Source organism: Rhodococcus sp. FG69, from assembly GCF_057808915.1.
The window spans coordinates 1-113,930 of the sequence record NZ_JBMDIX010000018.1 but is presented as its reverse complement, the minus strand read 5'-3'; the positions used below and the strand labels follow the sequence as shown (position 1 = coordinate 113,930).

General features: G+C 63.1%; 107 protein-coding genes and 4 pseudogenes (1 of these 111 running past the window's edge). 68 read left to right on the top strand and 43 right to left on the bottom strand.

The window, feature by feature from the left end; translation table 11 throughout:
- Positions 1-1,125, top strand: partial view of a hypothetical protein gene (locus tag ACODSO_RS15880; protein ID WP_489037699.1) — the 3' portion only. 153 nt of this gene lie to the left of the window's left edge; 1,125 of the gene's 1,278 nt are visible here — the last part of the coding sequence; its start codon lies off the left edge, out of view; its stop codon occupies positions 1,123-1,125.
- Positions 1,126-1,131: 6 nt separating this feature from the next.
- Complete coding sequence (locus ACODSO_RS15875) at positions 1,132-1,617, top strand: hypothetical protein (RefSeq protein ID WP_489037697.1); 486 nt, start codon at positions 1,132-1,134, stop codon at positions 1,615-1,617.
- A gap of 461 nt (positions 1,618-2,078) precedes the next feature.
- On the opposite strand, the gene ACODSO_RS15870 is transcribed toward ACODSO_RS15875, so the two are convergent.
- Positions 2,079-3,017 (bottom strand): ADP-ribosylglycohydrolase family protein, encoded by a 939-nt coding sequence (locus tag ACODSO_RS15870; protein ID WP_489037695.1) that lies wholly within the window; start codon positions 3,015-3,017, stop codon positions 2,079-2,081.
- Positions 3,018-3,134: 117 nt separating this feature from the next.
- Between ACODSO_RS15870 and ACODSO_RS15865 the strand changes: the two genes are divergently transcribed.
- From ACODSO_RS15865 to ACODSO_RS15855, 3 genes are all read left to right on the top strand, one after another.
- Positions 3,135-3,566, top strand: a complete 432-nt coding sequence (locus tag ACODSO_RS15865; protein WP_489037693.1) for an HIT family protein — start codon at positions 3,135-3,137, stop codon at positions 3,564-3,566.
- A gap of 440 nt (positions 3,567-4,006) precedes the next feature.
- Positions 4,007-5,173: a serine hydrolase domain-containing protein gene (locus ACODSO_RS15860; protein WP_489037692.1), complete on the top strand. Its 1,167-nt coding sequence runs from the start codon at positions 4,007-4,009 to the stop codon at positions 5,171-5,173.
- A 193-nt stretch (positions 5,174-5,366) separates the two neighbouring features.
- A complete protein-coding gene (locus ACODSO_RS15855; RefSeq protein WP_489037690.1) occupies positions 5,367-5,714 on the top strand; it encodes a hypothetical protein in 348 nt (115 codons plus the stop codon).
- A 5-nt stretch (positions 5,715-5,719) separates the two neighbouring features.
- Here the strand turns inward: ACODSO_RS15855 and ACODSO_RS15850 are convergent, their stop codons facing one another.
- Positions 5,720-5,878 carry a hypothetical protein gene (locus ACODSO_RS15850; RefSeq protein WP_489037688.1) on the bottom strand — a complete coding sequence of 53 codons (159 nt, stop codon included), beginning with the start codon at positions 5,876-5,878 and terminating at the stop codon, positions 5,720-5,722.
- Positions 5,879-6,115: 237 nt separating this feature from the next.
- Complete coding sequence (locus tag ACODSO_RS15845; protein WP_489037686.1) at positions 6,116-6,553, bottom strand: hypothetical protein; 438 nt, start codon at positions 6,551-6,553, stop codon at positions 6,116-6,118.
- A gap of 259 nt (positions 6,554-6,812) precedes the next feature.
- Between ACODSO_RS15845 and ACODSO_RS15840 the strand changes: the two genes are divergently transcribed.
- Complete coding sequence (locus ACODSO_RS15840) at positions 6,813-8,036, top strand: VWA domain-containing protein (RefSeq protein ID WP_489037684.1); 1,224 nt, start codon at positions 6,813-6,815, stop codon at positions 8,034-8,036.
- 42 nt (positions 8,037-8,078) lie between these two features.
- Here ACODSO_RS15840 and ACODSO_RS15835 read toward each other — a convergent pair whose 3' ends face one another.
- Positions 8,079-8,984: an HNH endonuclease gene (locus ACODSO_RS15835; protein WP_489037682.1), complete on the bottom strand. Its 906-nt coding sequence runs from the start codon at positions 8,982-8,984 to the stop codon at positions 8,079-8,081.
- 34 nt (positions 8,985-9,018) lie between these two features.
- Positions 9,019-9,663: an isochorismatase family protein gene (locus ACODSO_RS15830; RefSeq protein ID WP_489037680.1), complete on the bottom strand. Its 645-nt coding sequence runs from the start codon at positions 9,661-9,663 to the stop codon at positions 9,019-9,021.
- Between the two features lie 164 nt (positions 9,664-9,827).
- Between ACODSO_RS15830 and ACODSO_RS15825 the strand changes: the two genes are divergently transcribed.
- Both ACODSO_RS15825 and ACODSO_RS15820 read left to right on the top strand, forming a co-directional pair.
- Positions 9,828-10,778, top strand: coding sequence for a GlxA family transcriptional regulator (locus tag ACODSO_RS15825; protein WP_489037678.1), 951 nt, complete (start codon positions 9,828-9,830; stop codon positions 10,776-10,778).
- A 124-nt stretch (positions 10,779-10,902) separates the two neighbouring features.
- The gene (locus ACODSO_RS15820; protein ID WP_489037676.1) at positions 10,903-11,097 is read left to right on the top strand and encodes a hypothetical protein; all 195 of its coding nucleotides are present in this window, start codon (positions 10,903-10,905) and stop codon (positions 11,095-11,097) included.
- Between the two features lie 55 nt (positions 11,098-11,152).
- On the opposite strand, the gene ACODSO_RS15815 is transcribed toward ACODSO_RS15820, so the two are convergent.
- The gene (locus tag ACODSO_RS15815) at positions 11,153-13,489 is read right to left on the bottom strand and encodes a heavy metal translocating P-type ATPase (protein WP_489037674.1); all 2,337 of its coding nucleotides are present in this window, start codon (positions 13,487-13,489) and stop codon (positions 11,153-11,155) included.
- A 1,082-nt stretch (positions 13,490-14,571) separates the two neighbouring features.
- Between ACODSO_RS15815 and ACODSO_RS15810 the strand changes: the two genes are divergently transcribed.
- Positions 14,572-15,426, top strand: a complete 855-nt coding sequence (locus ACODSO_RS15810; protein ID WP_489037705.1) for an adenylate/guanylate cyclase domain-containing protein — start codon at positions 14,572-14,574, stop codon at positions 15,424-15,426.
- Positions 15,427-15,602: 176 nt separating this feature from the next.
- Here the strand turns inward: ACODSO_RS15810 and ACODSO_RS15805 are convergent, their stop codons facing one another.
- Entirely contained in the window at positions 15,603-16,763 is a 1,161-nt protein-coding gene (locus tag ACODSO_RS15805) for a hypothetical protein (protein WP_489037672.1), read from the bottom strand.
- On the bottom strand, positions 16,763-17,704 hold the full coding sequence (locus ACODSO_RS15800) for a metal-dependent hydrolase (RefSeq protein WP_489037670.1): 942 nt from the start codon (positions 17,702-17,704) through the stop codon (positions 16,763-16,765). The genes ACODSO_RS15805 and ACODSO_RS15800 overlap by 1 nt, the downstream gene beginning before the upstream one ends.
- 238 nt (positions 17,705-17,942) lie before the next feature.
- Between ACODSO_RS15800 and ACODSO_RS15795 the strand changes: the two genes are divergently transcribed.
- Positions 17,943-18,566, top strand: coding sequence for a TetR/AcrR family transcriptional regulator (locus ACODSO_RS15795; protein ID WP_489037668.1), 624 nt, complete (start codon positions 17,943-17,945; stop codon positions 18,564-18,566).
- A 63-nt stretch (positions 18,567-18,629) separates the two neighbouring features.
- Here ACODSO_RS15795 and ACODSO_RS15790 read toward each other — a convergent pair whose 3' ends face one another.
- From ACODSO_RS15790 to ACODSO_RS15780, 3 genes are all read right to left on the bottom strand, one after another.
- Complete coding sequence (locus tag ACODSO_RS15790) at positions 18,630-19,286, bottom strand: nitroreductase family protein (RefSeq protein ID WP_489037666.1); 657 nt, start codon at positions 19,284-19,286, stop codon at positions 18,630-18,632.
- Positions 19,287-19,450: 164 nt separating this feature from the next.
- Positions 19,451-21,688: an NADP-dependent isocitrate dehydrogenase gene (locus ACODSO_RS15785; protein ID WP_068376444.1), complete on the bottom strand. Its 2,238-nt coding sequence runs from the start codon at positions 21,686-21,688 to the stop codon at positions 19,451-19,453.
- Between the two features lie 208 nt (positions 21,689-21,896).
- The gene (locus ACODSO_RS15780; RefSeq protein WP_068376449.1) at positions 21,897-23,333 is read right to left on the bottom strand and encodes a serine hydrolase domain-containing protein; all 1,437 of its coding nucleotides are present in this window, start codon (positions 23,331-23,333) and stop codon (positions 21,897-21,899) included.
- Between the two features lie 137 nt (positions 23,334-23,470).
- Between ACODSO_RS15780 and ACODSO_RS15775 the strand changes: the two genes are divergently transcribed.
- The 4 genes from ACODSO_RS15775 (at position 23,471) to ACODSO_RS15760 (ending at position 26,654) form a co-directional block, all read left to right on the top strand.
- On the top strand, positions 23,471-24,520 hold the full coding sequence (locus tag ACODSO_RS15775) for a sensor histidine kinase (protein ID WP_068376441.1): 1,050 nt from the start codon (positions 23,471-23,473) through the stop codon (positions 24,518-24,520).
- Positions 24,517-25,152 carry a response regulator transcription factor gene (locus tag ACODSO_RS15770; protein WP_068376447.1) on the top strand — a complete coding sequence of 212 codons (636 nt, stop codon included), beginning with the start codon at positions 24,517-24,519 and terminating at the stop codon, positions 25,150-25,152. The genes ACODSO_RS15775 and ACODSO_RS15770 overlap by 4 nt, the downstream gene beginning before the upstream one ends.
- A gap of 50 nt (positions 25,153-25,202) precedes the next feature.
- Positions 25,203-25,880, top strand: coding sequence for an Rv1157c family protein (locus tag ACODSO_RS15765; protein ID WP_068376439.1), 678 nt, complete (start codon positions 25,203-25,205; stop codon positions 25,878-25,880).
- Positions 25,881-25,967: 87 nt separating this feature from the next.
- The gene (locus tag ACODSO_RS15760) at positions 25,968-26,654 is read left to right on the top strand and encodes a TerD family protein (protein ID WP_068376437.1); all 687 of its coding nucleotides are present in this window, start codon (positions 25,968-25,970) and stop codon (positions 26,652-26,654) included.
- 4 nt (positions 26,655-26,658) lie between these two features.
- Here the strand turns inward: ACODSO_RS15760 and ACODSO_RS15755 are convergent, their stop codons facing one another.
- Complete coding sequence (locus tag ACODSO_RS15755) at positions 26,659-27,189, bottom strand: DUF2231 domain-containing protein (RefSeq protein ID WP_068376435.1); 531 nt, start codon at positions 27,187-27,189, stop codon at positions 26,659-26,661.
- An 85-nt stretch (positions 27,190-27,274) separates the two neighbouring features.
- On the opposite strand from ACODSO_RS15755, the gene ACODSO_RS15750 reads away from it, so the two are divergent.
- Positions 27,275-29,542: an ATP-binding cassette domain-containing protein gene (locus tag ACODSO_RS15750; protein ID WP_068376433.1), complete on the top strand. Its 2,268-nt coding sequence runs from the start codon at positions 27,275-27,277 to the stop codon at positions 29,540-29,542.
- Positions 29,543-29,551: 9 nt separating this feature from the next.
- Here the strand turns inward: ACODSO_RS15750 and ACODSO_RS15745 are convergent, their stop codons facing one another.
- Positions 29,552-30,415, bottom strand: a complete 864-nt coding sequence (locus tag ACODSO_RS15745; RefSeq protein WP_489037661.1) for a hypothetical protein — start codon at positions 30,413-30,415, stop codon at positions 29,552-29,554.
- Positions 30,416-30,531: 116 nt separating this feature from the next.
- Here ACODSO_RS15745 and ACODSO_RS15740 point away from each other — a divergent pair, with 116 nt between their 5' ends.
- From ACODSO_RS15740 to ACODSO_RS15730, 3 genes and pseudogenes are all read left to right on the top strand, one after another.
- Positions 30,532-31,410: an SCO6745 family protein gene (locus ACODSO_RS15740; RefSeq protein ID WP_489037659.1), complete on the top strand. Its 879-nt coding sequence runs from the start codon at positions 30,532-30,534 to the stop codon at positions 31,408-31,410.
- A 13-nt stretch (positions 31,411-31,423) separates the two neighbouring features.
- Positions 31,424-31,708, top strand: a pseudogene (locus ACODSO_RS15735) (antibiotic biosynthesis monooxygenase family protein); the annotation flags it as partial.
- A gap of 72 nt (positions 31,709-31,780) precedes the next feature.
- A complete protein-coding gene (locus ACODSO_RS15730) occupies positions 31,781-32,647 on the top strand; it encodes an alpha/beta fold hydrolase (protein WP_068376429.1) in 867 nt (288 codons plus the stop codon).
- Here ACODSO_RS15730 and ACODSO_RS15725 read toward each other — a convergent pair.
- Entirely contained in the window at positions 32,640-33,992 is a 1,353-nt protein-coding gene (locus ACODSO_RS15725; RefSeq protein WP_068376425.1) for a cytochrome P450, read from the bottom strand. The genes ACODSO_RS15730 and ACODSO_RS15725 overlap by 8 nt on opposite strands.
- A gap of 84 nt (positions 33,993-34,076) precedes the next feature.
- On the opposite strand from ACODSO_RS15725, the gene ACODSO_RS15720 reads away from it, so the two are divergent.
- The 3 genes and pseudogenes from ACODSO_RS15720 (at position 34,077) to ACODSO_RS15710 (ending at position 35,110) form a co-directional block, all read left to right on the top strand.
- Entirely contained in the window at positions 34,077-34,694 is a 618-nt protein-coding gene (locus ACODSO_RS15720; protein ID WP_489037656.1) for a TetR/AcrR family transcriptional regulator, read from the top strand.
- A gap of 11 nt (positions 34,695-34,705) precedes the next feature.
- Positions 34,706-34,843 (top strand): annotated as a pseudogene (locus tag ACODSO_RS15715) (DUF2256 domain-containing protein); the annotation flags it as partial.
- A 15-nt stretch (positions 34,844-34,858) separates the two neighbouring features.
- Positions 34,859-35,110: a DUF3253 domain-containing protein gene (locus ACODSO_RS15710; RefSeq protein ID WP_068376420.1), complete on the top strand. Its 252-nt coding sequence runs from the start codon at positions 34,859-34,861 to the stop codon at positions 35,108-35,110.
- A gap of 117 nt (positions 35,111-35,227) precedes the next feature.
- Here ACODSO_RS15710 and ACODSO_RS15705 read toward each other — a convergent pair whose 3' ends face one another.
- The gene (locus ACODSO_RS15705; protein ID WP_068376418.1) at positions 35,228-36,175 is read right to left on the bottom strand and encodes a sugar-binding transcriptional regulator; all 948 of its coding nucleotides are present in this window, start codon (positions 36,173-36,175) and stop codon (positions 35,228-35,230) included.
- Between the two features lie 129 nt (positions 36,176-36,304).
- Between ACODSO_RS15705 and ACODSO_RS15700 the strand changes: the two genes are divergently transcribed.
- The 10 genes from ACODSO_RS15700 to ACODSO_RS15655 all read left to right on the top strand — a co-directional run bounded on the left by ACODSO_RS15700 (position 36,305) and on the right by ACODSO_RS15655 (position 46,399).
- Entirely contained in the window at positions 36,305-36,946 is a 642-nt protein-coding gene (locus tag ACODSO_RS15700; RefSeq protein WP_231912582.1) for an SIS domain-containing protein, read from the top strand.
- Positions 36,943-38,427 carry a xylulokinase gene (gene xylB / locus ACODSO_RS15695; RefSeq protein ID WP_489037655.1) on the top strand — a complete coding sequence of 495 codons (1,485 nt, stop codon included), beginning with the start codon at positions 36,943-36,945 and terminating at the stop codon, positions 38,425-38,427. Before ACODSO_RS15700 ends, xylB begins: the two co-directional genes overlap by 4 nt.
- The gene (locus tag ACODSO_RS15690; RefSeq protein ID WP_068376415.1) at positions 38,424-39,041 is read left to right on the top strand and encodes a beta/alpha barrel domain-containing protein; all 618 of its coding nucleotides are present in this window, start codon (positions 38,424-38,426) and stop codon (positions 39,039-39,041) included. The genes xylB and ACODSO_RS15690 overlap by 4 nt, the downstream gene beginning before the upstream one ends.
- On the top strand, positions 39,038-40,072 hold the full coding sequence (locus ACODSO_RS15685) for an NAD(P)-dependent alcohol dehydrogenase (RefSeq protein WP_068376413.1): 1,035 nt from the start codon (positions 39,038-39,040) through the stop codon (positions 40,070-40,072). The genes ACODSO_RS15690 and ACODSO_RS15685 overlap by 4 nt, the downstream gene beginning before the upstream one ends.
- Positions 40,069-40,833: an SDR family NAD(P)-dependent oxidoreductase gene (locus ACODSO_RS15680; protein ID WP_068376411.1), complete on the top strand. Its 765-nt coding sequence runs from the start codon at positions 40,069-40,071 to the stop codon at positions 40,831-40,833. The genes ACODSO_RS15685 and ACODSO_RS15680 overlap by 4 nt, the downstream gene beginning before the upstream one ends.
- Complete coding sequence (locus ACODSO_RS15675) at positions 40,827-41,876, top strand: zinc-dependent alcohol dehydrogenase (RefSeq protein ID WP_068376404.1); 1,050 nt, start codon at positions 40,827-40,829, stop codon at positions 41,874-41,876. Before ACODSO_RS15680 ends, ACODSO_RS15675 begins: the two co-directional genes overlap by 7 nt.
- Positions 41,873-43,441: a sugar ABC transporter ATP-binding protein gene (locus ACODSO_RS15670; RefSeq protein WP_068376402.1), complete on the top strand. Its 1,569-nt coding sequence runs from the start codon at positions 41,873-41,875 to the stop codon at positions 43,439-43,441. Before ACODSO_RS15675 ends, ACODSO_RS15670 begins: the two co-directional genes overlap by 4 nt.
- Entirely contained in the window at positions 43,438-44,457 is a 1,020-nt protein-coding gene (locus tag ACODSO_RS15665) for an ABC transporter permease (RefSeq protein ID WP_068376400.1), read from the top strand. The genes ACODSO_RS15670 and ACODSO_RS15665 overlap by 4 nt, the downstream gene beginning before the upstream one ends.
- Positions 44,458-44,508: 51 nt before the next feature.
- A complete protein-coding gene (locus tag ACODSO_RS15660) occupies positions 44,509-45,549 on the top strand; it encodes a substrate-binding domain-containing protein (protein ID WP_068376398.1) in 1,041 nt (346 codons plus the stop codon).
- A gap of 91 nt (positions 45,550-45,640) precedes the next feature.
- Positions 45,641-46,399 carry a GolD/DthD family dehydrogenase gene (locus ACODSO_RS15655; RefSeq protein WP_068376396.1) on the top strand — a complete coding sequence of 253 codons (759 nt, stop codon included), beginning with the start codon at positions 45,641-45,643 and terminating at the stop codon, positions 46,397-46,399.
- A 68-nt stretch (positions 46,400-46,467) separates the two neighbouring features.
- On the opposite strand, the gene ACODSO_RS15650 is transcribed toward ACODSO_RS15655, so the two are convergent.
- The gene (locus ACODSO_RS15650) at positions 46,468-48,075 is read right to left on the bottom strand and encodes an MFS transporter (RefSeq protein ID WP_068376394.1); all 1,608 of its coding nucleotides are present in this window, start codon (positions 48,073-48,075) and stop codon (positions 46,468-46,470) included.
- Positions 48,076-48,247: 172 nt separating this feature from the next.
- Between ACODSO_RS15650 and ACODSO_RS15645 the strand changes: the two genes are divergently transcribed.
- Entirely contained in the window at positions 48,248-49,567 is a 1,320-nt protein-coding gene (locus ACODSO_RS15645) for a diacylglycerol/lipid kinase family protein (RefSeq protein WP_489037652.1), read from the top strand.
- Positions 49,568-49,587: 20 nt separating this feature from the next.
- Here the strand turns inward: ACODSO_RS15645 and ACODSO_RS15640 are convergent, their stop codons facing one another.
- The 3 genes from ACODSO_RS15640 to ACODSO_RS15630 are packed head-to-tail and all read right to left on the bottom strand — an operon-like array spanning position 49,588 to position 52,412.
- The gene (locus ACODSO_RS15640) at positions 49,588-51,021 is read right to left on the bottom strand and encodes a hypothetical protein (RefSeq protein WP_068376391.1); all 1,434 of its coding nucleotides are present in this window, start codon (positions 51,019-51,021) and stop codon (positions 49,588-49,590) included.
- A 6-nt stretch (positions 51,022-51,027) separates the two neighbouring features.
- Positions 51,028-51,159: a hypothetical protein gene (locus tag ACODSO_RS15635; protein WP_269455219.1), complete on the bottom strand. Its 132-nt coding sequence runs from the start codon at positions 51,157-51,159 to the stop codon at positions 51,028-51,030.
- 23 nt (positions 51,160-51,182) lie between these two features.
- Complete coding sequence (locus ACODSO_RS15630; protein WP_156520434.1) at positions 51,183-52,412, bottom strand: glycoside hydrolase family 183 protein; 1,230 nt, start codon at positions 52,410-52,412, stop codon at positions 51,183-51,185.
- 268 nt (positions 52,413-52,680) lie between these two features.
- Between ACODSO_RS15630 and ACODSO_RS15625 the strand changes: the two genes are divergently transcribed.
- The 9 genes from ACODSO_RS15625 to ACODSO_RS15585 all read left to right on the top strand — a co-directional run bounded on the left by ACODSO_RS15625 (position 52,681) and on the right by ACODSO_RS15585 (position 64,343).
- The gene (locus ACODSO_RS15625) at positions 52,681-54,057 is read left to right on the top strand and encodes an NAD-dependent succinate-semialdehyde dehydrogenase (RefSeq protein ID WP_068376387.1); all 1,377 of its coding nucleotides are present in this window, start codon (positions 52,681-52,683) and stop codon (positions 54,055-54,057) included.
- Between the two features lie 166 nt (positions 54,058-54,223).
- Entirely contained in the window at positions 54,224-54,862 is a 639-nt protein-coding gene (locus ACODSO_RS15620) for a hypothetical protein (RefSeq protein ID WP_068376385.1), read from the top strand.
- Between the two features lie 3 nt (positions 54,863-54,865).
- Positions 54,866-55,738 (top strand): ABC transporter substrate-binding protein, encoded by an 873-nt coding sequence (locus tag ACODSO_RS15615; RefSeq protein WP_489037651.1) that lies wholly within the window; start codon positions 54,866-54,868, stop codon positions 55,736-55,738.
- A gap of 99 nt (positions 55,739-55,837) precedes the next feature.
- Positions 55,838-56,998: an acyl-CoA dehydrogenase family protein gene (locus tag ACODSO_RS15610; RefSeq protein ID WP_068376381.1), complete on the top strand. Its 1,161-nt coding sequence runs from the start codon at positions 55,838-55,840 to the stop codon at positions 56,996-56,998.
- Positions 56,999-57,080: 82 nt separating this feature from the next.
- Entirely contained in the window at positions 57,081-58,289 is a 1,209-nt protein-coding gene (locus tag ACODSO_RS15605) for an acetyl-CoA C-acetyltransferase (protein ID WP_068376379.1), read from the top strand.
- 35 nt (positions 58,290-58,324) lie between these two features.
- Positions 58,325-60,502, top strand: a complete 2,178-nt coding sequence (locus tag ACODSO_RS15600; protein ID WP_068376422.1) for a 3-hydroxyacyl-CoA dehydrogenase NAD-binding domain-containing protein — start codon at positions 58,325-58,327, stop codon at positions 60,500-60,502.
- Positions 60,503-60,530: 28 nt separating this feature from the next.
- Positions 60,531-61,169 carry a TetR/AcrR family transcriptional regulator gene (locus tag ACODSO_RS15595; RefSeq protein ID WP_489037650.1) on the top strand — a complete coding sequence of 213 codons (639 nt, stop codon included), beginning with the start codon at positions 60,531-60,533 and terminating at the stop codon, positions 61,167-61,169.
- A 133-nt stretch (positions 61,170-61,302) separates the two neighbouring features.
- Entirely contained in the window at positions 61,303-62,853 is a 1,551-nt protein-coding gene (locus tag ACODSO_RS15590) for a long-chain-fatty-acid--CoA ligase (protein ID WP_068376371.1), read from the top strand.
- Positions 62,850-64,343: an aldehyde dehydrogenase family protein gene (locus tag ACODSO_RS15585; protein ID WP_068376369.1), complete on the top strand. Its 1,494-nt coding sequence runs from the start codon at positions 62,850-62,852 to the stop codon at positions 64,341-64,343. Before ACODSO_RS15590 ends, ACODSO_RS15585 begins: the two co-directional genes overlap by 4 nt.
- A gap of 142 nt (positions 64,344-64,485) precedes the next feature.
- Here ACODSO_RS15585 and ACODSO_RS15580 read toward each other — a convergent pair whose 3' ends face one another.
- From ACODSO_RS15580 to ACODSO_RS15565, 4 genes and pseudogenes are all read right to left on the bottom strand, one after another.
- Complete coding sequence (locus ACODSO_RS15580) at positions 64,486-65,163, bottom strand: class II aldolase/adducin family protein (protein ID WP_231912578.1); 678 nt, start codon at positions 65,161-65,163, stop codon at positions 64,486-64,488.
- Positions 65,148-66,083 carry a carbohydrate kinase family protein gene (locus ACODSO_RS15575; protein ID WP_068376367.1) on the bottom strand — a complete coding sequence of 312 codons (936 nt, stop codon included), beginning with the start codon at positions 66,081-66,083 and terminating at the stop codon, positions 65,148-65,150. Before ACODSO_RS15575 ends, ACODSO_RS15580 begins: the two co-directional genes overlap by 16 nt.
- Positions 66,080-66,559: an SRPBCC family protein gene (locus tag ACODSO_RS15570; RefSeq protein ID WP_082897905.1), complete on the bottom strand. Its 480-nt coding sequence runs from the start codon at positions 66,557-66,559 to the stop codon at positions 66,080-66,082. Before ACODSO_RS15570 ends, ACODSO_RS15575 begins: the two co-directional genes overlap by 4 nt.
- Positions 66,541-67,968: pseudogene (locus ACODSO_RS15565) on the bottom strand (flavin monoamine oxidase family protein). Before ACODSO_RS15565 ends, ACODSO_RS15570 begins: the two are co-directional and overlap by 19 nt.
- Positions 67,969-68,104: 136 nt before the next feature.
- On the opposite strand from ACODSO_RS15565, the gene ACODSO_RS15560 reads away from it, so the two are divergent.
- Entirely contained in the window at positions 68,105-68,716 is a 612-nt protein-coding gene (locus tag ACODSO_RS15560; protein ID WP_068376363.1) for a TetR/AcrR family transcriptional regulator, read from the top strand.
- Positions 68,717-68,737: 21 nt separating this feature from the next.
- On the opposite strand, the gene ACODSO_RS15555 is transcribed toward ACODSO_RS15560, so the two are convergent.
- The 3 genes from ACODSO_RS15555 to ACODSO_RS15545 all read right to left on the bottom strand — a co-directional run bounded on the left by ACODSO_RS15555 (position 68,738) and on the right by ACODSO_RS15545 (position 71,326).
- On the bottom strand, positions 68,738-69,625 hold the full coding sequence (locus tag ACODSO_RS15555) for a siderophore-interacting protein (RefSeq protein WP_068376361.1): 888 nt from the start codon (positions 69,623-69,625) through the stop codon (positions 68,738-68,740).
- 11 nt (positions 69,626-69,636) lie between these two features.
- Positions 69,637-70,656 (bottom strand): ABC transporter substrate-binding protein, encoded by a 1,020-nt coding sequence (locus ACODSO_RS15550; protein WP_068376359.1) that lies wholly within the window; start codon positions 70,654-70,656, stop codon positions 69,637-69,639.
- Between the two features lie 97 nt (positions 70,657-70,753).
- Positions 70,754-71,326, bottom strand: a complete 573-nt coding sequence (locus ACODSO_RS15545; RefSeq protein WP_068376357.1) for a TetR/AcrR family transcriptional regulator — start codon at positions 71,324-71,326, stop codon at positions 70,754-70,756.
- Between the two features lie 110 nt (positions 71,327-71,436).
- On the opposite strand from ACODSO_RS15545, the gene ACODSO_RS15540 reads away from it, so the two are divergent.
- The 6 genes from ACODSO_RS15540 (at position 71,437) to ACODSO_RS15515 (ending at position 78,641) form a co-directional block, all read left to right on the top strand.
- Positions 71,437-72,351: a metal-dependent hydrolase gene (locus ACODSO_RS15540; RefSeq protein WP_068376355.1), complete on the top strand. Its 915-nt coding sequence runs from the start codon at positions 71,437-71,439 to the stop codon at positions 72,349-72,351.
- Positions 72,348-73,445 carry a PDR/VanB family oxidoreductase gene (locus ACODSO_RS15535; protein WP_068376353.1) on the top strand — a complete coding sequence of 366 codons (1,098 nt, stop codon included), beginning with the start codon at positions 72,348-72,350 and terminating at the stop codon, positions 73,443-73,445. The genes ACODSO_RS15540 and ACODSO_RS15535 overlap by 4 nt, the downstream gene beginning before the upstream one ends.
- Positions 73,446-73,477: 32 nt before the next feature.
- The gene (locus tag ACODSO_RS15530; protein ID WP_489037644.1) at positions 73,478-75,016 is read left to right on the top strand and encodes a flavin-containing monooxygenase; all 1,539 of its coding nucleotides are present in this window, start codon (positions 73,478-73,480) and stop codon (positions 75,014-75,016) included.
- Complete coding sequence (locus ACODSO_RS15525) at positions 75,013-75,885, top strand: SDR family NAD(P)-dependent oxidoreductase (RefSeq protein WP_068376349.1); 873 nt, start codon at positions 75,013-75,015, stop codon at positions 75,883-75,885. Before ACODSO_RS15530 ends, ACODSO_RS15525 begins: the two co-directional genes overlap by 4 nt.
- A gap of 570 nt (positions 75,886-76,455) precedes the next feature.
- Positions 76,456-77,922: an ice-binding family protein gene (locus ACODSO_RS15520; protein WP_489037641.1), complete on the top strand. Its 1,467-nt coding sequence runs from the start codon at positions 76,456-76,458 to the stop codon at positions 77,920-77,922.
- Positions 77,923-77,930: 8 nt separating this feature from the next.
- A complete protein-coding gene (locus ACODSO_RS15515) occupies positions 77,931-78,641 on the top strand; it encodes a class F sortase (protein WP_489037639.1) in 711 nt (236 codons plus the stop codon).
- Between the two features lie 18 nt (positions 78,642-78,659).
- On the opposite strand, the gene ACODSO_RS15510 is transcribed toward ACODSO_RS15515, so the two are convergent.
- On the bottom strand, positions 78,660-79,307 hold the full coding sequence (locus ACODSO_RS15510; RefSeq protein WP_068377278.1) for a TetR/AcrR family transcriptional regulator: 648 nt from the start codon (positions 79,305-79,307) through the stop codon (positions 78,660-78,662).
- A 168-nt stretch (positions 79,308-79,475) separates the two neighbouring features.
- Between ACODSO_RS15510 and ACODSO_RS15505 the strand changes: the two genes are divergently transcribed.
- The 6 genes from ACODSO_RS15505 to ACODSO_RS15480 all read left to right on the top strand — a co-directional run bounded on the left by ACODSO_RS15505 (position 79,476) and on the right by ACODSO_RS15480 (position 86,090).
- Entirely contained in the window at positions 79,476-80,579 is a 1,104-nt protein-coding gene (locus ACODSO_RS15505) for a VOC family protein (protein ID WP_068377279.1), read from the top strand.
- On the top strand, positions 80,576-81,511 hold the full coding sequence (locus tag ACODSO_RS15500) for a fumarylacetoacetate hydrolase family protein (protein ID WP_068377277.1): 936 nt from the start codon (positions 80,576-80,578) through the stop codon (positions 81,509-81,511). The genes ACODSO_RS15505 and ACODSO_RS15500 overlap by 4 nt, the downstream gene beginning before the upstream one ends.
- Positions 81,508-83,166, top strand: a complete 1,659-nt coding sequence (gene mhpA / locus ACODSO_RS15495) for a bifunctional 3-(3-hydroxy-phenyl)propionate/3-hydroxycinnamic acid hydroxylase MhpA (RefSeq protein WP_489037636.1) — start codon at positions 81,508-81,510, stop codon at positions 83,164-83,166. Before ACODSO_RS15500 ends, mhpA begins: the two co-directional genes overlap by 4 nt.
- On the top strand, positions 83,163-83,978 hold the full coding sequence (locus ACODSO_RS15490) for an SDR family oxidoreductase (protein WP_489037634.1): 816 nt from the start codon (positions 83,163-83,165) through the stop codon (positions 83,976-83,978). Before mhpA ends, ACODSO_RS15490 begins: the two co-directional genes overlap by 4 nt.
- Before the next feature lie 139 nt (positions 83,979-84,117).
- Positions 84,118-84,966 (top strand): metal-dependent hydrolase, encoded by an 849-nt coding sequence (locus ACODSO_RS15485; protein WP_489037632.1) that lies wholly within the window; start codon positions 84,118-84,120, stop codon positions 84,964-84,966.
- Positions 84,963-86,090, top strand: coding sequence for a PDR/VanB family oxidoreductase (locus ACODSO_RS15480; protein WP_489037630.1), 1,128 nt, complete (start codon positions 84,963-84,965; stop codon positions 86,088-86,090). The genes ACODSO_RS15485 and ACODSO_RS15480 overlap by 4 nt, the downstream gene beginning before the upstream one ends.
- 29 nt (positions 86,091-86,119) lie before the next feature.
- Here ACODSO_RS15480 and galK read toward each other — a convergent pair whose 3' ends face one another.
- The 3 genes from galK to ACODSO_RS15465 are packed head-to-tail and all read right to left on the bottom strand — an operon-like array spanning position 86,120 to position 89,078.
- A complete protein-coding gene (gene galK, locus ACODSO_RS15475; protein ID WP_489037628.1) occupies positions 86,120-87,214 on the bottom strand; it encodes a galactokinase in 1,095 nt (364 codons plus the stop codon).
- Positions 87,211-88,299 carry a galactose-1-phosphate uridylyltransferase gene (gene galT / locus ACODSO_RS15470; protein ID WP_489037626.1) on the bottom strand — a complete coding sequence of 363 codons (1,089 nt, stop codon included), beginning with the start codon at positions 88,297-88,299 and terminating at the stop codon, positions 87,211-87,213. The genes galK and galT overlap by 4 nt, the downstream gene beginning before the upstream one ends.
- On the bottom strand, positions 88,296-89,078 hold the full coding sequence (locus ACODSO_RS15465; protein ID WP_489037625.1) for a DeoR/GlpR family DNA-binding transcription regulator: 783 nt from the start codon (positions 89,076-89,078) through the stop codon (positions 88,296-88,298). Before ACODSO_RS15465 ends, galT begins: the two co-directional genes overlap by 4 nt.
- Before the next feature lie 168 nt (positions 89,079-89,246).
- Between ACODSO_RS15465 and ACODSO_RS15460 the strand changes: the two genes are divergently transcribed.
- Both ACODSO_RS15460 and ACODSO_RS15455 read left to right on the top strand, forming a co-directional pair.
- Positions 89,247-90,953 (top strand): sodium:solute symporter family protein, encoded by a 1,707-nt coding sequence (locus ACODSO_RS15460; RefSeq protein ID WP_489037624.1) that lies wholly within the window; start codon positions 89,247-89,249, stop codon positions 90,951-90,953.
- Between the two features lie 13 nt (positions 90,954-90,966).
- Positions 90,967-91,275: a hypothetical protein gene (locus ACODSO_RS15455; protein ID WP_489037623.1), complete on the top strand. Its 309-nt coding sequence runs from the start codon at positions 90,967-90,969 to the stop codon at positions 91,273-91,275.
- 8 nt (positions 91,276-91,283) lie between these two features.
- Here ACODSO_RS15455 and ACODSO_RS15450 read toward each other — a convergent pair whose 3' ends face one another.
- The 3 genes from ACODSO_RS15450 to ACODSO_RS15440 all read right to left on the bottom strand — a co-directional run bounded on the left by ACODSO_RS15450 (position 91,284) and on the right by ACODSO_RS15440 (position 93,144).
- Positions 91,284-92,348: a hypothetical protein gene (locus ACODSO_RS15450; protein WP_489037621.1), complete on the bottom strand. Its 1,065-nt coding sequence runs from the start codon at positions 92,346-92,348 to the stop codon at positions 91,284-91,286.
- Between the two features lies 1 nt (position 92,349).
- Entirely contained in the window at positions 92,350-92,634 is a 285-nt protein-coding gene (locus tag ACODSO_RS15445) for a hypothetical protein (RefSeq protein ID WP_489037620.1), read from the bottom strand.
- 87 nt (positions 92,635-92,721) lie between these two features.
- Positions 92,722-93,144 carry a hypothetical protein gene (locus ACODSO_RS15440; RefSeq protein WP_489037619.1) on the bottom strand — a complete coding sequence of 141 codons (423 nt, stop codon included), beginning with the start codon at positions 93,142-93,144 and terminating at the stop codon, positions 92,722-92,724.
- A gap of 100 nt (positions 93,145-93,244) precedes the next feature.
- Here ACODSO_RS15440 and ACODSO_RS15435 point away from each other — a divergent pair.
- The 4 genes and pseudogenes from ACODSO_RS15435 to ACODSO_RS15420 form a co-directional block, all read left to right on the top strand.
- A pseudogene (locus ACODSO_RS15435) lies at positions 93,245-93,424 on the top strand (BatC protein); the annotation flags it as partial.
- A complete protein-coding gene (locus ACODSO_RS15430) occupies positions 93,424-94,704 on the top strand; it encodes a cupin domain-containing protein (protein WP_489037618.1) in 1,281 nt (426 codons plus the stop codon). The pseudogene ACODSO_RS15435 and the gene ACODSO_RS15430, both read left to right, overlap by 1 nt.
- A 111-nt stretch (positions 94,705-94,815) precedes the next feature.
- Positions 94,816-95,232 carry a VOC family protein gene (locus tag ACODSO_RS15425; RefSeq protein ID WP_068377250.1) on the top strand — a complete coding sequence of 139 codons (417 nt, stop codon included), beginning with the start codon at positions 94,816-94,818 and terminating at the stop codon, positions 95,230-95,232.
- Positions 95,233-95,372: 140 nt separating this feature from the next.
- Complete coding sequence (locus ACODSO_RS15420) at positions 95,373-96,434, top strand: YbfB/YjiJ family MFS transporter (RefSeq protein WP_489037704.1); 1,062 nt, start codon at positions 95,373-95,375, stop codon at positions 96,432-96,434.
- A 25-nt stretch (positions 96,435-96,459) separates the two neighbouring features.
- Here the strand turns inward: ACODSO_RS15420 and ACODSO_RS15415 are convergent, their stop codons facing one another.
- The gene (locus ACODSO_RS15415) at positions 96,460-96,747 is read right to left on the bottom strand and encodes a hypothetical protein (protein ID WP_489037617.1); all 288 of its coding nucleotides are present in this window, start codon (positions 96,745-96,747) and stop codon (positions 96,460-96,462) included.
- Between the two features lie 117 nt (positions 96,748-96,864).
- On the opposite strand from ACODSO_RS15415, the gene ACODSO_RS15410 reads away from it, so the two are divergent.
- The 3 genes from ACODSO_RS15410 to ACODSO_RS15400 all read left to right on the top strand — a co-directional run bounded on the left by ACODSO_RS15410 (position 96,865) and on the right by ACODSO_RS15400 (position 98,772).
- Positions 96,865-97,266 (top strand): DoxX family protein, encoded by a 402-nt coding sequence (locus tag ACODSO_RS15410; protein WP_489037616.1) that lies wholly within the window; start codon positions 96,865-96,867, stop codon positions 97,264-97,266.
- Between the two features lie 10 nt (positions 97,267-97,276).
- A complete protein-coding gene (locus ACODSO_RS15405) occupies positions 97,277-97,684 on the top strand; it encodes a CoA-binding protein (protein WP_489037615.1) in 408 nt (135 codons plus the stop codon).
- Between the two features lie 92 nt (positions 97,685-97,776).
- Positions 97,777-98,772, top strand: a complete 996-nt coding sequence (locus ACODSO_RS15400; protein WP_489037614.1) for an MBL fold metallo-hydrolase — start codon at positions 97,777-97,779, stop codon at positions 98,770-98,772.
- On the opposite strand, the gene ACODSO_RS15395 is transcribed toward ACODSO_RS15400, so the two are convergent.
- The gene (locus ACODSO_RS15395; RefSeq protein WP_489037613.1) at positions 98,730-99,815 is read right to left on the bottom strand and encodes a DNA polymerase IV; all 1,086 of its coding nucleotides are present in this window, start codon (positions 99,813-99,815) and stop codon (positions 98,730-98,732) included. The genes ACODSO_RS15400 and ACODSO_RS15395 overlap by 43 nt on opposite strands.
- 219 nt (positions 99,816-100,034) lie before the next feature.
- Between ACODSO_RS15395 and ACODSO_RS15390 the strand changes: the two genes are divergently transcribed.
- The 4 genes from ACODSO_RS15390 (at position 100,035) to ACODSO_RS15375 (ending at position 105,641) form a co-directional block, all read left to right on the top strand.
- Positions 100,035-101,087 carry an endonuclease domain-containing protein gene (locus ACODSO_RS15390; protein WP_489037612.1) on the top strand — a complete coding sequence of 351 codons (1,053 nt, stop codon included), beginning with the start codon at positions 100,035-100,037 and terminating at the stop codon, positions 101,085-101,087.
- On the top strand, positions 101,077-101,754 hold the full coding sequence (locus ACODSO_RS15385) for a hypothetical protein (RefSeq protein ID WP_489037611.1): 678 nt from the start codon (positions 101,077-101,079) through the stop codon (positions 101,752-101,754). The genes ACODSO_RS15390 and ACODSO_RS15385 overlap by 11 nt, the downstream gene beginning before the upstream one ends.
- Positions 101,754-104,912: an ATP-binding protein gene (locus tag ACODSO_RS15380; RefSeq protein ID WP_489037610.1), complete on the top strand. Its 3,159-nt coding sequence runs from the start codon at positions 101,754-101,756 to the stop codon at positions 104,910-104,912. The genes ACODSO_RS15385 and ACODSO_RS15380 overlap by 1 nt, the downstream gene beginning before the upstream one ends.
- Positions 104,913-104,978: 66 nt before the next feature.
- Positions 104,979-105,641, top strand: coding sequence for an SIMPL domain-containing protein (locus ACODSO_RS15375; protein WP_489037609.1), 663 nt, complete (start codon positions 104,979-104,981; stop codon positions 105,639-105,641).
- Positions 105,642-105,704: 63 nt separating this feature from the next.
- On the opposite strand, the gene ACODSO_RS15370 is transcribed toward ACODSO_RS15375, so the two are convergent.
- The 5 genes from ACODSO_RS15370 to ACODSO_RS15350 are packed head-to-tail and all read right to left on the bottom strand — an operon-like array spanning position 105,705 to position 109,561.
- The gene (locus ACODSO_RS15370) at positions 105,705-106,100 is read right to left on the bottom strand and encodes a hypothetical protein (RefSeq protein ID WP_489037608.1); all 396 of its coding nucleotides are present in this window, start codon (positions 106,098-106,100) and stop codon (positions 105,705-105,707) included.
- A 30-nt stretch (positions 106,101-106,130) separates the two neighbouring features.
- Positions 106,131-107,129, bottom strand: coding sequence for an inorganic phosphate transporter (locus tag ACODSO_RS15365; protein WP_489037607.1), 999 nt, complete (start codon positions 107,127-107,129; stop codon positions 106,131-106,133).
- Positions 107,126-107,743, bottom strand: a complete 618-nt coding sequence (locus ACODSO_RS15360; RefSeq protein WP_489037606.1) for a DUF47 domain-containing protein — start codon at positions 107,741-107,743, stop codon at positions 107,126-107,128. The genes ACODSO_RS15365 and ACODSO_RS15360 overlap by 4 nt, the downstream gene beginning before the upstream one ends.
- 26 nt (positions 107,744-107,769) lie before the next feature.
- Positions 107,770-108,687, bottom strand: a complete 918-nt coding sequence (locus ACODSO_RS15355; protein WP_489037605.1) for a polyphosphate polymerase domain-containing protein — start codon at positions 108,685-108,687, stop codon at positions 107,770-107,772.
- A gap of 46 nt (positions 108,688-108,733) precedes the next feature.
- Entirely contained in the window at positions 108,734-109,561 is an 828-nt protein-coding gene (locus tag ACODSO_RS15350) for a hypothetical protein (protein ID WP_489037604.1), read from the bottom strand.
- Between the two features lie 147 nt (positions 109,562-109,708).
- On the opposite strand from ACODSO_RS15350, the gene ACODSO_RS15345 reads away from it, so the two are divergent.
- Positions 109,709-109,876, top strand: coding sequence for a S4 domain-containing protein (locus ACODSO_RS15345; protein WP_489037603.1), 168 nt, complete (start codon positions 109,709-109,711; stop codon positions 109,874-109,876).
- A 14-nt stretch (positions 109,877-109,890) separates the two neighbouring features.
- Here the strand turns inward: ACODSO_RS15345 and ACODSO_RS15340 are convergent, their stop codons facing one another.
- The 3 genes from ACODSO_RS15340 to ACODSO_RS15330 form a co-directional block, all read right to left on the bottom strand.
- Positions 109,891-111,576, bottom strand: coding sequence for a CotH kinase family protein (locus tag ACODSO_RS15340; RefSeq protein WP_489037602.1), 1,686 nt, complete (start codon positions 111,574-111,576; stop codon positions 109,891-109,893).
- 2 nt (positions 111,577-111,578) lie between these two features.
- Positions 111,579-112,256, bottom strand: a complete 678-nt coding sequence (locus ACODSO_RS15335; protein WP_068377200.1) for a DUF4956 domain-containing protein — start codon at positions 112,254-112,256, stop codon at positions 111,579-111,581.
- Between the two features lie 319 nt (positions 112,257-112,575).
- Positions 112,576-113,187 carry a TetR/AcrR family transcriptional regulator gene (locus ACODSO_RS15330; protein WP_489037601.1) on the bottom strand — a complete coding sequence of 204 codons (612 nt, stop codon included), beginning with the start codon at positions 113,185-113,187 and terminating at the stop codon, positions 112,576-112,578.
- Between the last annotated feature and the right edge of the window lie 743 nt (positions 113,188-113,930).

The window sequence follows — 113,930 nt, the reverse complement described above, 5'->3', positions numbered from 1 at the left end:
GGCTATGCCCAAAGGGCTGCCTTTGATCGGGCTGTCCGAGTTTGCGACAACGCGAACCGCATGCGCGATATCGGCGGACGACTGGCCACAGCTGCTCGCGCCGCTGCGAATGAACTTGAATTTCCTCGTGACCAAGTGCTCCAACTTGCGAGCGGTGCAGGCTCCGATGGGTTCTCCGTGTCCGATGACTGGCAAGTGGTGTTGTCCGAAGACTCGTCTTCCTTTGGCGATCCCGAGTCTTCGGTCAGCGCAGCTGATCTGTATCGGTGGCAAGAACAGATCACCCAGGCCTACAACGAGTTCACGGATATCGACCGCCGCATTGCGCAGCGGGTAGCAGAGATGGCTTCAGAATTGCCGACCCCAGCCGACACAAGCTCTCCAGGCGTACCAAGTCCGAAGCCTGCACCACCGTCCGACGGCGGCCAGGGACCGCACGGTTCTCAACCGACGTACAGCCGAGGCGACGACCTTCTGTTCAGCGAGCTAGTGAAGAAAGCCGCTGATGCCGCCGAACTCAGTGGTTGGACGCATGCCGCCAAGAACCTGCGGCATTACCTCGACAACTCGGGTGTTGAATCAAGGGTCGATCCTGACGAGATCCAGCGTGACGTGCCAAAGGTTCAGCAGACGACCAACGAACTAGTCAGCGCAGAAGTCAACCGCATTTCCACCCACGCAGCCTCAGATGGCACCTACGGGGTTCCAGTTCCATTTCAGTCCGACTGGACAGGTGTGTACATCGGACCAGAAGACAGCAAGGACTGGTTCTACGCCATGGGAGGCATCGAGCAGTCAGTGACCGGAATCGCCACTGTGTATCCGCCCAGTACACCGGGCGCAGAGCCAACAGTGACTGTCGACTACCAAACCCATGTCTTCGATCGCTACAACTGGGACGGCACGAAGACGACTACGTTCGACATACCTGGCACGGATGGAGTGACCATCAGCGACGAACGAATGGGTAGCCTGCACAACGCAGGCTTGGCGCAGGAATTCGATATCTCCGGGTCTGGAAGCACATTCCATTACGACGGACCGGTTGTCCCCAACAACAGCACTCTGGATCTACCGTCTGCACCGGACAGTCGGAATGGCCAACGATCAGATCCGGAACGATAGAACACGATGAAACATGCGAACATCCGCGCACGTCGACTGCTGGTTGCGTTGTTACTCATCGCCGCCACTACGGGGTGCACAACGCGAAGTGACGCCACGGATCGCACCGTCAGTGTCCGTGAATCAGCGTCGCCGGCGGACGTCATGTCGGAAGCAACGTCTTTCGGCGGAATCACGCTCGCTCCGGACGACGTCGTTCTGGATGCCCGGACTGAGGCCTCTCTCGACACGCGGTTCGAATTAGCGATCGAAACTGACCCAGACGGTTTCGCAGCGCTGTTGGATCATTCGGAGTTCGACGCACCGCTGATTGCTGCTTCGGCACCGTTCGACGAGGTAATTGCCGGACCGGACCTCGCGTCGTCGCCCTCGGTGCTCAAAGCGCAGGACCGCTTCCTCAATTCCGAGAACGAACGCGTGATTCGCAATATTGTGGTCGACGAGCGCGACGACCAGACCCGTTACGTGCATATCGAGTTATTCACCACCTGAGAACATGGGGGTTACATCACGCGGAAGGCCAATTCGCGTATCAAACCCTGTACCCGGCGGTCACCCCGCGACGAAAACCTCCTTCTGGTGCCAGGTCAAGTACGAAACATGTCGGCGCACAGAACTTTCCGCTAGGATCAGTCGCTCGTGGTCACCGGGACTCCCCTTGTCGATCCGTTCGGTTCCCCAACCAGACCCCACAGTCCCATATCGCACCGACAACCGCCGGGACTCAGATCAAACGTGGGCGACCGCGCGTCGTTTGCAGCAGGTGGATCTACTATGCGGTACCGCCTGGTCGCCTTGCCGTGCCCTCAACGAACTCGAACCGCTCTGATCGTGCGGTGCTGGAACGACCCGGTGAGAGCCTCGGCGACCTGCTCCCATTGCGCGGCAATAGAATAGCGATCGGTGAGCACGAAGACCATCTTGATCGGCCGCAGGGGTCCCTGGACCCATTCCTACTGAACGGCTTTCAGAGCCAACGCTTCGAGGTCGTCCGGTCCGAGCCCCGGCCACCCGTGAAGCACGTCGAGCCACTCCTCGGGGACTGCAGAGGCACCCCACCTCGCCCCCAATAGTCCGCCAGCGATAGCAGCGGTTGTATCGGTGTCGTTGCCAGCACGCACGCACTGCACCAGAGCCTCACGCAGATGATCAGGACTGGAGTCGTCAGTCGTCGAGATTGCCCACCACGCCGTTTGCAAAGCGTGGACCACCCACCCGTTCTTGGCGAAGTCCGAGGGGCTGCCCGCCTCCGCAACGTCGAGAATCCTCGTCCAATAGTCACGTTGTTCACCGTCGACGCCGCTGAGGTACATCCGCACCCCGTCGAACGACCCGAACAGCACAGCATGACGAATCGCGTAGGACCACAGTTGGCACGCTTGTCCTGCACGAAGATCCGAATGGGTCAGGTCACTGACAGCAAGCGCGGCAGCGACACACGCCTGCTCATCATCGAGGTGGGCAAGTGCGACAGGGGAGGTTCGCATCAGAGAACCGTTCCCTCCCGTCAACCCCACGACCCCTTTGGCCGCAGCGGCCATATCAGCCGCCGAAGTGGGATTGGCGGACAGAACCGTCCTCGTTTGATTCCCGATGTCTTTCGGCTCCGAAGCGAACCAGCGCATGAATCCGGCAGCCACCGAGTCCAGGCCAGACTCAGAGCGCAAATCTTCTCGAGCCGCCGCCGCGTCCGCCACCGCAATCGACATCGAGGTGTCGTCGGTCCACTCCCCTGGCTCGAACCCGAAAGGGCCTCCGCCGATCATGCCAATCACAGCGTCGGGTGCAGGAATAGAAAATTCATAGCCCGCACCCAGCGCATCGCCTGCGGCTGAAGCGATGATTGTCCCCACCGCTCGGTCAAGCTGTTCAGCAGTGCGCTCGCGTGTCATGCGCAGAGGCTATATGACACGACCGACTCAAATCCTCTGCTGCACCTGCGTACGTCCCGATCCCGCGTCGCAGGGTAAACGGCCATGAGTCGCAGCCGAGAACTAGACTCCCTGACCATGAGCGATCAGTGCCTTTTCTGCGGCATCGTTGGCGGCGACGTCCCGAGCGTGAAAGTGGCCGAGGACGATACGACGTACGCCTTCATGGACATCAACCCCGCCTCGGACGGTCACATACTGGTCATTCCCAAGCGGCACAGTATAGATCTGTTCGAGATCCCGGCCGACGACCTGGCCGCAGTCACCCTGGCAGCGCAGCGGATCGCCAAGGCAGCGGTGTCGGAGTTCGGCGCAGACGGAGTGAACCTGCTCAACTGCTGTGGCGCCGACGCATGGCAGACAGTGTTCCACTTCCACCTGCACGTGATTCCGCGATACGTCGACAAGACCAAGGACCGATTGGTGCTGCCCTGGCAACCGGGAACCCCAGGCGACGCGGAGGCGATCGCCACTCTGGGCAATCGGCTGTTCACCGCCCTGGACGGTTGACATTTCGCTAACCCGGATTGACACCGACGTGTCAATATAACTGCTGCAGAGAACCTCTCGTCGGACATCGACTCGTGATGTCGGCTCACGCACCCGCAGAGTTCATGGTCAGCCGCCTCACTGAAATCCCGTCTGACCTCCAGAAAGGCCAAGAACACGCTGACTGGGGAATGTTCCTGCACCCTTCGCAAATCCGTCGTCGGCGTGACACCACCAGCACGGGGCATGGAGCCCAACTACTTTCCAAACCACGGTTGACAGTACAGATAAGCAGTTCAATGAAGCACAAGCGCGAAACAGCGGACTCGCCCCTCTGCGCAGGCCACCTGCCCTACACTGTTATGCACCGGCAAGCACGACGAGGGCGGCGCGTGTGTTCAGCCAGTGGGTTCGACTGGATCGATGGCACCATCAATCGCCCCTGATCGACGGAGACCAGCATGAACTTCGCATCACGGCTTCTCTCGGTGGTCGCTGCAGCCGCCGCCGTATCCCTGGTTGCATCCGGCTGCTCGCAAACGGAGGAACCTGCGTCTGCGCCGTCGACCTCGCAGACCATCGAGGCGTCCGAAACCGAGGCGTTTCAGACTGTGCTCGACGATTCCCGAGCGGCAGCGGGCTTCCCCGGCGTCATCGCGATGGTGGCGACGCCAGCCGGAACATGGACGGGGACTTCTGGAACCGTCGGCACGGGTCGATCGGAGACTCCGACATCATCCGATCTGACCCGCATCGGTTCGCTCACCAAGACCATGACCGCGACCGTCCTGCTTCAGTTGGTCGAGGAGGACAAGCTCTCGCTCGACGAAACAATCGGCACGTACGTGCCCGGCGTTCCGAACGGTGACACAGCCACGCTGCTACAGCTCGCCGACATGACGAGTGGCATTCCCAGCTACACCGCTTCCGACGCGGTCGTCAACAAGTACTTCGCTGACCCCGAATACGCCTGGTCGCCGCAGGAACTCGTCGATGCCGTCAAGCCGCTACCCCCGGACTTCGCTCCTGGTGATGGGTGGGCCTACTCGAACACCAATTACGTCCTGTTGGGCATGGTCATCGAGCAAGTTCTCGACCAGCCCATCGACGCGGTGTTCGAGGAGCGTCTGTTCGAACCGCTTGGCATGTCCGCCACATCCTTTCCGGGCGGGTCCACCGAGATCGGAGATCCTCACCTGGATGGATCCACCGATCAAAACCAGCCGCCCGGGCAGAGTGTCGATTCGACGAACTGGAATCCGTCGTTCGCATTCACCGCTGGCGCCGTCATCTCGTCCCTGGACGACCTGACGAAATGGGCTCACGCCCTGTTCACCGGCGAAGGCGTTCTCGATGCAGCAACTCAGCAGCTTCGTCGAGACTCCATCATCCACGACATTCCCCCGATGACCGCGACGGTCGGGTACGGCATCGGGATCGGGGATCGCAACGGATGGTGGGGCCACGACGGTGACATCCCCGGATACAACAGCAACCTGTCCCACAACTACGACCTCGACACGACCGTCATCGTTCTGACCAACAGCGACAACACTTTCAAGGTCGACGGCAAGGACCAGTTCCCCGCTCCAGCAGTTGCGGAGGGCCTGCAAACAGCCGTGAGTTGAGTCGGTGGACTACTGAGCTTCGAGCTCTACTGCTCTCGTCACACCAAATCCAGAGAATTCGATCGCATCGAGTACCGCCGAGATACCTGCCGCATGCCGGAATCAGTTCGCGCACGAGGCACGCGGTAACAAGGTCCGAGCCCCTGTCGATCTCATACCTACTGGGCCGGGGCCCTCGACGATCGGAGCACGAATGCTGCAGAAGATTCTCGCCGCCTCTGCCGTGGCGGTAGGTGCGACGGCGTTGGCCGCCACACCTGCCTCCGCCGAGGGGATTTATGATTCTCCATTCACCTCGAACTCGACCGAGTACTACGTAAGCGCGTTCGATCCGGCAGCCTATGGATCACGAGGTGACGCCCCAATCATCATCAGCCCGTTCGGAACCAATCAGCCGATCTACTGCTGGAGCTTTCACGGTCAGGGCTACTGCTGGCAGACAGATCCCAGCGGAACCGATCACAACTTGGAGTCGGTCGTGATCCCAACCGGTTCGTCAGAGGATAGCTTCCGGTCGATCTCGATCTACAACCCGTTCTGATCGGGTCACCCCTTCAGTTGTCCCACTCGTACCGCGATGCGGTTCAGTGCCGAGTCCGACAACTGGAAGGACAGATCACCCACCCCAGCAGTCAGGAACATCTCCATCGAGTCCAGGTCGACATTCCGATACATGATTTCTTGGGCGATCGCGTCGACACTCAATGTGAAGTACTCGAGACCGCCGGGACTCAGATTTGAGTTTGCGAACTCGGTCGCGCCAACGTCGCAGGCGCTGGTAGCTCGCAACCGAATCGAATGCTGCAGTGACACCGACCGTCGTCGACACGTACGTCATCGACTTGTCCGGAGCAAACCCCAAGTCGGTGCCCACGCCGACGGCATCGATGTTGGATCCGAGGAACACGAAGTCCCATTGATAGTCCCGCTCTTGCTGCCCGATCAGTTGGCGGACAGCAGCATTGTCCATTCCTGACTCGCGTTCTCGTGCCCGTCGGTCATCGCGAGAACGGTGACGGAATCGGGACGCCCGTCCTCGGGCTGCGCCGAAAGCTCAGCGCCGATGTCGGTTATGAGCCGGCCAATCGCGTCGTAAAGAGCAGTTGTCCCACGTGGTTGTAGCACCAGCGGCGGTACCGTACCGATGGGCTGCGCGCTGTAGACCAGCTCGTACTGATCGTCGAACTGCGCGAAGGTGACGACGGTATCTCCGTCCTGCTCGCGCTTTTTGGCAATGAACGAATCGAACCCGCCCCGGGTGTCGTCCGCAATCGAGTGCATGGAGCCAGGCCGGTCGAGCAGAGCCGGATCGTGGTGCGGATGACCGGACGCGCCAGGCGTCGGCGTGTCCTTGATGGCGACCTTTCTGTGGGCAGCCAAGGCCTCGGTGGACGGCGGTCACGCGCAGTTGATCGACCAATACGGTGTATCCACCTTGATCCACGAAGGGTGGCTAGTGCAGCGATGGAGCGCCCGAGTCCGCGAAGCACGTGGCGGTAGCCATACCGCGTTGACTTTGTTCTGATGAATGCCTCCGGTGATCTGAACTCGTCGAAATAGCCGGGTCCCGCTGATCGATGTGTTCCGAGGCGCGTCAACGCTGCGATAAGAACGGTGGGTTCGCATCGACGATGGTTGAATGCTGACCGTGACCGACGCACTCGTCCTGGCCCGTGGAGCGAACGCTCCCCTGAATACGACAGCGTTCGAGGTCTCCGTAGCGGGCGCCGACGGCGTCGACCTCCTCGCCTTCCAGGTGAACGACGCGCGGACAGTGCGCACCGACGCCGACTTCGTATTCTTCAACCAACCCGCCTCCCCCGAAGGCGCCATCACGCTGACTTCGTCGTCGACGCTGTCGGTGGATTTAACGCGGGTTCCCGATGGCATCGAGACCATCGTCGTCGCCGTCGCGTCGGAGTCCCGGACGTTGTCCGAGTTTCCGAACCTGGCCGCATCGATCCCCGTTGCCGGAATCGAAGGACCGGCAACTGGTTTGACGACGGAGACCGCGGCCGTACTCATCGAAATCTATCGGCGTGCCGGCCAGTGGAAGGTACGCAACGTCAGCGCCGGCTGGGATCGTGGATTCGCTGATCTGGTACGCGAACATGGAGTGACCGTCGATGACGAACCTGCCGTGCGATCAGTGGCGGGCGAGGAAAAGCTGTCGATGGTCAAACGCGAGAAGCTCGATATGCGCAAGACGCAGGTGCACAAGGTTCTGCTGACCAAGAACGCCGTCGGACTCCGCGCCCGCGTCATACTCGTCATCGACAAGACCGGCTCGATGAAGAAGCAGTACGCGACTGGCGTCGTGCATCGCGTCGTAGAGCGAATGGTTGCTGTCGCAACTCAGATCGACGACGACGGACAACTGGAGCCCTACCTTTACGCGCGGCTATTCGTCGCCTTGCCGGACATCACCGTTGTCGACAGCGAGCAGTGGTCCACGACCTACCTCCACCTGACCGGCACCCACGGCGGCGTCGACTACACGCCGATCGGCAACTCGAACGACGAACTGCCGATCATGAATCACATTCTGTCGAACGTGGATTCGCGTCAGCCCACGTTGGTCTTCTTCTTCACCGATGGGGGCTTCAAGAATCGTGGTCCGATAGCCACCTTCATGCGCATGGCCGCGAAGGCGCCGATCTTCTGGCAGTTCGTCGGCATAGGACAAGCGAACTACGGGGTTCTGGAGAGGCTCGACACGATGGACGGCCGCGTGGTCGACAACGCCGGATTCTTCGCGCTCGACGACATCGACGCGATCTCCGATGCCGACCTCTACGAGCGAATTCTCTCCGAGTTCCCGGACTGGGTTCGGGCTGCACGGGAAGCCGGCATCATCGACTGACTCCCCCGCCGGACATGCCGGACACAACCGGAAGTATGACCGCTACGCTGACCGAAATCGCTCGTAGCTGATGCTCAACAGATCCCGATCCGGCCGCTGAGCCCTGACCGACGGCAGCACCATCAGCTTCTGATCGTGACGTTCCTTGAGGCCGTACTGCAGCATCGGGCCATCGATTTCGTCGAGCAGATCGGCCCGGATCTTGACGATGTAATCCGGGGACACCCCCAAAATGTGGGCGTCGTAGGCAGCGTGATGGATTTTGCACATCGCCAAACCATTACGCACCGTGGGGATTCCAGCTTCATCGGAGTCCGGAACGATGTGTGCGGCATCGAGCAATTGGCCGTGCGCGAGAGAGCAGACAGCGCACCGCGTCTCGTACGCGCGCATGACGGTCGCCCGGAACACCGGCTGATGCAGGCGACGCTTGCTCTCAGCCATCACGTAGCGTCGAAGTTGACTCTCTGCAGGAGAAGTGACGTCGACGAGTCCCCTGATCGCACCGGGAATGATGACGAACTGAAGCCGCTCCGGTTCCTCCGCAAGCAGGTACACCGGAAAGATCGGTTGATACATGGCTACACCGACACCGAAGAACCAGATCAGCGGCAGCTCCAACTCCATCGCAGACCGCAACGCGCGGTTCTCTGGATGATCGAGATCTTCCCCTCGCCACTTGTAGCGCAGGAGGCCGTCGTCGCCCATCTCATCCTCGTACGGACGCTTGGCGCCATCTGGGCGATATACCGTCCGAATGGACAACGCCGCCGCCAACTCCTTGGGCTTCCGGATGCCGCGCTGAGGATCCATCAGGCGAAACGGCTCACCGTCGAAACGGAAATCGAGCAGATCATTCGAGCTGATCGACTCCAAACCGTCGTTGGTTCGGATCTTCAGCCAGTCCATCGCGGCGTCGCGCAGCCGAGTATCGAGATCACTGGCCACGCGACACCGCACCACTCATGGTCGGTATTGTGCCCTATGCGCTCGGAGCGCCCACAGCCTCGTTGCCCTGCGCGGCCGAGACGACGAGATTGCTTGACGGCAAAGCACTCCCGGACTTGACTGCTTCGGTCCAGTCCGCTGTGGTGGCCACCGCTGCGAAGTTCGAGTGGTAGAGAACCATCAGCGCCTTGTGCAACTGCTCTGCCGACACGGTTCCGGCCTCGTTCGAGAGGTTGATCGCACCGGTGGCGTCGGACAGGATCTCGGCGGTCACATCGAGGACCTCGGCATCCGCGGCGGTCGCTAGATCGCAGTTGTTGGTCATGTAGCCCGCGATGGTGATGATTTCGACGCCCTCGGCCTTCAACCAGTCGGCGACGTCGGTGCCGGCGAAGACGCTGCCGTACTTCTTCACGACGCGCTTCCACGACGGCTGCAGCTGCGCCTCGATATCCGGGTGCAGTTCGAACGTCGGGGTTCCTTTGACGAACGCGGGCGCTCCCTCGGGCATCTCGTGCTGCACGATGACGACGGGAAGGTCGTGCGCGGCAGCGACTTCGAGCGCACTGACGATATTCGCCAGCGACTCGGTGCGAGGCGGGTACTGAATCTTCAGAACTCCCTCGAAGTACTCCTGCTGGACGTCGATGACGATGAGTGCGCGGCGCGGTGCAGTCATTGTGGTCTCCTGATCGTGGGTGGAAAGTGCTCGGTTCCTATCTTTCGTGCTCACTCTTGCATCCACGAGTGGCACGGATGCATACTTTCGATGGATTTACGCCAACTAGTGGCGCGGTTGAGTGCACCTGGATGCACTTGTTCGTGCCACTGAGGGAGCCGAACATGAAAATCGCGCTGTACGCATTCGACGACATCACGATGTTCCACATCGCCGCCCCACTGATGGTGTTCGGCGAAGTCACCCGCCTCGGCCTGGCGCAAGACTGGGAAACGAAGCTGTGGTCCGACCGTGCGGGCTCGATTCGAACCGAGGAGGGCTACACACTCGGCGACATCGCAGATCCGAGCGTCGTCGACTGGGCCGACATCGTCATCGTTCCATCGTGGCCGGTAACTCTGCCGCCGATCGACGACGCCTTGTCCGCCCAACTCCGCACAGCGCACCAGCGAGGCGTCGAGATCGCCGGGCTGTGCCTGGGCTCGTTCGCGATCGCCGACACCGGCCTGCTCGCGGGCCGGGCCGCCGTCACCCACTGGACCAAGATGGACGAACTCCGCGAACGCAACGCGCATACCGACACTGACGAATCCGTGCTCTACATCGACCACGGAGACGTCATGACGTCCGCAGGCACAGCGTCGTCGATCGATTCCTGCCTGCACATCGTCCGCAAGCACCTCGGGTCCGCTGCAGCCACCCGCGTCGCCCGTAGCCTCGTCGTCGCCCCGCACCGAGACGGCGGGCAGGCGCAGTACATCGAACGCCCCGTGACCACGGCCGCCAACGACACCACCATTGCCGATGTCATGCAATGGGCGCTCGGGCGGCTGCACGAACCGCTGCCGATCGAGCGCCTCGCCGACCGAGCACGGATGAGCCGTCGCAACTTCATCCGGCAATTCCAGAGTGCGACGGGATCCACCCCGGCACGGTGGGTGCTCGAGCAACGATTGAACGAAGCCCGAACGCTATTGGAGACCACAACACGCAGCATCGAGAATGTCGCCGCAGCATGCGGTTTCGGCAGCGCAGTGACGTTTCGACAGAACTTCACGTCGGCATTCGCGGTCGCCCCCTCTGCATACCGAAAGCAGTTCACGGGTGATAGCTAGGTGCCGATCGGATCGTCGGCAAGTGACTCTGTGCCCTACTCCCACCTGCGGGTATCGATAGACGCTAGCGTGCACAGCGCTACCCCACCGGCGTGAATGACAACGACCCGTAAGGAACGAGACCATGTCCGAGACCACAAAAACACGCTGCGCTCCAGGAACCGGAGGCGAGGCGGTGTACTTCTTCGGCGGCATCGGCAGCCTGATCTTCTGGTGGAACGCAGCCGAAGGTCTCGGCGAACACATCGTGGCCATCCTCAAGTCGTTCGTGTGGCCGGCCTTTCTGGTCTACCAGGCCCTCGGTTCGCTGGCGCAGTGACCACAGACCGATACACACGGTCGTTCCCGCTATTCCGGCCTGCTCCCGATCCGAATCACGCTGTGTCCGCGGTGCTCGCTTCCTCGGTTGTCAGAGTGAAGTAGTTCTCCTCTTCCTGCACGAAGTGCAGTCGCAGCAACGCGTACAGGCCGTACAGGCACGCCAGCAGGTCGTCCGACTGATCGGCGCTCAGTCCCCCAGCGGCATCCGCCTGTTCCAGATGAGTGCGCAGGCGGCGGCTGAGCCGGTCGATCTCGGCGTGCATCCGACTCATCGTTGCGGTCGCCTCTCCGCTGCCCAATGGTCCGGCCAGGGCCGGATACAGCTGTTTGTCCTCGGCCTGCTCGTGCGGCAGCAGAGTCTCGAAGAGAAAATCGTCGACGCGGCGCAGTGACACGTGGGCTTGATCGAGGCCTCCGGTCGCGATCAGCTGCGCGGTCTGCCGCAGAATCGACAGTTCTTCTCGCATCTCGTCGTGCTCGTTGGCGAATCGATGAAGCATCTCTGCGGTGTCGTCGGTGAGCGCCACCGTCCGCGCCGGATCGTCGCGCAGTGCACGCAACGCGTTCAAAATCACCGCCACGTCGATACCCTCCTGCAGCAGCGCACCCGCCGCCGGCGGCAACAGCCCGAACGCGGCAAATCCCATGGCAACCAACGACAATGCCATGCCGACCGTTGCGCTTTGCACAGCTATACGGCGGGATCGTCGCGCAATCTCCATGGCGTCGGCAAGACGGTCCAACCGGTCCGTGGTGAGCACGATGTCCGCGGCCTCCGAGCTTGCCGTCGAACCACGCGCGCCCATCGCCACCCCGACCGTCGCGGCAGCAAGGGCAGGCGCATCGTTTACGCCGTCACCGACCATTATCGTCACCGCGGAGTCTCGTTCCGCGCGTACACCGGCAACCTTGCCTGCGGGAGTCTGCTCGGCGTACACGTCATCCAGGCCGAGGATCGCCCCGACGGCCTCCGCGGGTTCGCGTCGGTCCCCGCTGAGCATCACCAACCGTTTCAAACCGGCCGAACGCAGTCGCCGCAACGTTCGGGATGCGTCGCGGCGCAGTGGATCTGCCAGCAACAGCGCCCCGGCAAGGTCACCGCCGACGGTCACCCATGCGATCACTGCACCGTCGAGTGCAGCCCGGTTGAGCACTGCACGCGCCCAGGCCGGCGCATCTGGGCCCAGGTCCAGAGTGCCGACCGTGACTCGCTGACCATCGACTGTGGACGCCACTCCTGCCCCCGCCTCCTCCACGACGTCGGTGGGCATCGACAGTGGCAGCCCACGCATCTTCGCTTCCTGCACGATTGCCTCGGCAAGCACGTGCGGGGACAGTTGGTCTGCGGATGCTGCAAGCCTGAGCACTTCGACCGCGTCGCGCCCCGGAGCTGTGACAATGTCGCCGCTGGTGGGCCGGCCGGTCGTCAACGTGCCGGTCTTGTCCATCACGAGGGTGGTGGCGTGGCCGAGGTTCTCGAGCGCCCCGCCGCTACGGATCACGACGCCGATGCGAGAGGCTCGGGACAGGCCCGACACGATCGCGACGGGCGCAGCGAGCAGCAGCGGACACGGGGTTGCGACGACCAACACCGCCACAGCTCTGGTAGCCGAGCCGCTGGCCAACCAGGCGAGCCCGGCGACGGCAAGAGCCAACGGCAGAAACCATGCGGCCATCCGGTCCGCGAGCCTCACCACCGGAGCGCTTTCGGCTGCGGCCTCCCGGGCCAAGCGCACGATGCCGGCGTAGGTGCTCTCCGCCGCCGTGGCGCGAGCGCGCAGTTCGAACGCCGATCCGGCATTGACTACTCCGCTGCGCACAGCTTGCCCGCTCTTGCGCTGGACGTTCATCGATTCGCCGGTGAGCACCGACTCGTCGAGCACTGCGACCGACGAGGTCACCCATCCGTCGACGGGCACCACTTCGCCCGGGCCGATGACGAGAACCTCTCCGGAAACAACATCGTCAAGAGGTACTACCTGCACCTCGTCGCCGACCCGCCGGCGGGCGGTGTGTGGGACGTGGTCGAGCAACGAGCGCAGATCCTTGGTGGCGCGGCGTTCGGCAGCTGTGTCGAGTGCCCGACCAGAAGCCAGCATGACGCCGATGAGCGCCCCCGCTACGTACTCGCCGACCAGCAGGGTACCGACCAACGAGAGCAGTGCTATGAGGTCGACTCCCACACGACCACGGCGTACGGCGTCGATCACCCACCAGGCGGCGGGCACGATCGCGAAGACGGTTCCAGCAATCCAGCAGGCGTCGGCGACGGCGTCCGCGTCGAGAATCCACGCGATTCCTCCGGCGAGCAGAGCACCAAGGGTCACGGCCAGCAGGATCGGTTCGACTGCACGGCGCAACCGTTCCCGTCCGGGACGCTTCGGCTTCATTCCTGTGGCCCTCCCAATCTCGTGACCTGTCCAGCGCATCCCGATAGTGACGCACCTACCGCGATGGTGAAAGGGCCGAAGGACCCACGCAGTACTCGTCGGCAGATCGAATTGCGCTCACTCTCACTCGAGACTGGTACACAAGAGGAAAAGATCCTCACCCACTAGGGCATTTCGTCACTTGTTCCCCTTCGGGAGAATAGAATTCGCGAGAAATCCAATTGCGAAAGTCTCTGTAACCGAGCCGTTGCGGTAACCGCTCCCCGTATCCGAAGATTCCGCAGCACAGGCGTCGAACATAGTGCGTTGCAATAGATGTCGCCCGTGTATCCGAGATGAGATCAACGGGACGACCGATCACGATTTCGTAGCCGCACGACTATTGCACCGGATCGGACCGCCAATCTTGTTGTTTTTGCGTAGAATCCAATGGGTGCGCATGCTCGTTTCGAGGCCCACGCCTGAGACGTCGACCGCCCAACGACGTTGCCACGAGCCAGAATCCGACCACGATCGGACCAGGAACGAAAAACTGGAGAGCTGTGCCTGTGAGCCAGACCCACAGCAGTCCTGCTCGAACTTAGGGCGCTCACACCTCGGTCGCTTCAGAGCTACAGGAGGGATCCAGCAATGTCGAGCATTACCGTGCGCCAATTAGTGGCGAGAGTATTGGTGGCCGGATCGCTGACCGTGTTGCCGGTCGGACTCGTCACCGTTCCAGCCGCCGCCGACCCGGTCACGCCGGTCGCGCAGAGAGGACACCACGACTGCGATCGAAGTGGTCCGTGGCAGTGGCAACAGAACCGCGGGCAGTGGCAGTGGGGCAATTGCGACGCCCGACGTGGCCACTGGGTGTGGGTATGGGACGACCATCGCCACCACCACGGGGACTGGCAGTGGTATCACCACTGGTCCCCCAGTGCCCCGCCACCACCACCTCGTGCACCGTATGGGGTTCCGTTCTTCGGGAGCTCTTAAGGAACGCGCAGACGCGTTCGAATTTGTCAGGTGCGCGGCTGATTGTCAGCTTTTCAGCGCGCACCTGGCTATTCGGTGCGCAGCTGTAATCTGTTCGGACGATGATGAACGATGTGACCCTGTGGATAATCGCAGCCGGAGTAGAGCTTGCGGCAATCGTCGCGCTCGGCGTACTACTCGTCGTAACCCGCAGACAGCTGACGGGAACGCGACGCGAACTCGAACACGTCCTGGCCGACAAGGGCCGTCGGCGTCGACGACGCGGGGTCGCCCCGTTCGCGATCAGAACGGCGTTTCAGACAGCGGACTCGCTGATCAACAAGGGGATCGGCGCGACGGTGCGCAACTCCGTCGAAGACTTGGCGGGCTGGGCGAAGGTCGAGCGCCCCGACCTCGCGAGAATGACAGCTGACGGCGATATCGTCGTCGTCTTCTCCGACATCGAGGGATCCACCGCGCGCAACGAGGAGTTGGGCGACCGCGGCTGGATGAAGCTGCTCGAACGGCACAACAGGCTGATCACCAAGCAGGTCGAAATCCATGGCGGCCACGTCGTCAAGAATCAGGGCGACGGCTTCATGATCGCGTTCTCCGACGCCGGCCAAGCGATCCGCTGCGGTATCCGAGTGCAAGAGGCTCTGAGCGAGAACCCAGATCGATGGAACCACATCCGAGTGCGCATGGGTGTTCACGTGGGCAGCTCGGTGCGCCGGGGCGACGACCTCTTCGGGCTGAACGTGGCGATGGCAGCGCGGGTCGCGGGCCAGGCCGAAGGCGGCGAAATTCTGGTCAGCGAACCGGTCCGCGACGCACTCGGCGAGGCATACGACATATCGCTGGGCACTCCGCGCGAAGTTGCACTCAAGGGTATGAAAGGCAGATTTCAGTTGTATCCGGTCGAGCTGAGCTTGTCGGATCGATTGCCCGAGCGGCGGACGGACGACCAACAGACCGCTTGAAAGGTCCATCCATACGATCAGATGGCGTGGATGGACCTTTCAAGCGATAGGGCCGGCGAGGCAAAGCCCCAGACGATCGCTCGAAACCCGTCCATCACCGGGTTCACTCGCTGTCGCTACGACCGTCACGTCGACCTCATCCCCGATGGGCCACCTGGTCGGTCACCCCTCACTGGTCACACGTCGACGTGAGGCTGGGTTGCGCTGTCCGGTTCGGTGTGTCGGCCGGTTGAGCTTGTCCGCGGGATCGTGAATACTGCTGCGACACAAGCGATTGCTATGAAGAAGCATGCGAGTGTGTACCAGAGGTTGCCGATCGGATCGCCGTTGTCGGTGACACCGTCGACGGCGGAGAAATAGTCCGGCAGCGCACTCGCCCACAGGATGGCCATCGTGCCCAGGTAGACCAGACTGTAGACACGGACGAACCCGTTGGAATACACCGGCTCGCCCGATTCGCCAACCCGTAGTGCACGCCATCGGCGGATGAGGATTGGGATCGCCACGAGCGCCAGAACAACGAGCTCGGCTAGGTAGAGGACACCACGGACAGTGTCGCTCCCCATACCGAAGACGGTCGCCGGAATCGGCAGGACGAACGTGCCCACGGATGCCAGCAGGCCGATCACCACTGTGCGCCAAACCAATTCGAGACCGGTGAAACGTCGCCCCTGGTCGACCTGACGGCCGACGAAGAACTGGACACACAAGGCCAGCGACATCGGCCATAGGGCGGCGAACACCACGACACTCGGTATCGGGACAGCGTCGAACATCGGTTGGTTCATCGGGTTGTCGGTCGACCATTCCCACCACCGCAACTGGGGGCCAAGGTGATCGAAAATCTCGTAGAAGGCGTGGTGGACGAATCCGACACACACGGCACCGAGGATCACGCCACACTTGCGGAACACGCCGAGCATCCGGACGATCTCGAAGGCCATCGTCGCCATCAGTGGATAGATCGCGACGATGTACAGCGGGAGTCGCCCCCACATGAATTCGACGGTGAACAGATTGTGCGCGAACATCGTGTCGACATGCGCTTCGATCCCGAACGCCGCCGGGAAGTACAGCGGCGGCTCGATGATGAACAGGTAAGCCGTCGCGCCGAACCACACAACCACGTTGGTGGGGTCACCGTGGCGACGTAGGCGCACGATCGCGTACACGAGCGCGAGGACCGACCCGAGCACGATCATGAGCTCGAGCACCGGCAGGGTCCAGTTCTCCAACCCGAACGGGCTGCGAAGCTCGAACAGTCCGCCGGCTTCGCCGCAGGAGAAACCTAGCGCGGTCGAGAGCTGATCGAAGGTAGGTGTGCAGGAATCCGACATCAGATGGTCCTCAGCCCAACCGATCGATCGGAACGGGTAGCGGTGTACCAGCGTGTGCAGTCGTAGCCCTCGTCATAACGCTTGAACCACTCGTCGGCGAACACAGGTAGCTTTTCGTGCTCGGGTTTGTGCCGGGGCATCTGACTCCGGACGGCACCCGAGAGGGCAGCCAACTGTTCACCGAGAGGCAGGCCGTCGAACGCTCGCGGCATCGTCCCCTTGCTCAGATACGGCGCGAAGAATGTGAAGAGCTTCTGCTTTCCCCGATGGGAAGCGAACATCGACAGTGAATCGACCTTGCGGTCCTTGAGCGGCACATGCTGGTTGAATCCCGCACAAGCGATCCGAATCACCTTCATCACGTGGGCAAAAATCGACGGCGCCATCCGCATTCGATAGATCTCGCTACCCACGAGCGCGTCGAAGATGATGAGCGCAGAACTGCGATGCTCGACTTCCTCTACGAAATGCCAGAGGAACAGCGATGCGACACGGTCGTCACCCGGCGCGAACAACGTAGCTTCGTTGTCCAGCATCAGCTTGAACACCGGGGTGAACGTCGCCTCGAGGTCCGCCGTATAGGCGAGTCGATAGTTCAACGGGGTCGCCTCGGTGAGGAGGTCGTACTCACCGAGCACCGCGTCGAGGGTGTTCTGAAGCCCGGGATACTGCTTGATCAGCGCCTTCACGTGCTGCCGATGAGCGGTCGAGTGATGCCCCTCCTGACGCATGAAGGCCATGGCTTCTTCCACGATCCGAGGATCCTTCATCGTCGACTTGGACTGGATGATCGCCTTCACGATCATCTTCTCGAAACCGATCGCCAGGAAAGAGACCGCGTTCGACATGCTCGACCACGCCGGGTTCTGCGGGTTCCACAGGAAAGGGACGTCCTCGTCCTGGAATCCGAAGTCCATCTTCCGGGGCTGAAGATCAGTCATGCGCGACACCTCATCCTTGCTGGCGTAGGGGCGAAGGTCTCAGAGGGTGGCGAGATGAGACCGCAACAAGAGACAAACATACACGATGGCGTCGCTATGTATGTTAATTTGGAATCTCCCACTGGCTGAGCTGAGGCGCCGAAAGGAGCTGTGCCACAGCGGCACCTTCATTCGCGATAGTCTCGGACCTCCAGCGACGAACACCGGAGCCCACCAGGAGAAACGAGGACGAACCGAAGTGGCACGTAGGCGCGGTTGGGGTGGGACACCTCCTGAGAGCGACGAAGAAGCCGCGCGGCGGATCGTTGCTACTGCGGTCGAGCTCATCAGCAGCACGGGCGGCGAGGTCACCATCGCCGACGTCGCGAATTCTCTCGGTGTCATCCGGCAAACTGTCTACCGATACTTCCCTACCGCCGAGGGACTTTTTCGTGCCGCGGCTATCGCCTCCGTAGGCGCCTTCCTCGATCGCCTCACCGATCACGTGCATGGCATCGAAGATCCGGCCGAAGCCGTCATCGAAGCCGTCATCTACACACTCGGCGACGTTCCCAGAACCCCCCAACTGGCCATCATGCTTTCGGGCGCACACTCACACGCCGAGGGCGTCGCCTCGGAGGAAGCCATCATTTTCGGCATGACCATGATCAGGCGCTTCGACGTCGACTGGGAATACCACGGCTACGACGAGCAAGGCCTGCACGGACTCGTCGAACATCAACTGCGAATAATGCAGTCGTTCTTCATCTCCCCGGGAAACCCGCCCCGAAACGAGCACGACCTTCGACGCTACTTGCAACGCTGGCTGGGGCCGGTCGTCGCTCCACGGCACACTGCGACACATCCAATTCCCCACGCCTAATCCTCGAGGTCCAGAGGATGATTCCCGGTGTCGCCTCCGACGAACCGGGCCTCCGACGGCGGATCACCACCGATCGATGTGCAGCACCGTCTCGATCGGATCGCGCGGCGCGACCTTGAACGTCTCACCCGTGTAGTACGCCGTCGGGATCAAGGCACCTTGGTGGAAGCCTTCGGGGATGCCGAGGATATCGGCGATCTCCGCTTCGCGAGCGAGATGGATTGTCGTCCAGGCCGTTCCGAGACCACGAGCTCGAGCGGCCAGGGCATAATTCCACACGGCGGGTAGCAGCGAGCCCCACAATCCTGCTTGATTGCCACTCGGGAGCTCCTTGCCGGCCTCGATGCACGGGATCAACAGGACCGGAACCTCCCCCATGTGTTCGCCGAGCCAGCCCGCGCTGTCTCCGACGCGTTGCTGAACCGATGCGCGCTCGGGGTCGTCCGAGAAGAGGGCCGATGCGGAATGCTTCGAAGCTTGATAGTCCGCGAACAGCTCTTTGTAGATCGCACCGACTCGGGCTCGAAGGCCAGGGTCGGTGACAACAATCCACTGCCACCCCTGCTTATTCGAGCCGGACGGCGCTTGCAGAGCAATCTCGAGACATTCCTTGACCAAGGCCATCGGAACCGGCCGCGTCAAGTCGAGACGCTTACGGACGGTGCGCGTGGTGGTCAGCAGTTCGTCGGGAGTCAGATCGATGATCGGAAACGAAGTCACCCGTCGATCATGCACCATGAGGTCTGGCCGAGATTCTGTCGGCGATCAGGACTCGCCCCGGCGAACGCGCGAAAGGTCCATCCATACGATTGGAACGTATGGATGGACCTTTCAAGCGATCAAGGGCAAGCGATCAAGGGCAAGCGATCAAGGCCGGCTGACAGCTATTTCTGCGCAGCGGCCAGCGCGTCGTTGAACGTCTTGCTCGGACGCATGACGGCGGCGGTGGCCTCCGGGTCCGGGAAGTAGTACCCACCGATTTCGACGGGTCCGCCCTGGACCTCGCCCAGCTCCTTGACGATGGTGTCTTCGTTGTCGGACAGCGCCTTTGCCAGTTCGGCGAAGTGCTGCGCGAGCTCCGCGTCCTCGGTCTGTGCGGCGAGCTCCTGTGCCCAGTAGAGCGCGAGGTAGAACTGGCTTCCGCGGTTGTCGAGTTCGCCGGTCGAGCGTGACGGTCCCTTGCTGTTCTCGAGCAACTTGCCGGTCGCCGCGTCCAGTGCCTTCGCGAGCAGAGCCGTCTTGGTGCTGCCGGTCTTGCGACCGAGGTCTTCGAGACTGACTGCGAGAGCGAGGTATTCACCGAGCGAATCCCACCGAAGGTGGTTCTCCTCGATGAGCTGCTTGACGTGCTTGGGTGCAGATCCGCCTGCACCCGTCTCGTACAGGCCGCCGCCTGCCATGAGCGGCACGATCGAGAGCATCTTCGCGCTGGTGCCCAGTTCGAGGATCGGGAACAGGTCGGTGAGGTAGTCACGAAGAATGTTGCCGGTTGCGGAGATGGTGTCGAGGCCGCGGACCAGACGCTCCATCGTGTACCGAATCGCGCGAACCTGCGACATGATCTGGATGTCCAGACCCTCGGTGTCGTGATCCTTCAGGTACTTACGCACCTTGCCGATCAGCTCGTTCTCGTGCGGGCGGTACGGATCGAGCCAGAAGACGACCGGCATTCCCGACTCGCGTGCGCGTCGCACAGCCAGCGCAACCCAGTCCTGAATCGGCGCATCCTTGACGATGCACAGACGCCAGATGTCGCCCTCTTCGACGGTCTGCGTCAGCAGCACCTCACCGGTCGCGATATCGGTGATGTTGGCGATGCCTGCCTGCGGCACCTCGAAAGTCTTGTCGTGCGAGCCGTACTCCTCGGCCTTCTGAGCCATGAGACCGACGTTGGGGACGGTGCCCATCGTCGTGGGATCGAACTGGCCGTTGGTCTTGCAGAAGTTCACCATCTCCTGGTAGATCCGGGAGAAGGTCGACTCGGGGTTGACTGCCTTGGTGTCCTTGGGACGGCCGTCGGCACCCCACATCTTGCCGCCGGCGCGAATCATGGCCGGCATGGATGCATCGACGATGACGTCGCTGGGCGAGTGGAAGTTCGAGATGCCGCGTGCCGAGTCGACCATCGCCAGCTCCGGGCGCGTCTCGTGGCACTTGTGCAGGTCTTCGATGATCTCGTCGTGCTTGGAGGCCGGAAGCGTCTCGATCTTGCTGTACAGATCCGACAGGCCGTTGTTGACGTTGACGCCCAGCTCTTCGAAGAGCTCGTTGTGCTTGGCGAACGCGTCCTTGTAGAACACGCGCACGGCGTGGCCGAACACGATCGGATGCGATACGCGCATCATCGTCGCCTTGACGTGCAGAGAGAACATGACGCCGGTGTCGTAGGCGTCCTGCATCTCGTGCTCGTAGAAGTCGAGGAGTGCCTTCTTGCTCATGAACATCGAGTCGATGACGTCACCGTCGGTGAGCGAGACCTTCTCCTTGAGGACGATCGGCTCGCCGTCGGCGGGCAGCAGTTCCATCTTGACCTCACGGTCGCCGTCGACGACCGTCGACTTCTCGCCGTGGTAGAAATCGCCCTCGCGCATGTGCGCGACGTGGGTGCGCGACGCCATCGACCATTCGGTCATGCTGTGCGGGTGCTTGCGGGCGAATTCCTTGACGGCCTTCGGCGCACGGCGATCCGAGTTACCTTCGCGCAGTACAGGGTTGACCGCGCTGCCCAGACACTTGGTGTAACGGTCGCGAATCACGCGCTCTTCGTCGGTCTTGGGATTGCCGGGGAAGTCGGGGATCGCGTAGCCCTTGTCCTGAAGCTCCTTGACGGCAGCGAGCAACTGCGGCACCGAAGCACTGATGTTCGGAAGCTTGATGATGTTGGTTTCGGGGAGCTGCGTCAGGCGGCCGAGCTCGGCCAAGTTGTCTGTGACGCGCTGGTCTTCGGTGAGGTAGTCGGGGAATTCTGCAAGTATCCGGTTGGCAACTGAGATGTCACTGGACTCGACGTTGATATCGGCCGCATCGGCAAACGCGCGGATGACAGGAAGAAACGCGTGCGTCGCGAGCATCGGCGCTTCGTCGGTCAATGTGTAGATGATGGTTGGCTGCTTGTCTGTCATATTCGCCTTTGCCTCAGTTTCAACGTCGTCTTTTGGATACGTTCACGTCCAACTTTAATCTTCCGACGCCGCGCTGTGCGGGGCAGTGGCATATCACTCGATTCGGCGCCCGAAGTTACTGACGGGTAGGACATTCATGCCTCGGCGAGATCGAGGTTGTGCCTGCATTTCGACGACATTCGCGACATAACCTCGATGTCGGCGGGGCTCAGGACCGTCGGAACTTGCGGTAGCCCACGACCTGGCTCACGACGAGCGGGGCTGCGGTAAGGAAGACCGCACCGAGCAGAACCCAGAACATCATGGCGACGTCCGGAGCCCAGAGCGCCATCACTGTCGGCGTTGCCCCGACGAGCATGGGCACGCCGAGGTACACACCGACCACTGCAGCCCCAGCGACGACCGCAACGATCAGCACACGGACGGCTGCACCGGCGAACGAACGCGCTTGCGTGCGTCCGCTCGCCACGCGGTACACCGACCACACGATCCAACCGCTCAACAGCGCGACCACGCCCAGCAGAACACCGAGCACGATCGGAGCCATCGATCCAGGCAGATCGGAGATCGATCCGTCGACGACGAGAGTCGTCAGGTTCCGCCCCACGGCAGCGATCCGCTCGGCTTCGATCTCGCCATATCTGTTGGTGGCCAACACCATTGCCACATCTTCCCCCGGCACCAACGCTACATAGGTGTAGTAGCCGGGCACCGCGCCCGAATGCCACCACACGTCCTGTCCGCCGATGCTCTCGTGGAACAACCCGCTCCCGTACGTCGTTCCCTGGCCCGTATTCACCTCGGCCATGGCAGCTTCGCCGCCCTGCAGCTCGGCCAACCGCCAGGCCGCATAGCGCCCCAAGTCCTCGATGGAACCTGCAAGGTAGCCGTAGCCGAGCCCCGCTGCGTCGACGCCGACATCGATCGCTCTCGCCGAGCCGAAGAACGGCACATGACCGGGTGGGACGGATCGCACGAAATTCTCGGGGTCGGTGATCGTCGTCGTGGCGTCGGCGGGTTCCAACACCTCCTGCTCGAGAGCGTCGGCGAACGATTCGCCCGTGGCCATCTCGACCACGGCCTGCAGTAGCAGGTAGTTCAGGCTGGAGTAACGGAACGTGCCGCGGGCAGAGACACCGTCGGGTTCGGGCATCGTGGCCACCGCATCGGCTGCCGATTCCCGACGCGTCCAGTCGTCGGTGACGGTGATGTCGTGCGGGAGTCCGCTGGTGTGATGGATCAGGTCGCCGACGGTTACCGCTGAGCCGCCGAGCAGCTGCCGGGCCTGCGGGACGATGTCGACGACGCGTGCATTCTCGTCGACGACGCCGTCGCGTTCGAGTCCCTGGACGGTGGCTGCCGTGAGCTGCTTGGACACCGACCCCCACACGAACGGGGTGGCGCTGTCGACGGGCAATCCCCTGCCGTCGACGCCGGTCGACGCCTGCGCCACAACACCTCCGGAATCGACGATCTGTGCCGTCATTCCCGGCGCCCCGATCCCCGACGCCCACCCGTCTACGGCGTCCTGCAGGACGGCGGGCTGGGTGTCCGCGGTTGCCCGGACAGGGCCGACCGCCGCGAGTGCGCCGACGATCACCACAACCCACAGCATCACCAGCACTGGCCGTGCGCCCGTGGGCATCGCGTCCGCTCCCCTCTCGTGTGAAGCTCTGTCGGCAGATATCTTTCGCACGGTATCGAGCACGGCTCGCGCAGTCGATAGGCTCGCTACCAAGGTGCACCGTGCGCTACGACCTAAGTAGTAGGAGGAGGGCGGACGTGAGCGTCGATTCCGATCGCCTCGTCCAGGCCGCTGTCACCGCGTACCGCGAGCTACTGATCGGCTCGACGGTTCTCTCCGACGAGGCGGTCGCAGGTCAGCTCGCACTGCAGGCCGAGAGTGTCGTGCGCGCTGTAGCCCGACAGTTGTCGTCGACCGAAGATGACGAATCCGTCCCCGATATGAGTGCACGGATCGGCAGCGAGCGCGCCCGGTCCCGCATTCACCCGACGCAGTCACTCCGCGCTGCGTCGCTGATGTTCGAGGCACTGTTCCCGGTTCTCGCCGACGCGTTGGAGGCGTCTGGAGCACCACTGTCCGTCGTCGAACTGGGTACTGCACTCGAACGCGAAATCCAGCAGCGCGTGGCAGTCGGCGCACTACCGTACGTCGACTATCTGCTGACCAGCTTGCTGTCCTCGCAACACGACGAACGCAGCCGCATTGCCCGTGATCTGCACGATCGCATCGCTCACGGAATGGGCGTCGCGCTGCAACAACTCGATCTGTTCGACCACTACAGATTTCGCGACCACGACCGAGCCGAGGAACATCTGGCCGCGGCACGCACGTCGATCGTGTCCAGCGTCGACATGACCCGTCAGTTGTCGGCGGACTTGTGGGTCACCATGCCCGGCGACACCTTGAGCGAGGCGCTCGCGTCGTACCTCGACTCGACAGCTCCCGAAGGCACACGGACCAGCCTGGAAATGCTCGGCACACAACCGCACCTGCCCGACGAGGTGGCCGCGGAACTGTATCTGCTCATCCGAGAAGCCCTGCGCAACGCACTGATTCACGCGCACCCCACTTCGATCGACATCGAACTCATCGCCGAAGCCGACCTGTTCCGCGCAGTCATCAGGGACAACGGCGACGGATTCGACGTCGACGCAGTCACCTCGGCAAAGCCCATAGGCGGACTCACCTCGATCCGCGAACGAGCGGAGATGCTGGGTGGACGGGCGTCGATCACCTCGATTCCCGGCGCCGGGACAACCGTCGACGTGCACTATCCGGTGGCCACCGTTGCGGGTCAGCGGTGGTGACGCCCAGCAGGCAGCCGTTCCGTGTCGTCATCGCCGACGACCACACGTTGTTTCGTGACGGGCTGGCAGCGTTGATCGAGTCGGATCCGGGGTTCGTCGTCGTCGCTCACTGTCCCGATGGCACCACCGCGATCGACGTCGTCACCGCACAGGTTCCGGATGTCGCGGTGCTCGACATCGAAATGCCCGGACCCGGAGCATATGCAGTGGTGAGCGCGATCCGCGCGAAGGCACCGTCCGTGGCCGTGGTGATTGTGTCGATGCACCAGGATCCGCGCACCATGCGAGATCTGCTCGACGCGGGCGCGTCGGCGTTTCTGTCGAAAACTGTTGCACGCGAACAGTTGATCGCCGGGCTCCACTCGGTGCTGCGCAGTCCCGACGACGTACTCGTGTCGTCGTCACGCGAGTCCGTCGTCGCAGCTTTGAGGCCCGCGCCTCATCCGCTGTCGCCGCGGGAAGTCGAGATCGTCAGGCTCGTCGCCGAGGCCAGAACGAACGGCCAAATCGGCAGCGAGCTCGGCATCACCGAGTCGACCGTCAAGCGGCACCTGACGAACATCTTCGCGAAATTGGGTGCCGTGTCCCGAGTCGACTGCGTCCGCAAGGCGTCGGCCCTCGGCATCCATTGAAAGAACTGTGAACAGGTAACGATCCGCTGACCGAAAACGAACCTGAGGGTATGTCAAACAATGTAGTCCGCGCGATGCTCGCGACCGCCGCATCCGTCGGCCTCCTGTCCGTGGCCACGATCCCAGCCGATGCTGCTCCCCTCCCCATCGACACGCTTGTCGCCGTCGAGCAGGCGTTGCAACCTGCCGCGATGCCGATCGGATCCAAGACAGCCGAATCGGCTCTGATCGCGGTGCGCAAGATCGCCGAAGGCGGACCGCGATACAACTACTTTCCCCGGTCGATACAGCTGTCCGAGGGCACCACGCAGCCGTTCCTGTACGACACGGCGGCAGCGGACTGCCTGCCCAGCGGCTTCGAACCCGACGACTACTCCGTCGGAATCGCCCAGGCCATCGCCGGTCCGGCCGTCGACGAGAGCCTTCCTGTCCCGGTGATCCCACCTGGAACGGTCAACGTCTTCTTCAGCGCGATGAACACCGCGATGTCCTCGCCGCTTCAAGCGGACAACCTCGAGGTCGCCTGGGTCAATCTGAACACCATGCAGTCGGGCCGCGCTCCGATGTTCCAGGAGCGGCCAGCGGACTACATCGTCACGTTGTCCAACACCATTGCAACCGGCAGCGGCACAATCGTTTTCGTCGTCTTCGGTAGCGTTCTCGACAACACGAGCAACGGTCTGCCACCGTGTGAGTTCGCGCCGGTGGTCGGCGTCGTACGGGCCTGACCCATCGCCGAGCGCATTCTCCTCGTCATCACGCTCGGCTAGGGTGAAGCACGCAAACCGGACACTCTGACGATAAGGCTCTTGAAGATGGCAATCGACTACACCCGCAAGCCTTCGACCCCGACGCAACCACCGGTCAGCCTGAGCAAGGTGACGCTGTCGAAGGCAGCCCCATCGATCAGCCTCACCAAGTCCGGAGAATCCCAGGGCTCGATGCGCGTCAACCTGAACTGGTCGACGGGAGCCGCGGCACCGGAGCCGAAGAAGAAGGGATTTCTCGCGAAGTTGGCGGCGGCGTCGTACGGGTCGGGTGGCGTCGATCTCGATCTCGGCTGCCTCTACGAGCTCGCCGACGGCTCCAAAGGCGTCATCCAGGCCCTCGGCAACAGCTTCGGTGCGATCGATCGTGCTCCGTTCATCGCGCTGGACGGCGACGACCGCTCCGGCACCGTCACCGGCGGCGAGAACATGCACATCAACCTCGCCCGACCCGACATGTTCAAGCGCATCCTGATTTTCGCGATGATCTACGACGGTGCACCCAACTGGGCCGCTGTCGACGGCGTCGTCACCCTGTTCCCCACGTCGGGACCGCAGGTGGAGGTCAAGCTGGACTCGGAGAGCAACTCTGCACGAATTTGTGCAATTGCGTTGCTGGAGAGCGGCAAACAGGGCGTCACCGTCACTCGCCAGGTCGAGTACATCCAGGGCAGCCAGTCCGATCTGGACAAGAAGTACGGCTGGGGAATGAAGTGGGCGGCGGGGCGTAAGTAGCTACCTACGCTCGGTGCGCGCCCACCGAGGACTCGTCCTCGGTGACGCTGTATGCGAGGTGCCCGCCGATGAAGCCACCGAGACCGGCAGCGCTGAGGCCTGCTATCGCGAGGCCTTTCGCCACTGCATCGGTGCGCGTCCGTCGGCGCATGAAGGAAGCCAGAAAAAGGAAGACTCCGGCAGCGTTCGCCCCGGCGTGAATCAGTCCGACTCGACGCGCACGTGGGCCGCGCGTCGACCAGTCGGCCCACCCGGTTGCGAGGGTCGGCGGCGCCGACACGAGACCGAGGCCGATGAGGCGCTGCGCGGCCTTGGACTCGGATCCGGCCAGGTCGAGCACGACCGCGCTGGTCCACGCACCTACCGTGACGTTCACCAGAGCTGGGTGGATCGGATGCCCCACGAAGGTGCCGCGCAGCACTCCGCCGATCGCACTCCCGTCCAGCGCGGGCCCGAGAAGCCTATGGATGGCATCGCCTTCCTTGTCCAGGAACGACGCGGATTCGAGACTGTTCATCACACCGGGGAGGCTCATACCGTCGCGGGTACCCCGACAGCGGCGGCACCAATCAGGGCGGCATGACCCGAAATCCTCGTACACTGTACGGTAATCTGTCGGAATGACTTCGCTGGAAGCTCTGAATACGATCGTTGTCCGAGGCGCCCGAGAGAACAATCTGCACGACATCGACCTGGACCTTCCCAAACGCACACTCATCGTCTTTGCCGGCGTCTCCGGTTCCGGCAAGTCCTCCCTGGTCTTCGACACGATCGCGGCCGAAGCTCAACGCCAGATCAACTCGACGTTCACAGCATTCGCGCAGGCGTTTCTCCCGTCCTACGGTCGACCTGACGCCGACCTCATCGCCAATCTGTCGGCGGTGATCATCGTCGACCAGAAGCGTCTGTTCGGTGGGCCGCGCTCGACCGTCGGCACCATCACCGACATCGGCGACTGGCTACGAATGCTGTGGTCACGCGGGGTGAAGCCGTCCATCGGCTATGCCAACGCTTTCTCGTTCAACGACCCGGCAGGCATGTGCCCCGAATGCGATGGACTCGGTGAGGCGAAGGTCGTCGACATCGACGAGCTTGTCGACGAGTCGAAGTCGCTGCGCGAGGGCCCCTTCAAGCATCCGGACTTCGAACCCGGCAAGTGGCCCTACCGGGTGTTCGCCGACTCCGGATTGTTCGACCTGGACGTTCCCATCGAGCAGTACTCCGCCCGCGAACGACACATCTTCTTCGACGCCAAACCCGGCGAGATCGAGGTGGTCAACGCCGACGCAATCATGAAGAGCTACGAGGGCATCGTCTCGCGTTTCCGGCGTAGCTACCTTTCCAAAGACGCAGACGCGCTGAAAGGCAAAGCCAAAGCCGCCTTCGACCGGATCGTCACCCGCGGAACCTGCCAGTCGTGCGGTGGCACGCGCTACAACGACACGATCCGCAACGCGACCCTCGAGGGGCTTTCGCTGCCCGACGCCTTCGCCATGCAGGTCTCCGATCTCGCCGACCGTATCGAAGGATGGACGCTGAAGGACCTGGACACGTTCAGCGCCGAAATCGTGGTGCAGCTCCGCAGACTCGTCGACCTCGGTCTGGGCTACCTCAGCTTGGACCGCGCAACCTCCTCGTTGTCGGGTGGTGAATCGCAGCGCATCAAGATGGTTCGCCATCTCGGTGCGACGCTCAACGACATGCTCTACGTGTTCGACGAGCCCACGACCGGACTTCACCCTCGCGATGTGCACCGCCTGAACGACATGCTGCTTGCGTTGCGCGACAAAGGAAACACGGTACTCGTCGTCGAGCACGATCCAGAGGTGATGGCGATCGCCGACCGAATCGTCGAAATAGGTCCTGGTGCAGGAAAAGCCGGGGGCACAGTCGTGTTCGAGGGCACGTACGAGCAGCTGCGGAATGCGGACACCAGAACCGGCAAAGCTCTTCGCCGCGACGGTGCAGCACTGCGAACGCCGCGTACACCCACGGGCTTTCTGCCCATCACCGGCGCCGACACCCACAATCTGCGCAATGTCAGCGCGGAGATTCCGCTCGGTGTTCTGACGGCAGTCACCGGGGTCGCGGGCTCCGGCAAGTCCAGCCTGATCCACGGCCATCTACGGTCCGTGGCCCCTGATGCGGTAATCATCGATCAGGCTCCGATCCGCGGATCTCGCCGCTCCTCCCCCGCGACCTACTCCGGTTTGTTGGATCCGATCCGTGCGTACTTCGCCAAGAAGACCGGTCAACCCGCGTCACTGTTCTCACCGAACTCCGACGGCGCGTGCCCGGATTGCCAGGGCAGCGGGATCATCTTCACCGATCTGGGGTTCACGGATCCGGTGTCGAGCACGTGTGAAACGTGCCAGGGTAGGCGTTTTCGGCCAGGAGCCATGAGGCATACCGTCGACGACATCAGCATCGCAGACGTGTTCGAGATGTCCGTCGAGGACGCGCAGGACTTTTTCGAGGTCAAGAAGATTCGCGACATCTTGCATCGCTGCTCGGACGTCGGCCTCGGTTATCTGTCTCTGGGGCAGAATCTTTCGTCACTGTCCGGCGGCGAACGGCAGCGCCTCAAACTCGCCACCGAACTCGTCGGTTCGTCGTCGATTCTGGTTCTCGACGAGCCGACCACCGGTTTGCACCCGTCGGATGTCTCGAACCTCATCGCCCTGTTGTCCGGCATGGTCGACGAAGGCCGCAGCGTCATCGTGATCGAGCACAACCTCGATGTCGTTGCGGCGGCGGACTGGGTCATCGACCTCGGGCCGGACGGCGGGTTGGGCGGCGGCGAAGTGGTGTTCACGGGAACGGTGGACGACTTGATACACGCCGATACGCACACGGGGACTTACCTGGCCAAGAGTCTGGGGCGCTGACGCCGGCCGTCACCGCCTCAGTGGGGCGTCACGCGACAAACGCAGCCTCTCGCGCAGGGGTGGGCTTTCGAGCAGGAGTCGGGCGTCTACGTCCGCCAATGCTGCACGCGCCCAGCTGTTTTCCCTACACCAGGAAATCAGCGCCATCAACGAATTCGGATCGACCGCAAGTTCGTGTGCACGGACAACGATGGAATTGTGGGTGTCGTCGCGCTGCAGAGTGCGCTTCGGAACGAGACGGGCGGACTGGATTCGAATGATCGGGTTCCGGACAACGTACATGTTCACCCGCACGTAGAAGATTTCTGCTTTGACACCATCGATGTCCTCCCAACGTAAGAACTCTCGAGTGCGCTCCGGTCCCCGGAGGCCGAACCGCAGCGAACTCCGCAGAATCCCGTCCACGTGTAGCGAGACCTGGGTGCGCCGCAGCATCGATACCGTGATTGCGCTCGCGAGAGCAAGAAGGCCTGCGAAAAGTCCGAACCCGCCACCGGAAGCAAAGAGAAACCACGCCAGCGCCAGCAGGCCTGCGACCAGGAACCCTCGCGATTTGCGGCGCACCAGCACGCCCGGACCGTACTGGGCGTCGTCTATCGGCCCCACCGATTTCGGCACACGAGACCTGGACAGTCCTGCCAGGGTCAGTCCCACCGACACACCCCCGGTCAGGAACAGAACGAGTGCGATTCGCTGCGCCAACTCGCCCCAGGCGTGATCGGCGAGCAACACGGGAATTGTCACAACAGCCAACACGACCACAGCACCCGACCCGGCAGCAGCGAGCAACCACAACAGATTCAAGGGCCTCGGCCAGTGCGGACGCCATTCAGGTCGATGGAGCACCTCGTTCGTGGAATCGTCGTTCGTCATCCGTCCTCCGTCTCGGCCACAGGTGGCACTCGATCTGTTGGACGCGGGCGGCGATCGAACGGTTCCATCGACCACCGCGATGGGCGGGTACGTTCGGACGGGTACGTTCGAGAACCATGAGCCTGGAGAAGCTGCCCGCCATTGCCCGCGCTGCCTACACGACATTCGAGCCGTTTCACATCACGGCGTACTTCAATCCGCATCTGAAGTCGGCAGGCCAGGACACCGGCCTCGACGGTCATGCCTGGTACTTCGGGTCTCGGGCCGCACCCCTCGGTGAGACGTCGGCGAGCGTCGTCGCAGCTGCGTTCTACAATTTCAACCCCGAGTTGGTCGAGCGGGTCTGGCCGTCGGCGGTCGCCGCAGGACTCGACACGATCACCAAACGCCGCTGGGAGTTGCTCGACGCCGTCCTGACCGACGCGCTGGGACCACTGGCGACCGACCCCCAGCTCGTCACGATCGGCAACCGCCTGCGAGACATCGGTGATACCGCCGTCTTCGCCGGGCGCACGTTGTCCGCCGCGTGGCATTCGTCCGAACGTCCCGACGCTCCGCACCTTGCACTGTGGCACTCCATCGCTGTCATCCGGGAGTGGCGCGGCGACGGCCACCTGGCAGCCCTCGTCGACGCGCAGTTGGATCCCGCGGAAGCCGTCGTGTTCCACGAAGCCGTGCATCCGGATCCGAAGGCTCGGCGAGTGCTCGGCAAGCGCATCACTCAGCTGACACGGCAGTGGTCGGACGAAGAATGGGATGCAGCCGCTCGACGCCTGGCGTCGCGTGGACTGCTGACCACCACCGACGGGGGCGAAACCCTCACCGATCAGGGCGTCGAACTCGACGCGCACATCGAGCAGCGCACCGACGTCCTCGCGTCGTCCATCTGGAAGGGCATCGACGACGCCGAGGAACTGATCATCAGCGTGCGCCCCTACGTCAAAGCCGTCATCGACGCGGGAATTCTGCCGGGGACCAAGAAGCGCACCGACTGAATCGACTGTGCCGATGATCCTGGAACACGCGCTACTGAACGTCTTACCCACTCGCACCGAGGAGTTCGAAGCGGCATTCGGTCGGGCATCGTCGATCATCTCGGCGATGCCCGGTTTCGTGAGCCTGCGGTTGTCCCGCGGGATCGAGAGTCCCGATGTCTACCTGCTGCTCGTCGAGTGGGAGACGCTCGAGGACCACACCGAAGGCTTCCGCGGGTCGGATGAGTACCAGGAGTGGAAGGCGCTGCTGCATCACTTCTACGATCCGTTCCCCGTCGTCGAACATTTCGCCCCTGTAGGCGATTACGACGATCCGCGAACGGACGAAGCGATACGTTCCTTCTCAGCGCCCACGCCGAAGGAGACCTTCATGAACGCCGCAGCATCGTCGTACATCTCGAAGCAGGACCAGCTCGATATCTCGACCTACACGTGGGCCACCTCGGTCGAGCCCGCCCGCGGCGTCGTACAGATCGCGCACGGGCTCGCCGAGTACGGCAGCCGGTACGCACGGTTCGCCGCAGCCTTGAATGCCGCAGGGTTCCACGTCGTCGCATCCGACCATCGCGGACACGGCGCGTCGATCACCGAGACGCCTGGAGACTTCGGGTCGGTCGGCTTCGCCGCGTTGTGGGCGGACATCGAGCAGCTCGGCGAAAAGTTGTTGAACGACTATCCGGACCTTCCGCTGGTCCTCTTCGCACACTCGATGGGATCGTTTGCTGCACAACATGTCCTGATCGAGCGCTCCGACCTGTACGCGGGGGTCGTCCTGTCAGGATCCACTACCCTCGACGTCCTCGCAGCCGGCATGGTCGACGCCCCGGCCGGCGACCTGAGCGTCTTCAACAGCGCGTTCGAGCATCGCACCGGATACGAGTGGCTCTCACGCGACGAAGCGGAGGTCGACGCCTACGTCGCCGACGAGCTGTGCGGCTTCGACCTACCCGAGACCACAGTCCCCGCACTGTTCACCGAAGCGGACAAGCTCGCAGACCCGCACCAGCTCGGTGAGATTCGCTCCGACCTCCCACTGTTGATCGCCTCGGGATCCGACGATCCACTGGCCGGTGGTGGGCAGCTGATCGAACAGTTGGCGTCCCGCTACCGTGAAGCCGGCATGAGCGATGTAACCGTCAAGATCTACCAGGGCGCGCGACACGAGATAGTGAACGAGACCAACCGCGACGAGGTCACGGCCGATATCATCGGGTGGCTGACCGACCGACTCACCTGAGGCGCAGGTTCACCGGCTGGCCGTCCTCCGGGAACGGCAGCGAGGTGAAGTTCAGCGGTGCAACGTAATCGGCGTCCACGTCCCAGTCGTACCGCAGTAGCAGGTGGTGCATGATCGTCTTGATCTCGGCCCCGGCGAAGAACATGCCGATGCACTTGTGCACTCCGCCTCCGAACGGCTCCCACGCGTAGCGATGCACTTTGTCCTCGCATCGGTCTGCGTCGAACCGTCCAGGATCGAACGCTTCGGGGTTGGGCCAGTACTCCGCCATGTGGTGGGTGAAGTGTGGCGCGACCGACGCGTACGTCCCGGCAGGGACGAATTTGCCTTGGACTTCGGTGTCCTTCACCGCCCGCCGAGCGACGACGGGGGTCGGCGAGACGAGCCTGAGGCACTCCTTCATGACCAGGTCGAGCGAGTGCAGATCGTCGAGCTGCGTCAGTGTCGGCGAATCGGTATCCAGCTCGATCGACTCCGCCCGGCACTTTCGCTGCCACTCCGGATGCTGTCCGAGGTACTGCATCATCGTCGAGAGCGTGATGGTCGAGGTGTCGTGGGCTGCCATCAGCAGGAAGATCATGTGGTCGACCACTTCGTCGTCCGTGAAGCGCTGTCCGGTGTCGGATTCGATGTGGCACAACACCGAGAACAGGTCGTCGGTCGCGCTCGCGCGCCGGGCCGGAAGGTACCGCCGGAAGAAGGCGTCGAGAACCTTCCTGCCTTCGAGTCCACGCTTCCACCGGGTGCCCGGCAGTCGGTACCGGACGATGGATGTTGCCGCTTGCACGCAGGCGACGAAACTGGCATTGATTTCCGCTATTTCGGCCTCGGTGCTGCCCTCGGCCCCGCCCATGAAGATGCTCGTCGCGATATCGAGGGTGAGGGATTTGAGCGCGGGATACACCAGGAAACCGTCGGCTGCGGTCCATGCATCCAAGCCCGCACTGACGACAGGATTGAGGGAATCAACCGACTTGGTGAGACGGTCACGCGTGAAGGCCTGCTGCATGATTCGGCGGTGCCGAAGGTGCTCCTCGGAATCCAACAGCATGAGCCCACCGTGGAAGAACGGGCCGATCAGCAACGACCATCCGTCACTGTTGACGAATGCCTTGTCCTTGTTCTGCAGAACCTGCTGGCATGCATCCGGTCCGAGGACGGTGATCCAGCGCTGCCCGGCCATGGTCAGCCACGACACCTCGCCGTACTTCTCCCATCGCCGTCCGAACAGCGCCAGGGGGTCCTTGATGTATTCGAGGGTGTGCCCGACGACGGGAAGTCCCCCGTCACCCGAGACTGCCTCCAGGCGCGAATCCGCTGGTGGAGCGGCAAGTATCCGAGACATAATCAACCTCCGTCAATCTGACAGGAAGCCATGTCAGATAACTGTAGTCTGCGTCACAGCACGTGCATCTGTCAACATCTATCCATGACTCCGACGACACGCCGCTACGCAGGCATGAGCGCAGACGACCGCGCAACCGAGCGTCGGACGCGGCTGCTCGAAGCCGGTTTGGAAGTATTCGGCACCGCCGGCGCCGCGGGCGCGACGATGACCGCGATCTGCGCGCAGGCCAAGCTCACCGAGCGCTACTTCTACCAGAACTTCAGCAGCAGAGACGATCTCCTGCGGCACGTTGTCGATGCCATCGCCGAGGAAATTCGGGCTGCAGCCCTGACCGCACTGCACACTCCGGCGGACACCGTGGAAGGGCAGGTGCACAACGCGATCGCGGCCTTCGTCACCGTCCTGACCGATGATCCACGCAAGGGACGGGTCGCGATGATCGAATCCGCTGCCGTCGACTCGCTTCGGGCGCACCGACGCGAATCGATGCGGGACTTCGCCCGATTCGTCGCCGAGCAGGCCCGCGACCTGTACGGCGACCGGGCCTGGCCGGAGCCTCAGTCGCAGATCAACGGCGTGCTGTTCATCGGAGGCCTCGCCGAACTGGTCGTCGCCTGGCTCTACGACGAGATCGACGTGACGCCGGAGCAGATCGTCGACGCCGCGACTCACCACTTCGTCTCCACCACCCATCGCTGACGATAGCTACAGTGGACTCGGTGGCCCACGCTCGCCGAACCAAGCAGTCGACTCCACCGGACAAGACGTGTGCATCCTGCGGTCGGCGCATCGAGTGGCGCAAGAAGTGGGAGAAGAACTGGGATGACATCGAATACTGCAGCGATGCCTGCCGGCGACGCACAGTGACCGCATCGGACCGCCAGCTCGAAGCAAAGATTCGCGAGCTTCTCGATGCGCGCTCTCGTGACTCGACGATCTGCCCGTCGGACGTGGCGCGTGCGATGTCCGAGAACGAGTGGCGCGAGCTGATGGAACCTGTGCGGCGTGCGGCCCGGCGCTTGGTCGACGCCGGCGAAGTGGAGATCACCCAGAAGGGATCCGTCGTCGACCCGTCGACGGCCAAGGGACCCATCAGAATTCGCTGGAAGCGCTGAGCCTGGCGGTTCCGCTGTGGCCGAGGGCGGCTCCGCCGCAGTGGCGCGGTTGAGTGCACCCTGATGCACTTAACCGCGCCACTGACGCGGAGCGTCGCTCGTCCACGAAAAAGACCGTCAGCGCACCAAACTCGCCGCCGTGTTCGCGTCGATGATCAACGACGACACCAAGCCGGACTTCAGCACCGCCAACACCGCATCCCGCTTCGACTCCCCCGCCGCGATCGCGATGACATGTTCGATACTCCGCAGCGACTCCTCCGACACACCCATTCGCCGATCATCGAGACCGTGAATTCGCCGCCCGTCGCGGTCGAGCATCAACGCACACGATTCGGCCACCACGCCGTGATCCGCCCACTGCTGCGCTTCTCCCGGAGCGAGCAGGTCGTACACCTGAGACAGACCGGGATTCCACGCACCGATGGAGACAACAGCTTTCGTCACCGACCGGTGATGACTCAGCGTCTCCTGGATACCCCGACTGCTGCGCAACGCCGCGCATGTCTGCGCGTCGGATACCACCAATGGTGCATACATGGACCACGCTCGCCCGCCCCCGAGCGCCGTGATGCGGCGGACCAACTCGGCTGAATTCGACCCGATCTCGCCCGCCATCCCGGTGAGCTGCACGACGTCGCACGCAGCAATGGAATCGAGATGAGTTGTCATGCGCGCCAAGGTTCGTCCGCAATCCACCCCGAGCACATCCGATGGGGTGACGATCTCGGTCAGAAGGTCGGCCGTCACTCGTCCGACGGCGTCCCACAGTTCGCCTTCGCCGCCGGTGATGGTGCGCACTGCGAATGCCATTCGAAGATCGAACGTGTCCTTGAGTGCACGCGACAACTCGATATCGATCGATTCCGGTGCGTGCACCGTGATTTCGACCATGCCCGACGACACCGCGTCCTCGAGCATGCGCGCAACCTTGAATCGCGACAGCCCGAATTCGTCCGCGATCTGCACCCGCGTCCGCCCATCGACGTAATACCGGCGTGCGATCAACCCCCGCTGGATCAGCTCCTCGGGACCCACTCTGCGACCGTCTTGCTCTTGGGGCATCCCCCCACCCTTCCACGTTCCAACCTCAGCATCATTGCACAGCGCTCATATGAGCGGGCCCGTTGACAAACGAGCTTAGGTCCTTGCATGATCCGTGTCACTAGTCATGTGAGCAGTGAGGCACAACATATGAGCAAGCTCGACGACGCCGATCTACGGCGTCTCGCGCGTACCGTCCTGGTCCGCGAAGCCGCGGGCCTGGATTCGTTGGTGGACGTGGTGGAGCCGAGCGTCGTACGCATCGCCCGCGCAGCGGTCAGCACCACGGGCAAGGTCATCACCACGGGTTCCGGCACATCGGGGATCATGGCCGAACGTCTCGCGCATCTGCTGTCGGTCTGTGGAACTCCCGCTCTCTACCTCCCGTCCATGGACGCCCTGCACGGCGGAATGGGAGCCGTCGGCACTGACGATCTGGTTCTGGCGATCTCCAAGACCGGCCGCTCTGTTGAATCGACTCAATTGGTCAGCGGCCTGGTCGGACGGGGTATCCATGTCGTCGCGGTCACCGAGGCCGCCGACTCGCCGTTTGCGGCAGCCGCGACCGAGATCGTCGAATTACCCACGACCGCACCCGGTGCCGACCCCGGCGACATGATCGCGCTGACCAGCACCCTGGCCGTCGGCGCGTGGGGCGACGCTGTGGGCGTCGTCGCCATGGCGTTGACCGGACATACGATGCGCGACGTCGTCGACCTGCACCCGGCCGGCGGCGTCGGCACCCGCGAGGACGTACGCACCGGCGACAACGCACCGGTGGTAGCGCTGTGACGCGACGGGTGGTCGTGGGAATCGACTCCTCGACCCAGTCCTGCAAGGCGGAAGTCCGGGACGCCGAGTCCGGCGAATTGGTGGCGTCGGGATCCGCCCCGCACACACCGGCTTTCCCGCCCTGCAGCGAGCAGCAACCCACGTCATGGTGGGACGCCCTTGTTCTTGCAGTCCGAGCTGCTCTCGACACAGCCGGCGAGACCGAGGTCGCCGCAATCGGCGTCGCCGCACAGTGCCACGGCCTCGTCCTCCTCGGCGCAGACGAAAAACCCCTCCGGCCCGCCAAGCTCTGGAACGACACCACCGGCGCCGAACAGTTGTCGAAACTGGTCGAGACGATCGGCGGCCCCGCGTGGGTACGACGCATCGGATCGCTGCCCACCGCGGCGTTCACCATCGCGAAGCTCGCCTGGGTTGCCGAGCACGAACCGTCGGTGCTCGACGCCACTCGACGCATCCTTCTCCCGCACGACTACCTGACCTTCCGCCTCACCGGTCGGGCTGTCACCGATCGCTCCGACGCCTCGGGTACGGGATATTTCGACGCACAGACTTCGACGTGGCTGCCCGACATCCTCGACGTCGCCGCCGGTGCGCGCGACTGGCTCCCGATGTTGCCGACGGTCCTTGCCGGAGCCGAGCCCGCCGGATTTCTCACCGAGAACGCCGCATCCGAGCTCGGTATCACCGGGCCTGTCCTGGTCGCGGCCGGCGCTGGAGACCAGCATGCCGCCTACCTCGGTCTCGGCCTGACCGACGGTGACCAGTACGTCGGGCTCGGCACCTCGGGCGTCGTGGCCACCTCCACCCGCACTCCGGTATTCGACGAAGGCGGAATCGTCAACGGTGTCGCCGACACCGCCGGCGGATATCTGCCGCTCATCTGCACGCTGAATGCGGCACGAGTCGGCGATACCGCGGCACGCATTCTCGGTACCGACCACGCCGGACTCGCCGAGCTGGCCCTCGCCGCCGGACCGACCGTCGGGCCGACGCTGGTGCCCTTCCTCGACGGTGAGCGCACCCCGAACCGCCCCTACGCGCGGGGGATGCTCACCGATCTCACCTCGGCCACCACCAGGCACGAGATGGCGCGTGCGTTCCTCGAAGGCCCGCTCCTGTCGCTGCTGTCCGGTCGAGATGCCATCCGTTCGTTCGGGATCCGTTGTGAGGGAACGATTACGGTCGTCGGCGGCGGAGCACGCTCGCGCGCAACTCTGCAGCTGCTCGCCGATCTCTCCGGTGACACCGTCACAGTGCCGGACACAGACGAGGCGACGGCGCGAGGAGCCTGCGTCCAGGCCGCAGCCGTCGCAGCCGAACTCGACGTCGACGCGATGGTCGCGCTCTCCCATCGATGGGCACCGCGGGCCAGGACAACCGTTCTTCCCCGCGATACCGGGCGCGACATCGACTCTGTCCGTCGAAACTGGGCGCGGGCCGCGGCCGTCGACGTGCTGGATCGGCCGGTCACACAGTGAGCGTCGCACTGGCCCCGTGGCACGTCGGCCACGCAACTCATCTCGCGGGAAGCATCTACGCGGCAACCCCTGGGCGTCGGGTCGACGCCGCCCGCGCACTGGTCGACGCCGGAATCGCAGTGCACGTCGATGTGATGGTCCCGAACGAAGGACTGCCACGAGGGATAGCCGTCGCCGAACTCGACGGCATCGCCGCGCAGGTTCCGCCCGACATGCTCGGAATTCACCTGATCGGCAGCGCATCGGGAGTTCGAGGGCTGCTGCAGAGCATCCCCGACTGCGCTGATCTGTATCTGCCGATCGGAATCCGAGACCACCGGGCCACGCGACTGTGGGCCGCCGTCTGGGACGAATTCGACGACGAGGCGCCCGCCGACGCCGATCTCGACGGATACGACGGCGTTCTCGTCATGCTGCTCGAACCGGGCACAGCCGGCGCCGCAGATCTGTCCCGCCTGGCGCTCGTCGAAACGTTCTCTCGGCGCACTGCCGTCACCGTCGACGGCGGCGTCACACCCGAGTCGATACCCCGATGCCGCTCCGCCGGCGCCACCACGCTTGTCGTCGGACGCGCGCTACTTACCGATTGCTCACCGCTGGAAGGACAACCATGACACCAACATCTCCCGCATCCTCGATGCGTGCGAGCGTGATGACCGGCGTGCGCACCCTCGAGATCGAGGATCGCCCCGTTCCCACACCGGCGGCGTACGAGGTGCTGATCGAGGTCGCCGCCGTCGGGGTCTGCGGATCCGACGTGCACTATTACCGCGAGGGGCGCATCGGCGACTTCGTCGTCGACGAACCGATGATTCTCGGCCATGAACTGTCCGGCAGGATCGCCGCAGTCGGTGACGGCGTCGACCCGGGCCGTGTCGGTCAGCGCGTCGCCGTCGAACCACAACACCCATGCCGTCGATGCACCCAATGCATGGCCGGACGCTACAACCTCTGCCCCGACATGAAGTTCTACGCCACGCCTCCGGTGGACGGCGCGTTCTGCCGTTACGTCACCATCGATGCCGACTTCGCCCACCCGATACCGGATTCGATGTCCGACGAAGCCGCAGCACTGCTCGAACCTCTGTCCGTCGCGGTGACGACGATGCGCAAGGCGAACATCGCCCCAGGATCGTCCATCCTGATCGCGGGTGCCGGACCGATCGGTATCATCACTGCTCAGGCCGCACGTGCATTCGGCGCGGCCCGCATCGTGGTTTCGGACCCGGTCGAATCGCGACGCGAACGCGCATTGACGTTCGGTGCCACCGAGGTAATCGATCCCATGACCGTCGACGTCGCTGCGCTCGATCCACAGGTCGACGCATTCGTCGACGCCAGTGGAGCTGTGCCGGCCGTACAGAGCGGCATTCTCGCCGTCGGGCCTGCCGGACGTGTGGTCCTGGTCGGTATGGGCGCGGACAACTACCCGCTTCCGATCAGCCACATCCAGAACCTGGAGATCACCGTGACCGGCGTATTCCGGTACACCGACACCTGGCCTGCTGCAATTCATCTCGTCTCCTCCGGCCTGGTCGATCTCGATCGACTCGTCACCGGACGCTACGACCTCGAGCACGTCGCCGACGCGCTCGACAGTGACACCGACCCTGCCAGCCTCAAGTCGATAGTGGTGCCCACATGAGCAAGAATCCATTCGATCTGACCGGACGTACCGCGATCGTCACCGGCGGCAATCAAGGTCTCGGCCGTGCGTTCGCGTTCGGACTCGCCGAAGCAGGGGCGCGCGTAGCCATCGCCGGACGCAGCGCCGAGCGCAACGAGAAGGTCGTCGCCGAAGCTGCCTCCGAAGGCCACGAATTCACCGCGATCACCGCCGACATCACCAACCGCGCCGACATCGAGCGGATGACCGCCGAGGCCATCGACGCGCTCGGCCACGTGGATATCCTCGTCAACAACGCGGGTACCTGCTACCACAACGATTCCTGGGACGTCACCGAGAACGAGTGGGACAGCGTATTCGACCTGAACGTGAAGGCGTTGTGGGAGTGCAGCATTGCCGTCGGCGCTCACATGCACGAGCGTGGCAGCGGTTCGATCGTCAACATCGGGTCGATGTCCGGCATCATCGTCAACCGCCCGCAGATGCAGCCTGCCTACAACGCATCGAAAGCCGCCGTGCATCACCTCACCAAATCCTTGGCAGCAGAGTGGGGCCCACTCGGAATCCGCGTCAACGCGGTCGCGCCCGGATACTGCAAGACCGAGATGGCACCCGTCGATCGACCCGATCTCAAGCGCTACTGGATCGACGACGCACCCATGCAGCGGTACGCGCTGCCGGAAGAGATCGCACCCAGCGTCGTCTTCCTCGCCAGTGACGCAGCAAGTTTCATCACGGGTTCGGTTCTCGTCGCGGACGGGGGTTACACCGCATGGTGAGCACCGAGACGGTTCGGCGCATTCTCGTCGAAGGCATCGACGGTGTCAGCGTCGAGACTGTGCCGACGCCGGTACCCGGTCCCGGTGAGGTGCGGGTGCGGAGCACCATCGTCGGCATCTGCGGCTCCGATATCCATGCAGCGCATGGTCGTCACCCGTTCATCGACCTTCCGTTCCGCCCGGGCCACGAGGTGGTCGGCGTCGTCGATGCCGTCGGCGACGGCGCAGACCCCGGCCTCGTCGGCACCCGCGTTGTCGTCGAACCGAACTTGGCGTGCGGGCACTGCACCCAGTGCGACGCCGGACGGTACAACATCTGCGCCGAACTGGCCGTGTTCGGTTGCCAGACCCCGGGTGGCCTCACCGACGCCTTCACCATCGCTTCGGACCGTGTGGTGCCACTGTCCGACGATCTCGACGACCGTCACGCAGCGCTGATCGAACCCCTCGCGACGCCGGTCCACGCCGTCCGCCGCGCAGGCAGTCTCGTCGGCGGGCTGGACGGGAAACGAGTAGCCGTGCTGGGCGCAGGTCCGATCGGTCTGTTCGTTCTGCTCGCGGCCCGCCGCGCCGGTGCCATCGTCGTCGTCGCCGATCTGCTCGAGTCCAAGCGTGCCCGGGCCGAGCGACTGGGAGCAGTCGGCAGTGTCGATCCCGTTGCCGCCGACGCGGTGACAGTTGCTCACGACGCGCTCGGCGGTCCCGCCGACGTCGTGATCGACTGCGTCTCACGTGAGTCCTCGATCGCGCAGGCGATCGATCTCGTCGACAAGGGCGGTGCGGTACTTGTCGTCGGCGTTGCAGCCGGGGTCACGCCCGTGCCCCTCGAGAAGATCCAAGACCGCGAGATCGTCGTCGCCGGCGCTCTGATGTACGTCCGCGAAGACATTCAGGAGGCGATAGACATGCTCAGCGACGGTTCGATTCCAGTCGACGAGTTCGTGACAGCCGAATTCCCACTCGAACGCTCCGCCGAGGCGTTTGCAGCATCCGCCGATCCGGAGCACGTGAAAGTACTGATCACCGTGGGTGATCGAGCATGACCGCCTTGCTCGAATGCCAGGACCTGACCAAGAGCTTCGGAGGGGTGCCGGTACTCAAGGGAATATCTCTCGACCTCGAACCGGGCACCGTCACCGCACTCGCCGGCGAGAACGGCGCGGGCAAGTCCACGCTCATGAAGATCGCCACCGGTCAGCTCCGCGCCGATACCGGAACGGTCATGATCGGCGAACACCAACTCTCGTCGGGCGACTCACGGGACGCTGTCCGGCACGGGGTCGCGATCGTCCCGCAGGAACTTGCATCGATCGACGATATGTCCGTGTACGAGAACATGTTCGTCGGACGCGAGAAGCGCCGCGGCATTTTCTTGGATCGTCGCGCGATGATCAAGGAGGCAGCGGAGGCGTTGAGCGTCTTCGACGTCACCATCTCCCCCACCGCGCGCATGGGCAGTCTGCCTGTCGGACTGAGACAGATCATCGAGATCGTCAAGGCTGCACGCACCGGCGCTCAGGTGGTCATGCTCGACGAACCGACGTCGGCCATCTCCGAGCGCGAGGTCGAGGGCCTCTACAGGGTGATGCGGCAGCTGCGCGATCGTGGTGTCGCGATGGTCTACACCACCCACAAGATGGCCGAGATCCGCGCTATCGCCGACCGCGTCGTCGTACTGCGCGACGGCAAGCTGATCACCGACGAGAAGCTCACCGACATCACCGACGACGACATCGTCACCGCGATGATCGGCCGCGAACTCGAAAACCTTTTCCCGACGGTCGGAACGGACATCGGAGACGTTGTCCTCGAAGTCCAGAACCTTCATGTAGCCGGCGCGTCGGCGCCGATCGACTTGACGGTTCGGCGCGGCGAAATCGTCGGCCTCGCAGGTCTTGTCGGAGCGGGACGCACCGAACTGCTCGAAGCACTGTTCGGTATGCGCACGGTGACGTCGGGAACGGTCAAGGTCGACGGAAGGACCGTGCCCAAGGGCAAGCCCGCCGCGGCGATCACCGCAGGGATGGCCATGGTGCCCGAGGACCGCAAGGTCAACGGCGTCGTGTTGTCGATGAGTGTGCTGGACAACGGATCGCTTCCGAGGCTGTCGAAGTTCAGCATCGCCGGATGGCTGCGCAACAAGGCCAGGGCGACCGAGGTGACGAGCGCCATGGACTCCGTTCGGCTGCGAAGCCGGGGAATCGGCCAGAGCGTCGGGACCCTGTCCGGTGGAAATCAGCAGAAGGTGGTGCTGGCACGCTGGCTCACCGGTACGGTCGACGTGCTGCTTCTCGACGAGCCGACGCGCGGAGTCGATGTCGGAGCACGCTCCGAGATCTACCGAATCATCACCGAATTCGCCAGCCGCGGAATGGCTGTCGTGATGGCCTCGTCGGACATGCCGGAGATCGTCGGTCTGTCGCACCGCGCGTTCGTCATGCGCGAGGGAGCCTTCGTCGGCGAACTCGACCGCGACGCGCTCGATCATCCCGAAGTTCAGGACTCGGTGTTCCGCCTCGCCACCGCGCTAAACACGCGGAACGAGCAGTCACCGACCACAACCACCACGACCGACAAGCGGTCGTCACTCGAGGAGGCACCACAGTGACAACACCCGTCGCTGATCCGGACGAGAAGATTTCCGTCTCGGCCACTACGGGCGAGCCGGTCCGCCGGTTCTCCAGCGCCTGGGCCGGAGCCCTCGCACTACGCTATTCGATGGTCATCGTGATGCTCCTGGTGATCGCGTACTTCTCTTACCGCAGTGCACGTTTCGGCACCGCGGACAACCTGCAGACGATTCTCGTCGCAGCGGCACCGTTTGCACTGATCGCTCTCGGCCAGACTCTCGTCATCCTCACCGGCGGCATCGATCTCTCGGTCGGTAGCGTCATCGCAGTCTCGGCAATGGCATCGGCTGCAGTGGCGAAGGCGAACCCGGGTCAGATCTGGATGACGGTGCTCATCGCCATGGCCGTCGGGCTCGCCGCAGGGTGCATCAACGGATTTCTGGTATCTCGGATCAATGTGCCACCTTTCATCGCAACACTCGGTATGCTCACAGCCGGTTCAGGTTTCGCGTATGTGATCGGCGGTGGCGCGCCGATCAACGGTCTACCGGCAGAGTTCGGCCAGATCGCCAACACCAAGATATTCGGCCTGCAGATACCGGTTCTCGTGATGATCATCGGCATCGTGGTGCTGGCCGTGGTGATGAAGCGAACTGCCTACGGCATGCGCGTCTACGCCGTGGGCGGCAACCGAACCGCAGCCGAGATCGCCGGAATCAACGCCAAGAACGTGCTGTTCAGTGTCTACGCTCTGTCCGGCCTGCTCGCAGGTCTGTCCGGGGTCATGCTGGCATCGCGTGTCATCTCCGGCCCTCCCAACCTGGGCCAGGGATACGAACTCGACGCCATCGCTGCAGTCGTGATCGGCGGCGCGAGCCTGATGGGCGGGCGCGGCACCATCTGGGGTACTGCACTCGGCCTGTTCATGATTCAAACGCTCAACAACGGTCTGGACCTTCTCGTCGTTCCCGCCTACTGGCAGGACGTCATCAAGGGAGTTCTGATCGTCGCCGCAGTCTCGGTCGACGTCTGGTCGTCCAAACGAAGAGTCTGATCGCCCCGAAAAGACTCTGTCCAGTACCCACCCACCGATTCGGAGATGACAATGAAGTTTGCTTCCAAGATGCTGACCGTGGCGGCCGCTGGCCTGCTCACCGTCGGCGTCACCGCCTGCGGCGCAGGCGATACCAGCGCACAGGACGGCAAGACGCGCATCGGCGTCACCGTGTACGACATGAGCTCGTTCATCACCGCAGGCAAGGAAGGCATGGAGACCTACGCCGCGGCGAACAACATCGAACTGCTGTGGAACTCCGCTGGAAACGACGTGTCGGTCCAGGCCAGCCAGGTCGACTCGCTCATCAACCAGGGCGTCGATGCGATCATCGTCGTTCCCGCACAGGCTGATTCGCTTGCACCACAGGTCCAGTCCGCCAAGGACAAGGGCATTCCCGTCATTGCAGTGAACGCCGCACTCGAAACCGACCAGATCTCGGGCAACGTTCAGCCAGACGACGTCGCGGCAGGCGCGCAGGAAATGCAGATGATGGCGGACCGTCTCGGCGGACGCGGCAACATCGTCATCCTGCAGGGCCCGCTCGGCGGATCAGGCGAAATCAACCGCGGCGCAGGCATCGACCAGGTACTTGCGAACTACCCGGACATCAAGGTCCTCGCCAAGGACACCGCCAACTGGAAGCGTGACGAAGCGGTCAACAAGGCCAAGAACTGGCTCTCCAGCTTCGGCGATCAGATCGACGGTGTCGTCGCGCAGAACGACGACATGGGCCTCGGCGCACTGCAAGCACTGAAGGAAGCCGGGCGCACCGACGTCCCGATCGTCGGCATCGACGGGATCGAGGACGGCCTGAACGCGGTCAAGAGCGGCGAGTTCATCGGCACGTCGCTGCAGAACGGAACCGTCGAACTCTCCGCCGGCCTCGCAGTGGCCAACAAGATCGCCAAGGGCGAAGAGGTCGACACCGACCCGGTCTACGTGATGCCCGCGATCACGTCCGAGAACGTCGATGTCGCCATCGAGCACGTCGTGACCAACCGTCAGGAATTCCTCGACGGACTCGTCGACCTGACGGCGGCGAACCTCGAAACGGGCGACATCGCCAACGAGGGAATCCCCGGACAGTAGTTTCCGCACCCGCACACACTTCGGGGCGGGACGGTGCCCACCTCGGCCCGTTCCGCCCCGAACTCCATTCACCACCGGAAAGGCCACTTCAATGACCGCAGTGCCCCCGCCCGTAGATCTGTCGTTCGACGGATTGGTTGCCGTTGTCTCCGGTGGTGCATCGGGTATCGGGGCTGCGATCGGCGCGGCCTACGTTGCTCAGGGCGCCGAAGTGGTGCTCGTCGATCGTGACGGCGATGCGGCTGCCTCGGTCGCCGCAGACATCGGAGCGCGCAGCGTGGCGTGCGACGTCGCGAACCGCGTGTCCGTCTCGCAGGCGGTCAGCTCGGTGATCGAGGATCTGGGCCGCGTGGACGTCCTGGTCAACTCGGCCGGGGTAGCTCGACTCGGCCCGGCGGAATACCTGTCGGACGAGTTCTGGAACCTGACGATGGACGTCAACCTCACCGGCACATTCCTGATGTGTCAGGAATTCGGACGCACCATGCTCGCCCGAGGGTCCGGTCGAATCATCAACATCGCATCGCAAGCGGCGACCGTCGCCATCTCCGAACACGCTGCGTACTGCGCATCGAAGTTCGGCGTTCTCGGTCTGACCAAGGTCCTGGCCGCCGAATGGGCGGGCCGAGGCGTCACCGTCAACACCATCTCCCCCACGGTCGTCATGACACCGCTCGGCCGCGAGGCGTGGTCCAATCCGAAGGGCGATGCGCTGCGCGCTCGTATCCCGGTCGGCCGGTTCGCCGAAACCGATGATGTCACCAGCGTTGCTGTGTTCCTCGCGTCTTCGGGCGCGTCGATGATCAACGGTGCAGATGTTCTCGTAGACGGCGGATACACGATTCTCTAGCTCGGACCACTCGAACCTCGACGGCAGGTAGTGCATGCTCGTCTCGATCTCGACGGACAGGTTCCAGATTACGGGTCCTCGGGCACCTGAGCGGACGGAGCCTGCCGCGGAATGTTCCCCGTGAAGAACAAGGCTGTCAGCCCCAGCAGAGCTGCCAGCGCCAGGGCTACTCGGAGGGCCTCGAGCCGAGCGTCCGCATTGAGGTCCAGTATCTCCTGAGCGGTCGATTCCGGCACCGACGACTCGTTCAGGGCAGCCTCCAGCTGGCTATCGGACAGAAATGGAACACCGCTGGCGAGCTCTGTGGTGGCTTGCTCCTTCATCGGCGCCGGAACCTCGGGATTCGACTGAATGCCCGCAATGATCGTCGCGCTCAGGGTTGCGATGAGTACCGACCCGATCAGTGCAGTTCCCAGCGATGCACCGAGATTGGTGGCAGTGTTCTGTAGCCCGCCGACCTCAGCGCTCTGCGAATCCGGGACGGCCGAAACCGTCACCGCGCCGAGCTGCGAGGCCAGGGCCCCGAGCCCCAAGCCCATGAGAAGCATCGGTATCGCCACGATGCTGGCATTGGCACCGGGATCGAGTCCTGCCACCAACACCAGGATGCCGATGATCATCGACGCCAGACCCCACCGCACAACTCGACGCGGATTCGCGTGAGGCCACAGCTTCGGAATGCCCGCAGCAGCGACGAGCAACGCAATCGACAGCGGGATGAGTCGTATGCCGGTCTGCAGGGCGCTCAATTCCAGAACGACCGACAGGAACAGCGGCACGGTGAAGAAGACGCCCGCCTGGACGGTGAACTGCGCAAAGAACATGGTGAGCCCACCGGTCAATTGCCGGTTGCGAAACAGCTGCGGATCGATCAACGGTTCTTTGCCGGACTCGGCAAGATGCGTCTGCCATCTCATGAATACGTACAGGAGCATCGTTCCGGCCAACAGCAGCCAGATCACCGGTGACATGCCCACGATTTCGGAGCCTCCCGGTTTCGGCTGAATCCACCCCCACTCGCCCGATCTGAGCACCCCGAACACGATCAGACCCAGGCTGGCCACCGAGAGGGCAGAGCCGATCAGATCGAGCCGAACTCGTGCAGGCGGAACGTCGTTGATGCGACGCAACACCAACAAGATCACGATGACGAGAACGACCTCGCCGACGAAGACGTACCGCCACGACGCGAACGTAGTCACCGCTCCCCCGATCAGTGGCCCCGCCGCCACCGCCATCGCGCCCGCCGCAGCGACCAGACCGTATGCTGCTGATCGCCTTTCGGGCGGGAAGTTCGCCGCAACCAACGCGACGATGGCAGGCATGATCAGCGCCGCACCCATCCCTTCGAGCAGCGACCACCCGATCAACAGCACCGGAAGATTCGGTGCCAACGCCGTGGTGAGCGACCCGAGGCCGTAGATGACGAGACCGAGGGCAAACGCTCGGCGCCTTCCCATGATGGTGCCGATCTTGCCCCCGGTGATCATGAGCGTCGCCATCACCAGCGTGTAGAGCGTGATCGCCGTCTGGATCCCGGTAATTGTCGTGTCGAGGTCCGCAGCAACCTGAGCCATCGACACGTTCATGACCGAACTGTCCAGCGTCATCAAGAACTGACTCGACGCCAACACCGTCAGCACAAGCCCCGAACCTGTTTTCGTTGCAGCAGTCATGAACTCACCCGCCTGGCAGCTGTAGTCCCACGACTATGCAGCTGGTCGTTCGATTGCAAATCACCCGTCTCGGATGAGATGCCGCGGCGCGCCTCCGCAGCCAATAGATGGACATACGATGAAGAGTCGTACTGCCACAGGGAATGGATGCGAGACCGGAGAGGGCTGTCACGTGAACGAATCGGACTTTGCCGACGTCAGTGACCATAGTCGGCGTTGGTGGGCCCGTGGAGCATTCGTGTTGGCAGTGGCTGCGGCGGTGGTGCCCGTCCTTTTCGCCGGGGTGCTGGGCACCGTGGCGTTGCTCGTCGTGGAAATCGGTGGCGTCGTGGTCACAGTGGCATCGTTGTACTCGTTCCTCACCCGGCGCGGGGTGCTCAGGTGGATAACCCTGGGAGTTGCGATCGCGACGCCGGTCATCGTTCTCGCCGTCTTCGTCCGGGCCAACTTGCTATGGGTGGTTGTACTTGTCTACGTGCTCGCGCTCGCGGCGAGCGTCTGCGCCCGTGCCGCCTTGCGCAGAAGCCGCGCGGAGACGGACATGCCCGAATACCCCGCCTCGCCAGCGAAGCATCCGTTCGTGATCATGAATCCGCATTCCGGTGGCGGGAAGGTCGCACAGTTCGACTTGAGGCGCAAAGCCGAGGCTTTGGGGGCCGACGTAGCGCTACTCGAAGGCCCTGGCACTGTCGACGTCACCGCCCTGGCCCGGCAGGCTGTCGAGCAGGGGGCGGATCTCCTGGGGGTGGCCGGCGGGGACGGTACCCAGGCGCTCGTCGCCGCGGTCGCGGCCGAACACGACTTACCATTCCTGGTGATCAGCGCCGGAACACGTAACCACTTCGCGATGGATCTCGGCCTCGATCGATCCGATCCGGCCCGATCGCTGGATGCACTCCGGGATGGTGTCGAGTTGCGCGTGGATCTGGGCGCGGTCGATGGCCGACCCTTCGTCAACAACGTATCTTTCGGGGTGTACGCCGAAATCGTACGCAGCCCCGCATACCGAGACGACAAGGCTGCAACCGTGCTGAAACTGCTCCCCGATCTGCTGACCGGGCACTCCGGCCCTCGGTTGGTTGCCCATATCGGTGACACCGAGGTGGAAGAACCGCAAGCAGTTCTGGTGAGCAACAATGCCTATGGCACCAGTGACGTTGCGGGTCTCAGTCGCCGAGATCGTCTCGATCGGGGCGTCCTCGGCGTGGTCACGCTGTCGGTGGCGAATACCCGACAAGCGGTCGATCTACTGCGCCGCAACAATGGTCGTGGTTTGACGCAGACAACGGCGAGAGAGGTGACTGTGGACTCCGACACCCCGGAGATCCCCGTGGGCGTCGACGGTGAGTCGCTTCTGCTCCGCACTCCCGTGCGGTGCACCGTAGACCCAGGTGCCTTGCGGGTGCTGGTTCCCCGAAACAGGCCAGGGGTACGTGTTTCTGCGCCGGTGCTCGACTGGGGTCGGCTCTGGCAGAAGGCTTTCCCGAGCTGAGTCCGACCACTTCTGCATTTCTATTCCATCCGGGTCTGCGAATCGTCCGTCGGCGCTGCTGGCGCCGTCGTAGCCGTCGCCGTCAAGCCCGTGGACGAGGCGAACACTCGGGCAGGGCGGACGAGTAGGTTAAGTCCCGCGAGGGCCAGTACTGCGACGACAGCGATCCACAACACGACCAGACCCGTTGGGTACGGCCAGAACATCAGCAACACCGCAGCTGCTCCGATTATCATGCACTGCAGCGGAATTCGAATCTGATTTGCCCAGCGTTCCACATCGTTCGGGGGCCTGCCGCTCCCGGATCCGCGGATGAAGTCCAGTCCTTGCCCGTAACCGCGACGCACGGCCGCAGCGGACGTCGAGCCACCGATGAGATAGGCGCCGATCGCGACGACCAGGCCGAGGACTGCAACCGCGCGCAGGGTCGTGCGGAGCGGAACCAAGACGGTGTCGATCACCGCAGCTGCGGCATCGGTCGAGAGCACATCGGCTGGAACGCCGGCGAGGTAGCTCGCACGACCGACGAGTAGTCCGATTGCCAGAACGAACATTCCCAGTGCGATCGACAACCCTGCGAGGCCCAGTACACGGAGCCTGCTACGCGAGGGCGCGACAGCGACGGCGGCTGCAGCGCACGCGATCCCCAACCACGGCAGGATCACGGAGGCACGATCGAGCGCGGCAACTGCTCGCTGCGCCCTCACCAATTCGGGTGACTCGAACAACACGAATTGTTTGTCCACCGAGGGGATCTCGTCGACGAAGGCGAAACCACGCTCGATCAGGACGGCCTTCACGTTGTCGATGACTGTGCGCAGGGAGATACTGATGGTGCCGCTCTGGTCGACCGCAACCGAACTCGCGCCGTAATTGCCGGTCATCACCGCGACGAGTGCGTTGTGGGCTGCCCGATTCGCCTGGACCCAAAGGTCTTCGAACTGCTGGGACTGCACCAGCGCACCGACGGTGTCATTGACGTAAGTTCTGGCCTGGCTTGTGATCACGGGCGTGAGTCCGACAACCACCTGGTCGAGGCGCTGACCGTTCGCGGATGGGTTCGACACGTCGGTCAGCGCGGTCAATGCGCTCTTGGTGGGCCCCTCGATGTCGACCCGGGTGAAGATCTCGTCGGTAATCTGGTTCGTGATCTCCTCCTGGATGGCCGGATTCTCACCGAGGGGTGCGACCGTGGCCACGTAGCGGTCGGTGTCGAGGATCTGACTTCTCGTGAAGCGGGCAGTGACCGATGCGATCGCCAGAACAGCGACCAGAATCAGCAAGAGCGTGACAGCCGTCCAACGCAGCCCGTTCCGCGGTCGGCGCTGCGCGGGAGGGCCGGTGGCGGCGTCGTCACCGGCCTTCATGCGAAGTGTCGATACTTCCTCGCGCAACCGAAGAAGTTCAGCGCGTTCGTCCTCGTCGAGCGAGTTTTCGTTCGCTGCGTCGTCCATCGCTTGTCAGACTCTCTCGGGATTCCACGTCGCGACCACCCAAATCACAACCGCGTTCGACGCGACGACGAGGAGAACCGCCCCTGTCATCGACTGCCGCCTTGCCACATCTTGTTCGACCAGAGCTTCGTCGGACATGACCGTTTCCCTTGCCGCACTAACTACTTCAGGAGATCGAGGTTCGTCTTCAACAGCAGTACATTGTAGTCCGACCACCGCGAGGCCGTGAAGTACAGTTCGTTGCCGCTGGTGATCGGATGAATGTACGGCGCGTAGATACCTCCGCCGGTCTGCCTCGCGTCGAGCAGCGTCTTCGGCGCACTCCACGGACCTTCCGGGTTCTCGGCAGTCCGCGCCAGGATCGTGCGGTCGATCTCGTTGCCGTACAACATGACATAGCGTCCGAGATAGTCGTTCCATGCGACCGAGAGCTCGCTGACGGGCTCCTTGACGGTTGACACCGAATCGGCCACGTTCGTCGACCACGGCTTCGCCGGGTCCTGCGTCGAGTACTCGTACTTCGTCAGATCCAGGATCCGTGCGGGCTCGACGCGAGCGACGAACGCTGCCCCGAATCGACCGTTCGGAGTGCCGAACTGGTAGATGTACCCATCCTTGCCCTCGACGTAGGCGTTCATCTGATACTTGCCGTTGCTTTCCTCGACCTGAGGCAGCGTCGGAATGGTGACGCCGGCGTTGACCCGGATCGTTCCCGGTTGGGTCGCCCACGTTTGGCCGTTGTCGGTCGACGTTGCGATTGCCGAGAAGTTCGTGACCCACCGGCCGGGTGCGCCCCACTCTCGAACCGACATGTAGTTCAGGTACTGCGTTTTTCCGATCGCGATCGCGGCCGTCGGAATGACGGTGTCCTCCACGCCTGCGATACCGAGGCTCGGGATAACCTCACTCGCGAACCCCGCCGGCTGGACAACCGCACCGGAGGTCGAATCCCCCGGCACCCCGTCGGCGACGCTGATGCCGTCGGCCAGGTTCGTGTCGTCGGATCGCATCAGCACGTTGCTACGCCACTGAGCTCCGGGCACCGAGCAGTTGCCGAACGTGTCACCGAAGGCCATCAGTGTCTGCCCGGCCCCGTTGTCCCAACTGATTCCGAGGTCGGTGCCGGAAATACCGAAGCGGTCGTACGTGCTGTTGGGGCTCACCGGTCCGGTCACCCACGCAACCGAGGTGGCGTTGCCGGAGATCGTGGGCAATGGGCCTTGCGGTCCACGGGGATTCTTGTCCGGTCCGCCACCCGCGCTGCCCGACGATCCGAACAGCGGTGACGAACCAGGCCCGCCGATCCCCCCACATGGTTCCGCACTCGCGGTGGGTGGCGTCAGCACTGCCAGCCCGCTGGCCACCAGGGTGAGAGCAGCACCTGCCGCCATCTGTCGAGTACGTGCGCGCATGAACGCTCCCCATCGATCCGTGTGACTCGTGTTACTCATGAGACTGATGTGGTGAGTGTTGCGTAAAAATACGCCTTGCGCAACAAATCGGACGTGTCGGTACTTGACAAATAGGCTGGCGCGAGAATGACATCGGTGGCATTCGCCGGTTCCGGAGTGTGCACCCGTCCACCCGCGCGACCAGCACGTTCGCATCCCATTGGTCCGATTCGGAACAATCAGGCCCCACGAACCCGTTGGAAGAGGTATGACGACCTACAAGACTGTCAATCCCGCCAACGGTACGACCGTCAAGGAGTTCGAAACGCTCGACGCACAGGGCGTCGAACGTGCACTTGCTTCCGCGCACGCCGGCTACCAGACCTGGCGCATCACGTCGCCACAACATCGTGCAGAGACACTGCGCAAGGTTGCAGACATCTACACCGAACGAGCCGACGAGCTCGCTCGAAGCATCTCGCTGGAGATGGGAAAGCCGCTCGCCGAAGCGCGGGGTGAGGTGAAGCTGTCCTCGGCCATCTACAAGTACTACGCCGACCACGGACCGGCACTACTCGAAGAGGAACGACTCGACGTACCCGGCGCCGAAGAGTCGGTGCTACAGCGCAAACCGATCGGCGCACTCGTCGGCGTCATGCCGTGGAACTTCCCGTACTACCAGGTCGCGCGCTTCGCAGCGCCGAACCTGATGCTAGGCAACACGATTCTGCTCAAGCACGCTCCGAACTGCCCGCAATCGGCGTTGCTCATGGAGGAGATCTTCCATCAGGCAGCGTTGCCCGAGGATGCGTACGTCAACATCTTCGCCACGAACGAGCAGATTGCCGACATGATCGCCGATCCGCGAGTGCAGGGCGTATCCCTGACCGGCAGCGAGCGCGCGGGCACCAGCGTCGCCGAAACAGCGGGACGCAACCTCAAGAAAGTCGTGCTCGAGCTGGGCGGGTCGGATGTGTTCATCGTTCTCGACACCGATGACATCGACGCAACCGTCGAATCGGCAACTCGTGCACGACTGTCGAATGCGGGACAAGCCTGCAACGCTGCAAAGCGAATTCTCGTGACCGAGCCGTACTACGACGAGTTCGTCGCCAAACTGACCGAATCGTTCGCGGCCACCGTCACCGGCGACCCGCTCGACGAGAAAACAACACTCGGCCCCCTGTCCTCGCAGACCGCGGCCGACAACCTCATCGAGCAAATCGACGACGCCGTCTCCAAGGGCGCAACATTGCACACCGGCGGCAAGAAGATCGACGGTCCCGGCGCCTTCGTCGAAGCGACACTGCTGACCGGCGTCACCCCGGACATGCGGGCCTACAGTGAGGAACTGTTCGGACCCGCTGGCGTCGTCTACAAGGTGAAGGATGCCGACGAGGCCATCGCATTGGCCAACGAATCTGCCTTCGGTCTCAGCGGATCGGTGTGGAGCACCGACCTCGCCAACGCCAGGACTGTTGCCGAACAACTCGACGTCGGCATGGCATTCGTCAACGAGCACGGCACCACCCTCCCCGGTCTACCGTTCGGTGGAGTGAAGCGCTCGGGCGTCGGCCGGGAACTCGGCCCATGGGGAATGGACGAATTCGTCAACAAGAAGCTCGTACGAGTGTCGAAGAAGTAATCTGCGAACGAGAAAGGCCGGGTCGGTAGTCCGACCCGGCCTTGTCTTGTCGAAGACGTCGTTCGTCCGTTTTGCGTGCCCGGCTCACACCAGATGGGCACCCAACCGACCCCAGCCGTTCGGCCCGATTGGGAATGACCGCACCGAGGGAGTTAGATCGACAGCTATGGCGGCAACCGAGAACTTCACCTTTCCGACCGAGCGAGCCGAGCGCACGACGCTACTGAACGGTTCGACGTCCGAACACCGCCGACGGTTCTGGCTGCTGTCCGACCATCTCGCATACGCGGACATCCGCAACATCGTCGCCGACTACATCAACACGACAATTTCGGATCCCGCGAACACTGTGCGTCACGGGTGGACGGTCGGAGCCTTGACGCGCGAATCCCCGCACGAGCGCGTACTTCTGACGCTCACATGCGGCGATCTGGATACGCTGGTCGTCACCGAGTTCACCAATGACGACGACGATTCGATCGAGCTCGAAATGACAGTGAACACCGATCTCCCCGAGGGGTATTCGGACGAGCAACTCACCATCTCGACCGAGTTGGTCTCCGCTGCACGTGGGACGTACCCCGAACACGACGTATGGACCTGGCGGATCGACATCGGGGCGTTGCTGACCGACGAAGCTGAAGTGTCCTTCGGGATCGACGACAGCCTGTTCGACGACCTCTGCTATTCCCTCAATTCGCGGTTGATGACCGAAAGTAGGCCTGCCGCAGCCGATCACAGCGACGACCTGGCGGCCGATCTCCTCGCCGAGGCCTACCGTCAGCTTCTTGACACCGACGACTGACCAATGCGACGAGGAGTCCACCACGTGCGACCGAAGGAAATCCTGACTGCCGTGGCGTTGACCGCCACCCTCGCTGTGTCGGGATGCAGCACGCCGGACTCGACGACCGACACCACCGTCGCCGACCGCCCCGACTCCATCGTCTCGCTGAGTCCGTCGGCAACGGAGACTCTGTTCGCCGTCGGCGCCGGTGATCAAGTGGTCGCCGTCGACAGCCAGTCGGACTACCCGGAGAATGCGCCACGCACCGAACTGTCCGCGTACACCCCGAGCCTCGAGGCGATCGTCGAATACGAGCCCGATCTGGTCATCGCATCCGACGACATCGGCGGACTCGTCGCCGCGCTCGGCGCTGCCGATGTCCCGGTACTCCTGCTCCCCGCGGCGACGAGCATCGACGACGCCTATTCCCAGATCGAGCAGGTGGCCGACGCAGCGGGTCACCCCGAGGAGGGTGAGACGCTGGTCGGCGACATGCGCTCGCGTGTGGACGCTGCCGTCGCCGGCGTTCCGGCGCGAGAGGCAACGTACTTTCACGAGCTCGATTCGATGCTGTACACCGTGGCGAGCGCCAGTTTCATCGGTCAGATCTATGGGCTGTTCGGCCTGACGAGCATCGCCGACGGGGCGGGTAGCGACTATCCCCAGATGTCCGACGAGGGAGTCGTCGCCGCCGACCCCGACTTCGTCTTCCTTGCTGACTCCCAATGCTGTGGAGTGACGGTCGAATCGGTGTCCGACCGTCCCGGATGGAACACGACCACCGCAGTGCGCGAGGGCCAGGTCGTCGTGGTCGACGAGGACGTGTCGAGTCGATGGGGCCCTCGTATCGCCGATCAGGTCGAATCGGTCGCAGCGATTCTCGAGCAGAACTAGAGCCTTCCAGGTCCGTTGTTGACATCCGTGGATACGCGAGGCATGGTTTATTGGCACAGCGCCAATAAACGACAGTGCGCTTCGAGCCAAGGACCCGCCATGACTGCACTCGCAGACCGCACCAACGCCGAACTCGCCACCGAGCTCGCGGACGTGCGACAGCTCGCTCGAGGATTCTTCGAGAAAGAGGTCGCGCCGCACCGTGAGGAGTTCGCAGCCGCCGGACGCCCCAGCCGCGAGGTCTACCGCAGTGCGGGCAGCCTCGGTCTGCTCGGCATGTCGGTACCGGAGCAGTACGGCGGCGGCGGAGGCGACTTCCGCCACGAGGCCGTGCTGTTCGAAGAGCAGGTCCGCTCCGGCGACTCGTCGATGCAGCTGGGAGTGCACAGCGGCATCGTCCCGCACTACATCCTGGCCTACGCCTCCGAGGAGAAGAAGCAGCAGTGGCTGCCGAAGCTGTGCTCGGGCGAGTGGATCGGTGCCATCGCGATGACCGAACCGGGCACCGGCTCGGACTTGCAAGGCATCACCACCCGCGCGGTGCGCGACGGCGACGACTACGTCGTGACCGGCGGAAAAACGTTCATCTCCAACGGTGCTCACTGCGATCTGATCATCATCGCCGCCAAGACCGACCCGTCCGCGGGAGCCCGAGGACTGTCACTGCTCGTCGCCGAGGTCTCCGACGACACCGAAGGATTCCACCGAGGACGAGTGCTGCACAAGATCGGCCAGAAGGGCCAGGACACCGCCGAACTCACCTTCGACGGCCTGCGCATTCCCGCCGCGAACATCCTGGGCGACTCGGAAGGCCGCGGCTTCGCCCAGCTGATGCAGCAACTCCCTCAGGAGCGCTTGATCTGCGGTATCGCCGCGGCCGCCATGATCGAAGCCGCCGTGGAGCAGACAGTCGAGTACACCAAGTCTCGCAGCGCTTTCGGAAAGACCCTGTTCGATCTGCAGAACACGAAGTTCGAGCTCGCCGAATGCGCGACGATCGGCCGTGTCGTCCGCACCTTCGTCGACGACGCCGTCGCCAAGCACATCGCAGCCGAACTCGACGTCACGACCGCCGCGATGGTGAAGTACTGGACCACGGACCGGCAGTTCGAGGTGGTCGACAGATGCCTGCAGCTCTTCGGCGGATACGGCTACATGGAGGAATACCCCATTGCCCGCATGTTCGTCGACGGCCGCATCGCCCGCATCTACGCCGGCGCCAACGAAGTCATGAAAGACCTCATCTCTCGTTCGCTCTGAAACCAGGGTCATTCCGCAGGCTCCACTCCCGCTGATCCAGGGTCATTCCGCAGGCTCCACTCCCGCCCAGAAAGGCACCGCCATGGAGGCGTTCCTCTACGACGCAGTTCGCAGCCCGCGTGGCCGCGGTAAGAGCTCCGGCTCACTGCACACCATCAAACCGGTCGATCTGGCCGCGAGTACGTTGTCCACGTTGCTCTCTCGCAACTCTCAACTCGACCCGGCACTGATCGACGACATAGTGCTCGGTGTCGTCACTCCGGTCGGTGACCAAGGGTGCGACATCGCCCGAACTGTTGCCATGGTCGCCGGTCTGCCGGACAGCGTGGCCGGCGTCCAATTGAACCGGTTCTGTGGATCGGGCCTCGAAGCCGTCAACACTGCCGCACAACGTGTTCGGTCCGGTTGGGATCGACTGATCGTCGCGGGCGGTGTCGAATCGATGTCGCGCGTGCCGTTGGGCGCGGACGGTGGCGCGTGGCCGTGCGACCCCGTGACGAACTACAACAGCTACTTCGTCCCCCAGGGCGTCAGCGCCGACCTCATTGCGACCATCGAGGGATTCGATCGCGACGAGGTCGACGCCTTCGCGGTGCGCAGCCAGCAGCGAGCAGCGCACGCCTGGTCGATGGGTCACTTCGAGAAGTCGGTCATCCCGGTGTTCGACGCGAACGGCCGACTGATGCTCGATCACGACGAGATCATGCGACCCGAGACCACCACAGCCGATCTCGCGGCTCTGAAGCCCTCGTTCGCCCAGATGGGTGCGCTTGCAGGGTTCGACGCCGTCGCCATGCAGAAGTACACCGAGGTCGAGCGCATCGATCACGTCCACCACGCCGGAAACTCGTCCGGAATCGTCGACGGCACCGCGATGGTTCTGATCGGTTCCGAGGAAGCCGGTCGTGCAGGCGGATTGACCCCGCGCGGACGTGTCGTCGCCGGAGTCGTTGCCGGATCGGATCCGACGCTGATGCTCACCGGTCCGGTTCCCGCCACCCACAAGGTGCTGGCCGCAGCCGGTCTCACCCTCGACGACATCGCCGTGTTCGAGGTCAACGAAGCATTTGCCTCCGTGGTCCTGAACTACGCAAAGAAGCTGGACATCGATCACGACCGCATCAACGTCAACGGTGGCGCGATCGCGATGGGCCACCCACTGGGCGCAACGGGTGCGATGCTCACCGGAATGGCGCTCGACGAACTCGAGCGCCGTGGCGAGCGATATGCACTGATCACGCTGTGCATCGGTGCCGGAATGGGCGTCGCCACCATCATCGAGCGCCTGTGAACACCCCGCGAGAGACCACCGACCGAGGAACTGAGATGAACACGACATCCCCTGCTCTGCGGACATCCACGATCACCGGCGAGATCGGCACCGACCGCGTACTCGTGCTGACGATGGACGACCCGACACAGTCCACCAACACCATGAACACCGCGTTCGGCGAATCGCTCGAGCAGACTGTGGACTGGCTCGAGGCCAACCTCGATGCGTACGACGGTGTCATCGTCACGTCCGGAAAGGACACCTTCTTCTCCGGTGGCGACCTCGAGCTGCTGCGCGACGCCGGTCCCGCCGACCATGCGGCCATCGCCGACGCTCTCGATTTCACCAAGGACAAATTTCGCCGGCTCGAGAAGCTGGGCAAGCCGGTCGTGGCAGCGCTCGGCGGCACCGCTCTCGGCGGAGGTTTCGAGATCGCGCTGGCATGTCATCGTCGAATTGCCCTGAGCAAGAGCAACGCTCGCTTCGGGCTCCCCGAGGTCACTCTCGGGCTTCTGCCCGGAGCCGGCGGAGTCACCAGGACGGTCCGCATGTTCGGCATCGTCAAAGCTCTGACCCAGGTGGTCGGGCAAGGCCAGCGGTATCGGCCGGCGCAGGCGCTCGAACTCGGGCTCGTCGACGAGGTCGTCGACACACACGAGCAGATGATGGCCAACGCGCGCGCCTGGATCGTCGCCAATCCTGAGGCTGTACAGCCTTGGGACAAGAAGGGTTTCAAGATTCCCGGCGGGACCGCGGCCTCACCTGCGGTGGCCGCACAGTTGCCTGCATTCGCGGCAACGGTGCGCAAGCAGGTCAAGGGCGCGCCGATGCCCGCCCCTATCGCGGTGGTCGCAGCTGCGGTGGAGGGATCGGTGCTGGACTTCGATTCGGCATCGCTCGTGGAAACCAGGCACTGCACCGCACTTGCCTGTGGGCCTGTTTCGGGCAACCTCATCCAGTCGATGTTCTTCGATCTCGGATCCATCAACAAGGGTGGATCTCGTCCGACGGCCGAGCCGCACCGGGTGCCCGAGAAGGTGCTGGTGATCGGTGCCGGAATGATGGGTGCCGCTATCGCCTATGTCGTCGCCTCGGCAAAGGTTCCCGTCGTGCTGCGCGATGTCTCCATCGAGTCCGCTGAGCGCGGCAAAGATTACGCCCGTTCGATTCTCGGCAAGGCAGTCGCGAAGGGACGCAAGACCCAGTCCGATGCCGATGCGGTACTGGCGCTCATCACGCCCAGTTCCGACGCGGCCGACGCCGAGGGCTGCGATCTCGTCGTCGAGGCCGTGTTCGAGGATCCTGCCGTCAAGCAGAGTGCCTTCGAGGCCGTCGACAAGTACCTGACCGTCGACGCACTGCTGTGCTCGAACACCTCGACGCTGCCCATCACCGAACTGTCCAAGGGAGTCTCACGCACCTCGGACTTCATCGGCACGCACTTCTTCTCCCCCGTGGACAAGATGCCGTTGGTGGAAATCGTTGTGGGAGCACACACCAGCGACTCGGCCCTTGCCCGCGCGTTCGATTTCGTTCGCTTGATCGGCAAGACGCCGATCGTCGTCGGAGACAGTCACGGCTTCTTCACCACCCGCGTCATCGGCAGGTTCATGGACGAGGCGATCTCGTTGGTTGCCGAGGGCGTGCACCCGGCAACCGTCGAGCAGGCAGCACTCCAGGCCGGTTATCCGTCCGGTGCGCTGGCACTGATGGACGAGATTTCGCTGACTCTCTCGCGGCACATCCGCGAAGGCATGGCCGAGGCTGCCCGCGCAGACGGTCGACCGTGGATCGTCTCGAACTCCTACGCGCTGGTCGATCGCCTGGTCGACGAGTTCGATCGCCCGGGCCGCAAGGCCGGACGTGGGTTCTACGAGTACGCCGAGGACGGCACCAAGGCCGGACTCTGGCCGGGCCTGGTGGAGCACTACCACCGCCCCGATCACGGAATTCCGTTCGAGGACATGATGGATCGCATGCTGATCGCGCAGTCACTCGACTCGATCGCGTGCCTCGACGAAGGTGTCCTGCGCACGGTCGCCGATGCGAACATCGGCTCCATTCTCGGCATCGGCTACCCCGCGTGGACCGGTGGCGTGCTGCAGTTCGTCAATCAGTTCGACGGCGGCCTGCAGGGATTCGTGCGTCGGGCAGACGAACTGCGAGCACGCTACGGCGATCGGTTCGTCGTGCCGAAGTCGCTGCGGCCACGGACCGAGCGGTACCTCTGACGCGTCGCGCTGTCGGTTCGATGCAATCATGAGAACCATGCCGGCTGCCAGTACACCCAAGTGGAATCGACTCGAACCGGACGAGCGACGGACGCAGATCTTGGCCAGCGCCGTTCGCTTGTTCGGTGACAAACCGTATGCCGAGGTCTCGATGTCCGACGTGGCAGCCTCCGCCGGCGTGGCACGCGGGCTCATTCACCACTACATCGGCAGCAAGCGTGATCTGTACATCGAGAGCGTTCGCTTCCTGGTCACCGTGCCGCCGATCGAGGACGTGCACCTGCCCACGGGTTCGCTCGAGGAGCGGGCCCGTGGCAGCGTGCACTGGCTGGTCGGAGTGATCGAGACGCACGGTACGGCGTGGGTGTCGATGGCGAGCGGGTCGGGCGTCGACGAGCAAGTTGCGCAGATCCTCGACGAGGCCGACGACCTGGCCGCCGAACGTGTGCTCGATGCCACGGCATTCGATGACAGAGGCGGTGACCGTCGAATCGCGACGTCGGCGGTGCGCGCGTTCGGCGGAATGGTCAAGGCTGCTGGCCGCGAATGGTTGGTGCGCGGCGCTATCACGCGCGAACAGGTCGAAACTCTGCTGACCGACGTCCTCGTGACCGTCCTGTCGACCGCAGAGTCCATGACCTCCGCCGACAACCCAGAGCGCACGTAGCGCAGCCCTTTCGAAACCTCGGAGCACTCCGGCGGCGGCCGTCCGTCCGCCCTATTGACACAGTGCCAATAAGGTGGAACTGTGACCTTATTCACCCGGGCACCCTCGCCCCCTCTCGACAAGGGACCTAGACATGTATCTCACTCAAGGCCTTCATCGCTCCGTAGCAACCACTCCGAACCGGGCCGCAACGGTATTCGGTGACCGCGTCCGCACCTTCGCCGAGCAGATCGACCGAGTGGCGAGGCTGGCCGCCGGACTTCGTTCAATCGGAGTCGACGCCGGCGATCGAGTGGCGATGCTGGCCTTCAACAGCGATAGGTACTCCGAGTATCTGCTGGCGGTGCCGTGGGCGAACGCAGTCCTCAACCCCGTCAACATTCGCTGGTCTCCGGTCGAGGTCGCGTACGCACTCAATGATTCGGACACCAAGGTCCTCCTGGTCGACGACACCTTCGGTGCCATGGTTCCGGCCCTGAGCCCGGCGTGTCCTGCCCTTCAGACCATCGTCTACTGCGGCGACGGAGCCACGCCCGAGGGCATGGTCTCCTACGAGGAGCTGGTCGCGTCGAACGATCCCATTCCCGACGCACGCCGCAGCGGAGATGCACTTGCCGGGCTCTTCTACACCGGCGGCACCACCGGTTTCCCCAAGGGCGTCATGCTCTCGCACGCGAACCTAGTCACCTCGGGGCTGGGCACAGTGGCGACCGGGCAGCTACTCGACGACGAATCGGTCCTGCTGCATGCCGCGCCGATGTTCCACCTCGCAGATCTGGCCGCTTGGGTAGGGCAGGTCATGCTCGGCGGCACCCACGTCATGGTTCCGTTCTTCGAACCGACCGCTGTCCTCGGCGCAATCGCGAAGCACTCCATCACCGATGTGCTGCTGGTGCCCACGATGATTCAGCTGCTCGTCGATCATCCGGCCTTGAGTGAATTCGACACCACGTCGCTGAGCCGTGTGCTGTACGGAGGATCCCCGATCTCTGCCGGCGTCCTCGAGCGCACCCTTGCTCGACTTCCGCAGGCCCGCCTCACTCAGGCGTACGGCATGACCGAACTCGCTCCGGTTGCGTCCCTGCTGTGGCCGGAACACCATGTGGGAGAACGCATCGGCTCTGCCGGACGCGCGGCCCCGCACTCCGAGATCCAGATCGTCGGACCCGACAACGAGCAGTTGGCCACCGGCTCCGTCGGCGAGATCTGTGTCCGCGGTGGACACGTGATGCTCGGCTACTGGAACAAGCCGGAAGAGACGGCGGCTGCCATTCGTGACGGGTGGATGCACACCGGCGACGTCGGCTACCTCGATTCCGAGGGATTCCTGTTCGTCGTCGATCGCCTCAAGGACATGATCATCACCGGCGGCGAGAACGTCTACAGCGCCGAGGTGGAGAGTGCACTGAGCCTGCATCCCGCCGTGTTGGCCTGCGCCGTGATCGGGGTCCCCGACAGCGAATGGGGTGAGCGCGTTCACGCGTGTGTCGTTCTGGCAGAGGAGTTCTCGCCGACTGTGGACGAGCTCCGCGAACACACCCGCAACTACGTTGCCGGATACAAGACCCCCCGTACCATCGAGTTCGTCACCGCTCTGCCCATGAGCGGGGCAGGCAAGATCCTCAAGCGCGAACTGCGGGACGCACACGTGGCGGCGAAGGACGGGCTCGGGGCCTCCCTGTGACAACCCAGGTGTCGGCGCACCTCGATACTTTCGACTCGGTCTCCCCCATCGACGACGGGCTCGTCGCCTCGTTCGCCGTCGATGGGGCCGAGATCGTGGCGCGGGTGGTGAGTGATGCGCGGAACGCTCAGAGCGCATGGTCGTCGCTGCCGCCCCGCTCGCGCGCCCACCACCTCAGGGCGTGGCGCCACGAAATCTGGAGTCGCCGGGACGAGTTCGTCGACCTGCTTCACCGAGAGAACGGCAAGCCCGCCGAGGACGCGTTGCTCGAGATCGTGCTGACCCTCGAGCACATCGGGTGGGCCGAACGACATGCGCCGCGCCTGCTGCGATCTCGGCGCGTCAACCCCGGCTTGCTGCTGGCGAATTACTCAGCTCGGGTCGAGCGAGTCGCACTGGGCGTCGTCGGCGTGATCGGCCCGTGGAACTATCCGTTGTACGCACCGAACAGTGCGATCTCGGCGGCGCTGGCAGCAGGAAACTGCGTCGTGTTCAAGCCGAGCGAATACACGCCGGCCATCGGAGCCCGATATGTTCAGGCCTTCCACGACGCCAATCCGGGTCTGCCGACCGGGGTGCTGTCACTGGTGACCGGCTTCGGTGACACCGGTGCCGCGCTGTGCCGCGCGGGGGTCGACAAGATCGCGTTCACCGGTTCGACCAGCACCGGCTCGAAGATCATGGCGACGTGCGCCGAAACGCTCACTCCGGTGGTGTTGGAATGCGGCGGCAAGGATCCGGTGATCGTCGCTGGGGATGCCGACGTCGCAGCTGCAGCCGAGGCGGTCGCCTGGGGCGCGTTCACCAACGGCGGCCAGACCTGCGTCGGAGTCGAGCGCGTCTACGTCGAGCGCGGCATTGCCGAGCAATTCACTGCAGCGCTCGTCGCGCACGCACGCAGCATCCAGCCCGGTGGTGACGCGTCCGCCACCTACGGACCGATGACCATGCCCGCACAGATCGAGATCGTCAGGCGTCACCTCGCTGCCGCCGACGCGGCCGGTGGCCGAGCATTGATCGGCGGACTCTCCTCCATCGGCGAGCGATACGTCGGACCCACCGTCTTGGTGGACACTCCCGAGAGCTGCTCGGCCGTTCGCGAGGAAACGTTCGGCCCCACGGTCACCGTTCGTGAGGTCGACAGCATCGACGAGGCCATCGAGCTGAGCAACGATCATCGGTACGCCCTTGGCGCATCGGTGTTCTCCCGCAAACAGGGCAATGAGATTGCAGCGCAGCTGGCGTGCGGCCAGGTGACCGTGAACTCGGTGATCGCGTTCGCCGGGATGGGTTCGGTGCCGATGGGAGGTGTCGGCGCCAGCGGATTCGGCCGTGTGCACGGCGACGAGGGGTTCGCGGAGTTCTGCCGCACCCACAGCCGCGTCACGAAACTGTTCGACATCCCGGGATTCGAACTCGTAACTCTCCGTCGTCGACGGTGGGTCATGCCGCTGATCGACCGATTGCTGGGGCTGCGTCACCGCCGCTGAGCGATCAGCGCACCTTTTTTCACCTGCCAAGTTACCGCTGCTCCGAGTGCGGCCAGTATCCCCACGGCGGCGAACAAAGCCGGGTATCCGCCGACAGTGGAGAGGAACACACTCGCGAGCAGCGGTGCAATGGCAGGTTGGATCAGTCTCTTCGCACTGGCGCTGCGGTTCCGTAGTTACGGCGCACCACCTCGTCGAGGGTTGCCGCCAGCTGCGCGTCACCGAGGGCACGCGGGGTCGCCACCGACGCAGCCGAAAGATAGACACCGCAGAGCCATTCGAGAAGTTCGATGTTCGACAACGCGGCCCCGAGATCGTGACCGGTGGTCACCGAACCGTGATGGGCCATGATGGCCGCCGACCTCGAACGCATCGCCGCCACCACCGTCTCGGCGAGCTCGGCCGTACCGAACGGCGCGAACGGGATCACCGGAACTCTGCCGCCGAGAGCGAGCTGCGCGTAGTGCACCGGCGGCAATTCGTCCGCGACAAGTGAAAGAGCAACGGCTGCCGGAGAATGCGCATGTACCACTGCGCGCGCGTCACACGCTTCGTAGATTCCCAGGTGCAGGTCCAGTTCCGACGTCGGTTCGCAGGCACCCGCGCGCACGACGCCGTCCATACCGACGAGCGTGATGTCCTCGATCGTCGCGTCCGCCAACACCAGTCCGGTCGCCGTCACCGCCACCACATCGCCCGCACGCGCGCTGACGTTGCCTGCGGTACCGAGAACCAACGCCCGTCGGCCCAGTTGCCGGGCGGCCCCGGCGACGGACTCCCGTAGTTCGTCCACGTCGACCGCCATCAGATCGTCTCGCACGTGCGTGCGAACTTCCGAACGAAGTCGAGGTCGTAGGCGCCGAAGTCGGTACCGAGTCCCTGCGCCACTTGCGCGGCGGTCGCGTTGCCCAGTTCGGCGGCGTCGACGACGCTCATGCTCAGGGACAGGCCCCGAACGAACCCGGCCGAGAACGCATCGCCGCATCCACTGGTGTCCACCACGTCCACGGAATATGCGGGGACCTCGACGGCACACTCAGAGGTGACGACGAGCGTGGGCAAGGCACCCGCGGTGGCCACCACGCAGGACGCGCCGAGCTCGAGCAATCGGCGACACCCGTCTTCGACAGTGGCGCAGCCGGTCCAGCCGAGGACCTGCTCGTCGTTGGGCAGCAGGTAGTCCACGTACGGCAGTGCGGCGGCGAACGCACCGAGTCCTTCCGGAATGGACGGAGCAAGGCTGTCCACGGTGACGACAACGCCGTCCTCATGAGCGCGGCGCGCGATGTCCCGCGCGGTGTCGGGTCCGAAGAACTCGGGCCCACCGAGGTGCAGAAAGTCGACGTTGTGAAACATGTTCCATGGAACATGCTGAGCCAGATAGCCGTTCGCGCCGATCACGTGCAGAGCCGGTCTGGAACCGTCCGGCCGGATCGGCAGCACCGATGCCGAGGTCTGCACTCCGTCCATGCGATGAACGAGGGAAACATCCACTCCATCGTCGGCGAGGAGCTGCAGAAGGAACGAACCTGCCGAATCACCACCGACGACGCCCGCAGAGTGCACCGCAGCACCCAACCGGGCCAGCACCAGCGCCGTTCCCGCGGCAGTGCCCGCGGCCGACATCGCGATCTGCTCGGCCAGGACCGCCGCCTGACCGTCGGGAATCTCGGTCACCGGCCGCACCAGCGTGTCGAGAATGTGCACGCCGAGGGTGAGGATTTCCGCCGGTTCTCTCATCGCAGGTTAGCCGTTTGCTCCGAGAGGATCAGGGCCTCCAGATTGCACATCGAGACGTCGAATCGTGCGGACATTCCGGCGGTCGCAATGGGCCGCACCAGGCGTCCCAGCCAGCTCGGGGAGACGTCGAACCAGAACTCGAAGGTCATCGCGGTGGAAGTTCCACCGCTGAGCGGCGCAAAGCGAAATACATTCGCCACGTTGGAGAGCGGCGCGAATCCCTGCCCCGAATCCACTCGCAGTCGGTTCGGTTCCAGATGCCGGACCGTCCAGGTGGCGTGCGTGGTGAAACGGCCGAGCGCTGCGACCTCCTCGGTGTAGATACCGCCGGTGCGCGCGGCGCCGTGATGAGTGGTGACGGCCCGGACGTCGGACACCCATTCCGCGTATCTGCTGGTGTCACCGGTCAGTGCCCACACTTCATCCGGGCTCACCGAGAGTGTGCGGTGGGCCGAGACTACGAAGCGTTGTTCCACGAGAGTTCTCCTTCGGTCGAAAGTACCTCTGCTGCAGCCTTTTCACCCGATCGCACGGCGCCGTCCATGTATCCGTTCCAATAGTCGGAGTGTTCGGCACCGGCCCACTGCACTCGTCCGAACGCGGCGTCGCGCCACCGTCCGAGCCCGGTCAGCACCCCGGGGGTCAACACCGCGGTGGGCCCGCCACGGGTCCATTACTCGCGAGTCCAATCCAGTTCGATCCACTCCGTCGGTTCGAGTGCGCGCGGACCCACTGCCGATGCGAATGCCCGCAGCACCTCGCCGCGGCGCTCGACGTCGTTGCCGTCGGACCAGTTCCGTCCACCCCGATGGCGTGCACCCCAGGTACCGACGAATCCCATCAGCACTCCCTCGCTCCCGTCGGGAGGCGAGTTGTCGAACATCGAGGACACCGGTACATCGCTGTCACGGAACAGCGCTTGGCCCGAGAGACCGCTCGCCCGCCAGAACGGTTCGGGATACACGGCCTCGCACTTGGCCAAGCCGCCGAAGTTCATCCGCTGAAACAGTGCTTCCTGGGGCGCGGGAAGCGCAGGGGTCCAGTCGATTCGGGTAGCCAGAACCGGCGGAATCGCAACGACGGCCGATCGGGCGACCCACGATTCGACATCGCCGTGTACCACCACTCGATCCAGATGCTGTTCGACGCGGCGCACGGGAGTGTCGAGTCGGACAGCGTCTCCGAGCTGCTCCGCCATCGTGATGCAGATCGCTTGCGAGCCGCCGAGAAATCGCCACTGTTGCGCTCCCCCAGAGACACTCATCAATCGGTCGACCGTGCCGGGCGTGTATTCGTTGCCCGCCCCGGCTATGTACGCCAAGCCGAAGAGCGCGGACACGTCGGCGGCCGTGCCACCGAACACCGAGCCGAGCAGGATGTCGAGCAATTCCACTCCACCGTCGGTGGCCGAGTGCCGGCGCGCCCAGGTGGCGAGGGTTTCGGTGTCCCACTCGCGCGCACGCGGTGCGGACCACGGCCTGCCCGCGGGAATCTGCCTGGCGGCCCGGTCGATTCGCGCCACGAGCATCCCGATGTCGGGCAGCGCCGCCAGATCCGGTGGCACCCCGCCGTCGAAGCGTCGGGCGCGTCCGTTCTTGACGTAGACGCTCGATCCGATGCCATGCGCCGGGAACGTCCCGACGCCGACCGACGCGGCCAGGCGAAGGACGTGATCCTGCGTCGGACCGACGAACTGTCCGCCGGTCTCCACCACCGAGTTCTCGCCGAGTGCGTGGTTGACCGTCCGCCCGCCCACCCGGTCTCTGGCCTCGAGGACCTGGACGGTCAGTCCTGCGGCCGTCAGTTCCCTGGCTGCGGTCAGTCCTGCGAGTCCTGCGCCGACTACCACTACATCCACACGATGGGCCTGCGATATTTCGGCCATGGGTGCCTCCTTCCGGGCTCTTCGATGTAGCGGCGACAGTAGCCCAATATTGGCCACTAGGCCAGTATTCGCGAGAAGTCCCTGCTGAAGGACACTGCGATGGAAGTGGAACCCAGCACCCGGCTACGTTGTAGCCATGACCGAAGACCGTCCGAAGACGCGATACGCACGCGGCCAGGAGCGGCGCGATGCCCTCGTGGACGCGGCGATCGGCCTGATCGGGACTCGCGGACTCGAACGCGTCTCGTTTCGGTCCGTCGCCGAAGCCGCCGGATTCCCACCGTCGACCACCAGCTATTTCTTCGGCTCGGTCGGTGAACTTATCGATGCCGCGATCACCCGGATAGCCGAGAACGTGACGGCGAAAGTCACTGCCCTACTCGACGTCGCGCAGACCGGCGGCCTCACTCGCGACGATCTCGCCGACGCGATCATGGACCTCGTCTCGCTGCTGTCCTCTCCCGATGACGACGATTCCCTCGTCCAGTTCGAGGCATACCTGGCCGTGCGCCGACGACCCGAGCTGGCGGATTCGGTGCACAGAATCATGCGCATGATCGAGGAGGCAGCCGAGGCGGCCCTGGGGGCATTCGGCATCGCGGAACCGCATCTACCTGCCCGACATTTTCTGGCCCTGATCGACGGCTACACCTTGCACGAGATTGCCAGGCCGACACCGGGCGGCAATCGAACGGCACTGCGTGACGCCCTGTTTCGGGTTCTCGACTCGTACGATCGGACGCCCTGATCCGACGCGTCGCCTCGTGTTCTACAGACCGGCGCGCTCGAGTATTTCATCCCAGGCGATCTCCGCTTCGGCGTCACCCACGCCGGTCGCCGCGATGCGCTCGTAATCGCCCAGAAGTGAATCTGCAACGCGCTCATAGCGTTCGAGCCAGACCTCTTTGTCGTCACGCCAGTACCCCACGATGGCAAGCCGGTCCGCCGGGAAGCTCATCTCGCCGCGAAGGTATTTGCGCACCGCTCGACCTGCCGACGCCTCCCCACCGAACCAGATATAGCCAGGACCCGGCGGCATCGCGTACGCACGCGCGGCATCTGCCAATTCCGATGCGCCGCGTCCGTTTCCAGCGATGAGCCAGTCGACGGTGACCTCCGCCGAGGTCCGTACCTCTAGCATGTCGTCGCGGTGGGCTACTTCGGCGATGGCATGGGCATTGCGGCCCGCAGGCAGTTGCTCGATCGCGCGAAGCATCGCCGGGAGCCCCGGCAGATCGGCGATGAACAACATCCAGTCGGTGTCGCCGGGCGGTTCGTACCACGACCGCGTCCCCGACATCCCCAATTGTCGACCGGGCGCTGCCGAGCGGGCCCACTCGGCAGCGATCCCACCGACGTGGTCGACGAAATCGATCCAGATCCGGCCCGATTCCCACCGACGGACCGTGTAGTTACGGCATTCGCGGAGAACGCCGTCATGATGCGCGAGCACACCGCCCTTCGACGTCATCTCCGGCGGCGCATCTTCCCCGGCCGCAGGGAAGTACAGCTGCACGATTTCGTCCGGCACTCCACTCGACTCGAACCCGCACGTGGCCGGAACGTCGAACACCACGCGAATCATCGACGGAGACAGCCGAATTGCCTCGGCCACTCGTACGGTCACGTAGCCGGGCGCGCCTCGGCGGTTGGACACGGTGTCTACTTTCAGCGCTGCTCGGCCGGCGCGACGAGTAGCGTTTCGATGTCGTCGAGGATCAGGCCGAGGCCGATGGGGTCGGACGAGTTCCACGCGCTTGCCGACACCCAGTGCACCCGGTTCTGCTGCACGGCAGGCAGTGTCGACCACAGTGGTGCGGTGCTGATGGCGTCTCGTTCGGCATCGGATCCCTCGTCGTGGTACACGAACAGGGTGTCGGCGGACGCGAGAATGTTCAGCGTTTCGTCGGTGATGTCGATGCGGAACGCGCTGGGATCCTGCTGCCCCTCGGGCTGCGCCATTCCCAACCCACGGAAGGCGATGCTCTCTCCTGTTCCGACTCGAATCGAATACTCGCCCCGCTCACTCAGACGTACCGCCGAGACGGGCTTGTCGGCGAGGCCGGCATCGGAAACCCGTTGCTTCAGGGCAGCCATCCGATCGGTGAGGGCCTGCATCGACTCCGCCGCCTCGTTCTGCTTCCCGAGTACCTCGCCCATGGCGGCAACACCGTTGGACACATCGTCGAGCGAGACTCCGTCGTTGTAGGCGAATCCGTAGGTCGGTACTCCACTGGCCGTGAGTCGATCGTAGATCTCCTTGTTCCAGGCCTCCTCGCCTTCGCCGTCGTAGCCGGCGACCACGACGATGAGGTCTGGGTCCTGGGCCAGGATCGCCTCCACGTTGGGATCGAATCCGCCACCCTCACCGGCGATGTTCTCGATGCCATCGGCGCGCTCATCGACATGCGCGGGGAGAGCGAGCGGGTTGAACGACGCCGCCACCGGTTTCGTGTCGAGCGAGAGCATCAGCGCCAGTGAGATCGGGTCGGCAGCGACGACACGCATCGGCGCGGCCGGAACGTCGACCGAGCCGAAGTAGTCGTCGACCGTTCTCGTGCTCGCGCGCTGTTCCGAGTCCGAACTTGCGCTCGAGCATCCTGGAAGTATCAACGCAGACGCCATGACCCCAGCGATCGCATACGTCTTGGCCCTCCTAGTCACGTCGAACGGTAGGGAGATGCTCATGTGGATCGGTGACCTCCAAGATCGACGTGCAGGTGGGAACGTGCCTGCCACGATCGGAAGGCGAGCCAACCCTACCCTAACTGCTCCGATTCTAGGACTAGGTGTTCAGAGTCAGCATCGGAACGACGTTCCGACGCGCGAAGACGAGAAGTTCCTCGTACGTCTCCAGGGGCGCCGCGGCCGACGGCGTCAGGAGAATCGAATGGACCAGTCGTACAACAATTTCCGGCGCGTCGGGCATAGCGAATTTCTCCGCATCCGATTCTCCGCGCGAAATGGCCGTTGCTGCACGTATCGCCGGCGCGAGCAGTCCCGCTGCGTTGGTCGTCAGCTGCTCCAACACGACCGGGCTTTCCGAATCGAACATCTTCAGAAGGACCGGATTGGTACGGACGGAGTCGATGGTCGTTGCGAAGCCATGGACGATGCGCTCGGCCAGCGAGGACTGCTGCGACGCAACGGCGGCCAGTGACGCGAACAATCTGGCTGATTCTCGCCCCATGACGGCCTGCACCAGCTCGTCCTTCGAGCCGATCCGGCGATAGACGGTCACACGATTGACCTTGGCTCGTTTCGCGACATCGCCGATGGTTGTCCGCGCGATGCCGACCTCGCCGAAGAGCTCGAACGCGGCGTCCAGAATGGGCCCATCGTCTCCGTCTGGATGCATTGCCCGATCTTAACGGCCATTTCGCCATCCGCAGGCGAATGCAACATTGCAACATCTACTGTTGCTATGTAACATCGATGACAACAGAACATCAAGGGATTGGAGTTCGAATGTCTCGGAACAAGGCGGTCGACTCGAACGACCGATACATCGACGAGTCCTACGCGATCGTCGCGCGGGCCGTGAAGTTCGACTGGTCGAACGTTCCCCTTCAGTACATCCCAGGAAACTGGTACGCCACCCACTTCTGGAACGTGATGCACCTCGTTCTGCCCGAGGGAGAGCGCGCGATGGCAGACGTTTTCGCCCGCGCTCTCCCCTACATCCACGACCGAAGACTGCACGAGGAGGTAGTCGGGTTCGTCGGGCAGGAAGCGACGCACGCGTCCTCGCACGAGAGCTTCCGGGAGTACCTCGTCGCACACGGTGTGGACATCGAACCGATCCTGCGGCGAATCCGGTTCGCGGTGGGAGTGGTGTTCGGTGACCACGGTCTGACCGGCCGCCCCGGCAAGGCATGGCTGAACGAACGACTCGGAATCTATGCAGCAGCAGAGCACTTCACCGCAGTAGTCGGCGAATGGTTGCTCGACAATACGGAATTCGATCGACTCGGCGTCGATCCCACAATGCTGGACCTTCTGCGTTGGCACGGCGCGGAGGAACTAGAGCACCGCAACGTCGCATTCGACGCCTTCCAGTACGTGGACGGAGGTGGCTTCCGAAGGGCACGGACAGCGGTCGTGGCCAGTGCCGGTTTGGCCGTGCTGTGGTTCACCACCGCTGCCTACCTGTACAAGAACTCGGTCGCGACCCCCCGCACCGGGAAGCGCCGATTCCGCACGCCATGGCCGGTTGCCTTCGCCAGGGCATCACACAAGAACCTCATACCGGGATTGTCTTTTCTCTTCGTTCAGCTCTCCCTCTACATCCGCCCCGGCTTCCACCCGTCCCATATGGGCGACATCGACAAAGCTGTGCAGTATCTAGCCACGTCTCCAGCGGCTCTGGCGGCGCAGCAATGACCGCGACTCGTAGCCACCTGGGTGATGTCACGGTGACCGCACCCGGCATCGGGCTCCGCGCCATCGGCGCGGCATCGAAGGTCTACGCCAAGCTCGTCGCGGACTCGTCGATCGTGACGGCCCTGTCCCCGGCGCGGCCACGGCGATACGTCGGATACGAATTCGACGCAATCATCGACGAGATCGTCGACGAAGCAGAGGACGTCCGTTCGCTTCTGTTGCGCCGCGCCGACGGTGCGCCTCTTCCGTCGTGGATGCCCGGTGCACACATCGACGTCACCACGCCGTCGGGGGCAGTGCGTCAGTACTCACTCACCGGACGTCCGACCAGCAGTCGCCACTACCGCATCAGTGTCCGCAAGGTGATCGGCGGCAGCGCGTCGACCGAGCTTCACAACCTCGAGCCCGGTGACGTTCTTCGTGTCCGGGGCCCGCGCAACGCATTTCCGATGGCCGACGCCGAGCACTATCTCTTCGTTGCCGCGGGAATCGGTATCACGCCCATCCGTGCGATGGTCGAACGCGCTGTCGAGGACGGTTCGAAGTGGACGCTGTACTACCACGGGCGATCCAAGGCGAGCCTGCCTTTCGTCAAGGAACTGCAGCAGCTGGCCCTGACGTCCGGAGGACATCTACTTCTGCGGACCGACGATGTGGACGGCTTCCCGTCTCCCTCGGACATCGTGGAGCTCGCCGAGGGTGACACCGCGATGTACGTCTGCGGGCCGGTGGCGCTGTCGTCGAAGTTGCGCGACGAAGCGCAACGTGCAAGCGCAGTGCGGGAATTTCACGCCGAACTGTTCGCTCCAGCGCCAGTGGTGGACGGCAAGCCCTTCACGCTCCAGCTGAATCGTTCGGGTCGAACGATCGCCGTCGGGGCGCAGGAAACGGCACTCGATGCACTTAGACGAGTCAAACCGGATCAGCCGTACTCGTGCAGACAAGGGTTCTGCGGAGCATGCGTCGTCGGGCTCGTGGCGGGGCGCGTCGACCACCGTGATCGCGTACTCGGCGTCGCCGAGAGGCAGGATTCACTCACCCTCTGCGTCTCGCGCGGTGCCACCGACAACGAAGTCGTCGTCCTCGATCTCTAGCGTCCTCGATCTGTAAAGAAGGAGTCACCCTCATGACTGCAGCAACTTCGGACACCGAGACGGTGCCGCTGATCGATGTCGCGATCATCGGAGCGGGCTTCGGCGGTCTCGGTGCAGCGATCCGCCTGCAACAAGAAGGTCGCCCGGACTTCCTGGTCTTCGAGCGAGGCGATGCAGTCGGCGGCACGTGGCACGTGAACACCTACCCCGGCGCCCAGTGCGACATTCCGTCAGCCTTGTATTCCTTCTCCTTCGCCCCCAATCCCGACTGGACTCGTCTGTACCCCCTGCAGCCTGAGATCGAGGGATACCTCAACGACTGCACGGACAAGTTCGAGATCCGGGATCGAATTCGATTCGGTCACGAAGTCCTCGACGCTTCCTGGAACGAGACAGAGGCGCGATGGCTCGTCACGACATCCGGGGGAACATGGTCCGCACGGGTGTTGATCGGGGCTCTCGGACCGTTCAGCGAACCGGCCCGTCCGAATATCGAGGGTCTCGAATCATTCTCGGGCACTGTTTTTCACTCCGCCGAATGGGATCACGAGTTCTCCGCGAAGGACCGCCGCATAGCCGTGATCGGAACCGGGGCGTCGGCAGTGCAGTTCGTACCACGCATCGCTCCCGAGGCCGCCCATCTGACGGTGTTCCAGCGGACACCGACGTGGATCCTGCCGCACCCAGACCGTCCGATATCGGAATCAGGCCGAAGGGTGCAACGCAAGTATCCGTTGACACAGAGGGCACTTCGCCGTGTCTTCGACTTGTTCCAGGAAGCGTTGGTTCCCGGTCTCATCAACCACCGGTCGCTCCTGGCTCCCCTTGCTGCGCTCGGACGTGCGCACCTTCGACGTCAGATCAAAGATCCGGTACTTCGAGAGAAGCTCACTCCGCAGTATGCGTTCGGATGCAAACGGCCGACGTTCTCCAACAAGTTCTATCCCGCACTCGCTCGCGACAACGTCAGCGTGGAGACAACTGCCATCACCGAAGTCCGGCCGGAAGGAGTCGTCACTGCGGATGGGCAAACGCACGAGGTCGACACGATCGTGCTGGGAACCGGATTCACCATTGCCAAGCACTCCGGTTTTCGGCGCATCCGTGGCCGCGGCGGAAAGTCGTTGTCGGATGCATGGCCGGGTGGCGAGATGTCGTCCTACCGGGGCACCACTGTGCAGGGCTTCCCGAACTTCTTCATGCTCCTCGGCCCCAACTCGGTGGTCTACACCTCACAGGTCGTCACCATCGAGGCACAGGTGAAGTACATACTCGAGGCGCTGCGCGTCATGGACGACAAGTCCATCGTCGCTCTCGAAGTCAGCAGCGAAGCGCAGGCCGAATTCGCCGCGTACACCGATGCCCGACTCGCAGGATCGGTATGGAACTCGGGCGGATGCAGCAGCTACTACCTCAGTCCATCAGGCCGCAACGTCACCTACTGGCCTGGATCCGTACGTAACTTCACCCGGCGCATGTCCGCGATCGAGCTCGACCATTATGGGTACCGCACTCGATCGGCGTCACCCGTCGTCGAAGCCGAGCCTGCAACATCGGAGGCCTCCGCATGAAACGTCAGCTCGCATTGACAGGTGCAGTTGCTCTGGTGACCGGCGGGGCACGCGGAATCGGCGCTGCCACCGTGCAGAAGCTCCTGGCCGCGGGCGCATCCGTCGCGGTAGTCGACCGCGACATACCCGCGGACGCGATCAAGTGCGATCGCGTACTCCTGCTCGCGGCCGATGTCACGGACTCTGCGGCGATGGTGGCGTGCGTCGCTCGAACAGTAGAGAAGTTCGGCGCCCTCGACATCGTCATCGCCAACGCAGGAATAACGCCGCCTCCCGCAACGATCCGCACTGTGGACAAGAACATCTTCGACGCCGTGATGGCCGTCAACTTCGGCGGCGTCCTGAACATCGTGCGCGCAAGCGCAGACGAAGTAGTCGCCCGCGGCGGGCACATCGTGCTCGTATCATCCTGCGCTGCGTTCACTCCAGGCATGGGAGGCGCTCCGTACATGGTCAGCAAGGCTGCCGTGGAGCAACTGGGACGCGCGCTGAGCATCGAATTCGCCGCAGTCGGAGCCTCGGCGGGACTCGCCTACTTCGGCGTCGTGGATACCGATCTGGCACGGGGAACACTCGACAACGACCCTGTTGGCCGTCGGATCGGCGAATTGCTGCCGTGGCCGCTGAATCGGCGGCTGCCCGCAGACCGAGCAGCCGAGTTATTGGTGCGCAGCGTCCGCACTCGCCGCGCGCGTACGATTGCTCCTGCCGTCTGGGCCCCCTACTTCTGGCTGCGTGGAATTCTCAATCCGGTGCTGGAGTGGAAGCTGACCCGCGACCGGACGGTCACCGAGCTCATCCGTGACCTCGAGAAATCGGCCGAACACAGACCTCCTACAAGCCGGTCAGTGAAACTGCCACGGCCATAGCAATACTCGTGTAGTCGCGATGCTGTCGGATGACATCGTTCAACCGCACAGTCGCACAGAGACTTCGAGTTCCGACAGAGCTGACCCCGATGGTGCACGTGCCCAATTGGACCGTGCACACGGGGTCATTACTCTTTTGTTAGCCAAAGCATTTGGGAGCGCTTTCCAAGCGTACGTACCGTCCAAAATGGCAAACGGTTTATTTGCCTGCTATGCAGCGCGCAAAAAAACCATTCGTTCCGGACGGTATTTTGTTGACTTTGCATGTCCGCAGGTGTTCTGCTAAAGCCCTAAGCCGTAGCGATACGGGGAAAGCCTGCCAGGTTCGAGTGATCTTCGCTCGGCCACATTTCGCTCGCGGATTCGAAATTTCGATCCACGATCGGCACGATCGTCAGCAGACGCCCGGATCGATAGTCCGCCTCCAGAACTGGGGCGCCGCACCCTCGATTCGAGTGGGCACTTCTCCTACCTCCCGTTCCCTCCAGTCGGGGACGCCAGGTATTCAAAGCACCTGCCGCAGCGATGTCGATGCTGCATGTGCAAATGGTACAGAAGGATCGAATTCAGATGCATACCAACAGTTCTCGCGCTCGACTTCAGCAAGGTCCCACTCCTCGTCGCATGATGGGCGCGCTGGTCGCGACCGTCGCAGCCGCCACTGCCACAATCTTGGTGTTCACGACAGGCACAGCCTCGGCTGCGGTGCCGACAGTCGGACTCGGCACCGCAGAGAGCTTCGCCGTGCTCGCCGGACAGACCGTCACCAACACAGGACCGTCCACAATTTCCGGCGACCTGGGCGTCAGCCCGGGCACCGCCGTGGTGGGCTTCCCCCCGGGCTCGGTGAACAACGGTGTAATCCACGCCGCGGATGCTGTTGCGTTGCAAGCACAATCCGATCTCACGACCGCGTACAACGATGCCGCTGGTCGAACACCTGCCACAGTCGCCTCGGTCGATCTCGGCGGACAGACACTGGCACCGGGCATCTACAAGGCCGACAGCACGCTCGGGTTGACCGGAACTGTCACGCTCGACGCGGAGAACGATCCTGCCGCAGTCTTCATCTTCCAGGTCGGTTCGTCGCTGATCACCGCCCCGAACTCGACCGTAGCCATGATCCGAGGTGCCAACCCCTGCAACGTGTTCTGGCAGATCGGAAGCAGCGCAACACTGGGCACCAACACGACGTTCATCGGAACCATCATGGCCCTGACCTCGATTTCACTGCAGACCGGCACCAACGTCACCGGACGCGTCCTTGCCCGCAACGGCGCAGTGACACTGGACACCAACACCATCACGCGGCCGAACTGCGAAGCGGTTCCGCCCACGACCACGACGGCACCACCGACCACGACGACCACCGAACCCACAACCACCACCGCTGAACCCACAACCACCGAACCCACTACCACTGAACCCACTACCACTGAACCAACCACCACCACCGCGCCCACCACGACGACCACCGCGCCCACAACCACCGAACCCACGACCACCGCGCCCACAACCACAACACCACCGGGCGCTACTACAACCACAGGTTCGGGCCCGATTCCGCCAATCGTCATACCGCCAGTCATCACCATCCCGACCATTCCGGGAGTACCGACCATCCCCGGTGTACCGCCGGTCATCACGATTCCGAGCATCCCCGGCATTCCCACAGTTCCGAACGTTCCCAACGTGCCGAACGTTCCCAACGTGCCGAACGTGCCGAATGTTCCCAACGTGCCTAATGTGCCGAATGTTCCCAACGTGCCTAACGTTCCGAACACACCCAACACACCGAACGTGCCGAATACACCCAACACACCCGGTGCCCCCAACACCCCGGAAGCCCCCGGTGGCCCAGGGACGAACAACCCCGGTGGTCAGATCACTCAGATCCCCAACGGTGGTGTCGATACCGGTGACGGAAGCACAGTGGCACAAAGCATCTCGGACACACGTCCGATGACGGTGGTGCCAGGACTGGCATTGTTGTCGATTGCCGGAGCGGGTCTCCTCCTTCGCCTCCGTCGACGCTGACCACGGCCATGAAAATCACCGGATTCTCAGGCGCCACAGCGTTTCGCGCACATCCCGCCGCCGCGAGCCGATTTCGGTTCGCGGCGGCGGGCGGGCTGCTCGCCATAACCATGCTCGTGATGGCCATTCTCGCTGGGTGTTCGACGCCGATCGACACCGAGGCACAATCCAATCCCCAATCGACGGCGTCACTCTCCGGCTCAGCGGGCAATGCATCCGCCGAGTTGATGGCCGCGCCTGCCGCCGATGCCGGCAGTGCACCGGTCGGCCGATCGGTCCCGGTCCGAATCGCAATTCCCGCGATCGAGGTCGACTCCGACTTGATCGGGCTTGGCCTGCGATCGGACGGCACCATGGAGGTGCCCTCCGGCGGCTTTCCTGGAGGTTGGTACACCGGCTCGCCCACGCCCGGTGAGCTCGGACCGTCGATCATCGCCGGGCACGTCGACATGAACGGCAGTCCCGGAATCTTCTTTCGGCTTCGTGAATTGACCGCGGGTGACACGATCACCGTCACACGCGCCGACGACACCGTGACAACGTTTCGCGTCAGCGACAACGCGCAGTATCCGAAATCCGAGTTTCCGACTCAATCGGTATACGGCGACATCGGATTCGCAGGATTGCGATTGATCACCTGCGGTGGAACATTCGACGACAGCGCGGCAAGTTACGACGACAACATCGTCGTCTACGCGGAACTGGAGAGCGCGCGCTGAGCCTTCGGTACGCAACTACTAGTGCTCCCCCACCGTGGGAACCTCGCTCATGGAAGGTATGGGGCGGCTGCACAATTCGCGGGCGTCGGCAGTGGACACACCGAGGGCAAGAAGAACGCTGAACGTCATTCGGTCCACCGCCTCATGGTCGTCACGGGTCGGTTGCGCGAGCAGCAACTGCCCGAGTCCGAGGAGCGCCCCGGCCACCAACGACAATGCCAGTTCCGGGTCGGGGACGACGAAATGCCCTGCGGCAGTTGCTGCGTGGATATCTCGGGCCGCCCGAGGCCCGAGCCCGTGCTCCGAGGTGATCAGCGCCGGACCGGAGTGAATCAGTACTCGACTCAGCTCCGGCTGCATCCTGAACAATCGACCGGTAATCCGAAAAGACCTGGTGAACGCCTCCGCAGGGTCTACTGAACCTTCGGTCAGCGAGTCGAGGTAGTCGCCCAACAATTCGAGCGCACCGTCCACTGCAGCCTGGAACAGTTGTTCCTTGCTGTCGAAGTGGTTGTAGAAAGAACCCATTCCGACGTCGGCGGCCTGAGTGATCTCCAATACCGGCACATTCAACTCGCCCCGGGCAATGAACCCCTGTGCGGAAGACACCAGAGCGGCTCGGGTGCGCGCTTTACGACGTTCGAGTCGGTTCGGGCTTTCGGTCATATCTTCCCTGCTTCTCTGTTAGCTCTCAGGCATCGCGCACTAGCCTGACTGATCCTCACCGCTGACGATTCTATCAATCTACTTGACTGAGGATGTGTTCATAGGTGACGATAGTGTCACCAGCGAGGAGGATCAGTGCACGAACACGGCGTGGATGGCCACAAGAACATGCATGTGGATCAGGGAGCCCTTCCCGGGGAGCACCCGGGGCGGGCGGCTGACCCGATCATCAAGGTTCACGACATCGCGTGGCTGGAATTCACCAAGCCTGATTTGGTCAAGGCGGAAGCGTTTGCACTGGCTTTCGGCTTTTCGGTGACGTTGCGCACCTCCGAGGAGATCCACCTTCGTGGGACCCAGGCCGGCGGGCCGTCCGTCATCATCCGTCGCGGCAAGCGGACACGATTCGTGGGCACGGCGTTCGCTGCGGCGTCCGACGCAGACGTGATGAAGCTCGCCGATGCCACCGGACGTCGCGTGCACCGCCTTCCGGACGCGCTGGGCGGCATTGGAGTGACGCTCACCGACCCGAGCGGCCAACCCGTCCAGGTGGTGTCGGGATACGACGTCCATGCGGATCTTCCCGGCCAACGGACGCACACCTACAACTTCGGTGAGCCCCGTCATCGGGTGAATGCAACACAACGTCCGCCGCACGAGCCGGCCCTCATTCAACGTCTGGGACATGTAGTCCTCCAGCGAACCGACTACCTCGAAAACCTCGACTGGTACTTACGTCACCTGGGGTTGATCGTCAGCGACTTCCTTTATTACGACGGTCAGCGCGAGCGGGGACCGGTGATGAGCTTCATCCGGTGCGACCGTGGCAACACCCCTACGGACCACCACACACTTGCCATGACCCTCGGCCCGTCGAACCGGTACGTGCACTCCGCCTATCAAGTGTCGGACCTCGATGCGATCGCCGCGGGCGGCGAACACTTGACCGAACGCGGATACCGCCATTCGTGGGGAATCGGCCGGCACATCCAAGGCAGCCAGATCTTCGACTACTGGCGCGACCCCGACGGCTTTCTGGTGGAACATTTCAGCGACGGGGACATGTTCGACAGCTCTCTGGAGCCTGGATGGGCCCCGATGACCGCGTCGGGCCTGGCCCAGTGGGGCCCTCCCGCGTCCAAGGACTTCCTTGGAGTTGCTCCGAGCCGGGCATCTCTTCGAGAGCTTCGGTCCATTCTCTCTTCACTGCGCAATGACAACGAATTCGACGCCGAACGCCTTCGCGGCCTGATGAAAGTGGCATCTTCATGAGCATCTCCGTTCTACGTACCGCCGACGCATGGTGGGTGAATACTCCGACAGGGGCGTCACGCATCGAAACCGACGCCGCCACTACCGCCGAACTCCTGGCGGATCGATCTGCGATCGAGGCGGCCCGCACGAGCACCGAGACCGTCGCAGTAGAAACCCTCGACGTACTCTCACCGGTGACCGCCCCGTGCAGGGTCGTCGCACAGATGACCAATTTCGTGTCGCACGTCAAGGATTCGGGGATGAATCCCGCCACTGTCCCGCTGACCTTCTTCCGCAAGACCTCCGGATCTATCAGCGGACCGACCGACGACATCGTCAAGCCAAAGCATGTGCAGCTTCTCGACTACGAAATCGAGATCGGCCTCGTGTTCGGCAAGACCGTGCCGGTGGGAACACGGATCAACGCCAACAACATCGGCGAATACGTCGCCGGACTGGTCATCACCAACGATGTCTCCGCGCGCGACGTGCAGCTGCCCAAGACACAGTTCTACGAGGGCAAGTCCTACCCCACGTTCACCCCGGTCGGTCCGCTCCTGGTGCTCCTGGAAGAGGGCGAGTTCGATCGTTTCGGAGACCTCGAGTTGACTCTGAGAGTCAATGGCGCAGTACGACAGAACAGTACGGTTGCCGACATGATCTACCGGCCGGTCGAGACACTTCAAGCTCTGAGTGGATTCCAACGTCTGGACGCCGGCGATCTCCTGCTGACGGGGACCCCCGGCGGCACAGCTTTGAAAGCACCGGCCAAGCCGATCGAACTGCTCGGATCGCTGGTCCCGCCCTCGGTCAAGTGGAAGATCTTCTTCAAGAAGCAGGCATCCAACCCGAACTACCTGCACGACGGTGATGTCCTCGAGCTGACCTGTGCCACACCCGACGGCGCCCTCGATCTGGGGGTTCAGCGGACGGCGGTCACCTACCGATGAACCGCACCGAATCCGGTGCGCCCACAGGTAGGCCGGACATGCGCGATGGCGATCACTTCCCGGTGGTGATCGTCGGGTCCGGGCCTACCGGCATGACCGCAGCACTGCTACTGGGCTCCTACGGGATTTCCTGTCTCGTGTTGGACCGGTGGGACGACGTCTACCCGCAGCCGCGGGCGGTCCATCTCGACGACGAGGTCTACCGCATCATCTCGGACCTCGGACTGGCCGAGGAGTTCGCGGCCATTTCTCGCCCAGGACGCGGTCTACGACTGTGCGACAAACAAATTCGCACGCTCGCCGAATTCGAGCGGGACCCGGACATTCGGCCGAACGGATTCCCCCAGGCCAACATGTTCGATCAACCAGATCTCGAAATCCTCATGCGATCGCACCTGCCGCGCTTCGACACCGTTCAGACGCGCGGTGGATGCGAAATCATCGACGTCCAGAACCAGAACGACAGCGTCAAAGTGCTGTTCACCGATACGGCGGACGGGGCTCGTCATTGGGTGACCGCCGACTTCGTCCTCGGGTGCGACGGAGCCAACAGCGTGGTTCGCAGCTCTATCGGTTCGAAGATGGAGGACCTCGGGTTCGCGCAGCGCTGGCTGGTCGTCGACATCTCCACCGACGCCGACCTGCAGCAGTGGGAGGGCGTACACCAGGTGTGCGACGGCGAACGAGCTGCGACATACATGCGCATCGGTAGTTCCCGGTATCGATGGGAGTTCCGGATGCATGACAACGAGGACCTGGACTCCTTCGCAGACCTCGACGCGATTCGACCGCTGATCGCCCCGTGGCTCGGCGACGTCGCCCGGGACGACCTGAAGTTGATTCGCTGCGCCGAGTACACATTTCGGGCGCAAGTAGTCGATCGCTGGCGTGACCGCAGGGTGTTTCTGCTCGGCGACGCCGCGCATCTGACCCCGCCGTTCATCGGTCAGGGCATGGGAGCGGGGCTTCGCGACGCGCGCAATCTGATCTGGAAGCTGGCCGGCGTCCTCGGAGGTTCCTTGCCCGAAACGGCGCTCGACAGCTACCAGACCGAGCGGAAAGCGCATGCGACGGCGATGATCAAGCTGGCTGTGCAGATCGGGTGGGCCATGACCGGAGGCAGCCGGGTGACCAGCGCTGTCCGAAAGAACATTGCGCCCCTGCTCGGCTACGTCCCGGTCATCGGCACGAAAGCAACCGACAGCACCACCCCTCGACTTCCTCGATCCGAGTATGTTCTGCGTTCACCGGTGTCGGTGATGGGCCTGCCCGGCTCCCTCTGCCCGAACAGTGTGTTGGACAACGGCGAACGACTCGACCGCGTCGCCCCGGGACAGTTCTTGTTCGTTACCTCGACGCCCCTTACTGTCGGCCAGCGCCGAGAGGTCACGCGCCGAGGTGCGGTGCCCATCGAAGTGCCCGCGTCATCGGACCTCGGTGTCTGGTTGCGCCGCGGCCACGCGATCGCGGCCATCGTCCGCCCGGACCGGACCGTGATGGCGTCGGGACGCTCTGTCCCCGCACTGCACACCAAGGTGCCCACCACTGCTTTTCGCCAGCACGCAGATCCACCACCCGCCGAGCGCACGAGAGATGTCGACTCGGCGCCCGCCGTCACCAGCAGAACCAGAACCAGAACCAAGAGGCACGCATGACAACCGCCATCGTCACCGGAGCAACCTCGGGCATCGGACGTGCCGTCGCAGAGTTGCTGCACTCACAGCAATTCCACGTAATCGGTACCAGTAGAGATGCATCGTCGATCTCGGACCCGGTGCCGGGCGTCGAGTACCGCGACCTGGATCTGACCGACTCGGGGTCCATACGCACATTCGCCGATGGTCTGCGCGACGTCGACGTCGACGTCCTCGTCAACAACGCCGGCGAGAGCCAGTGCGGCCCGCTCGAAGAGCTGCCGATGGACGCCGTGAACCGGCTGTTCCAGCTCAACGTCTTCGGCGCGATCGAACTCATCCAATGCGTCCTGCCCGGGATGCGAGAGCGTCGCCGCGGCACGATCGTCAACGTCGGTTCGATGCTGGCGAGCTTTCCACTCGCGTATCGCTCGTCCTATGCCGCGACCAAGGCCGCGCTGAACGGATTCTCGACGGCAGCGCGGTACGAGCTGAAGCCATTCGGCATCGACATCACTACCGTCGAGCCCGGATCGATCGATACCGGACTCTCCGCACGGCGCACCAAGTACTGCGGCCCGCATTCGCCGTATCATCGCGACTTCACCACCGTGATCGCGAAGCTTGATGCCAAAGAAGCACAAGGTATCTCAGCGGAGAAGGTCGCCAAGACCGTACTGGAGGCCATCGAGGACGCACACACGCACCCTCTTTACGCGGTGGGGAGCAATGCGCCACTGGTGTTCTTCGCGCGGAGAGTGCTACCGCGCACAGTCATGGAGAAGTTCACAGCCAAAGCCTATGGACTACCGAGCCGACCGCACAGCGGCTGAGTAGGAAAACCTAACCGCGGCAAATCAGTTCAGCTGTGTTCGACAGTTCTTTGCACACGGATCCCGGGGGGGGACGATCACATTGGCACGAGAATTCGACGATCATTCGGTTCATTCCAGCGGACCAGGTGATCGGGTTGTGTTGCAGGCCCGGAACGTCTCGTTCGACTGGGCGTCGTTGCCGTTGCACTACGTCGACGGTGATCCGTTGGCGACACATTTGGTCAATGTGATGCATCTGCTCCTACCCGAGGGTGAGGAGTGGTTCGTGCGTACGTTCAAAGAGGCATTGCCGTTGATCCACGACGAGCAGCTCCGCGACGATGTGATCGGGTTCATCGGGCAGGAAGCAGTCCATGCCGCCGCACACACCGAGGTTCTCGATTCGTTGACCGGCCACGGCATCGACGTCGCTCCGTACGTGCAGCAGATGCAGTTTCTGTTCGGGCGGGCTCTCGGGAACCGTGAGGGTCACAGCCGTAACTCGTTGATCGAACGAGTGGCGTTGATCGCTGCGGTGGAACATCTGACGGCGTTTCTCGGTGACTGGGTCCTCAATGCCCGCGCACTCGACGAGGTCGACTTCGATGCCACGATGCTCGATCTGCTGCGCTGGCACGGCGCCGAGGAAGTCGAGCACCGATCCGTCGCGTTCGAGGTGATGCAGTACTTCGATGTTCGCCCGGCCCGGCGACTGCGCACCTATCTCGCGATCGCCCCGGCCCTGGTGTGGTTCTGGACCCGCGGGGTGCGGTTTCTGATGGAGCAGGATCCGACGTTGGCGCATCTGCCGCGGCGTAAACGCCGGCCTACCCTGCGGGCGTATCGCGATGTCGCACGGCGGGGACTGTTCCCGTCCCCGGCGATGATCGCGGCTGCGTCGCTGCGGTACTTCAAGTCCGGCTACCACCCTGAGCGGGAAGGTAGCACCGAACAGGCGGTCCAGTATTTGGCGTCGTCACCGGCCGCCCGCGCCGCCGCCCGATGAGGGGCCTGCGGCGTAGGTGGGCGCTCGTGACCGAGACCGTCGAGTCTTTTCGGCAGGGGAGGACGATCCCGCCGGATCTGTACGGGCGGGCGATACCCGATCAGACGGTCTCGTTGGTCACCGACACGTTGGACAAGTGGTTCGCCCTCCTCGACGGTGGTCACTACGACGATGCGTACGCCGCACCGGCAGTGTTTCGTTCGGTGTCGTTGACGCTCGCGCGGCGGGAGGTGCTCTGTGTCGACGAGCAGGTCGTGCGTCTGACGTTCACCTCACCGCACGGCACAGACCTCCCCGCGTGGGCACCCGGAATGCACCTCGATGTCCACCTTCCGTCCGGGCGACGGCGACAGTACTCCCTGTGCGGTGACCCCGCCGACCGTTCCAACTACACCGTCGCAGTACGCCTGATTCCCGACGGTGGCGGCGGATCACAGGAGATGCACCGACTCGAGGTGGGGACCGAAGTGCGAGTGCGGGGACCACGCAACGGATTTCCGTTCGTTCCCCGTGGACAGGCGCTATTCATCGCCGGCGGTATCGGGATCACCGCAATCCTGCCGATGGTGCGCGCCGCGCGGGCCGCGGGCATGGACTGGCATCTCACCTACTGCGGACGTTCCCGGAACTCGATGCCCTTTCTCGCGGAAATCGAAGGGTGGGACGGTACCCGGGTCAGAGTCTGGACCGACGACGTAGACGGCGTCCCGACCGGGCCGGACCTACTCACCCAACTCACCGACGGAGCCGTCTACTGCTGCGGGCCACCGCCGATGATTGCCGCAGTGCGCAGGAGCGTCGAGGACAGCGAGGCCACCCACCTGTACTTCGAACGGTTCTCCCCACCACCCGTCATCGGCGGCGTCGAATTCGAAGTCCAACTCGTCGACACCGGCGACATCGTCACCGTCGCCCCCGACCAAACCGCACTCGACGCCATCCGCCGGATCAGACCCGACGTCGCATACTCCTGCCAACAAGGATTCTGCGGAACCTGCCGCACCCGCGTCCTCGCCGGCACCCCCGACCACCGCGACACCCGACTCACCCCCGAAGAACAACACACCGACATGCTCATCTGCGTCTCCCGCGCCACCGGCGGCCGGATCGTACTGGACCTCTAGCAACCGGTATTCGTACGTGCGCTAGGAGACTAAGGGTCAGTGCAGACCTGCGCGCCCGCAGCCGCTCGGGCGGTGAATATCGTCGGAGCAGGGAACCCTCCGGCGGAGATGTCCTCGGTGACGGCCGCGGACATGGTGTCGACTTCGGCCGCCGGTACCAACGAGATCACGCAGCCGCCGAAACCACCGCCGGTCATCCTGGCGCCGAGGGCGCCGTGGCGGAGAAGCGAGTCCACGATGAGGTCGATGTGCGGGGTGGTGATCTCGAAGTCGTCGCGCATCGACGCGTGAGACTGTGCCATCAGCGCGCCGAGACGTCGAAAGTCGCCGTCCGCCATCGCTTGTGCACTGTCGAGCACCCGCTGGTTCTCGGTCAGGATGTGTCGGACCCGGCGTCGGTCGACTTCGTCTTCGATGCGGTCGAGAATGTCGTGTCCCTGCACCCGGCGTAGCGAGTCGACACCCAATATTCGGGAAGCCCGAGTGCACGACTCTCGACGCGACGCGTACTCCCCCGTCGAGTGCTGATGCGCAGCATTGGAATTGACAACCAGGAGTACCAGCCCGTGCGTAGCGAGATCGAACTCGACCGTCCGCACCGAAGTGCTGTCGAAATCGATGAGAAGCGCTCGGTCCGCCTCACCGTTCAGTGAGGCCAGCTGATCCATCAAACCGGTAGGCGCTCCGACGAAGTCGTTCTCTCCTCGCTGAGCGATACGGGCGACGGTCGACCAGTCCATGGCGGTAGCCGTCGCCGCATTCATCGCCAACAGCACCGCGCATTCGAGGGCAGCCGACGAGGACAGGCCTGCACCGATGGGCACGTCGCTGCTGACCTCCATGGTCCCACCGACGACGCTGTGACCGGCCGCTGACAACGCCCAGATCACCCCTGCGGGGTACTCGGCCCAGCCTTCCACGTCTCCAGGCCGAGCAGACAAGGCGAACGAGGATCCGTCACCTTCCTCGTTGCTCCGCAGAGTAATTCGTCCCGTCCCGTCCGGTTCGAACCGAACCGTCGTTCGTTCCTCGAGCGCGATCGGCATAGCGAAGCCCAGGTTGTAGTCGGTGTGTTCGCCGATCAGGTTGATTCGACCCGGCGCCTGCGCAATAACGGTGTTCATAGTGCCTTCAATCGGTCAGCCATTTGTTCCGGCGTCACGTCGGTGACGAATGCGTCCATCGCCGACTCGGAACCGGCCAGGTACTTCAACTTCGTCTCCGACCGTCGCACCGACATCAGCTCGATGTGGAAGTATCCGTCCGCCTGCACGCCCTCGGGCCGAAACTGATGGAGTGCCGAAATGTAAGGCAGCGGAGCGGGATACATTCGATCGAACCGCCCTAGCACGTCGAGATACACAGCCGTCAGAGAATCCAGTTCGGCCTCGGTGAGTTCGGTCAGGTTGTGCACGTGCCGATTCGGATAGATGTGCACCTCGACGGGCCAGCGCGCTGCGAACGGTACGAAGGCTGTGAAGTATTCGTCGGCAATCAGAATTCGTCGACCATCGTCGATTTCAGTGGCGAGAATGTCCGCGAAGAGGTTCGACGAATGGGACTCGGCGAACTCGCGTGCCTGCCGGAGCATGGATGCGGTGCGCGGCGTCAGATACGGATAGCCGTAGATCTGGCCGTGTGGGTGCGACAACGTCACCCCGATCTCTTCGCCGCGATTCTCGAAGCAGAAGATCTGTTCCACCCCGTCCATCGCCATCATCGACTCGGTCCGCGCCCGCCACGCATCGACTACCAACCGTGCGTGATCCTGAGTCAGGTCCGCAAACGACGCGGTGTGGTTGCTGGAGAAGCAGATGACCTCGCACCTACCGATTCCCGCCGCTTCCCGCGCGTCCGCGTGCAGGGCAGGCGCGCCGTCACCTGCGTGAGACAAACTGGGAAAACGGTTTTCGAACACGACGACGTCGTAGTCGGCCGCGGGAACTTCGCTGCGATCTCCTGCTGGTGATGGGCACAACGGACACTGATCGGCAGGCGGCTTGTAGGTGCGATCCTGCCGCAGCGCGGCGATCGCAACCCAGTCCCCTGTCTGACGGTCGCGACGGACCTCCGATTGCGTTGTCGCCGACCGTGCCGCAAGCGGCCGCACATCGGGGACAGGGCGAGCGGTGTTGCCTGGCAACGAGTAGAAGAGAATCTCGCGCCCGTCGGCGAGGGCGCTGCGAACGGGCTGCTCGGTAGTGGTCATTCTTTCTCCGTCTCGGCTACGAGAATGTTCTGCACGTGCGGTGCGAGCGCCGATCGATCGGATGCGTCGAGGCCGTCGTCGACCACGAGTGTGTCGATGTCGGCCATTCGTCCGAACACGTTGGTCCCCACTTCGCGGTACTTGGTGTTGTCCGCGAGGACGAACAGTCGACGACTCGTCGAGATGAGTGCTCTATTCGTCTCCGCCTCAGCGATATTCGGCGAGGTCAATCCGGATTCGATGTCGAAGCCGTGAACTCCGAGAAAGACTGCGTCGACGCGAAAGGAATGGAGCGCGGCGTTGGCGATCGGTCCGACAAGCGCATCGGACGGCGTTCGCGAACCGCCGGTCAGGTACACCACCGGGTTCGGTTCGTCGGGGTGTCCCGTCAATTCCTGGAAGATCGAAATGGAATTGGTGACGACGGTGATCGACGACCGGCCGTGAAGAAGGCGTGCGAGTTCCAGCGCGGTCGTCCCGGCGCTGATCGCCACGGTCATCCCGTCCTCGACACTGCCCAACGCAGCGCGCCCGATAGCCACCTTCTCGGCATGCTGACGGGCGGCCTTCGCGGTCGACGGTAGTTCGACGCCTCGGTTGCTGCGCGTGATGGCGCCGCCATGAACCTTGCGCAGAAGTTCGCGGTCGTCGAGCACGTCCAGATCGCGCCGGATGGTCATTTCGGAGACGCCGAGCAGCTCGGCGAGTTCGACGACCTTCACCGCACCGTCAGTGCGGAGTGCGGCGGTGATCCGTGCGTGCCGCTCGGCTGCCAGCATTGGCACCTACCTCTGATTCGGGGCACGACGGCCTTGATGAATCGAACATTACCAAACAGATATAAGCGATTCGAGGGGATCGGATGTAGGCAATTGTTTGAACCTGTTACTTTGTGTTCACATCGCTCACATCAGTGAGCCAGCTCACTCACTCAGGGAGGTTGACGCGTGACGTCGACTCTTGCGGCAGAAGGCGTGCTTTCGTTCAACACGAACGCGCTGGACTACGTACTCATTGCCGTATATTTCGTGTTCGTTCTCGGGATCGGATACGTGGCCCGTCGACAGTTGTCGACGAGTCTCGACTTCTTCCTCTCCGGCCGTCGGTTACCCGCGTGGGTCACCGGCATCGCGTTCGTCTCCGCCAACCTCGGCGCCGTCGAGATCATGGGCATGTCGGCCAACGGCGCCCAACTGGGACTCGCGACGATGCACTACTACTGGATCGGTGCCATCCCGGCGATGCTGTTCCTCGGCGTCGTGATGATGCCGTTCTACTACGGCTCGAAGGTTCGAAGCGTTCCCGAGTTCATGCGCAAACGATTCGACGCGAGAGCGCATCTCGTCAATGCCATCAGCTTCGCCGTCGCGCAGATCCTCATCGCTGGCGTCAACCTGTTCCTGTTGGCGACAGTGGTGAAAGTGCTTCTGGGCTGGTCGCTCTGGGTGTCGTTGATCGTCGCCGCGGCAATCGTTCTGACTTACACCGTCCTCGGCGGACTCTCGGCAGCGATCTACAACGAGGTCCTGCAGTTCTTCGTCATCCTCGCTGCCCTGGTCCCGCTGACCATCATCGGACTGATCAAGATCGGCGGCTGGTCCGGGCTCGAGGAGAAGGTCGTCTCCACCGTCACCGACGGCACCGTGACCGCATCGACAAGCGAACAGCTCTCGTCCTGGCCAGGTCAGGCGCTCAGCGGCTTCGACTCCCCCATCCTGTCGGTAGTGGGAATCGTGTTCGGCCTCGGCTTCGTGCTCTCGTTCGGCTACTGGACGACGAACTTCGTCGAGGTCCAGCGCGCGATGGCCTCGAGTTCGATGTCGGCGGCCCGGCGCGCGCCGATCATCGGTGCTATCCCGAAGATGTTGGTGCCCTTCGTCGTCGTGGTTCCCGGCATGATCGCGGCCGCCGCCATCGGCGACATGATCAACCTCAAGGAAAACGGCACAGGCGACATCACGTACAACGACGCGATGCTGTTGATGATGCGCGACATTCTGCCCAACGGGTTGCTGGGCGTCGCGATCGCAGGATTGATGGCGGCGTTCATGGCCGGCATGGCGGCGAACATTTCCGCGTTCAACACCGTCTTCAGCTACGACCTGTGGCAGCAGTACATCGTCAAGGACCGCGAGGACGGGTACTACATCACCGTCGGACGCGTGGCGACCGTCGTCGCGACGATCATGGCCATCTTCACAGCGCTGATCGCCTCGGGCTACTCCAACTTGATGGACTACCTACAGACGCTGTTCGGCTTCTTCAACGCACCTCTGTTCGCGACGTTCATCCTCGGTATGTTCTGGAAGCGCATGACGCCCGCGGCCGGTTGGATCGGACTCGTATCCGGAACCTCGGCGGCAGTGTTCGTGTTCGTGCTGTCGGAAGTCGGAGTGATCAACCTTCCAGGACAGGGAATGCCCTTCGTCGCAGCCTCCGCGGCCTTCGTCGTGGACATCGCGGTGAGCATCGGCGTCAGCATGGTGACGCAGCCGAAACCGGCCAAGGAACTCGTCGGCTTCGTCTACTCGGAGACGCCTCGGGAGATGTTCACCGACCCCGAGGACGCCACCAACCCGTGGTATCGACGCCCGGTTCCGTTGGCGGGCTTCGCATTGGGCCTTGTCATCATTCTCAACATCGTCTTCCACTGATAGGGATCCGGACATGACAACTCCTGAGAAGAACACACCGGGGCTCGTCGCCCGACTCTTCGACATCCGATCGGTCATCGGGGTACTACTCGGCATCTATGGGGTCCTGCTGACGCTGGCAGGTCTGTTTCCCTCGGCGTTCGGAAGCAAGACACACTCCTCGCCGTCGAACAACGTCGTCGACATGAGCGTCGGCACCATCGCCAACCTGTGGGTCGGTCTCGTCATGCTGGCCATCGCCCTCATCTTCGGCGGCTGGGCGCTCGCGCGGCCCGCTGTAGTCGGCGAAGCAACGACGTCGTCGGATACGAACGAGGCCTGAGGCGCGGATCAGAAGACGGCACGCCACGCTCCGGTCGTCAGATCGGCGATCGCTTTGCCCGTGTCATGCAGTGCACCGACGCCATCGGCCATGGTGTCGCCGACGCTCTCGTAGCCGTCTTCGAACACCCCGTCGACCATCCCTGAGGTAGCGATGCCGGCCAGGGCCCCGACTCCGGCACCGACGGCCGCCCCGACCGGCCCGCCGACGAGAGTGCCGACCGCAGCGCCGGTTGCGACCGTAGCGAGCATGCTTGTCCCTCCCGACACCACGGCCTGTTTGGCGGGGGTACCGGAATAGATGTCGTACGCTATTTCGGCCACAGCGGTGAGACCGCCGACCTTGATCGGAATCAACCGAGCCCGCCCGGCAAGATCCGCGGCGGTCTCGGCCAGGTCGTCGGCCCGGCGGGTCAACTCCCGGCCCCAATCGTAATCGTCGTAAATTCGAGCGGCGGGGACGTCCGGCCGGGCATTCATAGCCGAGTCGATGAGTGCTCGGCCACGGGCCGCAAGGTCCTCGGCGCGCGCCGACAGCAGGCTGGAATACAGTGCGGTTCCGACCTCGACGCCGGTGGCGATCATATCCACACCGATGAAGAACCATTTGGCGACGAGTCCGTCGACGACGTCTTTCAGTTCCTGCGCGTACCGCCGCTCGTGTTCCCGCGCAACGGCTACTGCGTCCTCGGCCACCCGATATGCCGGCAGTAGGTCGTCGAGGATCGGAACCTCGATGGAATCACTCATCACGAGCAAACCTGCGGCCGACGCGGCGTCCCTGGCCGCAGCCATCGCTGCTATGGCTGTCGCCAACGCATCCGCCGCCCCGCGCAGCCGAGAGGCGCATGCGTTCACCGCCTCGGCGAAGATGTCCACATCCGAAGCGGTGGACGATGTTCGGTGGACGAATACATCACTGGCCGGCCCGTCCCATCCCGCGTCGGCCACATTCCTGGAGGCGTACACCTCGTCCGCGGCGCCCTCGATACGTGGGGCCACTGCGTGGGCGACCCAGTCGGCGATGCCGTGCACCGACTCCGGCGTTCCGTCGATTCTGGTATCGATCCCCATGTCAGCGCGCCCACTGTTCGAGAGCTACCCGGTCCGCCGTCTCCAGGTCCGTGCCACGGTAGGCCGAGTTTGCTTCGTGCACAGCACTTCCTGCCGTCGAAAGACCCTCGACCAGGAGTCCTGCATTTGCAAGCAACCACGACACGATCAACAACAGCGGGCCGCTCCCGACCCCGGCGTCGGGTTCAGCCGGAATCTGTGTAGCCAAGGCGTCGACATCGGACGCTGTCCTGTTCAAAAAGTCCGACACTTGTTCGAGCGCTTCGTGATCGACGTGGATGGTCATCGGACAACCCCGATTCCGTAGAGAGCGTCTGGCTTCATACTCGATTGGACGCGCTCGGTGGCCGATCGGTTCCACCAGTCTTCTCGGTTACGTCATTTCGATCGGTATCAACGTCCGAATAGCTGCCCATTCGCGCTTGCTGACCCACGAGGGATTCGATTGCTGCGCCGACCGAAAGACCTCCATCGACGCCAGGTCGGGAACGGCGGACAAACGGGACGCGTCGATCGGGTCGGCGAAGAGGTCGATATCGGTCGGCACTGTCCAGACCGCGCCGCGGATCGGTGCGCCGGTAATACGACCGGCACCCCACAGTCCACGCGCAGCACCGCTTACCCAGAAGAGAACAGGTTGGCCGGCCGCCATCAGTTCGGTCCGATAGTTGGTGGCCACACACCAATGCTGCTGCGCTTTTCCCGTCGCAATCATCGACGCCAGATCGGTCTTGGCAGGATTACACTTGATCACCCAAGCACCCAGGTCGGAGAGAGTCACCGAGCGCGCTTTCATACGGCGATCGTAGTGTTTGAAATCAGTGCGAATCGTCAATGCATGGTCCGAGCAGGGCAGTCCCCTGCTCGCAGCACCCACGTCGACCGAAAGGCATTCGATGAGCATCAACGACGACGACATCACCACAAGCGGATCCAGCGGCGAAGGCCCAGCCGACGGCGGCTCGAACCCCAACGGCCACGACGGCGGAGCCGACGGCGCTGCCGGACCCGGCGAAGGCCCAGCCGACGGCGGCTCGAACCCCAACGGCCACGACGGCGGTGCGGACGGTACGGCTTGAGCGATCGTCGCGCGGACGAGCGTGGACCGGACTACCGGTCCGCGCTCGGTCGTCTGATTTCCGTCGACGAACGTACCTTTGCCGACGACTACTGGGGCCGGAAGCCGCTACTGTCCCGCGCACACGAACTGCCTGGCTCGTTCGACGACCTGATGTCCTCCGCGTCTGTCGACGAATTGGTCTCGCACCGCGGAGTCCGAACGCCGTTCGCCCGGATGGCGAAAGACGGTTCCCTGCTCGATAAGTCGGAGTTCACGTCCTCGGGCGGATTCGGTGCCGAGATGGCCGACCAGTTGGACTCGGCAGCAGTGCTGTCGGCATTCGCCGACGGCCACACACTCGTCCTTCAGGGCTTGCACCGCCTCTGGCCCCCGCTGATCGACTTCGTTCGTGACCTCGTCGATGACATCGGCCATCCTGCACAGGTCAATGCGTACATCACGCCTGCATCGTCCACCGGATTTGCGCCGCACTACGACGTTCACGACGTGTTCGTGCTACAGATCGGCGGAGCGAAGCGATGGGTCCTCCACCCACCTGTCCATACCCACCCCCTGTCGAACCAGCCGTGGTCGGACCGACGGGACGCAGTCGAGGACCGTGCGAGTGAGACCCCCCTGCTCGACACCGTGCTGGAGCCGGGCGACGCCCTGTACCTCCCTCGCGGCTGGATACACTCCGCAGAAGCTCTGGGATACAACACCATTCACCTGACCGTCGGTGTCGCATCATTCAATCGCTACGACGTCGCGAACCAGTTGTTCGGCCTGTTGCAGGACGAACCGCGGCTTCGGGAACCACTGCCGGCAGGTCTCGACCTGACGGATTCCGACTCGGTACTGCCGTACGTGGATCGGGTTCTCGACGACGTCGCGTCGGTTCTCGACGATCTCCGCGCGTCGCCGCAGGCCCGCCGCCGGATCGCCGAGCGCTTGGGCCGACGGCTCGCCGACATCACCCGTCCGGAACCGGTGAGTCCGCTACGGACGATGTCGTTCATGTCCTCCCTCGACGCGAACAGCACTGTCGTCTGGCGGCAAGGGCTGGTTGCTCGGATCAGCACCGACGAGTCCAGGGTCCACCTCGGCCTCCGGAGCAAGACCGTGTCGCTCCCGATCGAGGCCTCGGATGCGATCATGCAGCTGAATTCCGGAAAGCCCTGCAGGACTGGAGATCTTGACGGGCTGGATCAAAGCAGCGCCGTCGTCGTCGTTCGCCGGCTACTTCGAGAAGGCGTCGTGGTTCCATCGACGACCAGTGCGGCTCACCGCTCGTGAATGCGTAGGTCACGTTCGACAACACTTGCCCGTCCACACCGGGCAATCCGCCGTGGGCAGGTAGCCGACGCTCTACGATGGTCGTCGTACCCGTCGACGAGGAGATGAACCATGCCCACCCGACTCAATCCGTACCTCAACTTCCGTGGCAACGCTCGGGAAGCGATGGAGTTCTACCAGACTGTCTTCGGCGGCGAACTCCTCCTCAACACGTTCGCCGATTTCGGTGCGAGCGAGGATCCGGCCGAGAAGGACCAGATCATGCACGGCCAGCTCGAGTCCCCGTCGGGCTTGACACTGATGGGCGCAGACACTCCTGCCAGTATGAACCTGAACGTGGGCGACAACATCTCCGTCTCACTGAGCGGCGAAGACGAAGCCGAGCTCACCGGATACTGGGACAAGCTCGCCGACGGCGCGCAGAACACCATGGGCCTGAACGCGGCTCCATGGGGTGACACGTTCGGAATGCTGACCGACAAGTTCGGGATCAACTGGCTGGTGAACATTTCCAGCGGAGGTGCGTGACGAACGCAAGAAATGTCGGGCCCCGCATCACCGCCAGAGGTGGGCGAGGCGCTCGATAGCGCGAAGGTACCGTTAGCTGCGTGAACGAACTCGACGGTCGACGCATATCCATCGCGGCAGCTGCAGGACTCGCAGCGGCAATGGGCGTCGGTCGCTTCGTATTCACCCCGATCCTGCCCATCATGGTCGAGTCAGCGGGTGTGACACCAAGCAGCGGTGCGGTCATCGCAACCGCGAACTACGCCGGGTATCTCCTGGGCGCCGTGGCGCTCTCGATCCGCCCCGGACTGAACCGTACATCCGCGTTCAGGTCGTGGGCTGCGATTCTCGTCGCCAGCGAGGTCGCAATGGCGTTCGTGGACAGTACTTTTGCATTCTCGCTCCTGCGTTCGGTGGCCGGATTGGCGAGTGCCGTTGTGTTCCTCGCCTGTGCGAGTACCGTCGCCAAGCAGGTTGGTTCTTCCCCCGGCATCACGTTCGGCGGTGTCGGGGCAGGCATCACCGCCTCGGGAATTCTCACACTCGCTGCGGCACCGCACCTTTCATGGCAGGCGCTGTGGATTGCGTCCGCAGTATTGACGGCAGTCCTGATCGCGCCAGCCCTGACTCTGCGCATACACGCAGAATCTCACCTGCCCGATGATGACGCCGGTCCGTCCGCTCGGCAGCGGCTGATCTGGCGGGTCTTGCTGACTGCCTACTTCTTCGAGGGTCTCGGCTACATCATCGTCGGCACCTTCCTCGTGGCCGCAGTCGGCGGCCACGGTGATTCCTCGGTCGGTCCGGCAGTGTGGATCGTCGTCGGCCTGTCTGCAGTTCCCGCGACCGTGCTGTGGCAGGCCATCGCTCGTCGAATCACGATGCGGCGCGCACTCGTTGCGGCGTTCTCGCTCCAGACGCTCTCTGCCCTGCTACCTGCTCTGTCCGAGAGTTCCGGAGTCGCCGTAGTTTCGGCCGTACTCTTCGGCGGCACGTTCATGGGCATCACGATGCTCACGCTGAGCACCGCAGCCAGACTGCCAATCGGACGAACGGCGGCAACGTTGACTGCGGTCTACGGCGTCGGGCAGGTTCTGGGACCACTCGTGGTAGCGCCTGCCCTCGGCAACTCCTACAAGGTCGCCTTCGTCGTCGCGACGGTCGTCCTGGCGCTGGGTACCGTCGGTGCAGTTGCGGCCGCGCGTCTGCACGCGACCTCATAGCCACCTCGCGCACTCGCCATTCGACTCAACGGTGCGCTACCCCTGCATTGGGGGCCTGTACGACTCCGTTGTAGCCACCCGCTGTGCGCCCGAACGACCACTCTCCGTCTTTTCCGCACACCAGCACACCGTTTCGATCGCCCGGGTGGGCGTAGGTGACCGTCTCGTTGCCGTTGGAATCGGTGTTGACGATGGGGCATCCCCGACCCGGTCCGTTGACCGGATCGATCGGTTCGGCGTGGGCGAGCGATGCACCTGCGCCCGTCACGAAGGCTGCGGCAGCGAGTGTGGCGGTGATTCGGCGAATGTTCATGGGGGTGATCTCCTTTGGTCTGCTCTGCTGGACAAGAACAACTTTCGTCGAACCCGACCGTCTTCGATACCGACCCCAGGGGTGGACCTACCCCACCCCCTGCGGCACGATCGTCGTATGAAGTCGATTGCTCGCGTGCTGCTCGGAGCGTTCCTCGTGTTCGCGGGCCTCAGCCACCTGTTCTGGGCTCGCTCGGAGTTTCAGGCCCAGGTGCCGACATGGGTGCCGCTCGATGCAGACTTCGTAGTCCTCGCCTCGGGTGTCGTCGAGGTCGTTCTAGGTCTGGCTCTGATTGTCCTCGTTCGCCGCTCGGCGCCGACGGGGTGGATCGTCGCCGCGTTCTTCGTCGCGGTCTTTCCCGGCAACATCTCTCAATTTCTGACTCACACAGACGCATTCGGACTGGACACCGATGCGAGCCGGGGTGTCCGACTCCTGTTCCAGCCGCTGCTGATCGTATGGGCCCTGTGGTGCACGGACGCCTGGCAAACATGGCGCTCCCGATCGAACGCGGTGTAGCGTTTCCGGCATGACCTCGTGGCAGGAAACCGAGTCCGTCGACCTGATGCTCGACGACCTCGAGACCTGGGCCGTCGTCGGCTTGTCCGGCAATCCGGATCGAACCGCGTACGAGATCGCAGCCCTGTTGCAGAAGCGAGGCAAGCGCATCGTTCCCATTCATCCGAGTGCGCCGACCGTGCTCGGCGAGCAGGGTTACGCGACTCTTTCCGACGTTCCGTTCCCCATCGATGTCGTCGATGTGTTCCGGAAATCGGACTCGGCAGGAAAGTTCGCGGATGAGGCAGTTGCTGTCGGTGCGAAGGCGGTCTGGTTCCAGTTGGGCGTGATCGACGAGGCAGCGTTCGAGCGGACCATCGCCTCGGGTGTCCCGATGGTGATGGACACGTGCCCGGCCATCGAATGGCGTCGACGCTAGTTCTGTCGGACCCGCTTGCCACGCGCCTCGACGAGGCGGTCAGTATGGAGTGAAGAGAACTCATTACTTGGACCAAGCAACGAGGTAGTGCCATGAGCGACGCAGCCCCGATCGGCGATGGAATCTTCCAGATTCCGGTTCCCATCACCGACAACCCGCTCGGCCACACGCTCGTCTATGCCATGGAGTCCCCAGGCGGACTCGTTCTCGTCGATGCCGGATGGGACGACGAGAACGCGTGGAACGGCCTGACCACGGGGTTGGAAGCGATCGGACATTCGGTTTCCGACGTCGAAGGCGTAGTTCTGACGCACTTCCATCCCGACCACGTCGGGCTGTGTGGTCGTGTTCGCGAAGCATCCGGGGCCTGGATCGCCATGCACGAGGCCGACTACTCCCAATTCGAGGGTATGACCGCCCCCAGAGACGAGCAGTGGCTCGAATGGCAGCGAGTGAACATGCGGGCAGCCGGGGCGCCGGAGGAGGACATCGAGGCCTGGAAGCAGGTAGACCTCCGCGCTCCCACAGGACCCGACTCAGCGCCCGACCGAGTCCTCGTCGACGGAGAGACCGTCGCGCTGACCGGTCGCGAACTGCGCGCGGTGTTCACACCGGGTCATACCCCGGGGCATGTGTGCTTCCATCTGCCCGAATCGGACATCATGTTCACGGGAGACCACGTACTGCAGAAGACGACGCCCCACGTCGGCAACTTCGTCTACCCCCTGGAAGAACGCGATGCGCTGGCGGAGTTCATGGACTCACTACGTCTCGTGCAGTCCATGAACGTCACACGTGGGCTCGGAGCCCACGGACTCCCGATCGCCGACGTAGCCGGCCGGGCGGGAGAGCTCGTCGAACATCACGGCGAACGGCTCGATCATCTGTACGACGCCTTCGGTGACGACGAGATCACCATCTGGCAAGTTGCCGAGCGGATGAAGTGGTACAAACCGTGGGCAGCAATATCTCCGATGGGGAAGACGATGGCACTGTCCGAGGCGGCTGCGCACCTGCGGCATCTCGTCACGCGAAATCAGGTTGCTCAGGTTCCCGGTTCTTCACCCGCACTGTTCGCTCGCGTCTGATCGGCCGGTGGGGTCATCTCCAATCGCACACCCATCAGCCTGACTTTCCGCGACCGATCGAGGCGGTCGATCAACGCAGCAGCCGCATCGGAGATGACGTCAGGGTCGAACGTCGGGGCCGTGAGCGCAGCTGTCGTGGTGTGAGTTTCGAACGGCGCGTACCTGACTTTCAACGTGACGCGAACCGCTTTCCTGTCGTCGGCGACAAGATCTTCACGCACTTTCAGCGACAGACGTCGAACTTCCTCGGTGATCGCGTCCCAATTCTCGAGATCCTGCTGGAAGGTCGTTTCGCGGCTATGTGAACGCGGGATCCATGGTTCCGACGACACGGGTGAGTGGTCGACGCCTCGCCCTTTGGTACCGATCCAGGGCCCAGTCTTCGGCCCGAATGCGGCGGCAAGCGTGGCGTCGTCTGCGGCCGCAAGCTCGGATACTGTCGTGATACCCAGCGTGGCAAGCTTTTTCGCGGTCTTCTTGCCGATTCCCCACAGCGCCTCGGTCGATCGCTCGCCCATCACTTCGAACCAGTTCTCCGCGGTGAGCGTGTAGATCCCCTGAGGCTTCCCGAAGTCGGTAGCAGTCTTGGCCCGTAACTTGTTGTCCCCGATGCCAACCGAGCAATGCAGGCCTGACGCGTCGAAGACCGTATCGTGCACTTTCCGCGCAAACTGAACCGGATCCTCGGTCTCGACACCGAGGAACGCCTCGTCCCAACCCATCACCTCCACGACGACGCCCAGACTCCGAAGCGCCTCCATGACGATGTTCGACGCCGCGGTGTACGCCTCTCCGTCGACCGGCAGGAATACTGCGTCTGGGAGTTTCTTGACTGCCACGCGTAACGGCATCCCCGACCCCACTCCGAATGCCCGTGCTTCGTACGACGCTGTCGAGACAACCCCCCGTTCGGTCGGGTCGCCGCGTCCGCCGACCACGACCTGCTTTCCCGCCAGGTCGGGATTTCGCTGCACCTCGACCGCGGCGATGAACTGGTCCATGTCGACATGAAGCACCCACCGTCGGCGCGGCGGTGCGGTCATGTAGTCATTCTGCGCCATCCCTTGGTCGTTCGAGTGAATGAATTCGATCGAATTCCCGCAGCAAAGGTGCAGTTGAGCCTCCCGAGTTGCAATCGGCTTCCTGCGCGCACCCACCGAGCGTGCCAAGATAAGCGCGATGTTCGACCCACGCAATTCGCCCGCAGAGTGGGCCCGAGAACGTTCGAGCACATCGACGGTCAATCCTGAGCAGAGGACTCGTTGAGAGCGCAAGACGACGCAGCCTGGTATGCCCGTCTGCCGGATAATCGCGCAACGCATCTGCGCGGGGTCGATGGACACAGAATCGCAGCATCCCTCGATCCTCTTCCGGACGACGCCCCAGCCGTGGCGACAATCCACATCGCCGATGTCGATTCGCAGAGTGGCGTGGTCACCACGATCCTCGATGGCATCGAAACTGCAGTCCTCGAAGCGTTCCCAGCGTGGCTCCCGGGTGGTGAACATGTAGAAGGGCCCAACCGACTCGACCTTCTCGCCGCGCAGAAGTTGTCGCTCGACCTCGCATCCACATCGGACCATTTCGGGCCTTTCGTGATCGCGATGTCGCAGGCTGCGCTTCTCGGCAGGCCGATCGGTCGCAGGTTCATCGACCAGACTCGCGCCGAGGGCCTACGACGGCTACTTGCCGAGACCTACCACCGTCGGTCGGTTGCCCTGGTGGTGAGCATGGAGGCCGGTCAGAGTCGCTACCAGCAGTCGCAATTGGTCGCAGGGTGCGTGTGGCTGGCCGTTCATGGCGGGTTCGCGGTGTGGATCGTGAGTCCAGACGACTTCGACTCGGATCACATCCGTTCTGTCGACATATCGATCGCCGGGCCGTACGGAACCTCCCCGAGCATCCGTCGCGTACACATTCCCGCACTGGCAGGTCGACCACACCCAGGAAGCACTGCAGAGAAGAAGCTCGAACGCGCACTCGCGAGCTGCGAGTGGGCATTCGGGAGGGAGTGGAATCGACCGTTCCAAGCATCCCCTCTGCATGAGGCCATCGTGGTGGATCTGAGATGGCCGGCGGAAAAGTGCGTCATCGAGGTCGATGGCGACGATCACCGTCACCCGATCAAATTCGCGCGGGACCGGCAACGAGACGTCGTGCTGCAGCTGGACGGGTACGCCGTTCTGCGCTTCACCAACGCACAGATCATCGACGACGTAGCGGCTGTAGTCTCCGCTATCGAGACGTACATCAGGAACAAGCGGGACTCGGCGTCCCGCACTGCACAAATCGAAGGGACACCCCGTGGCGAGTGACGAACTGACCGGCACCGAGAGACTCGTACTCCTGGTGCTCATGGCTCAGGCCGAGGAGACGTCGAACACTCGACTCAAGGAACTAGGTCCAGAACTGAAGAAAGATCAAAGGACGCGTCTGAATGACCTTCGGTTGATCGAGACCGACTACAGCAGGAAGCCAATGGTTCACTCCCTCACCGACAAGGGGTGGGCCGAGTGCGCCAAGGAACTCAAGAGCGGGCCACCCCCGCGCGCTACACCGCAAGCAAGGGGAATGTACGCGATTCTTGCTGGGCTCCAGCGATACCTCGACCGTGATGATCTGCGCCTGTCCGACCTCTTTCGTGCACAAAAGCCCGCGACGCTCGAGCCCACCACGCAGCAACCGACGCCAGTCGCCCCCGCGGCACCTCCAACAATGCCAGCGAACATAGAAGCCAGAGTTCGAGAAGCGTATTCGCGCTTGGCCGACCGCAAGGGTGAACTGATCGCTATCCAGTTGATCCGTGAGAAGCTGACCGACATACCCAAACCGAAGTTGGACCGAGCGTTGGGCGATATGTATCGGATCGACGACGTAGTTCTTATCGCACAGGAAAACCAGAAGGACCTCACCGAAGCGGTACGGAAGGGGTCGATCACCATCGCCGGTCGACCGGTTCACTTGATTGCGATCGAGGGCTGATGAACGATCTCGAACGGAAAGCCCTGAGATCGATCCGACTCAACTGGGCTCCAACCCCGGACGATGTGTGGCGTTCGCAGTCCGAACTTCATGCCCACTCGCTCCATGACTCAGCATTGACTCTGATCATGGAGGCGTTCGACGACGCCGACGCAAGCTCGGACGCAAGTCCGATCGGCGTCGCGATGCGAGGCGAAGCCGGCTCAGGCAAGACTCACCTGCTTGGGCAGGTTCGTGAACGTGTGCAGAATTCCGGAGGGTATTTCTTCCTGATCGGGCTACTCGATTCGACGACGTTCTGGCAAACGACTCTGGTTGGAATGCTCGATGATTTGACCCGGCCGGCACCCGAGCAAGACACGCAGCTGAAGTTGTTCTTGTGGCGACTTGCGTCGACCGCACATATCAGTCGCGCAGAGCGACGAGCAATAATCGGTGAAGACAAGCTGACACCCGAAACTCTGGACAAGTTCGTTGGTTCCGTCCACGCGATACATCCACGCCTGATCAAGCAAAGCCAGTCGACACTTCGCGCTCTGACGATCTACGCGACAACAGATTTGGCCGTGCACGATATCGGCAATGCCTTCCTTCAGTCGATCGACGAAGTAACAGTTGGCGCGCGGACGACATGGGGAATACAAACCGCCAGCCTGACACCACAGCAAGTCGTTCGGGACATATCACGGTTGCTGGCAGCAACGGGCCCGTCGGTCCTAGCCGTGGATCAAATCGATACGCTTCTCGCGCAGTCTCGCTCATCGTCCGACGGATCGATCGGTGCTGAGCACGAGACCGATCTTGTTCTCGAGCAAGTTGCGCACGGATTGATGGCACTCCGCGAGAATCTGGGTCGCACTGCCTCGGTTGTGGCATGCCTGCCAAGTGTGTGGGAACTCGTTCAATCCCGCGCAACGCGCACAGTCTCCGACCGCTTCCGGGTTACACCACCGCTGAAAGGACTACCCAAAGCCTCGATCGCCGAAGAGATTCTGGAAAGGCGCTTTCAGCCGAAGTACAGCGGCATCGGCTTCGAACCGCCGTACCCGACATGGCCGGTAGCGAAGGCTGCGTTCGACACAGCAGAGGGAATAACGCCCCGACAGCTGATGATCAACGTGGACAAGCACATACGCCGCTGTCTCGAAACCAACTCGGTTGTCGAGCTGACAGATCTTCTTGGTGACAACGAGCACGTGACCGTCGATCCTGGCAACGAGTCAGAACTAGTTCTACTCGACGCGCGGTTCGATGAATTCCGCAAGGAAGCGGTCACCAACCTCCCGACGAGCCATAAGTTCGAGGACAAGCTGATCCCGCCGCTACTGTCGGCAGGACTTACTGCATGGATCAAGGAACTCGGAGACATCGGCGACGCATTTTCGCTCGACAACCTGCCGAGCGCGAAGCCCGCCCTCCATGCACGGCTGCGCCAGAAGCTCGACCCCGCAACAGAAGACGAGCAGCATTGGGCGTTTCGGGCCATCGCGTCGGAAAGCGCAGTTGCAGTACTGAATCGACTTCGGGCCGCGTGTACGACCGCTGGGCTTCACACCGGAATATCGCGTCGGAAGCTATTCGTCATCCGGAACGTTGCGTGGTCGAAGGGGCCGAAGACTGCCCAGGCGGTCAACGAATTCCAACAGGCCGGTGGCCGCACTCTGAGCATCACCGAGGACGAACTAGCATCACTGTCAGCGCTGAACAATATGTTGGACGACGGCTCACCGCTGCTCGACGCGTGGCTGACGTCCCGCCAGCCAGCACATCGAATCAAGGTACTGCTCGATGCACTAGAGGACCAGACAGACTCCGAGTCAGGATTATTCACGGTTTCAGAACCCGGACCCGACGTCACAACCGAGGAGCACGAGGGGCAGCCGCCTCTTGCCGAACCCGAACTCGTCATCGACCCCCGCGCTGTCCCGCTCGGCGGGTTGCTCGAAGGAGATGGAAAACTCCACGTAGACCTGGAAGCCCTCCGCAAGCACACTGCAATCTTTGCCGGCTCGGGCTCGGGCAAGACTGTCTTGATCAGACGCCTTGTAGAGGAGTGCGCACTGCGCGGGGTGTCCGCAATCGTGCTGGACCCCAACAATGATCTGGCCCGCCTCGGTATCGCATGGCCCACTCCTCCTCCGCATTGGGACAACGCGGAGGTGAACAGGGCCGCGGATTACCACGCGAACACCGAAGTCGTCGTGTGGACTCCCAGACGATCAGCCGGTCGACCCATCAGCTTCCAACCTTTACCCGACTTCACCAGCGTCGTGGACTTCCCGGACGAGTTCAGCGAAGCAATCGACTCAGCTGTCGCGACGCTCGCACCACGGGCGCTCATATCCGGCAAGACCGCCAAAGCCAGCCAGGCGACCGCAGTTCTACGCCAAACCCTCGAACACTTCGGACGAAACTCCGGCAGCAGTCTCGTCCAGTTGATCGATCTCTTGTCCGAGTTGCCGGACTACATAAGCGATCTCGAGAACTCCGAGAAGATCGCGGCCGACATAGCGCAGAATCTGCGGGCTTCGATGGTGAACGATCCCATGTTCGGAGGAGAGGGAACACCGGTCGACCCGGGTCTGCTCCTGACCCCCTCGGCAGGAAAGCGTGCGCGAATCTCGGTCATCAGTATGGTCGGTCTGCCCTCGGACGAGCAGCGACAGAGTTTCGTCAACCAACTACAGATGGCATTGTTCGCGTGGATCAAGAAGAACCCGGCGGGCGAGAAGCCACTGGGTGGTCTGTTCGTCATGGACGAAGCGCAGACCCTGGCGCCGTCCGGCGCAATGACCGCGTGCACGCAGAGCACTCTTGCGCTCGCATCTCAGGCTCGCAAGTACGGACTCGGCCTTGTCTTCGCAACCCAGGCTCCCAAGGGTTTGAACAACCGGATCCCAGGCAATGCGGCGACCCAATTCTTTGGGTTCCTCAACAGCCCAGTGCAAATCGATGCTGCGAAAGAGATGGCGCAGGCCAAGGGGAGTTCGGCAACCGATATCGGGCGGCTGAAGACCGGCCAGTTCTACGCGGCAGTCGAGGGCGAAGGGTTCAACAAGATCCAGGCCCCGCTGTGCCTGAGCTACCACCCCAAAAGCCCCCTCACATCGGAGGAAGTGATCGAGCTGGCGCACCGCCCGATCGACCCACGCGCCTAGGCGACGGCCCTCGACCGATGTAGAAACGAGCGCGAATCGGTCGGCGCTTGTGCCAGACTCGATGCCATGGATTCGAACTCCGTCGAGATCACGGTCGTCGGTCAGGGCTGGGCCGCGTACCCACCCGAGCGGTGCGCAGTGTCGCTCGCCGTCCGATCGGACGGCCGGACAGCAGAGGCGGCGGCCGAGCCGGCGCACCGACTCGTCAAGGAACTCGCCGGGTTGATCGATCCGCTGTACAACCCGTCCGACGGCCCGATCGACGCCTGGTCGCTGGATCAGGTTCGGCACTCACGCAACCGGCCGTTCAATCACGACGGTGACCAACTCCCCTACGTCTACCAAGCCCTCGCCACGATCGAGGTGAAGTTCAGCCAGATCGATGTCGTCGACGCCTTCGTATACGCCGTCTCTGCACTCGACGGGGTGGACATCGAACATTTCGATTGGACGTTGACGGAGGACAGCGCAGCGGAGAAGAGGCGGCATGTACGCACGCTTGCCGTTCAGGATGCCGTCGAGAAAGCCGAGGCGTACGCCCAGAGCGTCGGGCGTACTGCAATCACGGCTCTAGCGATCGCCGATCCTGGATTGCTAGGAGTTGCTGCCGCACATCAGGAGTACGCCATGACCGCTCGCGCCTACAAGACCGCGGACGACGGGTTCGAGCTGAAGCCTCGGGACATCACGATGCGCACGGAAGTTCACGCGAGGTTTGCCGCGAGCTGACCCCGTGAGTGCGGGTTCTCGCCAACAGTGCCCGTCGAGAGCGAGATTTCGCAGCGGTCCTCCTCAGCGCGAGAGACTACACACGTGCTTCTCAGCGGCCTCCACTATCGGTGCAGCCCAGCGCTCTCCGTCGGAGGAGCCGTACGTCTCCCCTAGCGCCGAGGTGACTTCTTCGACAGCCTCGTCGTCGTTCAAGTTCTGTTGGTCCCTGGTCTCGCAGTAGCCGGGAATGTAGATGCCCAGCGCAAATACTTCGTTGACCGTTGTTCCGAAACCCTTCCCGTACAGGTCTTCGAACAGTTCCGTCATTCCCGGTGTCTCTTGGAATCCCGCTCGCGCCTCCAGCACGTCGCGGCTGACCCCCTCCGAGGAGTCGGTGGTACTTGATTGTTGCGCATCGGTCCCGCAGCCGCTCAGTAGAAAAGCACAGACCATGGCACCTACTATTGCCTTCTTCATTGCTGTCTCCGTTCGGCATTCATTGCACACTTATTGGACAAGAGCTGCCACGCCGTAGGCCGCTGCTGCGACCGCGGCTGCAGCGGGCAATGTGATGATCCACGCGACCAGCATGTTGCCCGCCGTCCCCCACCGCACCGCAGTAGTGCGTTTTGTCGCGCCCACGCCCATGATTGCGGAGGATATGACATGAGTCGTGGAGACCGGCGCGCCCAGTCCTATCGAGGCAACGTACAGCACGGACGACGCTGTTGCCTCGGCAGCGAATCCCTGCGGCGGGTCGAGTTCGATGATCTTCCTGCCCAATGTCCGCATGATTCGTATGCCGCCGGTTGCGGTACCGAGTGCGAGGACGAATGCGGTGAGGAAATAGCACCAGAGCGGGATCGAGTAGTCGTCCTGATACCCCGACACCACCAGGGCGAGCACGACGATGCCCATGGTCTTTGCGGCGTCCTGCATACCGTGGCCGAAAGCCATGGCGGCAGCGGATACCGTTTGTGCTCGACGGAATCCACGGCTGGTGGCACTCGGCGAGGACCGCCGGAACAACCACAAGATCGTCACCATGGCCGCGCCACCGAGCACGAACCCGACGATGGGCGAGACGATCATTGGCAAAATCACTTTGCTGGCGACACCGTCCCACAGCACCGTCATTCCGCCGGCAAGCGCGGCCCCGACCATCCCACCGACGAGCGCGTGCGACGACGAGGAGGGCAGGCCGAACCACCAGGTGATCAAATTCCAGCAGACTGCGCCGATCAAGGCACATGCGACCACGAGCAGGGCATCGGGGCTGACCTCGAGCGAGATGATCCCTTCACCCACCGTCGCTGCGACTTTGGCTCCGAAGAAGGACCCGATCAAGTTACCTACCGCGGCCATGGCGAGCGCAGTTCGTAGAGTGAGCGCGCGGGTGGAGACAGAAGTGGCAATGGCATTCGCCGAGTCGTGGAAGCCATTGGTGAAGCTGAAGGCCATCGCGAGGGTGACGACCAGAATGAGTGCAACCACCTCGCGACTCACGTCTCTTTCAGCACGATGGATTCGATAACGTGCGCGACCTTCTCGAAAGCGTCAGCAGCGTCTTCGAGCTCATCACCGACGTCCTTGAGTTTCATAACCGTCAGGGCGTCGAATCTGCCGCCGAAGAGGTCCGCCAGGAACGTTCGATAGGAGGCGTCCGCCCGGTTCTCGAGCTCATTGATCTCGATCCAGTAGCGTTCGAGATCCTTCATCGACGCCAGCCTCGGCATCGCATCTGCGGTCACCTTGGCTGATACGTCGAGAATGTCGATCATGTCGTGCAGCTGAGGGGTCAGCTCGTCGATGCGGTAGAGCGAAAGCAGTTGCGTCGCTGCATCCATATGATCCATGACGTCATCCAGACTCGACCCGAGTATGTAGATGTCGGTGCGGTCGAACGGTGTGATGAAGCTCGAATTCAGAGTGCGAAAAAGGTCGTGGGTGACGCTGTCCGCATCGTGCTCGAGATCGGCCATGCGCTGAGCGATCGCGTCGAATGCTGGTTCAGGATCGTGCAATTCGGTAAGCGTCTTGGCACCCGTCGCCAGCAGTTGAGCGGACGAATTGAACAGGTCGTAGAACAGGGCCGACTTGGGCTTGAATCGAGCGAACATCGAAATCTCCTGGTGAGTAACGGAGTTCAGCGGCGAGCTGTGGCATAGGGTTCGAGTAGATCGGCGGGAACTCGATAATCGGCATCGGCCGGAAGCACAAGTTCGGGTGCACCGGCGCGTGACCGCGGAGCCATCTCGAATGCCTCGATCGACTGACAGTACTTCGAAATCCTGATCACCGACATGTTCAACCGAGCAGTCATATCGGTCACCCAGTACGGGACTCGTTCGTTCGCCTTGATTTCCAGAATCGCAAGTTTCGGCGGAATGATGAAGCGGTTCTGGGCACCGGAGTTGAAACGGAAGTCGCGGTCGCGTCCATGTACCTTGTGATCGATCGTGACACGCAGGCCGAGGTCGGCCTCGCGGCCGACGTAGGCTTCGCGAAGGTAACCGGTGGTCACCATGGGCCGCAGGTCGAGATTCGCGATCAATGTACTGACCTCGTTGACGAACGGTCGCTGACTAGGGTCGCAGTCGATCTCTTCACGGCCATTGAGCCATCGTTGAGAAACTTCGTAGGGCAACGAAATTCGACGCTTCTGCGTCACCCTGTTGACACGCTGCTTGATTTCGATCTGAACCGGTGTGTCGTCGTCGCATTCGGACGGCGCGCCGTACAGCCGCACCCGAACCTTCCGTCGAAACTTCAGGCCTTCGATCTTTTCCCAGTAGAACCGCAGGTCGGTGGTGTCGTAATACAGCGAGGTCACCGGGTATCCGCCCTTGGGAGAGAACGGATCGGTGTCCATCCGCGCCACCAGTTCCTCGCGTAGCTGAGGTACATCGGCTTCAGCGACGAAGTACTTGATCTCGTACCGATTGAACGAGTGCAGTTTGCTGGCGGTCTGCTGATAGCCGGTAGGTTCGGTAGTCAGATCTTCCGGTGTCGCACCCTCTTTTTCCAATGCGGCTTTGGGACGAAACTTGTCGAACAAACTCATCGTCGTTCCTTTCCTTCGGTGGGTGTGGCTGCATGTGTCGGGGTGACTATCGGGCGGGCGACATGACCTGGATCGGAGGCAGCTCGACGTCACCGCCGGATTCCTCGGCACCGTCAGCCTCGGACGCAATCAACAGATCGCCGCCATCGGTGAATGCAACGGCCTCGCCTTGCGGCTGATCCGGTCCGTCGAGTACGGCAAATGGGGTACCGGTAAATGCCCCGGCAGCGTCGCCCTGAGCAATGTCGAACAGGAAGAGTTCCTTCTTCGTGCGCAACGCACCCGTCCTACCTACCGCGTCGATCGCAGCACCGGTTATGGGACGACTCTTTCCGTCTGCGGCGGTAGCAGAAACCGTTCCTGCCTGCACGAGCACGATGGGCTCGACGAGGCCGCTGGGGTTCGTGGTCACGGGAGGCGTTTGCGCCCCGGTTGTGTACACCACCGCGCTGCCGCCATCGGCAACCTTCGTCACCAGCACGGGATGCCCGGCAGGAGTGAGGACGAATGCCTCCACATCGTGAGCACCATCCGGGTAGGACAGCGGAACTGACGTACGCGCACCGGTGTCGACATCGACCCCGATCAGCGCGACCGTGTCCCGCTCGCTGTCGTTGTCACCGGTGTCTGCAAGCCACACGATTCCGTCGCGATCGACTGCGATGTCTTCGACGTCGACCGTCTCGACCCCGATGTCGATCCATCGTGTCACTTGGCAATCGCGGTTCAACTCGGCGAGCCGATCGTCACTCCCGCGATCACCGATCGCATATCCCGTATCCCCTTGCCACACAAGCCCGGATAGCTCGGCCAGGCCTGTGTCGTCGGGTGTGCACCAATCACCGAATCCCGCAGCGGGGTCGGTGCCGGGCATCGAACACCCAGAGACGAGCAAGGTTGCGGAGGCCCCACACGCAGCCAGGGTTCTTCGAACCGCTCGGCCCCGAAAGTTCACCTTGGTTTCGCCGACTCGCCATTCCAGCGAGCGCCTACGTCCACCAGCCGGGCGCAGCATTGGCTCATGAACGGTCAACCTTCTCTTCCCCAGTTGTTGGTGGCTACCGGCGCCGCGCGCACGTTGTCGCAGGCGGCCGCGTACGTCATGGAGGGCATGGTCCTGGTCAACGGAATGCCGTTGCGCGACCCGCGTCGTGAGGTCTCCCCCGCTGACGTTTTGACCCTGCGCTGATAGCCCTCTGTCGTTCACGACGTTCCCGTAACGACGGCATCATCGACGAGCGAGTCGGTTCGCAGCTGCAACCGAGTCTTCAGCTCAGCAGCATCAGCGTCGATCTCCTCCTGGGTAAGTGACTCCGAGGTCGGAACTGACGCTGCCACCTCGTCGACGACGTCAAGCACCTTACCGCTTGCCCACAAATCGTTGTATAGCGTGCGGTACGCAGAGTCGTACTCGTCGGTGAACGCTGCGGACTCCAAGAACCGGTCCTTGAGCGAATTTCCGAACATCGCACCACCCTCCGGCATTCCTTCGGGCATCTCCATCCCCTCTGGCGGTGTGAATCCCTCCGGCATCTCGCCCATCCCACCACCGCCCGCTCCCCCGCCAGGACCGATCGATATTTCGTCGTGCGCACCCTCGGTGGCGTCCGTCTTGAGTGCCAGGTTGAGATCCCACGAGATGAACGAGAACTTCTTGGTGTCCAAGTCGTAGTAGAGGTAGAAGTTCTTTCCAGGACCACCCATGTCGTCGCCGTTGCCCAGTAGATTCTGCAGCGCCAAGTAGCTCGCCAACGAGTCGACGTCGACATAGTCGGCCAAGTGAGCGTCGAACTCGGCTTGGTCGGCCCCGTCGAGCCACTTCAGCAACGTGATGATCGGCTGCAGATCCGCAGTACCGAGGGCATTGATCTGGGTGTACTGCTCGGCATAGGTCGTCTGGTCATCGCCTTGGTACGAGAAGTCCGAGTCGGCACTGGCTTTGTACAGCACCCCATCTCCGTCCTCGATGGAGTTGGCGTAGGCATCGTCCGGCGCAACGACCAGGAGTCGAGTGGTCTCCACTGAGCCGTTCACCGAGTACGTGGTGTACGTGAAGTCCTGGGTAGTCTGCCCCGACTCGTCGGTGATCGCCAACGACACTGCCTCGTTCAACGCCGGTGTGTACGGCCTAAGCGACAATGTGGTGTGACCTTGGTACGCGCGCCCTTCGCTGAACTCCGCGAAATCGATCAGGAACGGAAGATCTTCGGGCTCATCGAAGCTCAGCGGTTCACCGAACATGTCCATCCCGCCGGCCTGGCCTGCACCGGCGTTGGCGCCCGCTTCGGCACCGGTCTCGGATGGCACGGCGGTTTCGGCCTCGGCAGGAGCGCCAGCCTCCGCCTCCGCAGGAGCCCCGGCCTCCGCCTCCGCAGGAGCCCCGGCCTCCGCCTCGGCGGGAGCTTCGGTACCCGTCGCGGCAGCGCCGCCCATCCCGCCCATCCCGCCCGGCATCGTGCCGTCGTCGGTGCTGAGGGTGGCGAGGGTCGAGTTGCCTTTCAACCGAACACCGACATCGGTAATGAGCGTCCCGTCGATGGTGATGTCGGCGGGTACCGATTCCTTGACACCCTCGTTCTGGAACGAGTCTTTCAGCGTCTGATAGTCGCCGTCGGAAATATCGACCGTGATCGTGTGCGAGACAGTGGGATCGAATAGATCGACCGTCCCCTGGACGTTCTCGGTGATCTCGGACGCGATCACCGTTGCATCGCCGGTGATGTACGGACGTATCTTTGTCGACCCGAACACGGTCGCCATCACCACGACGAACGCCATGAGGGCGGCAGCGATCTTCCAATGCTGTCGCAGTGTTCGAGGAAGTCGGTGGACGAGCCTCCGCCTGAAGGTTGTCGGGACCGGGGGCAGCTTGGTGTTCGGGTCGGCCATGATCAGATGTCCGTCTGGTCGTATCCGGTCAAGACGGATACTCGTTGTCCGGTATTGACTTCACTGAGGGCAGCGATCAACTCCCCGGGTTTCTTTCCGGACTTGAGTTGCGCCGTGTAATACAACTCGGTCAATGCACCCGATCTCACCGATTCCGTACTGACCAGCTCGAACTCCTTGCAGTAGCTGATCAGTACGTCTTCGACCAGCTTCGAGTAGTCCGCATCCGGCGGCACCTGAACCTTGACGACCTGACGCTGAACGTCGAGCTTGAACCAGTTGAACTTGCTCATCACGACCATCACCAGGCAGATCGCGATGGTAGCGGCGATGGCCAGGAGGTAGAAGCGCGTTCCTGTGGCCATGCCTATGGCCATGACCAGAAAGATGAAACCGACGTCGCGGGTTTCCTTGATCGCGTTTCGGAATCTGACGACCGACAGCGCACCGACCAGAGCGAATGCGCGGGCGACGTTGGACCCGACCACCAACATGATCAGGCTGATCACCATGCCGACCACGACGAGGGTCTGCACGTACGATTGACTGTAGGAAACGTTCTTGTGGGTGAGTCGGTAGACGTAGCCGATAATGGCCGAGAGAACGAACGACAATGTCAGAGACACCACTATGTCGAACGTCGAGAACGTTCCGCTCAGGTCTTGAATATTGAAATTCATCGCATTCCGTTCGAGTTGTTCCGAGTTTTGCACCGACGCACACGGGCCCAGATGCACCCATGCGTTGGTTGTCCAGTTGGCTTCTGTTCACCGATTGTTCGGCTGCAGTTCACTATAAGGACCGTTTCGTCACGATCCCCATGTCTGCGCCTGGCAGTTTCCTGCCAGTTTTGACAACTACTACCAGAGGTTTACCCTGCGCCGGAAACGCGAAATTGCCGATGCCCGAGAGGACATCGACGGAAGCAACTCAGTATTGAAAAGCCATGCGTGAGGATCTATTCCGCAGGTTCCCCGCCCGAATTCTCATCACAGACGCTCAGTCGACGGGGACCTTCTGCGCACACAACAACGACGGCAGAATCACTTCGTCGATGATTCTCGATCGGTATCCCGAATCGAGCGGCTCTGATCCGGTCAGAGGGCCCGTCATAACGGCACTGAATACCATGTATTGGAGAAAATCGGCCGATGAAGGCCGTTCTGGTAATTCACCGCGCGCAACAGCCCGCATCACAACAGTTTCCAGAAAGCGGGCTTCAGGCTCCAGCATTGTTCTACGTACAGCTTCGGCGAGATGCGGATCGACCATCACCGCGTGATGAATCGCGGCCGCCAAGCGCGAATCATGCTCCGCTCCCTCCGCCACCCGGTCCATAAGGGTGATCAGATCACCCCGAAGACCACCGGTATCGATGTCGAGAAACGGCGGAGGTCCTACCGACTCGATTGCCGCGACCACCATTTCGGCCTTGCTCGACCACCGGCGGTACAGAGTCGCCTTGCTGCATTGCGCACGCTCGGCCACTAGGTCCATCGACAGCAGGTCGTACCCGACATCGCCGAGGGACATCAACACAGCCCGCAGCAATTCGCCTTCACGCTCGGCACTGATCCTCGACCGACGCGGGGCACCTTCGACGGCCCTCATCAACCATCCCCCTTATCGAATCGAAACAGTTTCGTACCGTTAACAGCGTAGACGCTACCAGAAGATATGCCAACTGAGCGCTGCACGTGCACTGCCTTCGGTTCGCGGCCTCGCACACGGTGGCTACGCGATGTCCGCGCGTTGGCACGGTTCGCGATAGGTCTCCATTTCGGGAGCGACACATACGCACGTGGTCGCCGATACTGCGATGAGGGGCGGCTCGGGTTGGTCGCGTGGAACCTCGCACAGCTGACCGACGTCATCCGCGGCGGTCATCGCGCGTTGGTTTTCAGTCGGTTCACGAAGTTTCTAGGCCAGATCCGCGACCGGCTAGAGGCAGAGGGAATCGTGCTCACCTACCTAGACGGTCCTACCCGTAGTCGCGAGCAAGCCGTTAAATGGAGCTGAAAGCGAAAGAGACCGAACTGTTCATCAGCGTCACGGACGAAGGCAACGCACTTTCGGGAGGACTGACGGTCGACGACATCCGCACTCTGCTGGAATGAGTCCTGGGGTGTGCTGATCTGGTCCCCCGTCGTGCGTGGTGGAGTGCTGGTGCCGGGAGTTGGAACTGTTTTTGTGGACTTGGCACTGGTTCTCGGAGGTTGATAGGGTGCTGGCTCGGCCGGGTGGGGAATGCAGAACACCCCCGGCCACGGTGTGGTCGGGGGTATTCGGGATTGTGAAGTTGTGTTCGGCGGTGTCCTACTCTCCCACACCCTGTCGAGTGCAGTACCATCGGC

What these genes read in the sequence shown, in the direction of transcription:
- ACODSO_RS15480 (WP_489037630.1), top strand. Translation starts at nt 84,963, where the DNA reads ATGAGGGGCCTGCGGCGTAGGTGGGCGCTCGTGACCGAGACCGTCGAG.
- ACODSO_RS15705 (WP_068376418.1), bottom strand. Translation starts at nt 36,175, where the DNA reads ATGCCCCAAGAGCAAGACGGTCGCAGAGTGGGTCCCGAGGAGCTGATC.
- ACODSO_RS15550 (WP_068376359.1), bottom strand. Translation starts at nt 70,656, where the DNA reads ATGAGCATCTCCCTACCGTTCGACGTGACTAGGAGGGCCAAGACGTAT.
- ACODSO_RS15675 (WP_068376404.1), top strand. Translation starts at nt 40,827, where the DNA reads ATGGTGAGCACCGAGACGGTTCGGCGCATTCTCGTCGAAGGCATCGAC.
- ACODSO_RS15330 (WP_489037601.1), bottom strand. Translation starts at nt 113,187, where the DNA reads ATGAGGGCCGTCGAAGGTGCCCCGCGTCGGTCGAGGATCAGTGCCGAG.
- ACODSO_RS15780 (WP_068376449.1), bottom strand. Translation starts at nt 23,333, where the DNA reads ATGCCCACGGGCGCACGGCCAGTGCTGGTGATGCTGTGGGTTGTGGTG.
- ACODSO_RS15455 (WP_489037623.1), top strand. Translation starts at nt 90,967, where the DNA reads ATGACAACTCCTGAGAAGAACACACCGGGGCTCGTCGCCCGACTCTTC.
- ACODSO_RS15395 (WP_489037613.1), bottom strand. Translation starts at nt 99,815, where the DNA reads ATGACCGCACCGCCGCGCCGACGGTGGGTGCTTCATGTCGACATGGAC.
- ACODSO_RS15370 (WP_489037608.1), bottom strand. Translation starts at nt 106,100, where the DNA reads ATGAAGAAGGCAATAGTAGGTGCCATGGTCTGTGCTTTTCTACTGAGC.
- ACODSO_RS15785 (WP_068376444.1), bottom strand. Translation starts at nt 21,688, where the DNA reads ATGACAGACAAGCAGCCAACCATCATCTACACATTGACCGACGAAGCG.
- ACODSO_RS15725 (WP_068376425.1), bottom strand. Translation starts at nt 33,992, where the DNA reads ATGTCTCGGATACTTGCCGCTCCACCAGCGGATTCGCGCCTGGAGGCA.
- ACODSO_RS15605 (WP_068376379.1), top strand. Translation starts at nt 57,081, where the DNA reads ATGGAGGCGTTCCTCTACGACGCAGTTCGCAGCCCGCGTGGCCGCGGT.
- ACODSO_RS15765 (WP_068376439.1), top strand. Translation starts at nt 25,203, where the DNA reads ATGTCAAACAATGTAGTCCGCGCGATGCTCGCGACCGCCGCATCCGTC.
- ACODSO_RS15510 (WP_068377278.1), bottom strand. Translation starts at nt 79,307, where the DNA reads ATGACCGAAAGCCCGAACCGACTCGAACGTCGTAAAGCGCGCACCCGA.
- ACODSO_RS15340 (WP_489037602.1), bottom strand. Translation starts at nt 111,576, where the DNA reads ATGGCCGACCCGAACACCAAGCTGCCCCCGGTCCCGACAACCTTCAGG.
- ACODSO_RS15680 (WP_068376411.1), top strand. Translation starts at nt 40,069, where the DNA reads ATGAGCAAGAATCCATTCGATCTGACCGGACGTACCGCGATCGTCACC.
- ACODSO_RS15505 (WP_068377279.1), top strand. Translation starts at nt 79,476, where the DNA reads ATGCATGTGGATCAGGGAGCCCTTCCCGGGGAGCACCCGGGGCGGGCG.
- ACODSO_RS15720 (WP_489037656.1), top strand. Translation starts at nt 34,077, where the DNA reads ATGACTCCGACGACACGCCGCTACGCAGGCATGAGCGCAGACGACCGC.
- ACODSO_RS15730 (WP_068376429.1), top strand. Translation starts at nt 31,781, where the DNA reads ATGAACGCCGCAGCATCGTCGTACATCTCGAAGCAGGACCAGCTCGAT.
- ACODSO_RS15335 (WP_068377200.1), bottom strand. Translation starts at nt 112,256, where the DNA reads ATGAATTTCAATATTCAAGACCTGAGCGGAACGTTCTCGACGTTCGAC.
- ACODSO_RS15535 (WP_068376353.1), top strand. Translation starts at nt 72,348, where the DNA reads ATGACCGCGACTCGTAGCCACCTGGGTGATGTCACGGTGACCGCACCC.
- ACODSO_RS15630 (WP_156520434.1), bottom strand. Translation starts at nt 52,412, where the DNA reads ATGGCGGCAGGTGCTGCTCTCACCCTGGTGGCCAGCGGGCTGGCAGTG.
- ACODSO_RS15490 (WP_489037634.1), top strand. Translation starts at nt 83,163, where the DNA reads ATGACAACCGCCATCGTCACCGGAGCAACCTCGGGCATCGGACGTGCC.
- ACODSO_RS15865 (WP_489037693.1), top strand. Translation starts at nt 3,135, where the DNA reads ATGAGCGATCAGTGCCTTTTCTGCGGCATCGTTGGCGGCGACGTCCCG.
- ACODSO_RS15685 (WP_068376413.1), top strand. Translation starts at nt 39,038, where the DNA reads ATGACACCAACATCTCCCGCATCCTCGATGCGTGCGAGCGTGATGACC.
- ACODSO_RS15560 (WP_068376363.1), top strand. Translation starts at nt 68,105, where the DNA reads ATGACCGAAGACCGTCCGAAGACGCGATACGCACGCGGCCAGGAGCGG.
- ACODSO_RS15635 (WP_269455219.1), bottom strand. Translation starts at nt 51,159, where the DNA reads ATGTCCGACGAAGCTCTGGTCGAACAAGATGTGGCAAGGCGGCAGTCG.
- ACODSO_RS15855 (WP_489037690.1), top strand. Translation starts at nt 5,367, where the DNA reads ATGCTGCAGAAGATTCTCGCCGCCTCTGCCGTGGCGGTAGGTGCGACG.
- ACODSO_RS15380 (WP_489037610.1), top strand. Translation starts at nt 101,754, where the DNA reads ATGAACGATCTCGAACGGAAAGCCCTGAGATCGATCCGACTCAACTGG.
- ACODSO_RS15825 (WP_489037678.1), top strand. Translation starts at nt 9,828, where the DNA reads ATGAAAATCGCGCTGTACGCATTCGACGACATCACGATGTTCCACATC.
- ACODSO_RS15760 (WP_068376437.1), top strand. Translation starts at nt 25,968, where the DNA reads ATGGCAATCGACTACACCCGCAAGCCTTCGACCCCGACGCAACCACCG.
- ACODSO_RS15615 (WP_489037651.1), top strand. Translation starts at nt 54,866, where the DNA reads ATGCGACGAGGAGTCCACCACGTGCGACCGAAGGAAATCCTGACTGCC.
- ACODSO_RS15610 (WP_068376381.1), top strand. Translation starts at nt 55,838, where the DNA reads ATGACTGCACTCGCAGACCGCACCAACGCCGAACTCGCCACCGAGCTC.
- ACODSO_RS15655 (WP_068376396.1), top strand. Translation starts at nt 45,641, where the DNA reads ATGACCGCAGTGCCCCCGCCCGTAGATCTGTCGTTCGACGGATTGGTT.
- galK (WP_489037628.1), bottom strand. Translation starts at nt 87,214, where the DNA reads ATGAACACCGTTATTGCGCAGGCGCCGGGTCGAATCAACCTGATCGGC.
- ACODSO_RS15700 (WP_231912582.1), top strand. Translation starts at nt 36,305, where the DNA reads ATGAGCAAGCTCGACGACGCCGATCTACGGCGTCTCGCGCGTACCGTC.
- galT (WP_489037626.1), bottom strand. Translation starts at nt 88,299, where the DNA reads ATGACCACTACCGAGCAGCCCGTTCGCAGCGCCCTCGCCGACGGGCGC.
- ACODSO_RS15450 (WP_489037621.1), bottom strand. Translation starts at nt 92,348, where the DNA reads ATGGGGATCGATACCAGAATCGACGGAACGCCGGAGTCGGTGCACGGC.
- ACODSO_RS15530 (WP_489037644.1), top strand. Translation starts at nt 73,478, where the DNA reads ATGACTGCAGCAACTTCGGACACCGAGACGGTGCCGCTGATCGATGTC.
- ACODSO_RS15810 (WP_489037705.1), top strand. Translation starts at nt 14,572, where the DNA reads ATGAACGATGTGACCCTGTGGATAATCGCAGCCGGAGTAGAGCTTGCG.
- ACODSO_RS15525 (WP_068376349.1), top strand. Translation starts at nt 75,013, where the DNA reads ATGAAACGTCAGCTCGCATTGACAGGTGCAGTTGCTCTGGTGACCGGC.
- ACODSO_RS15515 (WP_489037639.1), top strand. Translation starts at nt 77,931, where the DNA reads ATGAAAATCACCGGATTCTCAGGCGCCACAGCGTTTCGCGCACATCCC.
- ACODSO_RS15870 (WP_489037695.1), bottom strand. Translation starts at nt 3,017, where the DNA reads ATGACACGCGAGCGCACTGCTGAACAGCTTGACCGAGCGGTGGGGACA.
- ACODSO_RS15375 (WP_489037609.1), top strand. Translation starts at nt 104,979, where the DNA reads ATGGATTCGAACTCCGTCGAGATCACGGTCGTCGGTCAGGGCTGGGCC.
- ACODSO_RS15815 (WP_489037674.1), bottom strand. Translation starts at nt 13,489, where the DNA reads ATGAAGCCGAAGCGTCCCGGACGGGAACGGTTGCGCCGTGCAGTCGAA.
- ACODSO_RS15660 (WP_068376398.1), top strand. Translation starts at nt 44,509, where the DNA reads ATGAAGTTTGCTTCCAAGATGCTGACCGTGGCGGCCGCTGGCCTGCTC.
- ACODSO_RS15540 (WP_068376355.1), top strand. Translation starts at nt 71,437, where the DNA reads ATGTCTCGGAACAAGGCGGTCGACTCGAACGACCGATACATCGACGAG.
- ACODSO_RS15860 (WP_489037692.1), top strand. Translation starts at nt 4,007, where the DNA reads ATGAACTTCGCATCACGGCTTCTCTCGGTGGTCGCTGCAGCCGCCGCC.
- ACODSO_RS15520 (WP_489037641.1), top strand. Translation starts at nt 76,456, where the DNA reads ATGCATACCAACAGTTCTCGCGCTCGACTTCAGCAAGGTCCCACTCCT.
- ACODSO_RS15805 (WP_489037672.1), bottom strand. Translation starts at nt 16,763, where the DNA reads ATGTCGGATTCCTGCACACCTACCTTCGATCAGCTCTCGACCGCGCTA.
- ACODSO_RS15345 (WP_489037603.1), top strand. Translation starts at nt 109,709, where the DNA reads ATGAACGGTCAACCTTCTCTTCCCCAGTTGTTGGTGGCTACCGGCGCC.
- ACODSO_RS15425 (WP_068377250.1), top strand. Translation starts at nt 94,816, where the DNA reads ATGCCCACCCGACTCAATCCGTACCTCAACTTCCGTGGCAACGCTCGG.
- ACODSO_RS15595 (WP_489037650.1), top strand. Translation starts at nt 60,531, where the DNA reads ATGAGAACCATGCCGGCTGCCAGTACACCCAAGTGGAATCGACTCGAA.
- ACODSO_RS15745 (WP_489037661.1), bottom strand. Translation starts at nt 30,415, where the DNA reads ATGACGAACGACGATTCCACGAACGAGGTGCTCCATCGACCTGAATGG.
- ACODSO_RS15575 (WP_068376367.1), bottom strand. Translation starts at nt 66,083, where the DNA reads ATGAGAGAACCGGCGGAAATCCTCACCCTCGGCGTGCACATTCTCGAC.
- ACODSO_RS15820 (WP_489037676.1), top strand. Translation starts at nt 10,903, where the DNA reads ATGTCCGAGACCACAAAAACACGCTGCGCTCCAGGAACCGGAGGCGAG.
- ACODSO_RS15875 (WP_489037697.1), top strand. Translation starts at nt 1,132, where the DNA reads ATGAAACATGCGAACATCCGCGCACGTCGACTGCTGGTTGCGTTGTTA.
- ACODSO_RS15740 (WP_489037659.1), top strand. Translation starts at nt 30,532, where the DNA reads ATGAGCCTGGAGAAGCTGCCCGCCATTGCCCGCGCTGCCTACACGACA.
- mhpA (WP_489037636.1), top strand. Translation starts at nt 81,508, where the DNA reads ATGAACCGCACCGAATCCGGTGCGCCCACAGGTAGGCCGGACATGCGC.
- ACODSO_RS15420 (WP_489037704.1), top strand. Translation starts at nt 95,373, where the DNA reads ATGGGCGTCGGTCGCTTCGTATTCACCCCGATCCTGCCCATCATGGTC.
- ACODSO_RS15465 (WP_489037625.1), bottom strand. Translation starts at nt 89,078, where the DNA reads ATGCTGGCAGCCGAGCGGCACGCACGGATCACCGCCGCACTCCGCACT.
- ACODSO_RS15500 (WP_068377277.1), top strand. Translation starts at nt 80,576, where the DNA reads ATGAGCATCTCCGTTCTACGTACCGCCGACGCATGGTGGGTGAATACT.
- ACODSO_RS15405 (WP_489037615.1), top strand. Translation starts at nt 97,277, where the DNA reads ATGACCTCGTGGCAGGAAACCGAGTCCGTCGACCTGATGCTCGACGAC.
- ACODSO_RS15355 (WP_489037605.1), bottom strand. Translation starts at nt 108,687, where the DNA reads ATGAGTTTGTTCGACAAGTTTCGTCCCAAAGCCGCATTGGAAAAAGAG.
- ACODSO_RS15545 (WP_068376357.1), bottom strand. Translation starts at nt 71,326, where the DNA reads ATGCATCCAGACGGAGACGATGGGCCCATTCTGGACGCCGCGTTCGAG.
- ACODSO_RS15755 (WP_068376435.1), bottom strand. Translation starts at nt 27,189, where the DNA reads ATGAGCCTCCCCGGTGTGATGAACAGTCTCGAATCCGCGTCGTTCCTG.
- ACODSO_RS15840 (WP_489037684.1), top strand. Translation starts at nt 6,813, where the DNA reads ATGCTGACCGTGACCGACGCACTCGTCCTGGCCCGTGGAGCGAACGCT.
- ACODSO_RS15360 (WP_489037606.1), bottom strand. Translation starts at nt 107,743, where the DNA reads ATGTTCGCTCGATTCAAGCCCAAGTCGGCCCTGTTCTACGACCTGTTC.
- ACODSO_RS15410 (WP_489037616.1), top strand. Translation starts at nt 96,865, where the DNA reads ATGAAGTCGATTGCTCGCGTGCTGCTCGGAGCGTTCCTCGTGTTCGCG.
- ACODSO_RS15445 (WP_489037620.1), bottom strand. Translation starts at nt 92,634, where the DNA reads ATGACCATCCACGTCGATCACGAAGCGCTCGAACAAGTGTCGGACTTT.
- ACODSO_RS15670 (WP_068376402.1), top strand. Translation starts at nt 41,873, where the DNA reads ATGACCGCCTTGCTCGAATGCCAGGACCTGACCAAGAGCTTCGGAGGG.
- ACODSO_RS15625 (WP_068376387.1), top strand. Translation starts at nt 52,681, where the DNA reads ATGACGACCTACAAGACTGTCAATCCCGCCAACGGTACGACCGTCAAG.
- ACODSO_RS15620 (WP_068376385.1), top strand. Translation starts at nt 54,224, where the DNA reads ATGGCGGCAACCGAGAACTTCACCTTTCCGACCGAGCGAGCCGAGCGC.
- ACODSO_RS15440 (WP_489037619.1), bottom strand. Translation starts at nt 93,144, where the DNA reads ATGAAAGCGCGCTCGGTGACTCTCTCCGACCTGGGTGCTTGGGTGATC.
- ACODSO_RS15800 (WP_489037670.1), bottom strand. Translation starts at nt 17,704, where the DNA reads ATGACTGATCTTCAGCCCCGGAAGATGGACTTCGGATTCCAGGACGAG.
- ACODSO_RS15400 (WP_489037614.1), top strand. Translation starts at nt 97,777, where the DNA reads ATGAGCGACGCAGCCCCGATCGGCGATGGAATCTTCCAGATTCCGGTT.
- ACODSO_RS15415 (WP_489037617.1), bottom strand. Translation starts at nt 96,747, where the DNA reads ATGAACATTCGCCGAATCACCGCCACACTCGCTGCCGCAGCCTTCGTG.
- ACODSO_RS15830 (WP_489037680.1), bottom strand. Translation starts at nt 9,663, where the DNA reads ATGACTGCACCGCGCCGCGCACTCATCGTCATCGACGTCCAGCAGGAG.
- ACODSO_RS15650 (WP_068376394.1), bottom strand. Translation starts at nt 48,075, where the DNA reads ATGACTGCTGCAACGAAAACAGGTTCGGGGCTTGTGCTGACGGTGTTG.
- ACODSO_RS15590 (WP_068376371.1), top strand. Translation starts at nt 61,303, where the DNA reads ATGTATCTCACTCAAGGCCTTCATCGCTCCGTAGCAACCACTCCGAAC.
- ACODSO_RS15600 (WP_068376422.1), top strand. Translation starts at nt 58,325, where the DNA reads ATGAACACGACATCCCCTGCTCTGCGGACATCCACGATCACCGGCGAG.
- ACODSO_RS15350 (WP_489037604.1), bottom strand. Translation starts at nt 109,561, where the DNA reads ATGCCCGGCACCGACCCCGCTGCGGGATTCGGTGATTGGTGCACACCC.
- ACODSO_RS15750 (WP_068376433.1), top strand. Translation starts at nt 27,275, where the DNA reads ATGACTTCGCTGGAAGCTCTGAATACGATCGTTGTCCGAGGCGCCCGA.
- ACODSO_RS15640 (WP_068376391.1), bottom strand. Translation starts at nt 51,021, where the DNA reads ATGGACGACGCAGCGAACGAAAACTCGCTCGACGAGGACGAACGCGCT.